The organism is Nostoc sp. DSM 114159 (assembly GCF_053470285.1).
This window is the reverse complement of the sequence record NZ_JBPFEH010000001.1, coordinates 3,635,798-3,751,140: the sequence shown is the minus strand read 5'-3', so window position 1 is coordinate 3,751,140 and position 115,343 is coordinate 3,635,798. Positions and strand designations below refer to the sequence as shown.

Here is a 115,343-nt window from a genome sequence, read left to right as displayed (position 1 = left end):
CAAATCTAAAATCCCAAATCTGTTACTTCCTTGGCTGGATGCTCTAGCAATTACGGCTTGGGGTATTTTGATGCTGAGATATTGGTTAACTAATAAGCTGAACCTGTTGATTCATCCAAATTACATTTGGTTTGTGGTTGTAACTGGTATCAGCTTGATCGTTATTGGTTTGTTCAAGATGCAGGAACTTTGGCAACGGCGCCGCCGCGATGTTACGCCAAACACCCAGCATATTAGTTTATTTCCCCCTGGTTGGGGCAGTGCTTTATTGTTGACTACAGCGATTCTAGGTTTTATGATTACACCGCAAGTTTTTGCTAGTGACAAAGCACTCCAAAGGGGCGTGACGGCTGATTTACTGGGAAGCACACGTGTCAAACCCCAAGCTTTTCGGGTTACTGTTCGTCCAGAGGAGCGATCGCTTGTAGACTGGGTACGCACTGTCAATGTCTATCCTGAACCAGATACATATACAGGGCAAAAAGTCAAGGTGCAGGGATTTGTGATTCACCCGCCCGATATCGGAAAAGAATATTTGTTTTTAGCACGATTTGTCTTAAGTTGTTGTGCAGCAGATGCTTACCCTGTGGGATTGCCCGTCAAACTACAAAATAATCAAGAGCTTTATCCTGCTGATACATGGCTGGAAGTAGAAGGACAAATGGTGACAGAAAATTTGGCAGGTAAACGTCAACTTACTATTGCCGCTACCTCTCTCAAAAAGATTCCTCAACCCCAAAATCCTTATAGTTATTAGTTATTTGTTGATGACAAATGACAAATACTTCTCTACGAGAGGCTGCGCCAACGGCTTCGCGGTAGTTGAGCGCAGTCGAAACTCAGTACAAGTGACAAATGACAAATGACAAATGACTAAATCTAAAGCATTTATCCAACCACTGGATCGTATAGCGATCGCACTAATGTTACTGTTGAGTGTGCTGATTGGGTTAATCATCTTGCAAGGTGATGTGGTAACTGCTCGTGTCCGGGAATTTACCTGGCAAAATCAACAAATTGGGGCAGAAGATAATTCCTTCACCCTCACCTTCAGCCGCCCAATGGAAACAAAAAGCGTCGAGGATAACTTGAAAATCGAACCGCCCCTAGCAGGTAAATTCAGTTGGGCAGGGCGGCGGATGGTTTATACACTGGTGACACCAGCACCTTATGGCACAAACTATAAAGTGCAGTTACAAGGAGCCAAAGATAAATTTGCAGAGCAAGAAGGTACAAATCGGCTGATACAGCCCTTTACAGGTAGCTTTCGGACACGCGATCGCGTTATCCTTTACATCGGAACCGACAAAGAAGAACAGGGACGGTTAGTTCTTTACAACTTAACCCAAGAGCAAAAAAGGGTACTTACTCCCAAAGACCTGATAGTAATCGACTTTGAGTCATTTCCTGATGGGGAGAAAATTTTATTTTCTGCTCGCGCCGCAAACAATCAAGACTTACTTTCAGCTCAACTCTATACAGTGACAACAGGTGTTTCTGCTAAATCTGGACAAAAAGCAGAACCAGAAGGCAAAGTTGACCTGACTTTAGATAGTAAAGATTATCAAAACCTGAAATTTGACTTATCACCTGATGGGCAAACTATTGTCATCCAGCGAGGAAATAAAACTAATCCTGGTGACTTTGGACTATGGTTTATGCCAGCAACCAGTGATGGTTCAGCAGAAAAACCCACCCCGAAACGCCTAAAAAGCCAGCCGGGAGGTGACTTTATGGTGACACCAGATAGTAAAGCCGTAGCAGTTGCTCAAGGGCAAGGAGCAGCAATTTTACCACTGCAAGATGATGCAAGTAAACCTTTGGATTTTCTGCCGCAGTTTGGTTTGGTACAAGCTTTCTCCAAAGATGGTTCTCAAGCAGCAATGGTAAAGTTTAATACAGATTACACGCGGGATTTATTTTTGGTGACAAACCAAGGTGTGCAGAAACAGCTATTAAAAACAACAGGTTCAATTCTCAGTTGCCAATTTGACATCGCTTCACCCACCCTCTACTGCTTGCTAACACAGCTAGTATCCAAAGAACAATACATAGAACAGCCCTATGTGGTGGCAATTGATTTGAAAACTGGGCAACAGAAACCACTGTTAGTACTGCCTCCCGCTCAACGAAATGTGCAAATGAGTTTATCTGCTGACGGTTTAGGCTTGTTATTTGACCAAGTAGTACCGCAGACAAATCCCCCAGCATCATTACCCACAAACACTTTGAAAACCGATGATGGAGATACAATCGCTACCAGTAGCCTGTGGTTAATGCCTCTATTGCCCATCGCTGATACTACGACTGTTGAAATTAAACCAGAACAACTCCCCTTAGCCGGATTTCATCCCCGCTGGCTACCTTGAGAGAATAATTCCTAATTCGACTTTGGAAGGTTAGTTAAGGTGTCGCCACCAAAAATCAAGTTGAATCTAATGGAGTTCAGTTCCATCTTTACGGAGCAGATAGCGATCGCTAATCAACTTCAAGACTACTCTACCTATTTCTGGATGCGTTTTCTCAATGATCGGTTGCACAACAACACCTTCCATGATGCAATTGGGACTGACTACACTATTGGCATTATTGAACTGAGACACTGCTTCCCAAGTATAAGCACCGATATAAAGTACAGGTACTCTCGGCAAAGCAAATTCTTCGCAAAAAGCCACAAAATCGCTGTAATTGAGAAAATAGCTGCCCCGACGCACAGCAAATATAGCAATTCCAATATTGCCATTATGCAAGCCATATTTGATATCTTGCACGCCATAGATTTCACCAAAAATCTGAGTTCCTGGTGGAAGTTTCTGGAAAGCTTCGTTTTCGTTGTAAGCACGAATATAAACTAATTTTTTGTTTACTTCGCTGTTTTTCCAGAAGTAATTATGGCTGCCAATTTTAGTTGTGCCATCAGCATCAACTAAGACAGTGAAGTTAGTTCCGTGTAACTTTTCTGTGACAACAACTTCTTCACCTTCCATTAGGATGTTTTTATAACGTTTCAGATTTTCTGGACTGGGAAATTTGTAATGTCCAATAAAACTCTCTACATCCCCACTCATTCCTTGAGGAATTGGATATTCGTACTTTGTTACACCAAAAAACTCCGTGTAGTCGTCTCCGACATTTCCCGTAAAGTTTTTACCAACGGGAATAAGCAAACCCTCAGAAAAAATTCCACGAAGTTTTGCAGCACGCAGTTTTTTTGAGTAGTAGTTACGAATACCGAACTCATCTAAAAAGTTTTCTGGAATAACACTATCAATAGGAAAGTAAAAAGCTAAATCTCCAGGGTTCAAGTTACCTTTGACTATAATTACCTGATACCCCATATCTTCAATAGAGGCAATATCTAGCCGATCGGCATTGGGATGAGGATTAATACTATTGATTTTGACAACTTCAACTTTAAAAATACTCATAGCTTATCTCTTTTCAAAAAAATCTATTTTAGAAAAACTCTAAATTTATTACAAAGTATGTACGCGTAGCTAGCGGTGCATACTTGTCAAATTAAAGCTGAAACTAGACTTGGACTCTTTTGTAGTAGTGTGGCAAGGTTAAAATAGTTTTTGAAGCTAAAGGCTCATAGTTGTCTTTAGCTTCAAAAATAAAGTATAAATCTAATGTCTTGCCACGCTACTAGGGTGCATTAACCTGGGTCTTGAGTTAATTAAGTAATCAAACAAACCTGATATTACAAATTATGAATTAATAATGATTTGTTGATAATTTATCCAAGCTTCCCAAAAAATATAAATTGATAGTATTCCTAAGAAGATGCGAAGCACTAAGCTTACAGTATAATCAGGTAGTTTTGGCAATGTGCGAGTACTCATTTGAACACCTAAAAGACCGCCGCATCCCAAAACTATACCTTGAGCAAACAGAATATTGCCTTCTAATGTATGTCCTGTGCAGGCAGCTAAAGCAGTGATAACAATCACGCCCAAGCTAGTTTGAATTGCTACTTTAATTTCTTCTCCCAGTAGCAGCATTTGCAGCGGAACCATAATCGTACCGCCACCTAAGCCAAATAAACCTGCTAAAATTCCTGCTGCTCCCCCAGTACCAATTTTAGAAACGAAGGGGTTAAATACTGGGGCTGTATCTTCTTTTTTCTGGAAGGACAGTTGCTTGCGAAGCTCAATCAGATAGATGTTAGCAAGTAGTATGATGCCAAATGTAAAAAGTATTATATAAGATGGAATTTTATTGGCAAAATATACACCTATTCCAGTTGTTAGAAAAGCTGGAATTCCTAAATAAATTACTCGTTTAAAGTCAAAGTAGCCCATCCACCAATTTTGCAAACTTCCAGAAATTGAAGTAATCACAATAGCAAGGCTACTAGTAGCGATCGCTTGAACGGGAGTATAACCTAATGTGACTAAAAGAGGAATTGTGATAATACCGCCACCTATTCCTAAAAGTCCAGCTATGACTCCAGATATTAAACCTCCACTCACTAAAATCAACCAACTAAAATGAATCATAAATAATTCTTTTTCTAAAGACTGATTTGGTGTGATTAACCTTGTACTGTCACCGGATGGCTAACAACACCTCCGTAAAGCAATCCAGAGTCATTCCACGGAATTGTACTCGGTTGTGTATTACCTAAATTGTCAGTAGCACGAGCCTGGAGAAAATATTCTCCAGGAAGTGGGTTCCATTCAATATCCCAGCGTACCCACGCAAATGGAAAATTTGGTTCTCTCAGTCGTGCAAATTGCCAAGTTTTACCGCCATCTAGGCTGACTTCCACACGAATAATTTTTCCTTTCCCAGACCAAGAACGTCCGCGTAGTAAGTGGGTTGTAGCAGAAAGCGTAGCTGGCCAAGCCAACTCGAAAGCGCTCTTAACATTTTGATAGGTAATCAGCTTACCTTTATACGGTGCGATCGCTGGGTAATCTGCACCAACTAGAACCATCTGCTCCGTTACCCACTGCGTATATATCGGTGTTTCAGAAACCTCAATCCGCTCAATCCATTTAACGTTGGCGTTTCCTCCCCAACCAGGGAATAAGACACGGCACGGCTGACCATGATCTGGAGGTAATGCTTCTCCATTCATTGCGTAGACGACGAGCGAGTTATCTGCTAATGCTTTGCTAATTGGAACTACACTACTGAACTTGGATTTATTTGTTTCCTTTGAATCCAGCGAATCCACATCTGCACCCTCAACGAGTACATCTTTTGCTGTGGATTTCAGTCTAGCTCGTTCTAATAACATACCAAGTGGTACACCAGTCCACTCAGCCACACCAATAGCCCCAAGTCTCCACCGTGTTCCAGGGAGTGGTGTGTTGTAAGCTTCTTCAAAGAAACGCCGACCATTAGCAGCACACTCAATAGCGCAAGTGACTGAGATGGATGGCATGGCGATGATTTCATCGTAAGTAAACTCGCAAGGTGCAGAAACACCAGTTCCATGAATTTGCAAACGCCATGTAGATGGGTCAAAGGTCGGTGGTGCGCTGCGGTTGTGAACATAGAACCAATCATTTGGTACTAAATAACCACGCCCATACATCGCTTCCCAGTTCATCTCTAATGTGCCTTTGCTATGAGAGATATATCCTGGTGGCAATGGCTTAAGTATTTTGCTGCCTTTAGTTTTAATAGCTGCCTGACTGTGAGCAGGCGCAGGTTTAGCTAATCCCCCGATGGCTGTGGCGCCAACCATAGTAGCTAGTATTTTCAGAAAGCGCTGGCGCGAAATACCTGCATCTGTACTTTTTTGCCAGATGCACTGTTCAACCTGTGCCTGTAAATAGTCCTCTTGGTCAAAGAGGTTTTCATCGCTCAAGCTATACCTCCTTATAATTTGTAATTAAGGCACAGAAAATGAAGGGGCAAAGGCAGATGAAAGAGATGAGGGAGACAAGGAGAAAAACCAATGCCCAATGCCCCATGCCCAATGCCCCATGCCCTAAAAAACTAGCTGTTTATCGCTGTCCAAACACCGGTTATCGGATCTTGTGTGTAGTTGGGCAAATAGTGAGACAATCCGTTTTTAGCTATTTGAGCGATCGCATTTATAAAGCGATCGCAATCTTCTAATGTATTATATACAGCAAAGCTGGCTCGGATAATACTAGGAATGTTCCGTGTAATTCCTCTATCTACTTCTTGAGCAATCTCACAGTCTTGCTCGTCTGAAATATTCTTGAGTTTGCGAATGTATTCATAAGTGCAGAAAGCCCCAGCCCGAACGCCAATACCGTATTCTTGTGCCAGAATTTCTGCTACTAAGCGTCCGTCAAATCCATCAATATCAAAGGGAATAACATGGGCTAAATTATCTCCGGGAATATGTATTTTGACATCAGGAATCAGCCCAAGCCGTGTATATGTAAATTCAACTAGAGAGTGTTCATACTGAGCAATGCGCGAGCATCCTACTGCTTCGATAATTTCAATCGCCTTGGCAATAGCGATCGCACCCATTGCGTTTGGTGTTCCAGGATCGTGGGCCCGTTCTGTATAAAAACGCTTAATCTCTAGGTTTCTGGTGATATAAGGCAGGTTTCCACCCCCAATTTGATAAGGGTAGGAGCTATCAAAAAATTCCTTTGGCCCCAGCAAAACCCCGGTTCCATAAGGGGCGTACATCTTGTGTCCAGAGAAAGCTACAAAATCTAAATGACATGGATCGTCATCAGCACGCATATCGACTCGTTCATGCTGAATTAACTGACACACATCGGCAAAAATCTTCGCACCATACCGATGTGCTAAAGCTGCGATTTCGTAAATTGGTGGTCTATAACCTGTAATTGTCGAAGCACCTGTAATAGTTACTAACTTAATTTGCTCGGCTTCGGGGAGATTTTGATGTGCCTTGAAAAGATCTTCAATTTCTGCAATACTTACACTTCCATCTGGTTGCGTTCTGTACTGCACAACTTCGTCTCTAGTAACCCAAGGCAGTAGGTTAGATGAATGCTCAATATCAGAAACTAAGATTTTGCCAGGTTTTTTTGCCCAAAGTGTGGCGGCTCCATTAATTGCTTCTGTTGTATTCTTCGCAAAGATTACATAGTTGTCTGAAGATGACCCGACAAAATCCCGAATGATGTTTCGACTGGCGTCATATTCTCGTGTAGTGATGATGGATTTTTGCCCAGAACCTCGATGTACGCTGCCATAGGTGTCAAGCATTTCGTCCACATACTGCTTGAGGGTTGCAAAGGGTGTGGTTGTAGCTCCATTATCCAAGTTCACGTACTTGACATAGTTTCCGTTAAGAGTTTTCACCTTGAAAGATAGAGACTCATCTGTAAATAACGGTCTGATTTCTTTGTCCCAAAAGCTGTCACAATTTTCTACAAACAGCGGTAATTTAGCAGTCTCTTGCTTGATATTTGCGCTCATTGCAAGTATATCAGTCATCTTTAGCACCCCGATTTTAAATTTTGATTTTTTTGAAAAAGCCTAACTGCTGCAACACTTTATTTCGCGCTACAACCAGATTAATTTTCAGTAATTATGGTCTTTATAATTACTTGACTTCTAGTAGAAACCGCGGTTATTACAATTATTCTTTAATAAAATAATTAAAAATAGTATCCGTATTAATGCTTAATTTAAATATTTTTATCGTAAATTAATATACAGTGTATATAATATTATTAAGTAGTAAAGTATACTTTAAACGATTTTATTCCAGTCATTAAGCAAACTTGACGTATTGAAGATAAGTCGATCGAAAAGCTTATAACTAATAAAACCTGCAATTCCTTACTGGCAAGGTATTTATCCAGAAAAAAGCCCTGACTAAGTTGAGATTACTCTTTAAAAAAGTTTTATATTTTACTTAAACGAATTGTTACGTCTTTATTAAGACTTTATAAGTATTTACTCGTATTGAACAGGATCTCTTAAGATTGCAGTTATAGCGAAAGCTCTTAGTTGTTTGCTGACATTAAATAGCGATCGCTTCGGATGAGAGAATTATCATTGAAGAGTAGATACTTGTACGGACATCATCTAAGTACTCAATCAGGAATTACAAAATGTATTTCAGGAGAAACTCATAATTTATATCTTAAGAAAGATGCGATATTAAAAAATAAAGTATATTTAAGGCAATTTTTCATGTAAAAAACTTCATCAGCCAGCCAATACAGTTTAATTTTTAATGTATCGGGTTTCTGCTCTGTTTTGCCTATCTTCAAAGGCGGCCAGAGTTCCCCTTCCACCTCTTCTTGACGGGGCAGAGCATCATAATGTTATAACGGCATCAGTCTAGATACAAAATGGGGAACACCAATTGATGATTAATTGCTGGTGCTTGGAGAGAGTTAAACTTAGCTTCTAGAGCAAACCCTGATTAGACACAGTTGATAAGCAATGCTAATGCCAGCACTGCTGAATATTTTTAAGCAGGTGAGTCAAGAGTGATGAATGAAGCTGACACCTCAAACAAGGGGGCTGTGATGGAATCCCTAAATTCTGCTAATTCGCCACAATCAGAGCAGGCGAATTGTCCCTTTTACTCAGTTGTGCCTAATGACAATATGACAGTTAAAAAACTGCCACTCCTCATGCCAGCTGAAGATACACAATTTTTACAAGATACCACCCAGCAGGACTGGGTTGCAGAGCCTGAAAGCGGCAAACAAGCACTTATTGACTCGGAATTTCAGAAATTGCTGGCATTGAACGAAGAATTACGTACAGCTAACAATAAATTGTATGAACAAGTGGAGCAGCTAAAAGACAACCTAGCTGAGTCAGAAAAGGTTTTGCAGTGGCAGAAAACGCGCTCCAGCGTTAGTGAGTCGATGCTCAACCAACACACTCAGGAACTAGCTGCGGCTCAAGAACAGATAAAATCTTTATTTCAACAATTAGAAACTGCTGTACAGACTGTTCAACGTCAGGAAATTTTTACCGATACTTATAAAGCACAGCTACAAATTAGCCAACAACGCCTAGCCCAGTTAGAGCGAGAATGTACGTTGCTACACACTAATAACAACGAACAATCTCAGCAGTTATTGCAATCAGAAAATGTTTGTCGGGAGTTACGTACTAGACTGATGCGACAACAACGCCAGACGCTGCAATTCAAAGCAGCTTTGGAAAAATGTCTAGATACATCCGTTCCTAACTATGACTCCTTAGAAGATGCTGCAAAACATCCTAAAGACATAACTACTAGCCAAGGAAGATTTTCTAGAAAAGCTCGGTCTTTATTTCCTAACGCCCAGCCAATTCAACCTTGGTCAGCAGAAGAAGAATCATTAAGTAACGATTTTGATAATTCTTGGGGTGAACCCTCAGCACCAATCCCATTCCAAAGAAATGAAGCTCCTGCGACACCGCCATCATCTCCTTGGAATTGGACAGTTAAGAAAGACACGCCAACACCAACACAATCCGCGCCATCTCCAAAAATTGATGATTCTCCAGATACAAGTGAAGCGGTTTCACCTTCAGGTTCATCAAATTTAGATCGGCAATTAGATAGTTTAATCCAAATGTTTTTCACCTCCGAGCCTGCATCTACATCACCACCACCTGCTGCGAAAACGGATGTTAGTGATGTGCCTATTTGGGAGACTTTAGCAACAATCTTAGAAGACGATGAGGAACTAGAAAATCCACAGGAAGAAGATTTGAAGGCAGAAATTAATCCTTCTGCAACTACCTCTACTTCTTGGACGACGGATTCTGTGCTTTCACCAGCCAATAACTTACTGCTTTCCTCTAATCCATCTCACACCGAAACGCCTGTTGGAGAAACTGAAGACTACTGGTCAGAAGTTTCCCAATTGTCAGCAAGTGATTTGTCCTCAGAGTCATTAGGTGATAACACCAATGATGACAATTCACCTTCACCAGTAGTTTATCCCCAGCGTCCACCCAAGGGGCGTAAATCATTGGCATCTGTAGAACTGCCGAATTTTCGTCCCAAGAGTTAGGAGAGACGCGATTAATCGCGTCTGTACAAGTGATTAATGCCCAATGCCCTATGCCCCATTACTAATTCAGAATCCTTGCTTCTGACTTGGGAATTATGTCCTCTGGGTTGGATTTTGCCACCTGACTTGGCGATCGCGGTTTGCCTGTGGCGATCGCATAATTAATCGCCAATAGCCACAGCCACAAGCCTGGATTCCGGGGTTCTAGCCAAAAACCTACCCGGTTTAAGAAGTGCGAAAACCACGGACTTAGTAAAGCACTAATCAGAGCATGACGACCGAAATTGAAATAACTACCAAGCCATCGCCCTAAATCTCTAGGCCCAGCAAGTTCCCAAATCCATAAAAGCAAGGCAGGATTTTTCTTAGCGGCTTTCAGTGCTAAACGGTTAAAGGTTAACCAATCACATCGATCTTTGATGAAGTTATCTGCCACCTCTGGCGGTTCGTCTGCTAACAACCCAAAAAAGGTGTTGAGCATGGAGTTAATCCGCTGGGGTGGTAAAAATTTCCCTGTAGGAACCATCATCCCTTTGGAAAATAGCCAAGTCACGGAAACGTTGCTTTGATAGGCACGAATTTGGTTCAAGTGGCAAAAACTCAACAAGTCATGTTTGAGAGCAGTATCCAACAGCGTTGTTAAGCGCTCTAAGTTGCGAACTAGGGAACCAAAACCGGTGAAAACAAGGGGAGATTGAAGTGATGCAGCATCGCCGATCGCCATCAATCGATCGAAGGCAACTGTGCGATCGCGACTTCCCACACTAAAATGCCCTGGTATATATCCAAATGTCGGCTTTTTCCACACCAATTTGTCCATATCGCACCTGCGATACTCTGGCAAAATTGTGAAAAAGTCTTCGTACATCTCCAGCAAAGAACCGGGATTTTCAGCATTGACTTCGTGGTAATGAAATAAATAAATCGTTAGTTCCTCATCTGCTGCGGGAAACAATTCCCAAATCAACTGCCTTCCTCGCGAAATATCCCCATGACTGTAAAGAACGTCTCCATATTGGGAATCCCATACTCCCGGCTCGAATCCGCTCTCAATTGCCGCTCCCACTGTCGGACAGACACTATCAAAGGCACGACCACCATTTAATTGCCAAGCGATGGGGGACGCAGTTCCCATTGCATCTATTAGCAGTCGTCCACTTACTTGCTTCTCAATCTGACTGGGCAAGTGCTTGACTTGCAAAACTACCTGTGATATATCAATATCTGCACGGATAAATTCTGTTTCATCCCAAATTTCACCGCCTGCCGCTTGCAGTTTTTGCCCACACATTTGGAGCCATTTTTCGGAATCCAAGCCTAAATTTAGGACTGTGGGTGTGTGAAGGACAGGCGATCGCAGTTTGGCTGGATTATTAGCATCAAAAAACTTATTGAATCCGTCTTTGTACTCCCTGGCAATGATGGTTTCTAACTCAGCGGGGGTGACTAAACCCAAGTTAACCAAGCTTTGAATCTCGTCGCGCGAAATATTCCATTCTCGGTTCATCCGCCCAAAGGGCATTCGTTCCACCAGCAAGACTTTATATCCGAGTTTTGCCATCAATGCTGCATGGATTGCACCGAGTGCGCCACCGATATAAATAATATCGTACTGAGCATTAGTAATTAGGGATTGAGTATCGGAATTACCTTTTCCCCTGTCCCCTGTTCCCTGTCCCGTGTCCCCTTGATTGGAAAACACCACTTGACGCGGCTGCTGCGGATTTCGCACCCCTTCGCGCCATCGTTTTTCCCACCAATAGGCACGAGTTAGGTCATATTCACCGTTGGGCATTTTCTGAAAATACTTGACGGTAAGGGGGTAAGTAGAACCTAGTGCGGCAAATATTGATTGCTGGGATAAATCAATTGCTGGCGGTTCTGGGTAATGATGCGGAAAACGGCTTCTGATTTCCTTGGTCAAGCGTTGCAGAATTTTTCCTTCACTAGGAAAAGGTTGTTCTGCCCAGCGAAACACTTTCAGATAGGTAGTTCGTTGTACCGACCAGACAAATACCGAAAGTTCTGTAGGCAAGTTTTCGGAAGGAGCCACTCCAGCATCTGTAGTAGCACTAGCTATTCTCAGGCGAAAGCCTTCCGAAGTAAGCACTTTTTCTCCATTTCCAGGTTCAAAATCTGTTTGTAACCAACTACGCACAGTTTCTGTTTCTGGAGTTGGAACTTCTAAATAAAGGATTTCTTTCATGTTTTCCTGACATCTCCCATCAATCTACTCACTTAGACAGATTTTCTTAAGGCATAAAGTAAAGTAAACTCCGCCCTATTAGTTTCATAAAGATTCAGTGAAGAAATTTTAAGAGTTTGTCAAATTTATTGTTCATTTTGTATTTCTGTAAACCCACGCCATGAATTATCCCATTCCAGACAGTCCCCAAGAAATTATTGACCTACGACAACAGCCAATTGACGAAGAACTAGTTGCCAGTGCGATCGCTGGAGTAATTAAAATTGTCCGCGCTCAGGGTCAATCTTTGGAAGAATTAACCGCTCAGTTGTTAGCAGACGATCCGCTGCTGGATCGGGAACAACGTCGCTGGTTAAGCCAATTAGTTGCCCAATGCTGGGAAAAGTTCTCCTAAAACCTTGCATAAGATGAAGTTTTGGTCGCAGCATTAGATTTCTGGGTCTGTACTAAATGTTGGCGATGCCTGCGGCGGGCTGCGCCTATGCATTTTCAGTATTGTAGTAATAATAATGGTCAGTATGGGATTGGCAATTGGGTTGCTATTTTTGCGTTCATGGCACAGAAGCTACTAAATGAACCATATCAGCGTTTTACGTTGCTTATGAATTTTACAATGTTCTGAAACAGAAAGACCTTTGGCGCAAAATAGAGGTCTTTTTTTTGCGATCGATCTTCATACTGTTTGAACAACGCCTCGGCAGATAATTTTGTTGAGCGATCGCTAACTAAGTAAAAATAAATACATTTGCAAGCGTTGACAAAGAATAATCGTAGTCAGCGGCTCTAGCCATTTAAAATCTTATGCAGAGCGATAAATCGCTCACTACGAACAAAAGTTTTATTTTAGATTTAATTATGTCTACCGACTTATCCACTGACGATCGCTTTCAACCGATCAATCTTTTTGAGTACGAAAAGCTAGCAAAAGAATATCTATCTCAAACGACACTTGATTACTATAGCAGTGGTGCCTGGGACGAAATCACATTACGAGATAATCGTGCTGCCTTTGAGCGAGTCAAGCTGCGACCTCGGATATTAGTCGATGTGAGCGATCGTAATTTAAGTACCTCCATTTTAGGACAACCCCTGCAATTACCTTTGTTAATTGCACCGATGGCTTTTCAATGTCTAGCCCATCCAGATGGAGAAATTGCCACCGCCCTAGCTGCTGCATCAGCTGGTGTGGGTATGGTGTTAAGTACAATGGCAACAAAAAGCATTGAAGAAGTGGCGACTGCATGTAATCAGTTTCCAGATTCTCTGCGGTGGTTCCAGCTTTACATCCATAAAGACCGGGGATTAACTCGTGCTTTGGTAGAAAAAGCCTATAAAGCAGGCTACAAAGCACTTTGTCTTACTGTGGATGCACCCGTTCTCGGACAGCGCGAGAGAGATAGACGTAATGAATTTGCCTTACCTCATGACTTACATCTGGCTAATCTTGCTAGTATCTCAGGACTAGACATTTCCCATGAAAAAGGTGAGTCTGGATTATTTACCTACTTTGCTCAACAACTAAACCCAGCAGTCACTTGGGACGATTTGGAATGGTTGCAGTCTTTATCTGGACTACCTTTAGTTATCAAAGGAGTTTTACGCCCAGATGATGCTGTGCGGGCTGTAGAATATGGAGCTAAAGCAATTGTTGTTTCCAATCATGGTGGTAGACAACTCGATGGTGCGATCGCTTCTTTAGATGCCCTCGCTGAAATAGTAGCCGCAGTGGATGGTAAGGTAGAAGTAGTGTTGGATGGCGGCATTCGTAGAGGCACAGACATTCTCAAAGCTCTGGCATTAGGAGCAAAAGCAGTACTAATCGGACGACCTATTTTGTGGGGACTAGCGATAGCAGGGCAAATCGGCGTTTCTCATGTCATCTCACTCCTACAAGATGAGTTAAATGTGGCAATGGCACTTAGCGGCTGCGCCAAAATGCAGGATATTGACCCTAGTTTATTGACCCTGCCACGTTTTTAGTCGGAGAACTGTTAGAAATGTGATTCCAGCAAAACTTTGAGAAATAATTTTCAGACTTGTTACAAAATCTCTTAATTAGAGTATACTAGTTAAGGTTAGATACAAGGGCGGGTGGCGGAATTGGTAGACGCACCACACTCAAAATGTGGCGGCCTTACGGTCATAGGAGTTCGATTCTCCTCCTGCCCACTACCAAGCAAGTGATAAAGAGGTTAAAAACTTATGCGCCTAAAAAGATGGGAATCTCCCCGTAAAGAAGGCAGAAATGATAAAGGTAGAGGCGGTTCTGCTAGGAAGCGTCAACTAAAAAAACAAAGGCAAATGTTACGCCAAAGACTTAAAGAAAGTAACAAGCAAGACTTTAACAAAAACGATAGACCAGGGAAAGATAAATTTATCTTTCCCTTATTTTTTGGGCTTTTATTTCAGAAAAAAAGAAAATTTAGAGATTTTTCAATACAGACACTACATTAAAAAATCTGTAATCAGTTTGGAAATTATAATAAAAAATTATATTCATTAAAATATACTAAATTAATTCAACTTCTTAAGCGCATATTGACGTATAAAACCCGCTGATTAAGTGGTTAGCATTTTACATCTATACTTAAGTTGTCAAGTAGTATATACTACTTTAAAATTCAGCTTTTCTTTAGGAATTTATCGCAATTATAATGCTTAGATGAACTAACCAAAAATTAATTATGAAGGAAGTATGAATTTTGTCAAGCAGTGTCTAAAATCCTTAACATAAAACAGTAAGCTAGGACACAACAGTAAATAATTGTAGTATTACCGATTAAGCCAAAAGTATACTAAAAAGGCAATTGCACCTCCACGTGTTAACTTCCAACAATCACACAAGCCGACAAAAAGTTAGGAGTTATCCAATCCAAATATTAAATCGTTGGGATTGGTCTAGGTAATCTATGAATTGTTTTCTTGGATACAGGAGTTATTGATGGTGGCAAGAGTGCTTCTACCTACTAAAAAAGTGCTTGATTTTCCTATTACTGCTTTACGGTTTGACGAGCAGATACAAACAGTAGTGAAGTGGGCGAGTAGGCGTGAGAGTAAAACTGTATATGTAGCCAATGTACACATGCTCATTGAAGCCCATTGGAATCCAGAGTTTGCCACCGTATTGCGAAATGCAGATATAGTTACTCCTGATGGTATGCCTCTGGTATGGATGATGCGAAAAATGGGAGCGCTTTACCAAGACCGTGTAGCAGGGATGGATATTTTTCTTGCATTGTGCGAGCTAACTCAAACACACAATCTGAGCATTTTCTTTGTAGGTTCCCAAACAGAAATTCTGTCTAGGATGCAAAACAGGTTAGAGAAGGAATTTCCACAGATAAAGATTGCGGCAATGGAACCTCTACCCTTTCGTCCCCTAACTGAAATTGAAGACGAAGCCTTGGTTCAAAAGATTAACTCTAGTGGTGCTAGCGCTGTCTTAGTGTCTTTGGGATGTCCCAAACAAGAAAATTGGATAGCTCAACATAAGGGCAAAATACAAGCTGTAATGATTGGACTGGGTGGAGTTTTCCCTGTTTATGCCGGAATTCATAAGCGCGCACCCCGCATGGTTCGAGACTTAGGACTTGAATGGCTATATCGATGGATTCAAGAACCGCGCCGACTTTGCGGCCGCTATGCTAAGACTATTCCACTCTTTATATGGTTGGCTACTAAGCAACTACTATCATCAAGTCGGATTGCAGGGGTCTTCCTTCACGAGACTGGAGACTAAAGAAAAAGAAATAGGTTAAGACCAGACTCAAAGCGGCTCATCATCAAAAGAACCAGACTTTAGATGCTCAAGAAAAAATCTTCTGCTTGAAGCACGAAGATTCAACGGTTCACCTGAAAGTGATGAAAGAATTCAAGTACAAGGATTCCCACCAATCATTATCCTGCTGTAAAAACCCATTATCTGAAATCAACTATTAAAGTACTTGACATTAACCCAGGACGAAGTGTTATATTAACCGTAGTGAAATTGTTGGGGCGTCGCCAAGTGGTAAGGCAGCGGGTTTTGGTCTCGCCATCCCTGGGTTCGAATCCTAGCGCCCCAGTTAACCAAAAGACAGGCATAATAGCCTGTCTTTTAGAGTATTTAATTGAATTTTTAAGATGTATCTCAATGCATCTAATTCTGTAAATGTTACTTATCAGGGGATTTGAGAGCTTGATCTAGGGTCTGCCTAGCTAGTTCTGCTTTAGCTCGCGCTTCTTGGTAACGCACATTAGCTTGAGCAAAGTTTTTGAGAACTTTAAAACCTTCCTTGAGTCGAGTCATTTCCTCTTCTGTCACCGAGTCATCGGTAAATAGAATATCAACAGCTTTACGAATTTCCAACGCTTCAGATCGTGACTCCTGAACTTTCAGTTTGAGCGTAGCCAGGTTACTCAGAATCTGAACAGCTTGTGTAATCGTATCCTCACCATTAGCAGTATCAATAGTTGACTCTTTTACCTCAATTAATTGTTGAGGGCCAAATCCTTCTTCCAGTTCCGTGGGTAGCTTACCTGCATCCATCAGTTCCATTAGCTGATCCATTGCTTTATCACGGGCTTTGGCTGAATCTTTTCCAGAAACAGTAAGGATAATTTCTGGGCTTTGAGCGAGAGTGTATTGAACCATATTTGAGCAGAAAATTTGCTGATTTAACCAAGCTGAGGCAAGTAATTATATCATTTTGCGTGTCCGATCGTTTGTTGATTGTCTAGTCAATTAAAGAGTTGAAGACCGAACGTCAACACTTTGAATTTTGAATTGTTACCTCTACCCAAGCTAAGTCGCTCAAAATAAAACTTTATACTTAAGAAAAGGAATAATTTTCAATAGGAGGGGAGAGCAATGGCTCCCAGTCCCACCATCATGCAGGCTGTGGAACAACTGGGCTACCGTGTCACCGTTGGTGATGTCGCAACTCAGGCAGGATTGAACGTCGCTGAAGCTAATCAAAGCTTGTTAGCTCTGGCATCTGATGCTGGCGGGCATTTACAGGTAGCGGATTCAGGTGATATAGTTTTCCTTTTTCCACAAAATTTTCGAGCAATTTTGCGTAATAAATACTTCCGGCTACGATTGCAGGAATGGTGGAAAAAAGTCTGGAGTGTTCTGTTTTACCTGATTCGCATTTCTTTTGGAATTTTCTTAACTGTTTCCATCGCCCTGATAACTGTTACCATCTTCATTATCATTACCTCTATCAATTCAGACCGTGACGGCGACAATCGAGGCAGTAATTCCGGCGGTGGGGGCTTCTTCTATTTTCCAAATTTATTTTGGTATCTTAGCCCAAATTATGACACCCACTACCAAGAACGACGACGTGAAAGCCGGGAAGAAAGCAATCTGAATTTCTTTGAAGCTGTGTTTTCGTTTTTATTTGGCGATGGTAATCCTAACGCAAATTTAGAAGAACGTCGCTGGCAAGAGATTGCTACGGTGATTCGGAGTAACCGTGGTGCAGTGGTAGCAGAACAAATTACCCCATATTTGGATGACCTTGGCGAAGGATACACAAGAGAGTACGAAGATTATATGCTGCCCGTTCTAACGCGGTTTAATGGGCAACCGGGAGTAAGCCCAGAAGGGCAAATGGTTTATTATTTCCCAGAGTTGCAGGTGAGTGCAGTTAAAAAGCGCCGTCATGCAATATCAGATCGTTTAGAGGAATTTCCTTGGCGTTTTAGCGCCGCAAGTTCCGGGCAAATTATGCTAAGTGCTGGGTTAGGGATACTAAATTTTGTTGGTGCTTTAGTACTGGGAAGTTTATTGAGAGATGGAACTGTTGCCGTCCAATTAGGTGGACTGGTAGCTTTTGTACAAGGAATTTATTGGCTGCTATTGGCTTACGGAGTAGGTTTTTTAGGTATACCGTTATTGCGTTATTTCTGGATTGGGTGGCGTAATCGCAAAATAGGCGATCGCAACCGCGATCGCCTTTCCAGAGCAAGGGTATTGGCAAGTCCTGATGCACTTTTGCAACAAAAAATCAACTATGCTCAACAATTTGCAACAGAAAAAGTCATTGGCAACGAAGATTTAGTGTATTCTAGCGAAACTGACTTACTCGACCAAGAAGTTGAGCGTTCTGCACAAATTGACGCTGAGTGGCAACGGCGCTTAGAACGTGGGAGTGGGGAATAAGAAGCAGAGGGGCAGGGCTTTCAAGGGCAGGCTTTTAGGCTTTCGATAAATAGTTGAGAATGTTCTCAATTATTGAACGTAGTTTTAAGTTCTCAGACAATGGTTTTGGTTTTAAAATCCCAAAAATTTGTCTAATCAAAAAAACCTGCCCCAGAAAGGAGGGGCAGGGGGGCAGAGGAGCAGGGGGAGAAGAATTAATAATCAGTCCCCAATGCCCAATGCCCAATACTTCGACTTCGCTCAGTACAAGTGCCCAATGCCCAATGCCCAATCCCTAATTACTTCGCCTGAATTGGTGTTAGAGCTACACCTTGATAATAATGTCCCAAAATTTGCAGATGGTTCACTCCTTGCCGAGCCAGATTGTACGCCCCCCACTGACTCATACCTAAAGCATGACCGTAGCCAAGCCCTTGCAGTACAAAACTACCATCAGCCCCCTTGGTGACGCTAAATTTGGTACTTTTTAACTTGAGGGCTGTTCGCACTTCTTCACCCTGTAGCACCTTTGTGCCCTTGTTACCGACAATTTTTAAAACTTTAACACTGCCAAAAGGTGAGTATGTCTCTGGAGTCATCGCCGTTACACTGCCCACATCAGGAAATTTAGCGCTAATTTCACTGGGCGAGAAGGTTTTCACCCAATTACACTCGCGGATATTTTGATCGTAGTCTTGAACAGCACGTAGATAAGGTTCGCTGCTTCCCCAAACATCTTCTACGTTTTCAGTGTGTCCCCCAGAACAAGCGTGGAAGACTGAGAGAATAATCCGGTTTTTGTAAGTTAGTACCTGCCCTAGAGTAGAATCCACTGCGGCGTAAGTAGCAGGAGATTCACTGATGACACCTTTGTAAATTTGCCAGCGATCGGGGGTATTGCCTAAATCATAAACGGGATTATTGCGTTGTCTTTCTCGTTCGTAGAGGGCGTAAGTGCGGGCTGCGATCGCTTGGGCTTTTAAAGCTTCTTGGGGCCAGCTAGCATCCATCTCCCCACCAAGAACGCTGTAAAGATATTCTTGATCGTCAACCCAGTTAACAGCAGTTAAGCCTTTTTCTGTGGGGACAACCAGAGTTCTGCCTCGATACCAGCGATCGCCAATATAAACAAATCCTTTACCAGTTGGCTCAATCCAAAATAAACCAGACTGCCACTTATCTAAAGCAACTCCGCCAGGAACGGCTTGGGCATAATATGCGCTCATTGCTGGCAACTGTCCAAGAGTCCGACCAGTACTATCCTTAACGATCCCAGTGGTGGAACTGCCCACTTTTACCTGATTAACGCCTCTCTCGATTGCCACGCGTAGGATTACAGACGCTTGGGCTGGGGCAACCAAAGCTATCCACAAAAAGATACTTACCCACCAATAACGTACTTTAATCTGAGAAAATAAAGAGCCTAAGTAAAGTTGGAATTTCATACCGATCATCTAATCACACTAGTATCTAATTGACGCTCTGGATTATGGCGTCTACTACTTTAAGATGAGACAGTTCTCCAACGCAGGAGGTTGCCACCTCCTACTAATTATGCATTTTGCTTTAAATATAAGTAGGATTTACGCAAAATTATGAAAAAACGTAGACACGAAGTGGCTTCTTGAAGGGTACCGCAAAGACGCAAAGTACACGTTCGCGCAGCGTCTCGCAGAGAAGTAATAAGAGTTTGAGAGAGTTTTTGCGTAAGTCCTAATTAGCTAGAAATCAGAAATTGGGGAAAGTGAATCGTCTAAACCTGACTGCTGTGGAAGAGAAACTTTTATTCTCCGATTTACGATGTCAATACCTTTTGAGAATTGCTTGCTTCATTAGCGATAATTCCAATTAAATTTAACTTACTCAAAATTTCTGTTGCTTGAGTCAGTTCAGTTCGAGTCACTTTCCCCATACGCTCTACCATTACAATAGCACTGCAAAAAGATGCCACAATCCTGGCATCAACCGTGCCTAAAATAGATGGGGCATCTATTAGTACTAGGTCATAACTTTGCTCAAATAGCTCTATTAGTTCTTTCATCCGTTGACAACTGAGCAACTTCACTGTGTCTTCTGGTTCTGGTCCAGCAGTCAAAATATCAATAGAGGGGTGAATCGGCTGGATGTAATCTTGAAAATGAGTCGTTGTCTCATCAACTAATAATAGAGACAGTCCCCAATCATTGGATAGTTCCAAGATTTTGTGTAGGCTAGGATTATGTAGGTTAGCATCAATTACTAATACCCGTCTATGCATCCGGGCAGCGCTAGCTACAAGTCCTAATATTAAGGTTGTCTTTCCTTCTCTTGGTAGTGCTGAAGTGAACATCAGCGACTTGAATGGTAAGGGATATTTTAATATTTGAATATTTTGATAGATCATGTCCAAAGTTTCATGGACGGGCAATTTATTACTGGCTTCTATTATAGAAGAATTTGAGTTGACTCGGAAATTCCAAGGCAGGCCAAGCCGCCGTTTTTTGACACCACGTGACGGTAGTTTTGGTACCGATCCTAATACACGTAGATTTGTCACTTTCTTTAAATCTTCGGCACAATAAATAGCGTCATTAAATTTTTCCAAAATCAGAGCTGCTAAGATACCTAAAATCGGCCCAATTATTGCTCCTCCAACCAAAATGAATAATCTATTGTTACCCATATAAATACCAGGAGAAGGTTCTGCCAAAACTTGCCAGTTATATCCTTCCTGAGCAATTTTCAATCCTAATGACTGTTGCGCCTGGATTAATTGTTCAAGGTTTTTACGACTAGTTTCTACCTTTACCAGTAGACGATTATACTCTGCTATTAAGCTTGGGTATTGGTTTAGCTCAGAGCGTAGTTGCTGTTCTGATTCGACCAAATTCTTTTCATTGGCAGTTAGTCCTAAAACACTTGTCTGTACCAAAACAAACTCATCTACTAGTGTTGGATCGACCCCTAACATTTGTCCTTTGAATAAGGGTTTTTCTTTACTAGTATTAGTAATATTTTTTACCTCTTCTCGTAAAAGGTAAAGTTGACTTTGGCGTTGCTGTTTTAATTTTTGTACCGATGGGTAATCATCTGTATACCGGAGCCGCTCCTTAGCCAACGCTAGTTCAGTCTTTTGAATTTCACTTAATAATGCTTGATAGCGGCTTGACTGATTTAAACGAGAAGAAAGTAGTGTATTCTGCTGGGATGAAGATGCTATTAATTGCTCTAGATTATCGTAGCGAGCGTTTACATCTTGAAGGTTGGCACGAGTGGTTTGTAATTGTTGTTGAATATCGGCTAGAGATTCTAGCAGAATTTTACTTTGGACTTCGGGATCGAGTAATTTATGTTTTTTGCGAAACTGTTCTAAATTTTTCTCAGCTTTACTTACCTCTTTTTTGACCTCAGGTAGGCGAGTGTTTACAAAAGCTAATCCCTGATTCAGACGTTCTTTTTGCTGCTGTTTATTGTAGTTTTGATAGACTTTCTGTAGCGCTTGAAGTACTCTTTGTGCTTTTACTGGATCGTCATCCTGAAAAGAAACTTTAAATGACTGATTAAAAACTTTATTTGCTCCTATACCTCCCGCTTCTGGAGTTACTTCTAAAGGTGCTTTTTTGTTATGTTGTTTTTGACCATTGATATCTTGTAAAGTAAGCTCAGGATAATCAGAATGGAGTAAATCTACAGCTTTCTGAAGCAACTTAGAACTCAGCATCAGTTTCATCTGAGTAGCGGAATCAACAAGTTGAGAATTTGACTGTGACCCTTCAGATAAATTGGAATTCACCAATATCTGCATATTGCTCTGGTAAGTAGGTTTGGCATTGATAGCCAAGAGGCTAGCAACTGACATAACTACACAGGAAACCCCAAAGATCGGAAAGCGTCGGCGAAGCAAAATAGTAGATAGTTGTCTGATGTCAACTGCGCCTTGTGTTGAAGTAGTAATCTGTTGCTCTTGATTCAGACTAGTCTTAGCCACTATTAAACTCCTCTAATATCGAAACACTATATTTATTTGGAAGATTTATGAGAAATATGAAATGATTTTTTTTACACCTAATAGCTGCGATCGCATACTTAATTCTTCTTCCAACAATGACAAGCTAATTTGGCACAACATTATGCCAACTGGCGCTTTCATGTTCATCAATTCATGCATATAAATTCTGAATCAGTGTGAGAAGGATAAAATTTTCATAAATATTTTATTTAATCAATAAAAATCTTGACGAAAAATTAATGATTTTTCCTAAGTATTTGAGTATAAAACTATCCAACTCACAAGAATACTAGATATATTAAAGTTATTTTGATAACTTGTAATAAAAAAAACACATTGATAAAAATATTTAAATCATACTATTTGTATATTCTTGATACATCTAGTTAACAGTAAATTGTTGGTTAAATAATTGACTTACTTCCAAAACGAAGCTACTGATTATTTGCTTGATTTTATGATTGAGACTATTAAAATCTAAGATAGAACCTGCTTAATTTTAGATTTTAGATTAGAAGCGTTCAATAAAAAATCTAAAATCTAAAATTGTTAGACTGAGCGTAGCCGTACCCTTCTGGGGAAGCAAGCTAGGCGTAGCGTTTTGCAGGAAAGTCCAAAATTTAAACGCCTACCTTGGTTAACTCTACTTCCCGTCGTCTGGGTACTTCATGAATCATAAAATCGTAAGCCATATCAGTACGGGGAAAAATAGCACGAGCTTCTTTGAGGAGATCCTTCAACTCTAAAGTATTTCCCGGAGCATAGCGGGGACTAAAATGACTCATAATCAGTCGATGCGCCCCAGCAGCTAAAGCTGTTTGTGCTGCCATTGTGGTAGTCGAATGTAACCGCTGGAAAGCCATATCTGCATCTTGATGGGCAAAGGTTGCTTCGTGAATTAATACATCGACATCATGAGCTAATTCCACTGCACCATCACAATAAATTGTGTCTGTACAATAGGCAATCTTTCGACCAATTTCTGTAGGGCCGCATAATTGAGTGCCATCAATCACCCGTCCGTCCACAAGCGTAACTGTTTCACCCCGCTTGAGTTGACCGTAAACCCGACCAGGAGGAATTTGCAACGCCTTGGCTTTTTCCACATCAAAGCGTCCGGCTCGGTCTTTTTCGGCTACGCGGTAGCCAAAAGCTGTAATCCGATGATGCAAATTACCGCAGCTAACGGTGAAGTCATCGTCTTCATAAATTATCCCTGGACGGATGGCGTGAACTTTGATCGGGTAAGAAAAATGCGTGTAGGAATAACGTGAGGCGGATTGAATGTAATCATTTAATCCAGGTGGGCCATAGATATCAATTCGTTCCACATTGCCAGCCAAGCCGCAAGTAGCAAGAAGTCCCATCAAGCCAAAGATGTGGTCGCCGTGCATGTGGGTGATAAAAATTCGGGAGAGTTGACTGATTTTCAGTTCACTCCGCATAATTTGATGCTGAGTACCTTCGCCACAGTCGAATAACCACAGTTCTGCCCTTTGGGGTAATCTCAGAGCGACACTGGAAACATTGCGCGATATCGCGTGGGTACACCGGAACTCGTCCCTAAGAATGTTATCTGCACAGTGTTCTTTAGTCTTCCTATTGCTCAATTTGCAGCTCTATTTTCTATAGTGGCACGGTTATTGAGCAAAATATTTAGGAATTTGAGCATTGGGCATGGGTCAAAACAGTTCAAAGTTCTGTTAGCGGGACATTTAGCCCGTTCTCAGTCCTGAGTAAAAAAGTAAGATTCCCCACTCAGCACTCTTGAGTGGCATAGGTCATTGGTTACTAGTTATTCTCGCAATTTAGTATCCGCAAGTGACTAGATAATAAGTTGATAAATACCAAATTACTGCTGTATTATTGGTTGTGTTATGACTTCTTCTTGGGAATCGAAGTACTCTTAATACAAACATCAGCTTGCACTCAATACTTGATTTTGGACTGAAACAGATAGATTGTTTTTCTGAGTCAAATGGCTTTAGAAAAACTTCAATTTCTTTGCTTCTCATATTTTCGGAATGGCGCTCCAACTGAGTTAAGTCTCTATTTGCAATTAAGGAGAATGTTCATGAGTTCTTTCCGAAAAGTCTTGCATACACTGTGCTTTATCGTTTTTTTTGTATTCTGGCTTCCTTCAGGAATCGCTCATGGTGTACAAGTTACATCTTTGGTAGGAAGCCCTACGCAATTAACGATTAGCACCTTTAATGTCGAAAACCTCGATCCTAAAAAGGAAAACATCTCTAAGGTTGATAATAAGTCGCCCAGAAACGTCGATGATGATGTGAAAAACGGTAAGTTTACAGCTTTGGCAAACCAGATTGTTACTAATCTTGAAGCACCAGACATTATTGCTTTGCAAGAAGTACAAGACAATGATGGAGCTGAGTTAAGTTCTGTAGTTGATGCTACTCTAACTGCTGACACTCTCATCAGTTCTATCCAATCTGTAGGAGGCCCAGCCTATGAATATCGGGAAATTCCTCCTCAGAACGGACTTGATGGAGGCCAACCAGGTGGCAATATTCGGGTAGGCTTTTTGTTCAATCCTCAACGAGTTAAGCTACAAAAGCTTGAACGCTTTGCGGACGATCCAGCTTTTTTAGAAAGTCGTAAACCTTTAGTGGGTGAATTTACTTTCAACGATATTCCTATCGCCTTGATAAACAATCACTTTGCGTCCAAAAGCGGAGGAGCAGCTTCCAACCCGAAACGGATACAGCAGGCAACAATTGTTAACAAATTTGTCGAAAATCGCTTAACTACTGACCCAAATGCAAATATTGTCGTTCTTGGCGATCTAAACGATACTCCAGACTCCCAAGCGATCGAAACCCTTGAAGGAAATCAACTGAAAAATTTGGTAAACAAAATTCCTCAAGATGACCGCTTCTCTTATGTCTTTCAAGGGAATAAGGAACAAATCGATCAAATCCTGATTACCCCAAATTTGTTTAACAATGGAAATCCTGAGATCGATGCTGTTCACGTTAACGCAGGGATTTCTAACTCAGCCAGCGATCGCGACCCTGTGATTGCTCGATTTACTCTATCAGCTATTGGTGAGACTACTCCCATTCCATCAGTCCCAGTTAGCAGTCCTGAACCACCAGTTACACCAGGCACAATTCTTTCTGGTGTTACAGGAGACGATTTACTAAAAAAACTAGATAGCCTTTACTCCCCTCGTGCTAGCCTCGGATATGGTAGCGCCCGTGATTTGCTCTACACCAAAATAGATAACCAAGGCGGTATAGTAACAGACATCTACGCTGGTTACAGTGTTCCGATCGACCCAAATTCAGATAAACCCAGAGAGGAAGCAGCACAACGCAGAATCAATGCTGAACACGTTTGGCCGCAGAGCGTGGGAGCTGAAGGCCCAGCAAAAAGCGATTTGCATAACCTCTTTGCTTCACGTGTAGAAATTAACAGCGATCGCGCCAATTTTCCATTTGGAGATATTCCTGATAATCAAACTACGTCTTGGTATCTCGATGATGATGAACTAAGTTTCCAACCAAGTCCGCAGGATATTGACAAATACAGTGAATTCAAACGGGGATTCTTTGAACCACGGGAGGCGAAGAAAGGAGATATTGCTCGGGTAATTTTCTATTTCCGCACAGTCTACCCAGAACTGGCGAATGCAAGCTTCTTTGATGCACAAAAGGATACTCTCTGTCAATGGCAAGCAGACGATCCAATTGATGCTGGTGAGGTAGCACGCAGTCATGCGATCGCTAAAACACCCCAGGGTAATGATAATCCCTTTGTGTTAGATTCTACCCTGCCACAACGAACCTACTGCAACTAAAAAAAATACATAGGTCTTAACTCTATCCTGGTGGGAAGAGTTTTAGACCTCCGTTTTTAAGAAATTGAGCAGATGGGTTTTTCTGAGCGTAGTCGTTGGCGTGGTCGTTGAGCGTAGTCGAAGTGCAGCCTCTCCAAGAGTTGGGAGTCGAAACACTGCCTCCTGCCTTCTTAAATTGGAAGTCCCATAGCAATTTTTTTATGTAATATTCTTTACGAGCCGATTGCAAATTCTTTGGAGTTGGTCTTGAGTTTTAATTGGCTCTCGCGGTGCTGGCAATTCAGTATTTGGCCAGTTAGGTAAATCATTGCAGGGACATAACAACGCTGGCATCCCGACGTTTCGCGCGGCTACTGGCATATTGCATCGGCTGCAAGGTAGCATATTCCATGCTGGTGTCAACAATTCAGCAATAGTTTCATGTGTACCCTCAAGGTAACAATCACCCGATTTCGGTGAAATAATTTTTTGCCAGCATTCTTCAAATTCTTGACTATAGCGATCGCCATTTAGCACCGATTGGGGCAAAAAGCTTGCCTCACCGTTGCCCGTAATCACCCTCTTACCCAACTGAAACCAGTAGGCAAGATATCCTTTAACTTCTTGTTTGGTTGCCATATTACAATTCTAGATTTTAGATTTTAGATTTTGGATTAATTTGAATCAACAGTTAAGAATCTTGACTCCTGAATGTTCCAGCATCAGCTCTATTTGGCAATGGCGAACCAAGGATGCTGAGATTGAGAACATGGCCGCCAGTCACTAAATAAACAGTTTCGCTAAGTGTTGCTAGCTGGCGTACTAAAGAACCGAGGCGATCGCGGAACGCCCTTCCAAGGGGATAAGCTGGGATCACACCCCAACCGACCTCTTCTGCTACAAACAGCATATCAGCAGCAACCAATTCCACCGTCTCTAAAAACTCTGCAAGGGTATTTTCCCAGCTAGATTCATCCTGTTCTAGGAGATTAGCAACCCAAGTCCCTAAAGAATCAACTAAGAGGCAAGTATAGGGTTTGGCATCAGCGAGGGTAGCAGACAGTTCTATAGGTACAGATAGAGTTACCCAGTCTTGGGGACGACGTTCTTGGTGTTCTAAAATGCGTTGGTGCCACTCTTGGTCATCTGGGTTATCGGTGGCTGTTGCTATATAAATAACTGCTTTTTCTGACTGCATAGCTAAAGTTTCTGCCCATTCACTTTTACCAGATCGTGCTGGCCCTGTTACTAAGATGATTTTACCCAAAGTTTTTTACTGAGTATTTTAACAAGAGAGGCAGGAGGCAGTGTTTCGACTCCCAACTCTTGGAGAGGCTGCACTTCGACTACGCTCAGTGACCACGCCAACGACTACGCGGTAGTTGAATCTCGACTTCGCTCGATTACCGCGCAGTCGAAACTCAGGGCAAGTCGCTCAACAACCGGGTAGAAGGCTCAGTTGGAATATTGCCGTAGCCTCCTGTAGTTATTATTGCAAGTGAGCTTGCGATTTAAGTCCTCCACCAAAATCTACAAAATCGTAGATTGGAATTAGATGGGGTTGAGAGCAACAAATAAATTCCCATCTCCTGCCTCCTCTACATACCCACGGTTACAATTGATCGCCACATTTTTTACTTAATGGGTGAGATTTTTGGTTTCAAATAACTTTTAAGGGATAAAATTAGCACCAACATCATTAGATGTTACAACTGGCAAAAGCCAAAAATCCCAACTACCCCATTCTTAATTATTCAATACTACTGGGGACAGCAAACTTTAGGATGTCTTTATGAACGCAGGCTTAAAACGCATTGAAGCAACTCTACACGATTTAGGGAATCGCGGCACTGCCTCTACTGCCGAAACAACTGATTCGACAACAAAACGGCCTTTCTCCTTTAGAATCAGCGTCGGCGCTAACGAACCTACAGAAAGTACACAAGTTCCATCCTCTCAGAATGGGGAAGTTAAGTCACAAGGACAAACAGTTGATTTAAATGTAAATACTGAGGTTGATTATCCTTCTGACCAAAATTTCTTTCCTCACCATGAATCTGTGCAGACCTTTCAAGCAGAAGAGAATGGTAACAAAACACCCAGCCTACCCAAGTTGAAAACTCCGACCTTTAGTAACCATCGTCACGGTGCCAATCCTGCATTGGCGATGAATCTATTGCAAGAAATTCAGGAAACTGTTGCTGGTTGGCAAACAGAATTGCAAAATATTTTAAAACAAATTCAGGATATTTACTTAGAAGGGCCAATTGTCAATGGCTGGTTAGAATCCAATCCCACCGAACCAGAACCAGGAGGAACTGCGACACTGCGCCATGCAGAAGTTGATCGCCTGATGAACTACGTAGAAGAAATTTGTGCTACTGGTGGAAAAGTATCTTATCAATCATCTATTACTGGCTATCGCCTCTGTGGTGTAGACGATACTGGTAAAGTTTGGTCGCGTCCATGTCCACCAGATCAGGTTCCCAATGTTAGTATGGCGATCGCTCGTTACCAAAAGTTACGTCAACTGCTAGGGCGCAAGCAATCTTTGGAAACTCGCCTTAGTCAACTGGCGCAAACTCTTGTAGTTTTACACAGTCATATTCAACAAACGTAAAGTTTTAAAGATTATTTCCGAAGAAACTCGGTTGGTAGGTCGGTAACTTTTGGTTTAGATTAACTCTCAGCAGTTATGCGTTGGATTTAGATTTTAATCTAAAATCGTTCGACTGAGCGTAGCCTAAGTCCCAAATCTCAAATCCAAAATTCAATCTATGCCAGACATCCAAATCTCTGCCATTATCTGTACTCACAATCGAGATACCTATTTAGGGGCTGCAATTGATAGTCTTTTAGCACAGGATTTTGCTGCTGACTTTGAAATTGTGATAGTTGATAATGGATCTAGCGATCGCACTCGTGAGGTTGTAGAACAAAGAACCGACGATCCGCGCCTGAAGTATGTTTTTGAACCCACCATTGGTTTATCTGTCGCCCGTAACACAGGTGCAAAGGTAGCCAGTGGTGATATTCTTGCTTATTTGGATGACGATGCCGTTGCCAGTAAGGGCTGGCTACAAGTTTTATATTCTGCCTATTACAATAATTCTAAGCTAGCGATCGCAGGTGGCAAAGTCACTCTCCTGTGGCCTCCAGGAATTCAACAACCACGGTGGCTATCTCCAGGGCTAGCTGCAAATTTGGGTGCATACGACTTAGGTGACAGTAACGTTTACATTGAGCAACCTGGCTTAACACCCAGAGGCTTAAATTACTCTATCCGCCGCAGTTTCTTAGAAGAAATTGGCGGTTTCGATCCTCATCTCGGTCGAGTGGGGAAAAATTTATTATCTAACGAAGAACTGCAAATGACCGAATTCGCCCTACAGCGTGGTTGGCAAGTCGCTTATCTTCCCGAAGCACTCGCCGCTCACAATGTAGCCCCAGAACGCCTCCAACGCTCCTGGTTTTTAAACCGGGGTTGGTGGCAGGGTATCAGTGAATGCTATCGAGAACAACTCGCTGGTAAAGCTGGGATCGCTCAATTACAGCGAGGTAGCGAACGGTTTGTGCGAGGCTTATATAAAGCTTTACAGTATTTCTCCGATCCCGCAGAACGGTTTGACAAACTGGTGTATGCTTACGGTCAGATTGGTTACTTAAATGCTGCTATTCAGGGTCTTTTATTTACATCAAATAAGAAATAACTAGTAACATAATTTTTACTCAATATGTCATCTAAAATACCAGTTTCAGTACTAATTCCGGCAAAAAACGAACAAGCTAACTTGCCTGCTTGCCTTACTAGCCTCAGCAGAGCAGATGAAATATTTGTAGTAGATTCTCAAAGTACCGACAACAGCATTGAGATTGCTAAAAGTTACGGTGTAAATGTCGTACAATTCAACTTCAATGGACGCTGGCCTAAAAAGAAAAATTGGTCTTTAGATAATTTGCCTTTTCGTAATGAATGGGTGCTAATTGTAGATTGTGATGAGCGCATCACCCCCGAACTTTGGGAAGAGATTGAGCAAGCAATTCAAAATGATGAATATACAGGTTACTATCTCAACCGCCGCGTATTTTTCTTAGGAAAATGGATTCGTTATGGCGGTAAATATCCTGATTGGAATCTACGTTTATTTCAACATAAAAAAGGTCGCTACGAAAATCTAAATACAGAAGATATTCCTAATACTGGTGATAACGAAGTTCACGAACACGTGATTTTGCAAGGGAAAGTTGGATATCTCAAAAATGATATGCTCCACGAAGACTTTCGCGACCTTTACCACTGGTTAGAACGGCACAACAGATATTCCAACTGGGAAGCTAGGGTTTATTTTAATATTCTTACAGGTAAAGATGATAGCGGTACTATCGGCGCTAATCTATTTGGTGATGCCGTACAACGCAAAAGATTTTTGAAAAAAGTCTGGGTACACCTACCATTTAAACCGATTTTGCGGTTTGTTTTATTTTATATAATTCAACGCGGTTTTTTAGATGGCAAAGCTGGATATATCTATGCACGTTTACTGAGTCAATATGAATATCAAATTGGCGTTAAACTTTACGAATTACGCAATTGTGGTGGTCACTTAAATACTGCAACTACGCCGAAGGAGGGAGCAGGGGAGCAGGGGAGCAGAGAAGCAGAAGCAAAGCTATTGACCATTGATTCCTGATAAAGAACTAATGACAAATGACCAATGACCAATACTTCGACTTACCTTGGCTCCGCTACCTCGACTTCGCTCGGCACAAGTCGGTACGAGTCGCTCAGTACAAGTGACCAATGACAAATGACCAATGACCAATAACAAATGACCAATGACCAACCTTTTGTAGATTTACGCAAATATGACCAATCTTGGTTTGACCGGGGGCGTCCAAGTTGGTATGTTTTATTATGGTGGTTTGTACAAGCGATCGCCTTTCCTCTAACTCCTCAACCGTTAAATATTCTACGTTGTGCTTTGTTACGATTATTTGGCGCTCGTATCGGCAAAGGTGTATTAATTCGACCCACAGCCCGATTTACCTACCCCTGGAAAGTTACCATTGGTAACTACAGTTGGATTGGAGATAACGTAGTTTTATATAGCCTCGATCAAATCCATATCGGCGAACATTGCGTAGTTTCCCAAAAAAGTTACCTGTGTACTGGTACTCACGATCTCCAAGATCCGGCCTTTGGGTTGAAAACAGCGAGTATCACCATTGAAAATGGTGTATGGGTAGCCGCAGATTGTTTTGTTGGGCCAGGGGTGCAAATCGGGGCTAATGCTGTGATTGGCGCTCGGAGTAGTGTTTTTACTAATATGCCTTCTGGACAGGTTTGTTGGGGAAGCCCTTGTCACCCCAAAACGGCTCGGCTAAAACTCGATCCCTCCACAACTCCATAGATTTTTTATAGATAAATATAGTAAGGGCGCGCAGCTAGCTGTGCGCCCTTAACTTTTCCATATATATATTTGTTTTTGGAAAGAGAATAAAAGTGCGATCGCTATATAGCTTTTTCTAATAAAAATGAGGTATAAGACTAGTATTTGATTTGTGAGAATTGCAACCCGTAGATCCCCGACTTCCTAAAAGTTACCGAGGATCTTGTTTTTTACGAATGCTTCAAGATTGTTATATATACTTCATCACTTGGAAACCGCTATTTTGTGGAAATAGTTTACTTTTATTTAATCAAATCTTTTTAATTTAAGTCTAAAATTTGTGTGTATCTAAAAAAATTGGCAGAAAGTATGGTATCCCAAATCAGCCAAGAGATATTTTAAATAGCAAAATTATTTTTGCCATTCCAACAAGTAGGCGATCGAGTGCCATCTGCCACACATCTTCATTAACTTGCTAAAGCAGGACTTACGCAAATAATAACTGAAACCCTGATTTTTAGATAGGAGTAATTTATGAATTGCCCCTACCACTTGTAATTTTACGAAAATCTTATAAAAATTTTATTTTCAAGGAAAACAAATTATAGAAGTTTTAAAAAAATTTAATAAGAGGGAAGTATGAATTTTAATACAAATGGAAAACCTGTTATTTTAATAGTCGATGATACTCCTGTTAATTTACAAGTATTATTTAACTTTTTAGAGTATTACAGCTTTCAAGTTTTAGTATCTGAAGATGGTCAAAGTGCCGTTCAGATAGCAGAATATGCTTCACCTGACCTGATTTTACTGGATGTATTAATGCCGGGAATCGACGGTTTTGAGACTTGTAGACTTTTGAAAAAAAATCCAGCCACTCAAGATATTCCCGTAATATTTATAACTGCCATGAGTGACAAGGTAGATAAAGTTAAAGGTTTGAATCTTGGGGCTGTAGATTACATTACCAAACCTTTAGAATCTCAAGAGGTTTTAGCTAGGATAAATACCCATTTACGTTTACGGAATCTCACAAAAAAACTTACAGAGCAAAATAACCGTTTAGAGATCGAAATCTTGGAGCGCCAGCGGGTAGAGGAAAAACTACGATGTCATTCAGATGCATTAGATGAGTGGAACAATCGCTATCAAGCACTAATTCAAGCAAGTGGTCAGATTCTCTACGACTGGCACTTGCATACCAACGAGATTAAATATGATGGCAATGTAGAGCGAATATTAGGTTACTCTATGCCTGAGATGTTGGGAGGTTTGAACCGCTGGTTAGAATTGATTCATCCTGACGATCGCAGCTTCTTTAACAAAGAGATTAACCGCGTTTTATCCACAAAAGAGCGATTCCATCTTGAATTTCGTGTATGTCGTAAAGATGGCACTTATATCACAGTTGAGAACAACGGGTATATCTTTTTAGATTCTACAGGTAAAGTTGCTCGAATGGCAGGCTTTGTAATTGATATTACCGAACAGCAAGCTGCGCTACGCGAACGCAAAGATGCAGAACAGAAAATCCGCGAGCAAGCTGCTTTGCTTAACATCACCACAGATGCGATTATCGTTCAAAATTTGATTAACCAAATTCAATTTTGGAATCAAGGGGCTGAACATCTCTACGGTTGGATGGCAGAAGAAGTAGTGGGCAGGAATGTCAATCAGCTTTTTTATCAAAAGCAAAGTTTTTGGCAATTGAAAAACATCCAGGAAACTTTAGCTGAGAGTGGTTCGTGGCAAGGTGAACTATATCAAGTCACAAAACAAGGCAAAGAAATCATCGTTGCTAGCCGCTGGACACTAGTAAATGACGATTGGGGGCAAGCCAAATCCATCCTGATTGTCAACTCCGACATCACAGAGAAAAAGCAACTTGAAGCCCAGTTTCTCCGGGCCCAACGGATGGAGAGTCTTGGCACTCTAGCAAGTGGCATCGCCCATGACCTTAACAATGCACTGACACCGATGATGATGACAGTACAACTTTTAGAGGCAAAGCTGCCGGATGAAAAAAGTCAGAAATGGCTGACAATTATGGAAACAAATATTAAACGTGCAGCAGATTTAGTTAAACAAGTGCTATGGTTTTCCCGCGGATCTGTAGGTAACTTTAAAACTTTACAGATACGGAATTCAATTTTAGAAATCGAAAATATTGTTAAGCAAACATTTTCCAGAGCTATTGAAATCCACATTGATGTTCCTGGGCAAAACCTTTGGGATGTCTTTGGTGATGCAACTCAGATACACCAAGTGCTGATGAACCTCTGCATTAATGCTCGTGATGCTATGCCTCATGGCGGTATCCTCAAGATTTCTGCGAAGAATTTCTGGGTTGATAGCCATTATGCCCGGATGAATATTGATGCTAAGGCCGGTTCTTATGTGATGATTACCGTGCGCGATACAGGTATAGGAATTAAAAAAGAAATAATAGATAGAATTTTTGAGCCATTTTTCACAACAAAAGAAGTGGGTAAAGGCACAGGGCTTGGTCTTTCAACAGTCCTTGGTATTATCAAAAGCCACAGCGGTTTTGTGAATGTAGTTAGTGAAGTGGGCAAAGGTACAGAGTTTCAAGTTTGCTTACCCGTAACGCAGACAATTGATGCAGATAGTAAATTAGCTAAATATCAGGAATTACCAGCAGGGCATGGAGAATTAATTCTCATTGTTGATGATGAAGATTCAATTCGAGAGGTTACTCAAACCTGGTTAGAACAAAATGCCTATAAAGTTTTAGTGGCTAGTGATGGTATTGATGCGATCGCACTATATACAAAACATCAACAAGAAATTAGTGTGGTGTTGATTGATATGATGATGCCATATATGGATGGACCAACAACTATCAATGTATTGAAAAAAATTAATCCAGATATCAAAATTATTGGTCTTAGTGGATTAGCCTCCAATCATACAATGATTAAAAACCTTGGTAATAGTGTCAAAACCCTTTTATCCAAGCCCTACACCTCAAGCGACTTGTTAATGAACTTACAGATGGTGATTAGCACAAAGTAGAGTTTGTCATTAGTCATTAGTCATTAGTCATTAGTCATTAGTGAATAACCAATTTCCAATGCCCAAGCAAAATGGTCAGTAGCAGTGGTAATATGTTTTTATGACTGCTCTAATCCTTGCTATTAATGAACAAACTATTGGATGAAACGCTGTCAATCAAAATTGCTGAACAGATAAACAGCAGAGCTAGCACTCCGTTTGATAATGCTTATAAAGCAGCATTATCTACAAAAGGAGCAAGGTATATTCAGGGATTTCTAGCTTTTGCTGGGAAGCCATATAGACCGATTGAACACAGTTGGATTGAGCTAGACGATACCTCTGATGTTCGGATTATCGATCCCACCTTACCTCACCTGAACAAAAATCCTCAAGAAATCTGGTATTTTGCAGCACATAGTCTGACGGTTAAAAAACTGAAAGCTATCATTGAAGAATCAAAAGAAGATTATCCAGAAGACGATCCATTACCAATTTATGGCGATCCACCTTATGAATATTACGGTGATGTAATGTTGGGTGGTCAAGACTATCTGGCAGCATATCAAGCCGCAGAGGCTAAGTGCAAAGAAATCAACGAACTCAACCCTGAGAGTAACTAATAAAAATGAATTATTTAATTCATAATTACGAATTACTTTACTATCACTTTGCCACAATTTTGACTATTCAGAAGATATTTTATAAGTAGAGAGGTGTAAATAATTCAAGGTTTGTAGGTAAGGATTCAGACCTCATAAGAGGACTTTAGTCCTCACTACGAAATAATCCCAATATTTTTTACGTTACTTAATCTAGTTTGATTTATTCTCACCGACTTACTTAGCTTCAGAGAGTCATAAGTAATTATTTTTACTTTTTATCTTTTCTGTGCTATCGTCTGTAGCCATTCAATTAGGGGTCTTAAGGTTCCTGGCAATGCTGACTCACTGACAGTCACTGTATGCTGCTTGCCGTTATCTTCTACTGTTAATTTATATTGAAAGCGATCGCTCTGGGGATTTGGCGAAGTAATTAGTTCCGGTAGCCTAAATAAATCAGCAACTTCCACTAGTTGGCGAAGTGTGGCAGCTTCATGTGGTGGGAGAGTATCTGTATCAACGGTTGTCTTCTTGGTAATTCCAGCAAAACCGCCCGTGCGTTCAAATGATACCCGCATTTTTTCGCTCTCCGTTGTGTTATTTAGTTGAAATACATACTAAGACTGGGAGATGATAGTTCTCAACTCCCAGTTTAGCAACAACAAACAACACATCTAAAAGTTAGGAGTTAAGAGTAGAGACGCGATTAATCGCGTCTGTACAAGAGTTAGGAGTTAGAAGTTAAGAAAAAACTCCTAACTCCTAATTCCTCATTCCTCACTTTAAATAACTCCTACCTTTTGCCAAGCATTTCGCACAGCTTTTTGCTCATTACTGTCATTACCGTAGAGTTCGCCAGCAACTTGAATGGTGACGTTGGCAGCTTTTTTAAAATCTGCATTAGGACGTAGGCGATCGCGTAAAGCTATATACCATATTTTGCCAGCTTTTTCCCAGGCATAGCCACCAATCTCAACAGCCGCTAGATAAAAGGCATAGTTAGGGATTCCTGAGTTGATATGTACTCCAGCATTATCTTCAGTACCAGTATATTTATCTTTTACATGGGCAGGTTGCGGATCTTTACCCATTACAGAGTCATCGTATGCTGTTCCAGGTGTTTTCATGGAGCGGAGGGCAACACCTTTGACAGTCGGTACTAAAAGACCTTCACCAATCAGCCAATCTGCTTCTTGTGCAGTCTGATTTTTAGTCTTTTGTTTCACCAAGGAACCAAAGACATCAGAAAATGACTCATTCAGTGCCCCAGGTTCGCCATAATACTGTAAACCTGCTTCGTACTGGGTTATACCGTGAGTTAACTCATGTCCAATCACATCAATTGATTTCGTAAAGCGTTGAAATAGTTCTCCGTCGCCATCACCATAAACCATTTGGTCGCCGTTCCAAAAGGCATTGTCATATTTGACACCATAATGCACGGTGGAGTCTAAACGTAGTCCTTTATCATCAATGGAATTGCGATCGAACATCTCATGAAACAAGTCATAAGTTGCACCAGCAGCATCATAGGCTTCATTCACTGTTGGATCGCTGCTAGGAGGATCGCCCTCAGCACGCACCAGCGTACCAGGAAGTTGCTGCCCATTTTTGGCATCGTAGATGGTGCGGCGTTTCTCACCAGGAGAAGGCGCAAACGAGATATTACCTACAACATTTCTTCGTCCTAAAAATTGTGCCGAAATATTTAATGTATGAAATGCCCAAGTACGCTGCTGAGGATTGCCATTCACCACGACATTTTTTAGTATATGGGGTGGGATAATACAACAAATAGGGCATCTAGAGTATGGTGATTGCTCATGCTTGAAACTGACTGATTTCTTTTTATTTCGAGCCATCCAAGATATTCTCCTTTTGAAACTAAGTGATGGCAAACAGTGGCTTTAACTCCACTGGAGAAAAAAGCAGAAAAACGAGTCCAAATCGCGTGTTCCTGGTTTCTTTTCTGAAGAAAATTTTCTACTCTGCATTTTTGAATAGGTCTGTAGAGGATTGATAGGATGCTCGCTGGTACTTATGATGTGGAAATATTGTATAAAAACACCAAGCCAGCTTAATTAACGCAAGTTTCAGTCAAGACCCTTGTGTGAGTTAGCAAGACTTCCTCTACAGGCCTATTGAGTTTATATATTAGTTCTTATCAACAGAAATAATATTATTTATTGCTGTTTTGTTACTATCAAGCTGTTAATTTTATAAATGCCTATTGGAGACAGGGAAATCTCAAATCTAGGCATCCAAAACCGATAATTTTCACAAACAGCCACCAAATACCGCTATACCATAATATTTCCAAGGTACTGCAACTGTCTTAAATCCTGCTTCGAGCAACATTTGGAAATGAGCATCTAAGCTAGCTAGCTGGTCTTGACTAGAGTAACCTTGAGTAGTGCTAGTGGCACGTTTAGTGCGGATCTCTGTCAAATTAATTCCCTGTTCAACTGCCCATTCCTCTCGTGCTGCTTTGTAAACTTCTGCTAAGGCTGGTGATTCTGGTAAGGTAGGATCTGCATTCCAAAAACAGCCGTCTTGAGTGAGGCTACCAGCAATTCGCTCAAATAATTTCAACTTCATCTCATCTTGGAGATGGTGAATTGCCAAAGATGAGACACAGGCATCAAATTCGCTACCAATATCCAAGTTCTCTGGATTATCTGCCCAGTCGCCAAAATCTGCTTGTATACCAGTCCAGCGTTGTTGATATCCAGCTGCTGTGATTTTATCTTGAGCAAATTGCAACATTCTAGGTGAGTAATCTAGGGCAATTACTTGGGAATCTGGAAAGCGGTTGAGTATCTTGAGACTAAGTTCGCCTGTACCACAGCCTAATTCTAAAATACGCCGACTTGTAGAAGTTAAACAACGGGTAATTACCTCCAACATCTCATTGTATCGCGGTAACAGTTGGCGAATACCAGTGTCAAAATCCGCAGTGTTGGCGAATACCTCTCCGGGAAATACCTGCTGCATAAGATTTGGAAAAAATAGACAAATTAATCAATATTAATCATCCATCATTACTGGGGTATATGCTACACCGATAAGAAGAACTATTAGTATTAAAATATATACACTAAAATCTATTTTTTCAAAAACAACGTACAATTTTGCTGAGAGATTGCTAAAGTCGTTCAGAGTGAGGATGAGCAAAGTTAATTCTGAGCAGCCTGATATAACAGATAACGATATGTTTCCAGATGAAACAAATTGTTAATTAGCATCGAAATTCTATGTAATCGCCGATTAAATCGTGATTTTTCTAACATATAGGATGAAGTTTTGGTCTTTCATATAGCTACAAGCCTTACTATGATTGCCATCAAAAAACATTGCCGCGATTATTGCCGTTGTAATAATTTCCGCATCGCTCATTTCTCTGCGACAGTCTTCTTAGCGATGGCTCTTGCGTTTATGGTGAAATAAGCTGAAGTAATTCTTGTCTTTTCACTAACCTCTATCTTCTGTCAGGTGCGAACTGACATCAAACGTACTAATCTACCTCTAGTGGAACAGGCTTCGCTGTGTTTGGTTGAGCAAAAGATGGATTTTAGTCAGACTCTAATTGCAAAAAGTGATGCCATTCTCGATCAATGGGTAGAAGCAGTTTACCAGGATCAACAAATTGAAGCTACTAATGAACTTACTTTCAACGCTGTACGGGATAGCTTACCCCGCATCTTGAAAGCATTAGCAACAGTACTTTCTGAATCTGCAACTAGCGATTTACAGACAGTAGTAGATGCAAGTTTGGAACACGGTACACTTCGTGCCCAACAGGGATTTGAACCAGAGGAAATTGCGCGAGAGTATCGTTTACTTCGGTTTGTAATTTTTTCGTTTTTAGAAGAAGATTTATTACAAGGATCTGCACAAGAAGTGCTAAGGGCTGTTCGCTTGATTGATACAGTAATTGATGAAGCGATGGCGCGATGCTTTAATAGTTATACTCAAGGACGATTACAAGAGCTTAAACAACTCCAAAGTCAGTTGCGGTTGACTAACCAAGAGCTAACTCGTTTGGTTCGTGCTAGTAAAGAAAGTCTCTCTCATTTGGCTCATGAGCTGAAGACGCCTCTTACTTCAATCATCGGTTATGCAGACTTATTTCTGCGCCAGCAGCGTCAACAATCAGAACTCAAAGACACCTATACAAATCTTGAAAGTATCGAGCGAGTTCTTAAGAGTGGTAGACTTATTGTCCGGTTAATTAACGATACTCTGGAAATTTCGCGTTACGATGCCGGACAGATGAAATTGCAGCCGACTTTAACCGATGTCCGTAGTTTAATCAACTCTATTTTAGAGATGATTGAGCCATTAGCGCGTGTGAAAGAATTATCCTTGGTTGTTGAATGCGAACGCGCCCCCAGTCAAGTTAACACAGATCCGCTTCGGCTTCAGCAAATTCTGACAAATCTGCTGAGTAACGCAATTCGCTACACAGAATCTGGTTCAATTCATTTGGAGTGCTGGACGATATCTCAACAGCACTGGGCTATCTCTGTTACTGATAGTGGTATTGGTATTTCTTTGGATGCTCAAGCACAAATCTTCAATCCTTATTTTCGGGAAGTAACTGCTCCCCAAGTGCAAAGTTCTGATGGTACAGGATTAGGTTTAGCAATAGTCTCTCGATTGGTTCAGTTAATGGATGGTGAAATTAAAGTAGATTCACAGCTAGGAAAAGGATCTACATTTACTGTCATTTTGCCATTAGAAGCAATCGTTCAGGTATGACTGTTGCTATTCCTAAAATTCAAAACTTGAGACTAAAATTGCATAAACTGGTACATTACACTGCGTTAACGCACCTAAAATTGGCACATCTACCCGTCAATTTGACCAACGCGGCGGATATTCAAAATGTCGCTCATTTTCTTAATTTGGACGAATACTAGCAATTACTTGGGCATCTGGAAAACGGTTGAGTATCTTGAGACTAAGTTCGCCTGTACCACAGCCCAATTCTAAAATACGCCGACTTGTGGAAGGTAGACAACGGGCAATTACCTCCAACATCTCATCGTATCGCGGTAACAGTTGGCAAATACCTCTCCGGGAAATAATTGTTGCATAGGGATTGGAACTAATATATACACTAATCAATATTCCCAAGCAATTTTGGGGACACCTTCTAAAGATGTGACATCATCAAAAATTAAGAATCTATTACACCTCAATTGAAAACTACTATAGTCAAGTCGCTTCGCTCCAATTAAAAATTAAAAATTATTAATTAAAAATTCTATCATTGGGAAATTGTACCCAAAATTAATTACAAATTATTATTATTCTTAATTTTTAACTTTTAATTGAAAAAAGGTCACGAAAGAACTGTTTTTTCTCTGACCCAAGCAATTAAGTTTTTAACTTTTCCTTTTAAGCTATATTGAGAAGTATCAATTGTATTAGCTTCTAGGATATCAGAAATCAACTTTGCAACTACACCAAAAGTAGAAGTTTTATTGTATATTAGATAATTACATTTGCTTAATAAATAGATATCTATTAAAGCTTGAACACCATTTTCAAATCTATCTGGACATTCAGGATTCTGATGTAAAGAAGATCCTGAGGCAGGGTACCACTTATCTGTCACTAAAATATTAGTATATTTATCTCTAAACAAATCTTCTACTGCTGGATTATCAGTAGCTAAAAATATCAAACTTTTAGGATGTTTTTCAAGAATCTTATCAACAAATTTTAAATAGAGGTTTTTGGAAGTTTTTCTGTCAGTATATCTAACATGAACGCCGATTACTATATCTTCAAAAGAACTATCTACAGTTTTTTTAACAATTGCTTCAATATTAGGGTGTAAACTCAGATTTTCTCTAATTATCTTTTTTAAAATAGTTTCATTACTCAGACTTTGTAGATAAGCGAAATCACCTAAAAAATGTCGTCTTAGCTTATAAGTCTCTGTTACATACGACCATCTAATCAAAATATCTTCACTATAATCTATGCGGGACATATTAGTAGTATATTTTGACCAGATTTTCGGGTTGTTATATCGCAAATCATCTGGAGATTCGTATGAGAGCAATACTTCATTCACAGATTTATCTAAGCTATTCTTCCAGATACTTGGATAGACAGATTGAGTAGAAGGTATTTCTGAAGCTTGAGTAACATTATGAAGATTAAAAAAGTCAGGAAAAACATTGTTGCGATTATTTGAGTAAACCTCATCGCTCCAATCAACAACTATCTTTCTATTAGTAAGTTGAGCATATAAAATACTGTCCAAGAGAGCGAGAAAACGGTTTCCCATACCTGCTTTGCCTTTTACTACTAAAAACTTCTCTGAAACCATTTTTGATTGCTCCTAACAATTTTAAACTCAAAAAATCGTTGACGAACCTGCCAGGGAAGGTTTTATTCATATTTTCTAGCTCGCCAAAATAATATCACTCATGATAGGTCAAATCAATAGTTGACGAACCTGCCAGGGAAGGTTTTATCTCTTTAGAGGCAGTTTATAGCCGTCATATTGAGTTCCCAGACAGGCTGCTAGGTAAGCAAGAGAAGGTTTTTTGTGATGGGGATATTGATACCCCGATTACTCATCAATTTGACCGACGCGGCGAATATTCAAAATGTCGCTCATTTTCTTAATTTGGACGAACACTTGCTCTAGTTGAGAGCGATCGCGTATATCTATTCCTAAATCGATCAATGCAGGTTGGCCAGCAGAGGTTTTCACCTGAGCATGACGGACATTAATTCCTTGGTCACTCAACCGTGACAAAATATCCTTTAGTACCCCTACACGGTCAAGAGCTTCAATTTGAACATCCACTGGGTAAGTATGCGGACGACCACTATTTTCGGCGGCTGGATTCCACCTAACTGGTACTAAGCGTTCATACTCCACAGTCTCCAGATTATGGCAGCCTTGGCGATGAATTGAAATCCCCCTACCTCGCGTTACCACACCAATAATTGGTTCGCCAGGAATCGGGGTACAACACCCAGCTAAATAATATACCAACCCCTCTACCCCAATAATTGGCGAATCACTGGAGCGTGAAGTAGTTGGAGATGCATCTCGCAAAGCTTTTGAACTTGGTTCTTTAGGGATAAATGGTGACACAGTGGCAACTGGTTGTTGTCCCTTCGCTACTTCTCGCCAACGATTTAGCACTAGGTTTAACGTAATTTCTCCGTAACCTAACCCAGCAAGTAAATCTTCCACGCTATGGTAGTTACACTTTTCCGCGACAATCTGCATCGCCTCTGACTTCAGCAGACTATCAAAACCAGTTTTGCCAAGTTCCTTTTCTAACAACTCTCGTCCACGTGCGACATTTTCTTCCCGGCGCGATCGCTTGTACCATTGTTTTATCCGATATTTCGCTGCCGAAGTTCTGACAAAGTTCAACCAATCTAAACTCGGATGGCAGTTCTTTTGGGTGAGAACTTCTACAATATCGCCATTGTGCAGCCGCGTTGACAGTGGCACCATTCGCCCATTCACCCGCGCCCCTGAACAGTGGTTTCCGACTTCTGTATGAATGCGATAAGCAAAATCTACAGTGGTAGCACCAGGGCTTAAAGGCACAACATCCCCCTTAGGGGTGAAGACATAGACATCATCTTCAAATAAATTATCTTTGACGCTATCAAGATATTCTTGGGCATCCTTGAGATCGGTTTGCCATTCCAGCAGTTGCCGCAGCCATGTAAACTTGTCATCTGTCGCTGTCGAATGGCTAATGCTAGAACCACCTGTTTCTTTGTACTTCCAGTGGGCGGCAATCCCATACTCGGCGATATGATGCATTTCGATTGTGCGAATTTGCACTTCTAAAGGACGGCCAGTTAATCCAATCACCCCAGTATGCAATGACTGGTAACGGTTAGGTTTTGGCAGTCCAATGTAGTCTTTAAATCTCCCAGGAATTGGGCGAAAAGCATCATGAACCACTGCCAACGCCCGATAGCATTCTTCATTGGTTTGAACAATTATTCGCAGCGCTGCCAAATCGTAAATTTCATGAAATTCCTTTTGCTGGCGGTGCATTTTTTGATAAATGCTGTAAAGGTGCTTGGGACGACCGCTAATCTCCTGAAAGTGGATTCCGGCTTGCTGCAAACGTTCTCGCAAAATATCTGTAGCTTTGGCCAATTTCTCTTCTCGCGCCGTCCGTTTTTCAGAAACATGCTCTTGCATTTGGCGGTAAGCTTCCGGTTCCAAATACTTGAAAGCCAAATCTTCCAGTTCCCATTTAATTCGCCAAATCCCCAAGCGATTGGCTAAGGGTGCGAATATATCTCGCGTTTCCTGGGCACTGCGGCGGCGGCTGGCCTCTGACATATATTGTAAAGTTCGCATATTATGCAAACGATCTGCCAATTTCACGACAATTACCCGAATATCTTGCGCCATTGCCAAAAACATCCGCCGGAAGTTTTCGGCTTGGCTTTCGGTTTTGCTGGTGAAATTGATTTTAGAAAGCTTGGTGACACCTTCGACCAATTGTCGCACTTCTGGGCCAAAGCGTTCTTCTATTTCTTGACTTGTAACTTCTGTATCTTCAACGACATCATGGAGAAATCCAGCTGCTATCATAGCAGCACTGCCTCCCAAGTCACGCAACAATTCAGCCACAGCGATGGGATGAGCAATGTATGGTTCTCCCGATTTGCGATATTGACCTTCATGCAGTTGGTAAGCAAATTCAAATGCTCGACCAATTAAGACGGCATCATTATGTTTTCGGTCATCTTCTGCTGCGCCGCTAGTTGTCGATGACTCCTTCAAACATTTTTTTAACCATTCGGGAATGGCAAGGTCAACTGATGAATTTATCGCTATACTGCTCATACAATTTGGGTTTGAATGGATCGGTAGATAAGTGAATGATAAATAAAACTAGCAGCATCGCCCTGATAAAGATGCTGTTGCCCAAAGAAGGGTGGAAAAAGCAGTGTAAGGACGATTCTCCAATTGCCAGTGGTAGTCATCCAGTTTGAATTTCAAGGATCGTTAAAGAAAATCCATTGATGGCAAATAAAGCCCCAAATCACGATTTGAGGCTTTTAGTACTGATAAGTGTTTAAGAAAGTTTATTGTAGAAGAAAAATTACTTGACATTAATACTATCTTAATTAGCACTGGATGTCTTTAAACCCTGAGAAATATCTGGCATTCGTAACTTTATTAGAGCAATTACGCTCCGATGCCACAACTACCCAAATCGCTGCGCCCGAACTGCGGCAGCGTGTAGCCACGTTGCAGCAATTTTTTGGGCAACAGATTGTGCCTTTGGCTGATGAAAACTGGCGAGTGCAGTCTTATCAAACGGAGATGAGCAAGCAATTGCGCCTGTTGGAAATAGATGTGATGTTTTTCCAAGGAGCGCGGCAAGCATCTACTGTACAAACGAGACTTCAAACGATTAGCGATCGCTTGACAACCCTCATTCAATACTGTGATGCCATTCTGCAACCAGAAGCGGAAGGAGAAAAATAACAATTGTTCACCTTTTTCTCTAATTTCTCCATCATCTCATTTATGACCTATGATGGAAAGTTATTTTGCTAACAAGTTGTCATTTGTCACTTGTACTGAGTTTCGACTGCGCTCAACTACCGCGAAGCCGTTGGCGTGGTCACTGAGCGTAGTCGAAGTGCAGCCTCTCCAAGAGTTGTATTTGTCATTTGTCATTGGTTATTCCGTTTCTCTCATCTCCCCATGCCCTATACCCCATTCCCAATACCTTTGAGGAGAAGATTCATGGTGCGGCGCATGTATGCTTCTACTGGCTCGGTTGTGGGTTTGAAGATCAGTGCATAATATAGTGAACCGCTTACAAGGTCGATAATTAAGTCTACGTCTGCGTCCTTGTGAATTTCGCCTCTGGACTTGGCACGCTCAAGTATTTTAGAAAAGGCTTCACGTCTGAGTTTTGTATATTTTGTCCAATAGACCTCGGCAAACTGAGGATTGCTAGAGGCTGTACTAATAATCAGCGCAAGTGTCTGACGACCAAGGGGACTATCTATTTTTTTGGCGGCATTCTTAATCAGGATATCCATGTCTCCCCAAAAGCTGCCGGTATCGGGGATCGCTAAATCATCTCTGAGACTTTCGATCGCGTCTGCAACTAGTTCTTCTTTGGAAGTATAACGCCGATAGATGGTTGTTTTACCAACTCCAGCACGAGAAGCGATCGCTTCTATACTCATGCTTTCATATCCTACCTCTGCAAGCAGATCCAAAGTTGCTTGCAGAATCGCTTGGTCGGCGTGGATGCTGCGTGGGCGTCCAGAGGTGCTGTTGATTTGCTTACTCATAAAAATATCATCCCCAAGCAATATCTTTTTGGTCATTTACTCCACTGTTGGGCATAGAACATCGCTTCTGGGAAACAAATAAGCTTTATACCCAATACCCTTGATTTAAGGGCTACTGGCAACAATTTTGGGGTTTCAAGACGCGATAAATCGCCGTCTCTACAAGTGTTTTTTTTGTTGCTCGTTCTAAACTGTATTGCCTGATAACCCAATTCTCATGCACTAAAACAGCAGCAATAACCATCCATCTTTAGCATAGGTATTTCTGCCACTTTTCAGAAAAAACTCTCTTGACCGTTTTTATATGATACGCTACCGTAGCGTATATATACAATACTTAATTTTAGCTAAGGCATTGCTTGACATCTCTCAAATATTATTTGTGCTAAATAATGGCTACCAACATTAAAGGTTCTAGTTTTGACCAATTTGGTTATGTCCACGGTCCATTGAAGTGGGCGATCGCTTTTACGGCTTCTCTGGGTGCGATATTAGAAGTAATTGATACTAGTATTGTTAACGTCGCTCTTACTGATATCCAAGCTACCTTGGGTGCAACTGTCAGTGAGGTGGGTTGGGTAGTTAGCGGATATGCGATCGCTAACGTCGTCTTAATTCCTTTATCTGCATGGTTGGGAGATTACTTTGGGCGTAAAACCTACTTTATCTTCTCGCTAGTTGGTTTTACGATTTCCTCTGTTTTATGTGGGCTGTCCTTCAATCTACCGATGTTGATTGCGGCTCGAATTCTCCAAGGTTTATGCGGTGGCGGATTGCTAGCGAAAGCCCAAGCGATTTTGTTCGAGACTTTTCCGCCAGCTGAACAAGGTTTGGCCCAAGCAGTTTTTGGCGTGGGTGTAATTGCTGGGCCAGCAATTGGCCCAACCTTAGGAGGATTTTTAGTAGATGGTTTAGGCTGGCGCTGGATTTTCTTTGTCAACATTCCCTTTGGGATCGTTGCAGTCGCGATGTCTTTGGCGTTTTTGCCAAAAAATAAGGATAAAAGCGATACAAAAAACCAAGCTGTTGATTGGTGGGGAATTGGCTTTTTAATCGTGGCTGTGGGTAGCATACAAACTGTATTAGAAGAAGGGGAAACAGACGACTGGTTTTCCTCTAATTTCATCGTCTCTCTGACTATCCTCGGTATTATCGGCTTGGGGTTGTTTATTTGGCGAGAACTGAAAACAGATCACCCGGCTGTGGATTTGAGAGTTTTGCGTCACCGTTCTTTAGCTGCGGGAAGCGTTCTTTCAGCAGTGGTGGGTATGGGGCTTTATGGCGCACTGTTTGCTGTGCCGATATTTGCTCAGAGCGTGTTGCAATTTACGGCTACACAAACAGGACTATTATTAGCACCTGGGGCTTTAGCGTCTGCGATCGGGATGATTTTATTAGGCAAACTGACTAGTATAGTTGATGCCCGATTTTTAATTGCGATCGGCGCTGTCGGCTCATCTGGAGTCATGTTTCAATTAGCAGCAATTACCCCACAAAGCGGCACAGACGATTTATTTTGGCCATTGGTATGGCGCGGAGCTTTTACTGTATTTATGTTTCTCCCTTTGAGTTTGGCAGTTTTAGGCCCGCTACCCAAAAAAGATATTTCTGCTGGTTCTGGTTTCTATAACCTGACTCGACAACTAGGTGGTAGTATCGGCATTGCCCTACTTACTACTCTGCTTGACCAAAGACAGACTTTTCATCGAGCTATTCTGTTAGCAAAACTTAGCCCTTATGACCCAGAAACCAATCAACGTCTCGACTTGCTTAATGGGGCACTTCAAAGCCAAGGCATGGATGCGGCAACAGCGCAACAACAAGCACTAGCTTTATTAAGTCAAACAGTAGATATTCAAGCTGCTGTTTTGTCTTACGCAGATTGCTTTCGAGTCGTAGGCATAGGATTTCTTTGCTCATTACCCTTATTATTATTCTTGGGTAAAGGCGGTGCAGGAGTGAAAGCGCCAGTCGGGCACTAGGCTAAAGAAAATAAGGAAATAGCGATCGCATCCCTATTCTAAATTTTTTGATTGCAAAACTACGTAATAACACGGCTTCTAGATGATTCTCTGCCGAAAGTGATAGCAGAAAATTAATACACACGGATTGTTCGGGATGAAAAAAGCAAAAGTCCCACTCAGTTTTGAGCGGGACTATGTAAAGTCTTATTGCTAAAATGAGAAATTTTAATCTTAGAAAAAGTTCATTATTGTAATGATCCCAACGCTGGTTAACATCATTAAAGCACCCATAATTATAGATTGGCCTAATGGGTTGCTAAATTTTGCATTGTTCATTTAAGTAAAATCCCTTTTATTAATAGTTCCTTAACCATATCAAAATCAGTATAAATATCTATAAAAGTATTGTAAAACTTAAATTACTGTAAAGTTTCTTAATAAAAACTATCACAAACACTTTTGTATAATTTATAGTAAGTATATAGCGTAGTTATTTTCTTCTCCCATTCCCCATTTTCAAAATGTAGTAATTTCCACCCAAAATAATTACCTTATCTCCGAGCGGAATAGGCGTCTTCATGGAGTAAGATCGATATTAATCAAGGTAGAAATATTTGAATAGAAGATTATCATGACAGTCTCCACGGCATCTAGAAACCAAGCGATCGCTTTTGACTTAGAAAAATTAAATGAGCAATTTGAAACTGCCAGTCCCAAAGAAATACTGGCATGGTCTATAGAGAATATCCCAACGGGACTGGTGCAAACAAGTGCCTTTAACGTGGATGACATGATAATTACCCATATTCTTTACAGCGAACTGAAGCATCCCGTTCCTGTAATCTTTCTCGACACCTTGCACCATTTCCCTGAAAGCTTAGAATTAGTTGCCAAAGCCAAACAAATCTACAACCTGGATTTGCAAACTTTCAAAACTCCAGACCTAGACACCCGCGAAGCCTTTGAAGCCAAATACGGCGACAAACTCTGGGATACGGATATTGCTAAATTCCACCAGATTACAAAAATTGAACCACTGCTACGGGGTTTAGACGAACTCAACAGCGTTGCTTGGATTACCGGACGCCGCCGCGACCAAGCAGTAACCCGTGCAAATATGCCCATATTTGAATTAGACGGTAAAGGTCGGCTGAAAGTAAATCCCATCGCTACTTGGACTCGTCAAGATAGTTGGGTTTATGTGGCTGAACATGGAGTCATCTACAACCCCCTCCACGATAAAGGTTATCCCAGCATCGGCGACCAACCCATCACCACCAAAGTAGCTGAAGGCGAAGACGAACGCGCCGGACGTTGGCGGGGAAGTGATAAAACAGAATGTGGAATTCATATTTAGTCATTGGTCATTGGTCATTTGTCATTTGTTATTTGTCACTTGTACTGAGTTTCGACTGCGCGGTAATCGAGCGACTTGTACTGAGCGTAGTCGAAGTAAGTCGAGATTCAACTACCGCGAACGCGAACAGCGTCTCGTAGAGAAGCCGTTGGCGTGGTAACAGAGGGTAGTCGTACCCCTGCGGGGAAGCAAGCTATGCAAAGCGTCTCCAAGAGTTGTGCAGCCTCTCCAAGAGTTGTATTTGTAATTAGTATTAGACAAAGGACAAATGACTAAGAACAAAGGACAAATATGATAAAAATCCTCCATCTCTCCGATATCCACATGGGAAGCGGCTTCTCCCACGGACGAATTAATCCTGAGACTGGATTAAATACACGGTTGGAGGATTTTGTCAATACATTGTCTGTATGTATTGACCGAGCGCTAACAGATGCTGTTGATATGGTGATATTTGGTGGCGATGCTTTCCCGGATGCTACACCACCGCCTTATGTACAACAAGCGTTTGCCAGCCAATTTCGCCGTCTGATGGATGCCAATATTCCGACAGTGTTGTTGGTAGGTAACCACGACCAACATTCCCAAGGACAGGGAGGGGCAAGTTTAAATATTTACCGCACTTTGGGAGTGCCAGGGTTTGTTGTTGGTGATACATTAACTACGCACTGTATCGAAACGCGTAATGGCAAAGTGCAGGTAATTACCCTGCCTTGGCTGACTCGTTCCACCCTGATGACTCGCCAAGAGACTGAAGGTTTATCTTTGGCGGAAGTCAACCAACTATTAACGGAACGTCTGCGAGTTGTTTTAGAAGGGGAAGTTCGCCGTCTTGACCCAGATGTACCTACTATCCTTTTGGCTCACTTGATGGCTGACAATGCTAGCTTGGGCGCAGAAAGATTTTTGGCGGTGGGTAAAGGTTTTACTCTGCCCTTATCTTTGCTGACGCGACCTTGTTTTGATTATGTAGCGTTGGGACACGTCCACCGCCACCAAAATCTGAATAAATCTAACAACCCGCCGGTGATTTATCCAGGGAGTATTGAGCGGGTAGATTTTAGTGAAGAAAAAGAAGACAAAGGCTATGTGATGATAGAACTGGAGCGGGGAAGCGCTGAGTGGGAATTTTGCCCTTTAACAGTTCGGACTTTCCGCACCATTGAAGTGGATGTCTCAAAAGCAGACGATCCGCAGGCGATGTTAATGAAAGCGATCGCCAAGTATGATATTCAAGATGCTGTAGTGCGGCTAATTTACAAACTCCGCTCTGAACAGATGGATTTAATTGACAGTTCCTCTCTACATACTGCTTTAAGTCCCGCTCACACCTACACCATGCAAGCAGAATTAGTGAGTCAATTAGCCAGGCCCCGCATTCCTGAATTGAGTGCAAGTAGCAGCATCGACCCAATGGAAGCGTTGAAAACTTACTTGAACAATCGCGAAGACCTCAAAGATATTGCAACATCAATGATGGATGCAGCACAGAAGTTGCTAGCAGATGATGTGGAAGTTTGGCTGGAAGCAGCAACTAATGAGTAGGTTAAAATAACTACAATGAGAAAATATCTAAGATTTGAGTAGTAGGGATTACAGGAGTAATCATACAATGAAGATTAGAGGAATTAAACGCGGTCAAACTATTGAATTATTAGAGCAAATTCACAGTATTCCCGATGGAGCAGAAATAATCGTTAATCTAGAACTTCCTGATACTGAATCTGTAGTAGCAAAACTAAACTTAACAGATGAAGAGAGATTAGCAAAATTGAATCAATTATTTGGAGTTTGGCAAGACCAAACAGAGTTGATAGATGTCTTTGCTGAAATTAACCAGCAGCGTCATACTTACCAAGGAAGGGTAATAAACTCAATAGATAAATAGAATAAAGACTAATGTATCTCTTAGATACTAACATTTGTATTGCATTGCTTAACGGTAATTCCAAAGTAGTACCTGTATTTAATCGCTATTTCAGCCAATGCTATCTATCTACAATAGTAGTTTCAGAACTTTACAAAGGTGTTTACTGTTCTAAACAAGTTGAAAAAAATTTAGAAACACTAGCACAACTAACTGAACTATTACCTATTGAGCCATTTGATATAGATGCTGCCAGACAATTTGGTAAAATCCAAAGTGAATTGAGGCAAATTGGTAGACCAACAGGAGAAGTAGATGTACTAATTGCTGCTGTTGTCCGTTCTCGTAATGATATTTTGGTTACAAACAATATTAAAGATTTTGAAAATATACCTAATTTGCAATTAGAGAACTGGTTAGAATAGCAAAAAAGCTATATATAAGTATTTCTACAAGTGAGCGATCGCCCGCTCGTATATTCTCACAACAGGGGCGAGCGCTCTTTCAATAATGAGAGAATAATTAATATGTCCACACGATTAAACCGATTCGTAAATAGTCGGTTGATTGGCGATCGCTCTTTCAATAATGAGAGAATAATTAATATAGTATAAATTCAGATAATTGATAGTCTTAATGAGGGCGATCGCTCAATATGATACTCAAGATGCTATAGTGCGGCTACTTTATTTTAAAAACAGCTTTACTGGCTAAAAAAAGTCGAATTTACACTACTGTTTTGTATTAAAAATCACATCTTTTTAGCAAATATTATGTATGCAATCAGATTGTTTTTCTATCCAGCAAAAAAACTGTCTTCTGAAATGCCTTGGTAAATCAGATTTATTTGCTACTTTCGATCGTTAATTGCTCATTGAGTAAAAAAAAATTAATTCAGATGATAAATATTATTCTATATACCCTATAATTCTCCTAATCACGGTATGCGTGTAGAAATACCGTAGATTTAGGGGTGATTCTAATGAGCAAGTCGCAACAACCGACACAGTTAAGTAAATTTCTAAGTGAAGGAATACAGCCTTATGTCATGAAAGCTTTGCAGAGTATACAACTCCGGTATCAACACGCAATTAAAAATTGGTTGAATGGACGCAGTGTACAAAGCTTTGTGAGTCTATTTTTAACAAGTATTTTTTTGAGTATAGCAGTTGCCTCCTGTTCTGGAAGCAGTTCAGCTAGCAAAAATGATGTTAAGCTAAAACTTGTATCTTTCTCTGTCACCAAAGCCGCTCATGACCAGATAATTCCCAAATTTATCCAGAAGTGGAAGCAAGAACATAACCAAAACGTCACATTTGAGCAAAGTTATGGAGGTTCTGGCGCTCAAGCGGCTGCTGTCATTAACGGTTCGCAAGAAGCAGATATAGTACACTTGGCACTTCCCCTGGATGTCAGCAAAATTCAACAAGCAGGTTTGATTAAATCGGGTTGGGAAACCGAAGCTCCCAGAAATGGTATTGTTAGTAAATCGGTTGCTGCGATCGTTACTCGCGAAGGCAATCCAAAAGGTATCAATACTTGGGCAGACTTGGCAAAAGATGGGGTGAAAGTGATTGCAGCTAACCCAAAAACTTCTGGTATTGCTATTTGGGAATTCTTAGCTTTTTGGGGTTCGGTGAGTCTAACGGGAGGCGACGAAGCCACAGCGTTAAATTATGTCACTAAAGTTTATAAAAACACCCCTGTTCTGACAAAAGATGCCCGTGAAGCAAGCGATTTATTTTTCCAAAAAGGTCAGGGAGATGTCTTAATTAACTACGAAAATGAGGTAATTTTGGCGGGTAAAAATGGGGCTAAGTTGCCTTATATTGTACCCCAAGTCAATATTTCCATTGATAATCCTGTAGCGGTAGTTGATAAAAACGCTGATAAGCACGGTACAAAAGAAGTTGCACAAGCATTTGTTGATTTTCTTTACTCTACAGAAGCTCAACGGGAATTTGCCAAATTACAATATCGTCCTGTTAACCCCACCGTTAGCCAAGAAGTAGCATCACAACATCTGCCAATTAAAACTTTATTCACATCTCAAGATTTAGGTGGCTGGGATATTATCCAGAAAAAGTTTTTTGGAGATGGAGCAATTTTTGACAAAGTGCAAGCTGCAAACAAAGCATGATATATATTTTCTAATGCAGCATTCTTTACTTGCAGATAGCCAAGCATAAGCAATTCACAGTCATTTTATTTAAATTGATAATTTATGAGCTTTCGTAGCCGATTTAAGGATAGCTTTTTCCTAACATCTTTAATGCTTATTGCCAGCAGTATCAGTGGTTGTAGCGGTGGAGAAGAATTGAAAAGTCAAGTGAGTATTGATGGTGCAGCTGTAGGTTTTCCTATTTCTTTAGCAGTTGCAGAAGAATACGGTAAAGTTAAGCCTGAGGCTCAAGTTAGCGTTGCCTCAAGTGGCACTGGTGGTGGTTTCAGTAAATTTTGTAATGGCGATATTGATATAGCTGGTGCTTCTCGCACCATTAGAGATGAAGAAATCAAAAAATGTCAAAGTAAGAATATTCAATTTGTCGAGTTGCCTGTAGCTTTAGATGGCATCGCCGTGATTGCCAACCGTAAAAATAACTTTGCCAAATGTCTAACTATTAAGGAACTGGGCAAGATTTGGGGCGGCAAATCAGACGGCAAAATATTGGCATGGAATCAAGTTAATCCCAAGTTTCCTAACGAAAAGCTGAAGCTATATGCTCCATCTTCTGATACGGGAACATTCGATTATATGACTCAAGCTGTAACTGGCAAAGCCAAGAATGGCCGTACAGACTACACTGCCACTCAGAATCAAAACCTTCTCGTACAAGGGGTGTCAGGTGATGTAACAGCCTTGGGTTATGTTGGGATATCTTACTACATTCAAAATCAAGAAAAACTGAATCTAGTTGCTGTAGAAAGTCTTACAGGAAAGTGTGAAAAACCAGTTCCGGTAGATAATGTAATTAAAAACATCTATACACCTTTGTCTCGTCCTCTCTTCATCTATGTCAGCAAAAAATCTTTAGATACTAAGCCAGCAGTCAAAGAATTTGTAGATTTTTATCTAGAAAATTCTTGGAAGTGGGTAGATAGTGTAGGTTATGTAGCATTACCTGATGAAGCTTATCTCAAAGTCAAACAAAAATTTGCTACTGGTGAAACTGGGACAAAATTTAAAAAAGCAAAACCAGGTGAACCAATCACAAACTTTATTTAATTTAAGTCTCAGGCATAGTAGTTTAATTTTAGTGAGAAGCTAATTGTTTATGCAAAATACTAATTCTCAAGATGGTCTTTATCTACAATCCAGAGAATCACTGGATAAAAATCCATCTGAAGATATATCTGAAAAGATTGTGGCGGCAATTTTATTTGCTTGTGCTTTAGTTTCGGTTTTGACTACTTTTGGTATTGTCGTAATTATTTTTCAGGAGACATTCAGTTTTTTCCAAGAAGTTTCCTTTGCCAAATTCTTTCTTGATACTAAATGGACACCTCTATTTGCAGAGAAACATTTTGGCATTTGGCCCTTAATTAATGGCACTTTATTGACTACAGCTATTGCAATGGCAGTTGCTATTCCTCTAGGTTTGTCTTCTGCGATTTATTTAAGTGAGTATGCTCAACCCAAAGTAGCAGCTATTTTACGTCCGGCAGTGGAACTTTTGGCGGGAGTACCTACAGTAGTATATGGTTACTTTGCCCTGTTGTTCCTAACACCATTGCTGCGAAATGTTATCCCTCTGGAAATATTCAACGCTTTGAGTGCGGGGTTAATGATGGGGGTAATGATTACTCCTACTGTTGGTTCTATCAGCTTAGATGCCATCCGAGCAGTTCCGCGTTCTTTGCGAGAAGGATCTTATGCTTTAGGTATCACTAAACTGGAAACCATTTTTAAAGTAGTTCTACCAGCCGCACTTTCTGGAATCATCGCCTCGATTATTTTGGGTATTTCTCGAGCTGTGGGTGAAACAATGACTGTTCTCATCGCCGCTGGACAGCAACCAAGACTAACTATCAACTTTGCGGAATCAGTAGAAACAATGACAGCCTACATGGCACAAATTTCTGGTGGAGATAGTCCGCGTGGTAGCCTGAATTTCAAAACATTATATGCTGTAGGTGCTGTTTTATTTCTACTTACCCTTGCTTTGAATATTGTTAGTTTCTGGATTGCTAATCGCTTTAAGGAAAAATACGACTAAATAAATATGGCTACAAGTTATCAACAAAATGATTCTCTAGATTCTGCGGCAGAATTTACCGATAATGTTGAAAGTAGAGAAACATTGGGTAAAGTATTTGAAGTACTTTTTTTGTTAGGATTGCTGATTGGTTTATTTATCCTAGCGTTGCTACTTTTTGATATTTTGAAAGACGGATTAGGCAGATTTTTATCACCCGGCTTTCTCACGGAAACTCCTTCTCGTTTTCCTGACCAAGGTGGTATCCGTCCTGCAATTGTCAGCAGCATTCTTTTAGGGTTGGTTGTGATTTTAGTTACTGTCCCCATTGGTGTCGGAGCAGCTTTATATCTAGAAGAGTATGCACCTAAAGCTTGGTGGACAGCGATTATTGAGATTAATATTAGTAATTTGGCAGGTGTACCTTCTATTGTCTATGGATTGCTGGGTTTAGGGGTTTTCAATTATTTGCTTGGGTTTGGCCCTGCTTTGATTTCCGGTGCATTGACTTTATCTTTGTTGTCTTTACCAGTAATTATTGTGACAGCTAGAGAAGCAATTCGCTCTGTCCCAGATTCCCTGAGAAATGCTTCTTACGGATTAGGTGTCACAAAATGGCGAACTATTAGCAATCATGTCATACCTTATGCTGTTCCCGGTATTCTGACGGGGGTGATTATCTCTGTATCCCGCGCTATAGGTGATGCAGCCTCTCTGATTGTTGTTGGTGCTGTGGGTTTTCTCACCTTTAACCCTGGTTTGTTTCAGAGGTTTATGGCATTACCCATTCAAATTTACAGTTATATAACTCGTCCTGAACCGGGTTTTGCAAGTGCAGCAGCAGCCACAATTATTGCGTTGTTAATCTTGATTTTAGCTTTAAATGGTGTTGCAATTTATATTCGCCAACGCTTCTCAATAAATTAGGTAATTAAATATCTAATTTGGATAGATTCACAGATATTGGAGTTCAATCAAATGACTTATAGCAATAGTAGAAGTAAATCAGATAGTGCCACAATTGACCAAGATAATAGCGTCTTCAATGTTGAAGGTGTAAAGGTTTTGTATGGAGGATTTCTGGCACTTTTAGATGTATATCTTAAGATTCCTGAAAAACAAATTATTGCTTTTATTGGGCCTTCAGGATGTGGTAAAAGTACCTTACTGCGTTGCTTCAATCGGATGAATGATTTAATCCCTGGAGCAAAGGTTGAGGGTAGACTGAATTATCGCGATCGCAATATTTACGATCCTAAGATCAATTCTGTAAAATTACGCCGCCAAGTGGGAATGGTTTTTCAAAGACCGAATCCTTTCCCCAAGTCAATATACGAAAATATTTCCTTTGGGCCGCGGGCTAACGGTTATAAAGGTAACATTGATGAATTGGTGGAAGATTCCCTCAGACGCGCTGCTATCTGGGATGAAGTGAAAGATAAACTCAAAGAGAAGGGTACTGCATTATCTGGCGGACAACAGCAACGGCTTTGCATTGCGCGTGCGATCGCCATGAAGCCAGATGTATTATTAATGGATGAACCCTGTTCTGCTCTCGACCCAATTTCTAGCCGCCAAGTAGAAGAACTCTGCTTAGAACTCAAGGAGCAATACACCATCATTATGGTGACTCACAACATGCAACAAGCTTCTAGAGTCGCAGATTACACGGCTTTCTTCAATACAGAAATTGACGAGCATGGCAAACGTCGCGGAAAATTAGTTGAGTTTAATCCGACAGCGCAAATGTTCAGTTCTCCTCAAACGAAAGAAGCTGAGGATTATATCAGTGGACGGTTTGGCTAAAGAGGCATCACAGTAGAAGGGGAAAGGTAAGAGTCAAGTTCAGTTGTGAACTACTATTATTCTTTTGCCCTTTAACCTTTCCCTCCCGTACAAGCTGAGACTAGATAATATATATACATCTAACTACGAATTAAAGGCATACAGTGGAAATTCAAGAATTAAAAGCATTGATTAAAGAAACTATGCGTGAAGTTCTGCAAGAAGAAAGACTTCGCCTTTGCCAAATTCTTATTCCTTACATAAATGATGATGAGCAACGCGAACTTGAAGCTGAGTTTGGTGTACCTTCAGATGATGCTGAGGATGAAGTAATTGATATGACCGATTGGGTAAGATATGGCAATAAAATTTCGCAAAAAAGCGATTAAATTTTTAGAAAAAGCAAATCCCGAAGATGTCGAAAATATTCGGGAGCAAATAAAGCAAATTTTTATTGCTGTCGAAGACTAAGGTATTATCCCGTTTACAGAACTAGATATCAAAAAGATGAAAGGTGATTGGGAGGGATTTTACAGACTACGTATAGGTAAAAACAGAATTATTTTTACAGTCGATATTAATTCCAAAGACATCGAAATTTACGCTATTGGTACGAGAGGAGATGTTTAGAAAAATAATTCGTAATTAGTAATTTAATAACTGGGAATTACCAAAGTAATTCTGGAAAATATACTGAGGCTTGAAAGTACTAAACTGAAGTAACATTTTAGTTTAGTACTTATACTATGTATTATGTTTAAGCCTCTGTCATTTGCTTTAGTTGCAGCTACCATTCTAGTTGCATCAATCAATAATCCCAGTGCCACTTTCGCTCGAACTTGTGCCTCTAAGTGTGGGTCACACCAAATTCAATTTACACCTGGGCAACATATCCGAGTTGAAATTATAAATAGCACACCTAACCCGATCAAAATTCAAAAACCCTCTGGGACTGATGCAATATCTTTGAGTCCAGGGCAGAAATTGAGTTTAGAAGAAATAGAGGGTACGGAGCCAAATACATCTTTGATATTTTGGAGCGAAAAGGGTTTATCACTGCAAGCAATTGTCTCGAAACTTAATTTTGGCACATTGCGGCTGGAACTCCGTCCGACTTGGCGCTCTCCGGGCGATCGCTCGTTATATATTATGGATGATGGTAGGATAAACGTGTTTTAGATAGCAAATTAATGTTATTAGTTATGAGTTAAGAAATAACTTTCAATTCAACACTCATAACTGAAAACTCCTAACTTGTATTGTGCTAGACCGAGCTGTATCTGAACTATCAAAGCCTCGCAGGCGCTTACCCGATCAACGTTGGCAAATTTATCCACAAAAACCAGAATTTGCCCAAAATCTGGCGATTTTGACAAATATTTCCCCGATTGTCAGCCAGTTATTGATTAATCGGGGTATGGAAACACCAGAACAGGTACAAGCATTTTTAAATCCAGAGTCTTTAGTTTTGCCTTCGCCGTTAGAAGATTTCCCAGATTTGGCGATTAGTTTAGAGTTGTTGCAAAATGCGATCGCTTCTCAAACAAAAATTGCTATTTGTGGTGATTATGATGCTGATGGGATGACCAGCACTGCTCTACTTTTGCGTAGTCTCCGCACTTTGGGCGCACAAGTAGATTATGCTATTCCCAGCCGGATACACGAAGGTTATGGTATTAATAAACGCATAGTTGAAGAATTCCACAGCGAAGGTGTGGGATTAATTCTGACTGTAGATAATGGTATCTCTGCGTTTGAACCAGTCGCCAGAGCTAGAGAACTTGGTCTTGCGGTGATTATCACCGATCATCACGATATACCCCAAAAATTACCGCCAGCTAACGCTATCCTCAACCCTAAATTGATAGCTGAATCCTCACCTTATCGGGGTGTTGCTGGTGTTGGTGTTGCCTACATCTTGGCAGTTTCTCTAGCACAACAGCTAGGGCAGACTAAGGGCTTGATCCAGCCGATGCTAGCACTATTTACATTGGGAACGATCGCAGATTTAGCGCCTTTAACTGGCGTAAATCGTCGCTGGGTAAAACGTGGTTTACAGCATTTACCCAAATCCAACTTAGCTGGTGTACAGGCATTGATTCAGGTAGGCGGCGTGCAGGCGAGGGGAGACGGGGAGCAGGGGAGCAGGGGAGCAGGGGAAGCAGGGGGAGCAGGGGAGAAAAAATTCAATATTCCTAACTCCTCACTCCTCACTCCTAACTCCTCAAATCCAAAATCGCTCAAGCCTGAAGATATCGGGTTTCGTCTGGGGCCGCGCATTAATGCTATTGGTCGGATTGGTAATCCCCAGACTGTGATTGAATTGCTGACTACAGATGATATGGGAGTGGCGCTGGAAAGAGCAATGCAGTGCGAACAAATCAACGCTTCTCGCCAGGAGATGTGTCAGCAAATTGAACAAGAAGCGATCGCTTATGTAGAGACAGAATTTGTTGCGTCTCTACAAAAAGACCGTGTATTAGTTGTTGTTCAACCCAATTGGCATCATGGCGTTATTGGGATTGTCGCCTCTCGTTTGGTGGAACGCTACGGTGTTCCTGTATTTATTGGAACTTATGAAGATGAGGGACATATACGCGGTTCTGCACGCTCAATTCCAGAGTTTCATGTGTTTGAAGCTTTGGAATATTGTCACGATTTACTAGGGAAATTTGGCGGACACAAAGCAGCCGGGGGATTCTCTCTACCAGCAGAAAATTTACAGGTGTTGCGATCGCGTTTGATTGAGTTTGCTAACCAGTGTCTTGAACCCCAGCATCTCAAACCTCTGCTGAAAATTGATGCCGAAGTCAACCTTAATCACATCAATCAACAGCTTTATCAACAGCTTAATGCTCTACATCCCTGCGGTATGGACAACCCCGATCCAGTTTTCTGGACACCTAATGTTCAAGTGGTTGAGCAAAAAATTGTTGGTAAAGGTCACATCAAACTGACCGTTGCCCAAACTATTGATAATCAGGAGTATAAAATCAAAGCGATCGCTTGGCGTTGGGGCGACTACTTCCGCTTACCATCGCGAGTGGATATCGCTTATAAACTGCGAGAAAATTACTTTAACGGTAACACTAGCATTGAGCTAGAGTTGATAGGAGTCAGACTGCCAATTCAGATTCAACAATTTTTTGCTTCGCCACCTATTCAGTCAAGCACCACCTTTGAGTACAACCAGCGACAATATACTTGTGGTTTCTATAAAAATGGTATTAAAGCAGAATTAAGAATTAGAAATTCTGAAGGCAAAGTCTTAGCCATGCAGCCAGGACATATAATTGGTTTGCTGGGCACTAATCGTCAAAACGCTAAAGAAGTTGATATTTCTCAACCACAGTATGACAATATTATCCAAGCTGCCCTTCAGGCGTTATCAGTACTGAGTGCTGAGTTATGAGTTATGAGTTATGAATTCTTAATTAACTTCTCACTCCTAACTCTTAACTGTTAACTCCTTAGTCAGCACTCAGCACTCTTATAGGTTGCCGTTGCGAAATGCCAGCACAAATATTACTGCTGGCCCAGCAATCACGATCAGCGCCACGGACAACAATTGGAAAATAACTTCCCAATTGATACTGGTAAAAGCGTTAAACAAGTCAGACACAGCGTCAAACATTTTTCCTTTTCTCCTGCCAATAGTCTTAAAAAATTCAATAACTTAAATTAGAAAACCCGAAATCGATCATATATGGCTATGGACTGTTAAATTTAATTTACTTAACAAAATTATAAGAAAAGATATAAAAACGTAAAATAGGGGGATTGGGATTAAGGGAGAGGTGACAGGAAATAATCTGTACCCTATTCCCTGTCCCCTATTCCCTTCTTCAATCCCTAATTAAAAATGTCAACTTGGCAATGTGTAAAGCAATGTGGAGCCTGTTGTAATCTCGATCCAGCAGAGCGTCCAGACTTGGAAGAGTACCTCTCTCCATCAGAACTAGAACTCTACCTCAGCATGGTAGGCGAAGGAGGATGGTGCGTTAATTTCGACCATACCACGCGAGAATGTCGCATTTACCCCAATCGTCCCCGCTTCTGCCGTGTGGAATCAGAAGTGTTTCAAGATATGTATGGGATTGAACCAGAAGAAGTCAACGATTTTGCTATTGACTGCTGTCGCCAGCAAATAGAAGGAGTTTATGGCGATCGCAGTTTAGAAATAATACGCTTCGACCAAGCTGTTGGCCTTTGACATCCAACCCTGCTTTTTTTGTGTGAGATTGCAATTTATGACAAAAATCTGAGAAAATGATAGAAATATGAAAACACCCTAGCAACCAAAACTACTGCTTGTGAAACTTGATTCTGCACCTTTGGAGATTTCTGACATATCTCACACTGAGATCGAGCTAGAACTGGAAGACAGCAATGATTTTAACTTAACTCCTGCGATCGCTCCCTTGGTTCGGCCTGTAATTGCTGATAGTCCTCAAAAGCAGCAATCAACGCTAGTAGTTTTTGGTACGACTTTTGTAACCATTTTTCTAGCAGAAATTGGAGATAAAACTCAGCTATCCACTTTGTTAATGAGCGCACAATCTCATTCGCCGTGGGCGGTATTTATCGGCTCGGCGGCAGCGCTAATAACTACCAGCTTATTAGGTGTACTTTTAGGTAGTTGGATAGCCAGCCGACTCAGCCCAAAAACTGTAGAAAAATCAGCTGGCGTGATGTTATTGGTAATTTCTCTAATGCTGTTTTGGGATGTATTCCAAGGTTAGTTACAAGTTAGGAGTTAGGAGTAGAGACGCGATTAATCGCGTCTGTACAAGAATTAGGAATTAGAAGTTAGTAGTTATTCTCCCTCATCTTCCCCATTCCCCATCAATTATATGGATTGGCATCTTTTAGGACTTAGCTTTATTACGGTTTTTTTATCAGAATTGGGTGACAAAAGTCAGCTAGCGGCGATCGCACTTTCAGGACGTTCTAATTCTCCACGTGCAGTGTTTTTTGGTGCAGCAGGCGCATTGCTGTTGACAAGTTTGTTGGGATCGTTAGCAGGGGGTGCAGTAGCCGAATTATTACCTACACGGGTTTTAAAAGCGATCGCGGCTGTAGGATTTGCCATTCTTGCTGCACGTCTGCTGTTATTTAACAATGAACCATCGGCAGATTCTGAACAAACACCTTGAAGAAGAATTCAGAATCCAGGAATCAGAATTAGTCTTTGTGGGCGATTGGAAGGCGCCAAGGTTTTAAACCAATCTCACTTAACCAGACTTGAATTCATACTGAATTCTGACCGGAGCTAACGGAAACGTCTCCGGCTTTGCTCCTGAGTTCTGAATTCTTTTTTACAAACGTTCCCAAGCAGTTCCTTTGTAGCCGTATTGAAAAATTTCTGGATGCAAAATTTCTGCCAAAATTTCTAGCGAATCTACCAGTCGCGGCCCTGGACGATTGAAATAAGAATTGCCATCGGTAATGTAGACTCTACCAGTTTCGGTAGCGTGTAGTTTTTCCCACTCTGGACGTTGAGTTAATAAATTGGCTTCTTTGCGAGTGCGGTTTAAATCAAAGCCACAAGGCATAAAAATAATTATATCGGGATTAGTTGTTACTAGTGTTTCCCAAGGCAAGATCGGAGAAGGCTGACCTGTAGCGCAAAATAAAGACTGTCCTCCTGCTAAGTTAACTAATTCAGGAATCCAATTAGCAGCGATCATCAAAGGATCGGTCCACTCGATACAAGCGACAGTAGGCAGTTCATCTAAAGAAAGTCCTTGGATTTTTTGCTGACAAATTTTGACGCGAGCTTCTAAATTTTCTAAGACTTTTACCGAGTCTACGCCAAAGGTGTTACTGATTCGTTCAATGTCAGCCCAAACATCCTGGAGAATATTGGGTTGTAAAGAAATAATCTGAGGTTTACTGTCAATGAGTGTAGCAACTGCCTTTTCAACATCGTGTAAGCTGACAGCACAAACGTCGCACTGGTCTTGAGTGAGAATGTGGGTAGGCTGCAATTGCTCTAAAACATCTGTTTTGATTTCATAAATACTCAGAGCAGATTGCAATAAATTGTTCACGTCGTCGTGAATTTGGCTGCTGGAGGCATCACTATTTAAACGTGCTTGGGTACAAATGGGACGATTGAGGATTTCTGGAGGATAATCGCATTCGTGCGATCGCCCCACAATAGCATTAACCAACCCTAGTGTCGCTAAAATCTCCGTTCCACCGGGAATTAGGGAAACAATTCTTACATCACTATCTGTCATCGCTCCACCTCCGCAAAAGCTGCCGTTACCTTAAGTTTGGCAGAATTTGAGCCATTAAGTATCTTTCTCTAGGAGAATCAAGGGTATTTTGCTAATCAGTACTCAGCAAGAAATTGTACTAGCGATTGGGTATTGAGAAAAGTCTTTAGCACTCCCCAGTTTCAAATAAAAAATACTATACTACTTATACTACTTGATAGTAAAATTACTTAATAATGAAATTACTAGAAATGCTAATTACCCCCTGGCAAAAATTATTGGTATGAAGTAACAGAAGTAATCAGCAAAATCTAGCTTATAACTAATTAGCCAGAATCATAAAATTTAGTTAGAAAAATTATACTTTCCGGTTATGAAAAACCATAGCAAGTAATTGTAGTTATACAAAGACAGTTCTACTTTTTCCGTAGAACTGCAAGTCCAAATTATTTCTTCTTGAGGGCAACTAATGCAGGTGGTGTCAGCTAGAAATATAACAGAGCACAACCAGGCCCAAGAGGCTTTACGAATCAGAGAAAGTAGTCGGCGAAAACAAAGCCAGATGCTGGTGCAACTGGCAAGAAGCAAGACATTTCAGCAAGGTAATCTCAATGCGGTGTTGAGGGAAATTACAGAAACTGCTGCTCAGACGCTGTTAGTAGAGCGAGTTGGGGTATGGTTATATAATGAAGAACGTTCAAAAATTGAATGCATTGATTTGTATAATGTCAGGACTAAGAAGCATACCTTTGGTAACTTGCTTTTAAAAACAAATTTTCCTGCTTATTTCCAGGCTTTAGAAGAGGAGCGTACTATTGCCGCAGATGATGCCAGAAACGATCCCAGAACCCAAGAATTATCCGAGTCTTATCTTTCAGTTTTAGGCATCACATCTATACTAGACGCACCAATTTGGCTAGAGGGTCATTTGATAGGCGTAGTTTGTCACGAACACATAGGTGAAGGTCGCCAATGGACTTTAGAAGAAGAGAGTTTTGCTGGCTCAATTGCAGATTTTGTGACACTGGCTATAGAAGCGAGCGAGCGAAACGTCGTACAGGAAGCACTGCGACAGAGTGAGGCACAATTTCGGGCGATTTTTGAGCGTTCCTCTATCGGCATTGGCCTAATAGATATGAAAGGGCAGATAGTTGATACCAATCTGGCATTATGCCAGATTTTAGGATACAGCCGAGAAGAGTTATACGGCAAATGCTTTACAGATTACATTTCCATAGAAAAGGAGGATTTAAAACTTTACAAACAACTGATGTCAGGAATTCGCACAGACTTAAAGAGAACTTCAAGGGACGGTTTACAACCCTCCAGACATCAAAAACAGCTTGTTGAAAGACATCGTATTGAGATAGAAAGATGCTGCCAGCATCAAAATGGTAACTTACTTTGGACTCATATCTCTGTTTCTGTTATACCAGGCAGCAATAGTAAACCTGAGTTTTTTCTAGCGATGATTGAGGATATTACTGAACGTAAGCAAACAGAGTTGAAACTACGTGCCTCTCAAGAAGCAGCAGAAGCTGCCAATCGAGCAAAAACTGAATTTTTAGCAACCATGAGCCATGAGTTGCGGACACCTCTCAATGCGATTATGGGTTTGTCACAGTTACTGCAACAAGAAATAGTTGGCTCTCTGAATGAAAAGCAAAACGAATATATAAGTTGTATATATAGTAGTGGCGAACACCTGCTGGCAGTGATTAACGATATTCTTGACTTATCAAAGGTAGAAGCAGGCAAAGAGGAACTGTTACTATCATCTTTATCAGTGGCAGATATATGTAATTATGCCATCTGGACAGTGCGCGATCGCGCCTCAGAAAAGGGATTGCAACTCACACATGAAATTGACCAAGAAGCTGATATTTGCATTGCTGATGAGCGGCGCATCAAGCAAATGCTACTCAACCTGCTCACTAATGCTATTAAATTTACCCCAGCAGGCGAAGTATCGCTGGTAGTCAAAAAAGTGCCACAAGGGATAACGTTTACAGTTTCAGATACTGGCATTGGTATAGACTCAAGTCAGTTTCAATTTTTATTTGAACCGTTTAAACAGCTTGACAGTCGGTTAAATCGGCAGTATGAAGGCACTGGTTTAGGTTTAGCTTTGACGCGGAAATTAGCGCGTTTACATGGTGGAGATGTTACCGTGACATCAACTTTAGGAAAGGGCAGTCAGTTCACTCTGTTTCTACCAAATCCAGAGCATCCGGAAAATGGGGAAGATGAGACAAATCATCTCGATGAGACAGAAGAGGAAGCAAATACCTCGTCCTCCTCTTCTTCAGGCATCTCCACAAATAAAACTATTTTGCTTGTAGAAGAAGAGGAAAACACAGCAACAGTATTGCAAGATTATCTCCACACAATTGGCTACCAAGTCAAGTGGATAGATAATGCTAACGACTTTTTGAAACAGATACAAAGCTTCCAACCAGATTTAGTTTTTTTTGATTTGCAGTTAGTAAAAGATGTTCATATCTGGAATTTGCTGAATATCCTTAGAAAAGAGCCTTATCGGGAACATTTACCGATTGTGATGATGACCTTTAGCGAACCTTTAGAGGAGGAAATCGCCATGCTACCAGGTAGTTTTGATGACTACCTGATCAAGCCAATTCGTATAGTCCAGCTAGAGTCAATTTTAATGAAATATTTTAGTTAATTGCTCATAAAATACATTTTCATTTGAACAATTAGTGAAAAAACACTATATAATTGTAATTAAAATGTGAAAATACTTTTCTCATTTTCACATCGCAAATACAGCTTATTCAAATATTTATCGTTCTAGAAAATCCAGTTTTTTGTATAAATATTTCATATATTATTGAGCATGAATTACGACTTCTGGAATATGTTGTTTAGCTATCACTAGGACATTTTCAATAATTTTCTTACCAATACTTTGCTCTCTAATTGTCGATAAAACAGCTAATCTTTCTATTTTGGCAGTTTTATCATCTAAATATCTGATTCTAGCAGTACCTACAGCTTCCACATTAAAGAAGCAATTAGACGCTCGAATATTTCATCTTTGCCATCAAATTATCAAGCGGGATCTACCCTTATTCTTTTTGAAAAACTAATACCAATTCAATTAATGATTGCAACACATCCTTGGGTAAAGACGCGACGCCAGTCGCTACAACGGGGGGAACCCCCGCAACACGCTGGCTCATGAATCGCGTCTCTACAAATGGTCTATTTGTCGCATTCTTTTTTAAAATTGGTATAATTTTCTAATTATTTAAATTGCCGGAAAATCTTTAGGTAATTCAGCAACTTTTATAACTAAATTACTCATTAAACTCTGTTTGATGTTACTACCTATTGTAGTTTAACGTGAGTTTGATGTACCTCTCCCTACTTTGAACGAAAGTGCAAGCCTGTCCCTCTCGTAGTCGGAGCTACGGTGTACACACAAGTCCTTCTGACCCCCTCTAACTCCCCCTTGGTAAGGGGGACCGGATAATTTTCCCCCAATGCATCGGGGGAATTAAGGTTGGTAAATCCAGGATTGGGGGTTCATTACCAAGATGTGTATACACCGTAGGAGTCGGAGAGGGAGCGTTTTACGCAGTCAAATCAGGAACAGGTGTTTTGATTGTGCTAATTAGACAGACACGATATGAGCCGTAGATTTCACATTAGTTTAATCTGCTCCTTCAATTGGTGCAAAACCTTGACGTTGAATATTTTCTGTCACCGCGCGTGGTTCTAAAAATTGCAGTAAGTAATCAGGGCCGCCTGCTTTAGAACCTACTCCCGAAAGTTTGAATCCACCAAAGGGTTGCCGTCCAACGATCGCTCCGGTAATATTGCGGTTGATGTACAAATTACCGACTTCAAATTCTGTCTGTGCCTGCTGAATGTGCGAAGGTGTTCGAGAATAAAGTCCGCCAGTTAAGGCGTAATTTGTACCGTTGGCGACTGCTAACGCTTCCTGGAAATCTTTCACCCGAATTACCGCCAGCACAGGGCCAAAAATTTCTTGCTGAGAAATTACCGCATTGGGCGATACTTCACTAAAGATGACTGGGCCAATAAAGTAGCCTTGTTCGGGTGCTGGTAATTCCAACGCCACTTCTGCTTCTGCCTTACCTTTTTCAATATACTCGCGGATGCGATCGCGGGCATTAGCATCAATCACCGGCCCAACTTGGGTACTCGGTAACTCTGCTTCCCCAATGTTCAACGATTTTGTCGCTTCTACCAACCGTTGCACAAAGGTATCATAAATCGGTTCCAGCACAATCACCCTGGAAGCAGCAGAACATTTTTGGCCGCTGTAACCAAATGCCGACTGCACCACTCCGACAACAGCTTGGTCTAAATCAGCACTTTCATCGACAATAATGGCATTCTTGCCACCCATTTCCGCAATCACCCGTTTCATGTGTTTCTGTCCGGGTTTCAATATTGCGGCTTCTGCGTAAATTCGACAGCCGACTTCTTGGGAACCCGTAAAAGCAATTACATGAGTATCTGGATGATTTACCAAATAAGCGCCAACTTGCGAACCCTTACCAGGTACGTATTGAAATACACCTTTGGGAAAACCAGCGTCTACCAAGATTTCTGCGAGTTTTGCTGCAATTACAGAAGATGTTTCCGCAGGTTTGAGGAGAGTGCAATTGCCCGAAACTAAAGCTGCAACAGTCATTCCACAAGCGATCGCTAGCGGGAAATTCCAAGGAGAAATCACTACAGCAATTCCTCGTGGCTGATAAATATAACGATTAGTTTCACCAGGTATGTCATAATTCACACCTTCATCTAACCGTTCAATCTCGTCAGCGTAGTAACGACAAAAGTCTATCGCTTCTGAAACTTCTCCATCAGCTTCCTTAACTGGTTTCCCAACTTCCAGAACTATCCAAACTGAAAGTTCAGCGCGGCGGAGTTCCATCAAATCACCCGCTTTCCGCAAAATATCAGCGCGTTGTTTAGCTGGTGTTTTCTTCCATTTAGGAAACGCCGCTTTCGCAGCTTGCATCGCCTGTTCTGCTTGTTCAACGCTAATCAACCCAACTTTACCAATTACCTCGCTGAACTTAGAAGGATTCAGAGAATCAACAAATTCCGGCGGATTAACATATTCGCCATTAATCAGTGGTAAATAAGTTTTACCCAACTGTTGACGAACGCTTTGGAAAGCTTGCGCCGCCTTCTTTCTCACCTCTTCTTCAGCGTAATCGGTATCAGCAGTACCGAGGAAATGAGAGTGAGGAGTTAGGAGTGAGGAGCGATGCCCTGAGCCTGCCGTTCGCGCAGCGTCTCGTAGAGAAGGGTTAGGAGTTAAAGAGTTTTTTTCTTCTTTGACAATCGGCGGTGCTAATAATTCTTCAATCGGCCGATTTTCAAGATTTTGCCGTAAAAAAGAACTATTAGCGGTATTTTCCAGCAATCGGCGAATTAAATACGCCATCCCCGGCAATAATTCACCGTAAGGACAGTAAACTCTGACTCGATAACCTTTATCAACCAAAGCCTTGGCAACTTTATCACCCATACCGTAGAGGACTTGCAACTCAAAGCGACGGCGGGGGACATTTAAACTTTCAGCGATGGCAATAGCGCGAGAGTGCGATCGCACATTATGGCTACCAATGGCAGAATAGACATATTGATGATTTTCTAGCAATAACTGAGTGATGGTTTCAAAGTTAGCATCAGTTGCGGCTTTGTCGTTGTAAACTGGCTGTGGCCAATGCTTTTGGGCTGCTTTGATCGTTTCTTGATCCCAATATGCGCCTTTCACCAAGCGGATTGTTAGGGGATAACCGCGTTCTTTTAACCAGGAAATTATGTCTTTGGCATCTTGTTCGCTATCACGCAGATATGCTTGAATTGTCATGCCAATATCTGTGCGTTGCCGAAATTCTTCTTCTAGTAACAGTTTTTTCAGAATGCTGAGAGTTATGTCCTTATAAGCATACTGTTCCATATCAAAATGTACAGCTGCGCCTAATTCTTTAGCACGACGTAAGAGAATCCGAATGCGATCGCTAACTCGTTCCTCACTACCTTTAGCATCTAATGGGTCAAATTGGGAATAAAATGCCGTTAATTTCACAGAAACCTGAACTTTTGGGATCGGTTCGCCATCAGCCTCATCAATCGCCGGAATAACTGCCCAATTCTTCGATGCTTCCACCAATTGTTGCATTAATTCTAGATAGCGTTCTAGATAAGACTGCGCTTCCGCTTCGGTAATTACAGCTTCACCAAGTAAATCGATGGTGAAAGCCATTTTTTCTTTTCGCAGTCGTTCAACTGTTTTAATGACTTGTTTGATATTTTCCCCAGAAATATATTTATGGGCAAGTGTCTCAACTGCTGTCCCAACAGTTGTAGCAGCAACTTGTCCAGGCATCGAGTCGGGGTTAGCAAAGTTTAGCATTCCCTTCAAAGCTGCCGGCAATTCTACAGATTCATCGCCTAAATATTCTTGTAAATGTGAGGCAATTTCTGATTTACTGTGCAAAGCAGGTAGCGTATCTATAAAGCGAAATAGTTGCACCCGCAAGCCAGGGTTACTCATGGCCCAAGCTAGTAATTTATCATCCCAACGCATTTGATCCCGCAGGGAAGAAAAAAACGAACGATTTTCCTGCGTTGCGGCTAGAAGTTGTTTAGCAATTTCTTGGGTTTTAGCTTCGTAGGTGCTTGTTTGTACTTGTAATACCACTGATAATAACTCCGTTAATCAAGGCAAGGCTTTTTGTACAAAGCCTGTGTCTCTATTTTGACGCTTTCATCTAGCTGTCACCATTATGTAGAATTCGTAATCGACGACAGATGTGGATTAAATAGATAAAAACTGCTATAAACTCGACTATGACAACGCACTTAACAATGCCCGCTTAAATTCAGCTGCACTCTTAAAGTGAATTTCTGGCTTATCAACCAACGCCAAATCAATCACCTGCGCTAGGGGTTGCATAATTGTTGCATCTCGTTGGCGAATTGGTATGGGATTATTCTGTAAAACTGCCAGAAAAGGATCGCCTGTGAAGTTGCGGGGGAAACAACCTGTTAGCATATTGTAGAGACAAGCCGCAACTGCCCAAATATCTACCTCCGGTTGGGCATATTTAAAGTTAAGCACCTGCTGTCGCGGCATGAAAACAGGAGTACCCGCTTGAGTCCCAGTCAAAGTTTGACCACTTAAACCAGCCAAGTCAAAGGCTTTAGATAAGCCGTAATTACCGATTTTTGCGACCAGCTTTCCGTCAATCTTAGTCAAGAAGATATTACTCGGTTTGAGGTCGCGGTGAACTATACCTTTACCTTTGCCAAACTTCCCATCAGCCAGTTTGACATAAGGAAGTTCAACATTGTGGGCATATTCTAAAGCGTCTAAAATTTGGAGAATAATCGGTACTGCAATATCAACAGACAATCGCCCACCCAGTTGTTGCATGAAATCCCATACAGTACCGCCCTCACAATATTCCATTGTAAAAAAGAAGATAATTTCCGAGAAGCCAGAATCCATGAGTTGCACTACATGAGGATGTTGCAATGCCTTAGTGTTTTCAGTCTCCCGGAGAAACATCTGCACAGCGAAGTCATTCGCCGCCACTGCTGGTAACATGACCTTTAAGGCTATGAACTTGCCAGACTGATTGTGCTGTGCTAAATAAACTTCTCCGAATTCACTCGTGCTGAGAAGTTTGACAATATTATAACCGCTAATTGCTTTGAGATTGCGATCGCCACTCTCAGCCAATTTCAGAAAGTATCTGATGATGTCTAAGCAATAAACTTGTTGTACTGGGTTATTTTTGACAGTAACATCGTCAGGGATGAAGGTTGGTAGATTTACTTCATCTGGATGTATTTCTATACTAACTTTAAAGACAGTGTGACCTAAGTTAATTTCGTCGCCTGTTCGTAAATCATACTCTGGAAAGTGGCATTTTACAGCTTCTTCAGCCGTTTGATTTCGTTGGCGTTGTCCAATATTTTTACCGTTAATGTAAGTGCCATTTTTACTACCAAAGTCCCGCACCCGAATATCAGGAGGATTAATATCCAGTAAACAGTGATAGCGGGAGATGCCCCGATGATTCCGATCATCTGGTAACTGAGGATTGCAATCTGAACTTCTACCGATTATGCAGCTACTGCGGCAATCAAAAATATATTGCTGTCCTAATAATTGTCCTTGAATAACGGTAAGGATGATTTTAGCTGGCATCTGAACAATAAAAAATTAATGCCCACAATCATAACTTACCTGTATCAGATATCACAGTAGTGAACCACTGATGTCCCGCAAAGTATCTGAGATTAAATCCGGTTGAATACTGATTACAAATCTTGATGAAAAAGAAAACACCTAAAACCCCACATAAAACTTTTACCTGTCGCTGCTGGAAGTCTTCTTTACTTTGTTGAATATGGTTGAGGGTTTTAATAACAACTAATTTACCTGTATGCTGTTCTATGGCGCTATAGGTGACACCAAAGCCACCGCCACCAAGGACTTTTTGTATAATGAATCTTCCGTTGTCCAGATGTTGATTGGGCGTCCAAAGTTTCATTGATTTATAACTAGATTTATAACTTGTAAATATATTCGCGTGAACTCACTCTTAACCCTTTACTACAAGTAAGGGGAAGAAAATTTTTCCCCTCTTTCTCGTAGCCGAGTTAGAAGATGAGGTTCTACTTGAAGTCTTCTACTGCTGTTTTAACAGTATGTACTTATTTTTTCCAATACTCAGAATGGGTATACTGCCTCTATGCCTACAGAAAACTTTATGGATATTTTATTTTATAACTGGCAACACACACTCCAACCCTTTGGCGTTGACCAGGTAGCGGCTGAGAAAGCCTTTAATCTCTTGGTAGAAGCTTACTCTACCCCTGGTCGCTATTACCATACACTGAAACACATCGATCGCGTTCTCAGCACAATTGAGATTTTGCAAGGCTATGCCAACAACTTAGCTGCTGTTCAACTAGCTGCCTGGTTTCACGATGTAGTGTATGACACTGAAGCCAAAGATAACGAAGAACGAAGTGCAGACTATGCTTTTGAATTGCTGAATAATTTGGGTATTCCAGAAAGTATCATAATTACTGTCACCCGTCTGATTCTGAACACTAAAAACCACCAAGCTGCGGTAAATGACTATGATAGCCAAGTCCTAGTTGATGCAGATTTAGCGATTTTGGCTACTAACCCAGTTGATTATAAAGAATACGCCCATGCTATTCGTCAGGAATATGGCTGGGTAGCAGAGGCAGATTATATCACAGGTCGTCAGAAAATTTTAGAACGATTTTTACAGCGATCGCGTATTTATCTTACACCTTTAATGTCAGAGTTTGCCGAACCATCTGCTCGTGGCAATATCCAGGCAGAAATTCAATCTTTATCGCTTGGTTAGTTTGATAAAAATTTCAAGTCTTGGGAACCAGGACTCCCTATCAAAGCAGCGAATGTAAGACCAATAAAACAAGGAGTTCTGAAGGCTATCCCTGATGAATTGGCAGACCTAACACCATACCGCAAGCGCGGTTGGTGTCTGGTAATTTACCGTCTGCCACCACCACGATGAGGTACTTCAGGCACTTCAGTATTTTCTAGCTTTCTTTTTGGTGCAAACATTTCTTGATGTTGTTGCTGTTGAATTTTTTGCTGTGCAAATTTTACGCGGGTACGAACTCCCACATCGGCATCAGTATCAAGTATTTGCTGAAGTTGATTTGTAATCCGCGATGCTTGCTCTGGTAAAGTGACTGCTATGGCAATTGCTAGTGCCTCTAAACTCGTCACTGCTGCATAGCGCACTATCCACTCTGGATCTTGAGAAATTACTAATAGTGCCTCTAATACCTGAGTCTGAACAGATTCCACTTTCTCAGCAGGTAGTTGCTGCCAACGTAAAGTGCCTAATCCCCTAGCAGCTGCTCGCCGCACACTTAAGGAAAAATCGTTTTTTGCTGCCTCTAATAAGGTATCTAGCGCCCGAACATCGCCAATTCCCGCTAAGGCACGAATCGCCCAGGCTCTCGCACTGTAGTTGTAGTCATCAATTAGTTCCAATAGTGATGGTACTGCGACTTCGCCGATCGCAATTAGTCCATCTACTGCTGCCACTGCTGCCCCTGGATTGTTGTAGCCCAAAGCTGCAATCAGAGTGGGAACAGATTCTTCAATACCAGCTGCCGCTAACTCCTGAACTGCGTCTAATAAGCGATCCGAAGAGTCTGCTTCTTCCACAGCACGAATTAATATTTGGGCAAGGTCACTGTTATTCATAATAAGCCATCAGTCATTAGGGATCTGCCAATTGTAGCTTAAGCCCTCCGTAGTTGACATCAGACATAAACCCCCTAGCCCTTATCTCGCAGTTATGTTAGGGGTTTATTTGTGGTAAATAGTTGATTTAAGCGTATTAATAACAACTAATGCCTGGGAAATTATGACTACAATAGCGAGTCCATCAAATTTATCACTTTCATCGCACCATCTGACAAAGTGCTTGTTGCTGTGTGCTTAACTTGATGTTCTAGTAATCCTTTCAGAGAAATTAGCTTCAGGCTATTTTCAGCAAGAGTTTCGGCGATCGCATCTGCTGCGGGTAAATACCCAATCGCTCCCAAATCTGCTAACACTGCTCGACGCAATTGCAATTTATCTCCTGCCAGAGCTTTAACTAACCGTTCTCCATAAACTGGTTCTTGGGTTAATTGATACATCGCTCGTGCGGCAGCATACTGCACCAATTCGATTGGATGCTCTAAAAATGGTTTTACCAAGGGGATGCACTCAGTCGCCCTTAATGTTCCCAAGGCTTCTAAAATGGCTTCGTAGGGTTGAGATAAATCAGGCTGCGATCTCAGCTGCTCTCCCTGCAAACCTACTTGTAATAACTCAATCAAAGCGGGGATGCAAACCGGATCGCCCAGCATTTCTAAGGATTGTGCCGCTGCTTCCCGGACATAAAAATCTGAGCAGTCTAAACACCCAATTAAAGGCGAGACTGCCTGGCGAGCGCCTAGTTTCCCTAAAGCCCTAGCTGCGTTACGTCGCAGAGGATATCCGCCTTCTGGTGTTCTGTCGGCTTCATCCTCTAGCGCTTTAATCAATCCTCTTACCGCAGGTGCTTCACAGATTTGAAACCTACCCAACCACCAGGCAGCATAAAAGCGCAGACCTAAATCTGCACTCTCAAGATTAGCGATCGCTTGCTCTACTGTTAAAGATTCACCATCGCCAGAGTTACCTGTCGGTGATAAATCTTCAAATTTCTGCGAACTAGAATTCATTATGAAGAAGGAGGATCGCTTTGTTCGCTATTTGTTTTAGCTTCAGCGTTCAATGGCTGAATGCTGACTATTTTGCCACCCAAGCGAGTAATCCGCTGCATTTCTTGATTCATCCGGTTCTCTGGTACTGTGAAAAACACAGTAGCACTAGAACGAATCGGATAGTTGGTTTTTTCAGTTTCTTCGCTTTGGCGCAAACCCACCACTTCATACCGAAAGTAGCGACTACTCGTACTACTAATTGCTCCAACCATAAAATTAATTTCCAATTTTAGATCGTCATTAGTCCTTTGTCCTTAATAATGACTATTGACTAATGACTATTGACTATTGATCCTAAAGGGGTTTCACACTAGCTATTTTACCACCTTGTTTTACCACTCTCTGGAAGTAACTAGATAGTTCTTCATAAGGTATAACCACCGCTTGATTGACGCGGCGTGTGCTGGGATACCCAGCTCCAAAAACACCTGCTACTTCAATGCGGTAAAGTCTGCCTTCTTTACCAAAAGTTCCCGCACCACCAAAAGTGCTGCTGGGGGTAACGCCTTTTTCAGAAGCAACGTATGAAAAGCCTGAAGAAGCACCAGAGGGAGGAACAACGACAGATGCACTATTGCGACCTAGTTCGCTAGCAAGGCGGGAGTCTTTGCCTTTGAGTTGGGAGGTATCGCTACTGGCATAGCCGCGATAAAGTTGAAATATTCGGGTAAATCCGACAGTTTTTTGTCCTGTTTGGGTTTCAAAGCCGCGATAGTAAGGCACTATATTTTCACCAAAGTTAGATTGATACTCTGGAGAATCGATATAAGAATCAATGTCGGCTTCATATCCCTTGGTTTGATACAAGTCCAAGTGATAGACGACATCAGACTCATCATAAGGGGCACGACCCAATAAATGTTTGTAGTTCAGTTCGATGACACGAGTTTGGAAGTTGTCGTAGAAAAATCTGGATTTGTACAGTTCTGATTTAGCTACTTGACGCACAAACTCTTGCACTGTACTTTTTCCATCACGCAGGATAGATTCAGCACTTGTCAGGCGGTCAGATGCCAAAATGTAGTTGTTGCCCAAAACTTGACGATAGACGGCAGCAATTACTCTTTCAATGTCTTCTTTGGTTGCATTCGGACGCAATTCTACAGGAGACTGATCGCTAAAAGGTTCTGTTCCCAGACGAGAAGCTGCTGTTGTAACGGCCATTGGTAATTTTCCTTTTGTAATTAATAGTTGGAAAAATTAGGAGTTAGGAGTTAAGAGTTAGGATTTAAGGGTAGGAATATAGTTAGGAGTTTAAAACTCATAACTTCTAACTCCTCACTCTTGACTCCTCACTCCTCACTCCTAACTCCTCACTTAATTCCCGATTCCCTATTTATACGGCTGTAATGCTAATAACCTTACTGCCCTTGCGATTCAACTGCTGTAATTTACTAGAAAGTTGTTCGTAGGGTACGATCAATTCCGCAGTACCGCGCCGTACTACAGCTGAGTTTGGGGAAGCTGCTTGTAGTACTCTGATCCGGTATGTTTCGCCGCGATCGCCTCTAGAAAGACCTGCTAAGGCTCCAGCAGAGACTGGATAAATGGGTGAAGCTAAATTCTTAGCCACTTCCCAAGTGAGGCGTCCTTGTTTTTGTCCTTGAGCGCGATCGCTATTGGCATAACCCCGGTAAAGTTGGAACAGTCGGCTATAGCCAACATTTTTCTGTCCTACTTGACTTTTAAAGCCTCTGTAGTAGGGCACAATATTTTCGCCAAAACTCTCTTGATATTCTAATGAGTCAATGTAGGAATTAATCTCAGCTTCGTAACCTTGTGAGTTGTAAAGCTCAACATGGTACGAAATCTCTGACTCATCTTCTGGGGCACGCCCCAATAAATGCTTATAATTCAACTCGATAAACCGAGTTTGGGAGTTGGAGTAGAAAAACTTATCCCGATAGAGTTCTGATTGAGCAATGGCTAGCACAAATCCTCTTACGGTGATTTCACCTTGTTGCAACAGTGATTCTGCACTCTCTAGACGCTCTCCTTCTAGTAGATATGCATTACCCAAAACCTGACGGTAAGCCGTCCGGATAACCACTGCCACATCGGCTTCTGTTCTATCAGGGCGTAGTTCTACTGGTGCTGAATTTTCAAACGCTGCAATCCCTAATCTTGCTGCTTGTCCCAAAGCTGCCATCTTTAACCTCCTCAGTTTTAACTGCAAAACTGAAAACTTTTTAGAAAATTTTTTCTAGTCTTTTAACAGTCTTTTTGAAATTGACACTCACCTTACTTGAAATCAGGTGATTTTTAAGACATAGCTGCCTTAATATCCTGTTTCCACAGGTTCCCAGGCTCACCTTATCGGTTTGGCAGTCCCTCATAGGGGAGAAACCTCTAGACGTTCTCTGCCAGACACTGCCCGTAGCTTGCTTCCCTGTAGGGGCGCGGACTCGCTAACGTTGCACTAGCATCTTTCCTTCCTTACGGAACGTTCCGCGAACACGTAGCGTCTCCCAAGAGAAGGTAGAACATTGCGATCGCTACCTCACCACATTTGCCATAAGGGCGTAGTGATATCTCCTTACGTTATTTCGGGCGTATACTTTCCCCCAGTCCGAGGGTAGGTTCTTAAATCTTGTACTGACAAAAATATTGTGCCAATTGACGGTAGCTTAAACGAGGCACTGGGTTGTGAACTTTCCCAAATTTGTAGCAAATACCGTGCTACGTCGGCAGCTTTCATCCCTGTTCTAAAGCAAAAAATACAGAACTACGTTCCTCTTTCTCCAAGGTTTTCAGCTAGCTTTTCTTAAAAAACTGCCCGGAGAGGTAAACAACTCATAGAACTCACTTGTCATAAGAGCTGATTTCCTCTCCGGGCTAAAGAAACACTCTAGCTTAGAGTATTGATTACATAGTCGATGTAGGAATTTGCTTCAACAGCTGGATCGCCGCTGAGACCGTGGTTAGCTTTGATGTACTTGAGAGCTTCAATGTACCAGCTAGGAGACAGGTCAAAAGTCCGGTTGATTTCAGCCAAGCCAGAAATTAAGAAATCATCCAAGGGACCTGTGCCACCAACAACTAAAGCGTATGTGATAATCCGCAAGTAGTAGCCGATATCACGTACACACTTGCCTTTACCGCGTGCATCAGCCGCGAAGTTAGGGCCTTGTTGTTGAGTGGTGTAAGGGTACTTGTTATACACTGCTTGAGCAGCACCTTCGGTCAAGCGTTGAGCATTGGCGCTCAAAGCTTTTGCTGCTTGTAAGCTAGCAGGAGCTTGGCGGAAGCGACCAAAAGCAACTTGAATTTCGGTGCTGCTGAGGTAGCGTCCTTGAGAATCAGCCGATGCAATTGCTTCAGTTAGAGGTGTTTTTGTCATTTTGGTATTTCCCTTTTACAAACGTTATGGTTGAAATTTTGTTTTGTCCTAATAGACAGGACAATTATTTAGTCAACATCAGCAATGCTTGCTTTGCTTAAGCTACAGCAGCAGCAGCACGATCGAAATAGCTAGCTATTTCAGATGACAAAGCACTGCAATCGCCTCTGGTGATATTGTTTGTATCGTTGACAATTGCCAAAGAAGCTTGTTTCAGCTTTTGAATACCAACAGCAACTGAAGCTCCTGGAGTTCCCAATGCCAAGTAGGTTTCCCGCAATCCATTGAGGGCACGATCGTCTAGTACGCTAGAATCGCCAGCAAAGATAGCGTAGGTGATATAGCGAAGAATGATGTCCAAGTCTCTGATACAAGCAGCTGCACGACGGCTGGTGTATGCATTACCACCGGGAGTGATCAATTGGGGTTGTTCTGCCCACAAATCACGAGCCGCAGCAGCAACAAGAGCTGACGCATTGCTGGTAATACGGTTAACAGCATCTGCACGCTTGTTACCATCTTTGACTAGTTCGCTCAATGCATCTAATTGTGCATCAGAGAGATATTCGCCGCGTGTATCAGCTTGGGAAACTACTTTTGCAAATGCATCTAAAACCATTGCGTTAAATCTCCTAATTTGCTTGGTTAAGAATAATTGGACTCAAAACTGAATGGTTCAGTTGATTTTTGATGTCAGCACTGCCTGACGAGTTACGAAAGGTTTAAAACAGACATCCAAGAAATAAGTTTACGATCTCCAGGCTTTCAGATTAAAACTTTTGTTAAAAAACTTCAAACTTCTATGAACGACTGGAAAACCTGATTAAGATGTTGTTTTTTACTTCCAAGTTCTCTTTATACAATGCTGCTGCATCATATTTTATTACAAATTATTGTTATGTTTGTGAAAATTATTTACATAACTTCACATTTTGGACTATGTTTAGTTTACGAGCCGATCGCTGCTGTTGTGGGAGGGCAATAGATATTGTAGTTAATGTCACTTTGTAGTGATTTCTTATATGTCTTATGTAAAATTACTCAAATTTATTTTGGAGAAAGGCAATAACGCGCTTGAATGCTTGGGAGTCTTGGTAAAGAAAACCATGACCGCCCTTAAAGAACTCTAAATACGAACCTGGTATCTGTTTGTGCATTGCCTCAAGATTGACAGGTGGAGATATGCCATCGTGATGGCCGCCGCAGATATAGACAGGAATATGCAGTTGAGAAAGTCGATTATATGTATCGTGAGCAGCACGAGCCTCAAGCTGACGACGACGCCCAACTTCACGACTTGGTTCGTTTGTACCCGCTTGAAAAACTGCTAGTGTCAGCTTTACTAATTCCTGAAATTGTGTAGTTCGGCTAGAGAGCCAAGCTTCCTCTTGCCAACGAGTATCAGCAATTGTGATTTGCCGATGAGCTAGTTCTTCAGCAGCAAGGTTTGCGAGTTCATGTAGTGGATATGACGAGCCACCAGCACCACCACTACTAGTACAGGCCAAAACAAGACGTTTAACGCGGTGTGGATAGCGCAGTGCCAACTCTTGGGCTACCATACCGCCAAAGGAAATTCCGATGACATGAGCGCTTTCCCACCCAACTGCATTTAACAAAGAGTCTGCATCAGCGGCGTAATCTGCTATGGTGTAAGGAATATCAGGTTTTGAAGTTTGACCCAGACCGCGCTGATCGTAGGCTAAGATTTCAAAGTGTGGGGCTAGTGGTGAGTCAAAAATAGTCGGCGATCGCTGCAAATCTCCTCCAGTACCACTGATACTGAGTAGGCGTTGACCAGTGCCACGAATCTCATAATACATTTGCAGGTCGCGAACAGATACAAATGGCATAAGTATTTTTTCTGATGAAATTCGGCGAATTTGGCTCAAGAAGCGATCGCAATATCTCTAAATAAGCATCCTCTTTTTATCCTCACTGGATGTTGTTGCATTGAAGAGCTGCTAGATCCCCGACTTCTTTAAGAAGTCGGGGATCTGAACACCACTAATCTCTCAAAACTTTTGGGACAGACTACTAGTTTCTACCAAACACACTGCCAAGGGCACGCGCCATATTTTGCGGCTGCATTGCATCCATTGCGGCGGTGGGTTCGTAACCACAATGAACCATACAATCGGCACACTTAGGATTACCACTCTTCTGGCCGTATTGACTCCAGTCAGTTTGTGCCAGTAATTCCTTAAAAGTAGAGTAATAACCTTCGTTCAGCAGATAGCAAGGTTTTTGCCAACCGAGAACGCTATAACTAGGGCTACCCCAAGGCGTGCATTCGTAGTCCTTATCACCCGTGAGAAAATCTAGGAACAACGGATTGTGATTGAAGTTCCAATTTTTTTCACCACTTTTGTAGGGAGCCAGAATTTGCCGGAAGAGGGCGCGGGTTTGTTCGCGGTGGAGAAAATGATCTTGATCTGGTGCCCACTCATAACTGTAACCGGGAGAAATCATCATCCCGTCAGTATTTAGTGTTTCCAGAAAGTTGAAGAACTCTTGCATATCTTTAGGTTCAGTACCTTCAAAGATAGTGGTGTTAGTTGTAACACGAAAGCCTTTAGCTTTAGCGGCACGAATGGCTTTGACAGCAATATCAAAAACACCTTTACGATCGACGCAGCGATCGTGTAATTCCCGCATTCCATCTAAATGCACGCTGAAAGTGAGGTAAGGAGAAGGTTGAAACTTATCCAGGCTCTTTTCTAATAACAAACCATTAGTACACAAGTAAATATATTTCTTGCGCTCAATTAATCCCTGGACAATCTCATCAATTTGGGGATGTAGCAGAGGTTCTCCACCAGGAATGGAGACAACTGGTGCGCCACACTCTTCCACAGCGGCAAAACACTGTTCTGGGGTGAGATTTTGCTTTAATATTTCCTTCGGATGTTGGATTTTACCACAACCAGTACAAGCGAGATTACACCGAAAAAGAGGTTCTAACATCAACACTAAGGGGAAGCGTTTGCGTCCTTTCAAACGCTGTGTAACAAGATACTTCCCAATATCCATAGCTTGTTGTAGATTAACTGCCATTGTTGCGATCGCTCCTCTTTTAAAGATAAATACACCACTGGAAAACATAAAACCTTTGTAGGGGCGCAAGACCTTGCACACCCCTACTGTCTATTGCATCCACACGTAAATCGCTATATTTTTCATTTGACATATCCCTGAGCAACAAACCAATCCACAGCGTCATTGAGTGCGGCGTTGAGCGAAGATTGGGGTAGATCCAATTCTCGTACAGCCTTTGAAGCATTGTAATACATAGGTTGTTTCGCCATCCGAACGCCATCTAATGGTACTGAGGGCGATTTACCCAATGGTGCGAGAATTTTTTCATCAACCCAGGCAACACTTAGGGGCAACCAAGCGGGTACTGTTTGTTGAGGTGCGCTCAGACCTGTGATATCAGCGAGTTGTTCGAGTAGTTGCTTGAGACTGAGGTTTTGATGACCTAAGATATAGCGATCGCCAGATTTACCCCGTTGCAAAGCCAGTAAATGCCCCCATGCCACATCCCGCACGTCGATAAAATTTAGACCAGTATCCATGTAAAAGGGCATTTGCCGTCGTAAAAACCGCAAGATTATATCACCCGTCGGGGTAGGTTTGATATCCAACGAGCCAATCGGACTGCTGGGATTGACAATAACTACCTCCTGGCCTGTAGCAACGGCTTGCATAGCTTCTTGTTCAGCCAAAAACTTAGACTTTTTATAGTCACCCACCAACTTTTCTAAGGAACTCTGATGTGTTTCATCCACAACTTCCCCTGACGATCCTACCCCAATCGCTGCCACTGAACTTGTGTAGACAGTGCGTTCAATGTTAGCCTTGCGAGCTGCTGCCAACACATTGCGCGTACCCAGAACATTGTAACGGTGGAGTAATTCTCGGTCTGTCTGCCAGAGGGAATAATGAGCTGCTACATGAAATAAATATTGACAACCTCCCATCTGTTGCCAGAGATTTGGATCGTTCAAATCGCCTTTGACAATTTCCACCTCTAAACCGCGTAAATTCTCCAAATTGCTGCTATGGCGTACCAGTGCTTTGACGGCATATCCCTGTTGCAGCAACAACCGTACCAAATGAGCACCAATAAAACCCGTCCCCCCGGTGACAAAAACCTGCATCAACTTGCCCCCTGCTCCCCTGCTCCCCTGCTCCCCTTCTTAAATCGGGGAAACCAATCATCCAAAATTGTGTAGACTACTGGCACAACAATCAAACTGAGAATAGTTGAAGTTACTAATCCACCTGCGATCGCTACAGCCATCGGCGATCGCAATTCGGAACCAGCACCCAAACCCAAAGCGATCGGCAGCATCCCTAAAATAGTCGAGGCCGTGGTCATCATAATTGGTCTGAGGCGCACTAGTCCGGTGTTGAGAATCGCCTCTGTACGGTCTAAGCCAGCATTGCGTAACTGGTTGATATAATCTACAAGCAAAATCGCATTTTTATTTGCCAGCCCCAGCAAAAAGACGAAACCGATCAATGAGATCATACCAAAGTCGCTCTTGGTAATTAGTAGCGCCAACATCGCCCCCACTAGTGCTAAAGGCAAAGAGACACCAATAACTAAAGGGTCTACCCAGCTTTTGAATAGTAAAATTAGTACCACAACAATGCACAAGGCAGATAGAGCTAAAGTACTGCCGAAACTGCTAAAAACCTTATTTTGGTTAGCAGAGTCTCCTCCTAAATTTAAAGAAACATTAGAGGGTAACACCGCGTTTGCTTCAGCTACCACTTTGTCAGTGGCATCACCCAAAGACAGATCCTTGCCAAGATTAGCACTGATGTAGGCTACGCGCTGATTATTCAGACGCTCGATCTGAAAAACCGTGCCCTGTGGATTCGTTTCACCTGTAACTGTGACATCAGCGAATCCCGGTAGCCTTTGAATCCTTTCTTTAATGGCTTTGACTGCTTTGCTCAAAGCTTGGAGATTATCACCTTGTAATGCTATTTGCAGGGGTTTTTGACCGCCAGAATCGACAAATTGAATATCTTCAACACTAGTAGTTACCCCAGAAATAGTAGGTAAGGAGGAGCGCAACTGGTCTTGTAATTCCGCAGTTGCGATCGTGCGATTTTCCTTTAACTTTACGTATAGTGTCCCTTTATTTGGTTCACCCTCACGAGAACCAACAGTGGTAAATACCGTTTCAACTGCCGATGATTTTCTCACAACCTCTTCTAGTTTCTTCGCAACCACAAGAGAATCATTTAAAGGATTGGGAATTGGGGATTGGGGATTGGGGATTAGAGATTGGGGACTAGGAATATCACTCCCTTGTCCTCCTTGTCCTCCTTGTCCCCCTTGTCCTCCTTGTCCTCCTTGTCCTCCTTGTCCCCCTTGTCCCCCTTGTCCCCCTCTGCCCAAATCAGGGATACTCGGCAAAGGAGCCGTATAAGCAATATTAAATTCGCCGCGATCGAGTTTGGGAATAAATCCTTTGGGAATTAGTGGAATCAGTGCTATACCTGCGATGAAACTGAGTGCAGCTAACCCGATAACTATCTTGCGGTGATTTAAAGACCAACTGAGCAAATTTCTGTAAGATTGGGTAAACGCCACCCAGATTTTTGCTTCTCGACGCGGGGAGAGCGAGGATTTCGGTTTGAGCCAGTAGATAGCCAGAACTGGAGATAAAGTCCGAGCAACTAGCATAGAAGCAAGCATCGCCGCAGATACAGTGATGCCAAAAGGCTTGAAGAACTGACCAATTACCCCACCCATTAAACCTATGGGTAGAAAAACTGCTACTGCTGTTAAAGTGGCGGCGGTAACTGTCAACCCAATCTCATTTGTCGCTAAAAGTGCTGCTTGGCGAGGAGTTTCTCCATCTTCAACGTGTCGCATGATGTTTTCCACATCCACGATCGCATCATCAACAATGCTACCAATCACCAAAGCTAAAGCCAGCAGGGTGATTGTTTCTAGGTTGAAGCCGAAAATCGCCATGACGATAAATGTCGCCAACAAAGACGTGGGAATCGCCAAGGCAGAAATCAGAGTTGCCCGCCAATTCCATAAAAAAGGAAAAATTACCACTATTGACAACAAGACGGCTTCCAGCAAAGCATCGATGGTTGACTGGGTGGCTTGGCGGATATATTCTGCTTGGGTGGCAGCTAAGGTAAGTTTGACATCTTTAAGGGTAGAGCGTAGCCTTTGAACTTCTTTCTCAACCCGACTCACTACTTCCAAAGTATTAGCATTACCGCGTTTGATTACCTGAAATGCGAGTGCATCTTCACCGTTAAACCGGACTAATGTCGCCCCACCTTGGGGGATTGTTGCACTCGCATTCGCTGGATTTATCGGAGGAGTTGCAGTCGCAGCGCCTAGTAGTGAGACTTTTAATACTCCTGGTAATTTAGCGATCGCACTAACAATCTCATCTTGCGCTAACTTCGTCAAATCTTTGAGATTCCGTGTAGGACTCTCTATGGCATAACTAATGGCGGCTGACTCGTTTAGATTCAGGGGAATAATTTTAGAAGTCGCTCCTTGAGGTAGAGCCAACTGCTTCAGGGCAGTTTCAACCTTTTTGGTTGATGTTTCTAAATTCGTCCCAACGACAAAAGAGAGGCTAACGGCTGTTTGACTAGGATAGGTGGATGAGCGGATAACCTCCAGTCCTTCAAGGGAGCGGAGGCGTTCTTCTAGGGGTTTGGTGAGCTTCGCTTCTGTATCCAGGGCAGTTGTCAGGGGAGCTGTAGCATTTACAACCACTACTGGAAAAGTAATATCTGGAAACAAGGCATATTTAAGGGAACTGAAAGCCAGAACACCAGCTACCGTTACGGCAATCCAAAAACTCACCGTCAGCCACGAAAATTGAATCGCCAATTTGGAAATATTGAAGAGTTCTCGTGCGGATTTGGAGTTATGAAGCTTTACCATCTTGGAAAATTATCGTGTGGATGACACAATTATTTAGTCATGCTACAGCAATCATCTTCGGTTTGCTAATTTTTGGTTACTACTAAACGGCAATATTACTTATTATCACTCAGAGATAGCAATCCTATTTGATTTGTGAAAATGGGCGGTGTTCAGATCCCGACTTCTCAAAGAAGTCGGGGATCTAATTTGGAAGTCCCTTAAAACTTGAAACTATCGAGAGAGCTAGTGTCTAATTTTTTGCCCATCAACACAATTCTGGTGCCTCAAGGAGCAGAATATAAAGCTGTGTGTCGCGGATTAAGCGGCGTTACTGGCTTCATGCCAACAGTATTAGCCATACCTGTTGGCATGAAACCTTTACTCAAATACCTGCAACAAGGACAATTTCTGACTCCAAAATCCAGAGTCCTAATTATGGGTATATGTGGCAGCTTGAGCGATCGCTATACAGTTGGCGATCTTGTGCTGTATCAAAATTGTATTTATCAGGAGAAACAGCAAGAATGCGATCGCACTTTCACAGCACAATTGCACTCTTTCATACCAGAACAAGGCTCATTAGTCAAGTCACTAACAAGCGATCGCGTAATTTGGTCTGCTGCCGAAAAACGTCATTTAGGTAAGACTTTGGCGGCTGATGTTGTAGATATGGAAGGATTTACCGCTTTAGAATTTTTCAATGCGGCTGGGATGTCTGTGGCAATGCTACGAGTAGTTAGCGACGATTGTCAGCATAATATCCCCGATCTTACACCAGCAATTAACTCTGACGGCTCTCTAAACCCTTTGCCGTTAGCGATCGCCATGCTTCGACAACCTTTTGCCGCTACTCGGTTGATTCGAGGTTCATTGACAGCATTAAAGGTGTTAGAGCAAGTTACAAATCGGCTCTTTTCTGGCAATCAGCTGGAATAATTTGTTGCAGAATTAATGGCACACAGTTATTTGAGTTGAGCATTCAGCAAACTAGAAACAGCCTATCTTTTACATTGCTGACTGTTTTGAGAACACTTCAAATCTGCGCCATGCCCCCATCGACGAAGAGTTCGATGCCGTTGACAAAGCTGCTGTCATCGGATGCAAGGAAGACAACAGCTTTGGCAATCTCGTCTGGCGTACCCACCCGCCCAAGGGGGATATTGACAGCCTGACTTGCTACAAATTCCTGCACTTGCTCCTCGGTCAGTCCCAGAAGATTGTAGCCAGGAGTAGGCACAACACCAGGGCTGATAGCATTGACACGAATTTTGCGCTCTTTGAGGTCGAGTGTCCAGTTGCGTGCAAACGAGCGCACGGCGGCTTTGGTGGCGCTGTAAACGCTGAATGCTGGGTTGCCTTTAATAGAAGTAATCGAAGCATTGAGAATAATTGAAGCTCCCTCTGACAACAAAGGCAATGCCTTCTGCACAGTGAAAAGCAGACCTTTGACGTTGGTGTTAAAGGTTTTGTCAAAGTGTTCCTCAGTTATCGATCCAAGCGGGGCAAGTTCCCCACCTCCAGCATTGGCGAAAATGATCTCAAGGCGACCTTTCTCTTGCTCAATTGTGGTGTAAAGGCGATCGAGGTCTGCAAGAAGAGAGACATCGCTTTGAACGCCAGTGACGTTTTTACCGATCTCTTTGACGGCGGCATCAAGTTCATGCTGACGACGACCTGTGATGAAAACATACGCACCTTCGGCGACGAATCGCTTGGCAGTCGCAAGACCGATACCGCTGGTGCCACCTGTAATGAGCGCGACTTTTTCTGAGAGCTTTTGTGACATAACGATGTTCTTTTGAATAAGGTTTAGTGATTGTGAGTCCGATCGCATATCGTTCAAGCTGTAAACCCACCATCGATCAAATGGCTGGCATCAGGTGCTTTGGTGGGCATAATAGTTACCAACTAAATGCTTATTTACCAATCGATACAAAAAGTATCCCTTGATTAAGTCTTGGTGTCAAGGAAGTTTTATACTTATAGGTATGAAAGCGGAAAAATCTAATTAAGTCGCAAGGATTTCCTTGCGCTTTCGATATTGACGAAGCCTGAGAGCAAGCTTTGCACATGTTTTGGCGCAAGGACTATCTGGGAGCATCCCTTATAAAGCTAACTGAGGCCATCGGCATTAACCGTCTGAGCCGAATGGCACGCTTGTAAAGCCCAAAGGTTTGTGTTGTCTTGTTCCCAGCCTCCAGGCTGGGAATATATTTAAAAGAAGCTCTGCCTCTTGTCAAGCTACTGGAGGCGGAGCCTCCAAGAATGAGTTAAGAGCTTAAAAACTGGGAACCAGTCAAATCAAGGGCTGTATCTTTTCTTAGTACCATTCCTGTCTGAGCTTCTATGTTAAGCTAATGCGCCTACATATTGCACAAACTCCGTTAAGACCGTCATTAGTCATTAGTCATTTGTGTTTACCAAGGACAAATGACAAATGACAATTGACTTAGGACAACCTTCACCAGTTAATGCGCTTTTCTTTTTGCGTAACAGCTTACCTTTGCTAATAAGAAAACTTTATTCCGCGTCTTTAATTTACTAAAACCTTAGTTCAGGGTCTCTATAAGCTTGCATTTTTTGACTTTATTTATAACATTAATTGCATTTGATTAATCGAATGCAATATCTATCAAAAAGACCAAAGAAACTAAGAGTTTATTATTTATATACGTCTAGATTGATGGAAAAAATATTTATAACTAGCTGATTGATTAATTGATATAACAATTAAATTTTGCTTTTAAAAAATCGTATTATCAAGCTTTTTTTACAATTTAATATTAAATTTGAATAACTACTGACAGTATAAAGTTCAATAGAATTACGATCATTAAATAGTTTATAAAATAAGTTTTACAAAAACTTTATCATAATGCATATTAAGTAAGAGTCTAGATTGGGAAACATAATATATAACCTTGTCAGGGTTGGGTTCCATGAGAGCTAATTTTACTGGAATGTGAATTAAAAATACTTTTTTCTCAGAATAGCTCGGAACTAATTTACCAACTATCAAACAAAATCTATGAAGCTCAATCACAAGCTCAATCTATACTCGTTCTTAGCTAGTTTTCCATTACTCAAAAAAAGCTACACTGCTAAAATCATGTTGGTGGCATTTTTGGGTACTCACATACCACTTCTAAGCTTACTCTTGAGTTTCGTGATCTCAAACTCCTATTCCTTGGAGATGGCGATTCGAGTTATGCTTATTGCTCTGTTGGCTACCTTAGCGGGTACAGCCGCCACCCTCTACGCACTACACCACCTGCTCAAACCAGTTATTTTGACATCTGCGGCATTGCACAATTATCTAAACACCAAAACCTTACCTAAATTGCCCACAGATTTTGCTGATGAAGCCGGTACATTGATGGCGGATACTTCACAAACTCTTTACAAATTAGATGAATTAATTCATTACATCAGTAATTATGACGATCTAACTGGATTGCCCAATCGCGATCTATTTCGCGATCGCCTCCATCAGACTCTATCTCAACCTGAAAATAATCAGCGCTTTGTAGCAGTCTTTTTGTTGGGTATTGATGATTTCACTGCTATGAGTCATGGTTTGGAGCATGAAACAACAAATTTGTTGTTAAGAGCAGTAGCTCAGAGGTTATCAGTCTGTATGACACAAACAGATATTTTTGCCCATTTGAGTGGAGATGAATTTGCCATTGCCCATATAGACATTATTTCTTTTGAAAGTGTGATTAAGCTATCTCAGATGGTATTAAGTACCCTGAGCAAACCTTTTTCTATACAGGGTAACTTGATTCATATTACCGCCAGCATCGGCATCACAATTAATGGAATAAATGAGCGTAATAGCGTAGATCAACTTTTGCAACAGGCTCATATCGCACTGTACCAGGCGAAGCAGCAAGGGCGTAGCAAATACCAATTCTATTCACCAGAAATTAATGCTCAGTTGCAGGAGCGAATAACTTTAGAAAATGAATTACGTGGAGCGCTTGAGCGCAATGAAATGCTGGTTTATTATCAACCTCTGATTGATTTACACAGCGGACAAATTACAGCTATGGAAGCGTTGGTTCGCTGGCAGCATCCTACATTAGGTTTGGTTTCGCCAACAAAATTTATTCCCATTGCTGAAGCCAATGGTTTGATCCTACCAATTGGTGAGTGGGTCTTGCGAACTGCTTGTGCCCAAAACCGTGCTTGGCAGCTTGCTGGATTTAACCCAATTCGGATGTCTGTAAATCTGTCAGCCCGACAGTTTGAACTACCGAATCTGGTTGAGGTTGTCAGTCAAATTCTTGAGGAAACTGGACTCCAAGTATCTTACCTGGAATTGGAAGTGACAGAAAGCTTCTTGATGGCTGATATGGAGCGATCGGTTAAAACCTTAAAACAATTACGAGAACTGGGTATATGCTTGGCTCTAGATGACTTCGGTACTGGTTATTCCTCCCTCAACTACTTGAAGCGCTTTCCTGTGAATATGCTCAAGATCGATCGCTCATTTGTACAGGATGTCACATCTAATCCTGATAGTGCCGCCGTCACGAATGCAATTATTGCCCTGGCAAAAAGTCTGCGGTTGAACATCACGGCAGAGGGTGTGGAAACCCAAGAACAGCTTGACTACCTGAAAATGCTGGGATGTGATGAAGGTCAGGGTTACTACTTCAGTTGTCCTGTACCAGCCGATCTAATTACCCCGATGTTGCAGAAAACTTTTCAGCAGATGGAGAAAATTCCAGCACAAGTGGATGCCTAAGCCAGAAAATACACCCCTGATAACGTTTCACTTAAATATTTGCTAGAAATGATTATCAGGGGGCAGGTTAAGGAGGCAGCTATACTGAAGGAATCCCCATAAATAAATTTACACTGACGCTGTGAGCCTCAGCCGAACGGAGATTTAACAAGGACACTGTATTTCTTGCGCCCAGTTAATAAAATACATATTTTTTTATTTTTCATAAATAAATTTAGTTGCTCTCAGACCATTTTGCCTCCAGAGAAAATTCTTTTCTAAAACCTCCTTCCCCCTGCCCCCTGCTTCCTGCCTCCTGTTTTTCTCCGGTGACATAAGCAGAGAAATCCAGGATTAATCAGACCAATAAAAGGTTATTTATTTTGAAACTGTAGAAAGCTTTGCAACCATGTGAGCACGAGATGAAACCTCAAGCTTGCGAAACATCCTTTTTAAAGCTTGCTTGACAGAGTTTTCAGTAATCCAAAGTTCAGCACTAATTTCTGCATTGGTTTGTCCTTGAGCCACCAAGGAAGCAATTTGCATTTCACGAGCCGTTAAACGCTTTGTCTGTAATAGTGGTTGTTGCAATCGCGTCATTGCCACCCAAGTAGAAATATGCAGACAAAGTGCACTCAAATCTGTAAGATTTTGTGAATCAAATGCAGGCATTCCCTGCTTACGAGTAAAACCTACCACGCCTACTAACTGCCCATTACTGACAATTGGCCCTGCCATGACGTGCCAGTGATCGGCGCGAGGACAAATCAACCTCCACGTCTTAGGTTCTACTACTAAAGCTTCATGAACAGGGGCATGATGTTCTAGCAAATAGCGTGCAACTGGGTTGTGTTGGGGTGATAATGCGATTTCCACTGCTTTTTGAAGCTTGCTGTTAGCTAGAGAAATTTGAGCAAAGAAAAACAGCCCACCTCGTGTAGCTGAAAAATATTCACTCATTTCTGTGGATATGTGCGATCGCAATGTCTCTTCATCTTTAGCTTGAGCAATTGCATGAAATAGAGCTTGTAAGGCAATCATGATTGGCAAATTGTACCCTTTCGAGGTCTAGGCGCAGTATAGCAACCAGACCTATCTTAGCTTTAGTCACACCAAGTCTTTTCCTTTGTTTGCTTTTTTTGGATTACTTAACTATGACTCTAAATCCTGGCATTGATGATACACAGATATCTGGGCGCTGGATTCAAATTAGTTTTTTTATCGCAGTAGTGTTTTTTAATCTCTGTTTAGCAACCCAAGTATTCAGCGTTGGACTGGCTTACTTTTACAACTCTAATTGGTGGAACCTACATATCTGGCTCGTGCGAGGATATAGCGGACTCTCGCTAATTTTGTTGATATGGGTGTTTCTAATGCCGTTTCCTTCAAGAGTCCAGAATCTTACTGCAAGTATTCCAGTGTTGTTGGGACTGCAATTTCTCACAATTCACTTGAAGACTTCTTTTCCTTTAGCAGTCTTCCATCCACTCATCGGCTTTTCCTTATTCTCTATTTCTACAACCCTAGTTCATCGGACATCTCGCATTGTATTTCCCAACCACAACCAAGACTAAATCCTTAACTTTCAATTCTTTTAGGTATAAGGATAGATTTCATAGCAACTGTCATCAGGAGATTGATTCATGACTTACTCACAAAAACATATTATTGGCTTGGTACTTTATCCTGGGATGGCGGCACTTGATATTGTAGGGCCCCAGACAGTTTTTAGTTTGCTTCCTGGTGTCCAGATCCACCGCATCTGGAAAGCGTTAGACCCGATCAAAACCGATGACGGAATGATGATTTTGCCTGATACCACCTTTGAAAATTGCCCACCCTTAGACGCGATCTGCGTCGGCGGCGGTTTAGGACAGAGTGCAGTAGTAAACGATCCAGAAGTACTTGAGTTTTTCCAGAAACAGGGGAGGACAGCAAAGTTCATCACCTCTGTGTGCAGCGGGTCTGAGTTTTTAGCGAAGGCAGGACTGCTACAAGGCTATCGAGCGGCGACTCACTGGATGGGGCGTGAACAACTCGCAACGTTGGGCGTTGAGGTCGGAACGGAGCGAGTTGTGATTGACCGAAATCGTATGACTGGTGGGGGGGTTACGGCAGGCATTGATTTTGGTCTAACGATCGCTGAAGTGCTTTGTGGTGACGAAGCCGCCAAGATCGCTCAACTATTAATGGAGTACGATCCAGCCCCTCCATTCGATGTCGGTTCACCCGAAAAAGCGGGGGCTGAGTTAGTCAATAAAGCAATGTTATATGCTACGGGGACATTGGGTTTAAACGTAAAATAGGCAGTCTGACATGACCACAAATTCGGAAATTGAACGTGTTCTCTACACGTTGGATACAAATCCGTTTTTATACGACTTAAATCGTCTTTAACCTCTGCTTGATTGCTCAGTTATTAACGATTGGGGTTGCTTAGTTCAACGATCCTGCTTGGTGGACTATTCATGTTTGGCTCGTTTGAGGGTACAGTGGACTGTCCTTTCTATTGCTGGGAGGGTCGTTGATCGCCCCATTTTCGGACAGAAGTTGTGGGTATAGAGCAGCATTAGCATAAAAAATGTATCGAGATGCGCTATCGACGCGATCTAACGTTTCTCCTGCTTCTTGAATTTGGATGCTCTCAATAATCCCAATAACCGCACCTTTACAGACGGACACCACTACCGCAATCGAGATTAAAATCTCTTAACCTTTCGTTACACTAGAGACATCGAGAAGGACGAAAGCAAACCTCTCGAAGCTGAAATCAAAGGTGAACGACATGAATGGCACAATTCGCGTTGGTAATCTCTTCGGAATTCCCTTCTATATCCATCCGTCATGGTTTTTAGTTCTAGGTTTGGTAACTTGGAGCTATAGCAGTGGACTGGCGGCGCAATTTCCCCAATTGTCTGCGGGATTGGCTTTGCTACTAGGATTGATGACAGCGCTGATGTTATTTGCCTCTGTCGTCGCCCATGAATTAGGCCACAGTTTCGTTGCAATTCGTCAGGGTATTGATGTCAAATCCATCACTCTGTTTATCTTTGGCGGTTTGGCTAGCTTAGAAAAAGAGTCGAAAACCCCAGGTGAGGCTTTCTGGGTTGCGATCGCCGGGCCTTTAGTTAGCTTACTACTCTGCGGTATCGTTACAGCGATTGGTGTTACTACATCTGCATCAGGGCCGTTAGCTGCAATTCTTGGTGTTCTAGCTTCTGTTAACTTGGCATTAGCCCTATTTAACCTGATTCCTGGTTTGCCATTAGATGGCGGAAATATACTGAAAGCTATCGTTTGGAAAATTACAGGTAATCCTTATAAAGGTGTAACCTTTGCGAGTCGAGTTGGGCAAATCTTTGGTTGGGTAGCAATTCTTTCAGGCGTACTTCCCCTACTATTATTTGGCAGCGCCGGTAACTTCTGGAATTTGTTAGTTGGCTTCTTCTTGTTGCAAAATGCTGGTAATTCGGCTCAATTTGCCAGAGTCCAAGAAAAACTTACAGGTTTGACTGCTGAAGATGCTGTAACTCATGACAGTCCGATAGTATCTGGTAATCTTAGCCTGAGAGAGTTTGCCGATGAGCGAGTCATCAGCGGGCAAAACTGGCATCGGTTCTTAGTGACTGATGATGATGGACAATTAGTAGGTGCGATCGCAATTGATAATTTAAGAACCATCCCCACAGCATTGTGGTCAGACACTCAAGTTAAAGAAGTCATGCGACCAATTACTGAATCTACCACAGTCCAATCAGATCGACCTCTGCTGGAAGTCATGCAGTTACTCGAACAACAAAAATTATCTGTGCTTCCCGTGATTCGCAAGAATGGTGTCCTAGTTGGAATCTTAGAAAAAGCTGCAATTATACAGCTACTTCAAAGCCGAACCCAACCTAACCCTGCATAAAGACGCAATTCATCGCGTCTATCAAAAAACCCTAAACCTTGTAGAGACGCAACAAATCGCGTCTCTATATTTTTTTATCACCCAAATTTTTGATTGCATGAAAAAACTCCATACAATTGAAAGAGCCTTCTTGACCGTTGCCTCTTATCTGTCCCCGTAAATTAAGTTCAAAAATCAAATCGGATTGTTATGTAGCACTCCTATTTAATTTTTGAATAAAACTCAGTATATATCTATTCCCTATTCCCTATTCCCTATTCCCTGTATTTATTTTCCAAGGATTTTTACGAGATAGCAGGTATATCCCTAGCAATGATAGACCCAACACTGACGCAGGTTCGGGTATAGTTTTGATTTTGGCATAAATAGCTGTTGTAGTTGTAGCTTCTTCAAGAGCCTTAATACTTATCTGGCGACCGTCTAGATTAAAACCGATTAACTCAAGGGTATATTTATTACTTCCAAAGGTGAAACTGCGATTACTCAACTTTGTGTCTAAAAATACCAAGTCTGCACTCTTCTCAGGGTCTTTTGGGTCGTTAAGTGTATTTACTAAACGTAAATTGAAGTCAAAAACTTGGCTGGTTCCCACAGGTTGGCTGAAAGATACATTGAGATTTAAAGGTACAAATTCAACGCTTGAACCAGTGTTTACTGTTCCATTAAAGTAAGTCAAATCAGCTATTTTGAATACAGAGTTAATGTCCGCAGCAAATGAAGTTCCATTAGAGGTTAGTTTATTTGGAAGTCCTGACAATGACGACGAATTAACTTTACCCCAAGTAAATGCGTTACTTCCCACACCTGTATATATGGGATTAGTATCAGTGCTTCCTGGAGTAGGATTTCCCCATGTCGCACTAGAGATGCCAGAAAAAGTTAGAGCTTGTGCTTGACCAGAGAAACTAAATCCTGTGGCCGAACTCACAAAAAAACTAGATATAGCAGTAGCAAAAACAAAGCTTAGTTTCATAATTCTAGGTTTAAACGTTCATTCTGGAGCTTCTTTCAAGTAGGTATTCAGTCTACCTTAGTAAATTTACGGAAAATACGCCAATGTCTTCTTGTATTTTTTATAAAATATTTATGTGTATTTCAAAATAATTTAATGAATAATTTATATTTATGAAGTTAAAATTATGACTTGTTAAAATATATTTCACTAGTTTGTAATTAGTAAAACAGTAAACCGATTGTAAAATTTCCCTAACACGCTACCTCTCAGCAAGAGTGGAGACTTTAAGGGAAGTCAAAGGCGGATTAGGGTTCTTTTTTGATTTATGCAAGAAGTCTAGTAATTACGCAGGCAATTACGTAGGCGTAGCCCGTCGTAAACATCGCTACCTTACTTGACTTACCAATAAATTGTCAAGCTGATATGAAGTTACAGTTTTTTGACATTCTCCGCACTATGGGGAGGAATGGGATTCACAATTTTGACAAAATCTCTGGTAACAACTGGCTAGGAACTTTAGATAAAGCCAGATTTTGTCCCTGTATGCCTAACTCATTATGAAAAGCACGAATAGTTTTCACCACATAAGCAAAGGTTGTTTGATAAGCCTCTGGTTGTTTACTTAATCCGTTTAAGGCTTGCAAATGGTTATCTAATGCTACTTCTAAGTGTTGAGAGCGTGTCGCTTTGTCAATATTAAAAGACTTATCTATTACTAGCTGATAATGTGCTAGTCCCAGGTTATTGTGAGAGGCAAGCAAATCAAAACTTAAAGAAGTACCGCTAAGTGAGTGAGCCAAAGCTATAGCTTCCTCGTAAGCGTTGATACATAGTTGCAGATATTTTTGCCGTGCCTCTTTGGTAGTTTCAGATAGGTTTGCTAGATGCCAGTAGGCAGTACCCAGATTATTTTGTGTAGCGGCGCAGGCACTGGGAACATTAGCTGGAGTGCGATACTTGAGAGCTTCGCTATAAACATCTATGGCTAGCTGGAGATTTTGGGCAGGTTGTTCGTATTGTGCCAGATTCCAAAACGCAGTACCGATATTGTTTTGAATCATGCCATACTTGAGCGGTTCGGCTTCCGGGTTGTAGTGTGCAAGTGCTTCATTGTAAGCTGCGATCGCTTTCTTTAAATGCACAATCGGTTGGTTGTATTGCCCTAAATGCCAGTAAGCAGTACCCAAATTATTTTGGCAAGCCGCATACTTTAATGAATCCATTTCAGCTGTACGGTAGCTGAGTGCTTCACTGTAAGCCAAAATTGCTTGCTGCCAATTTTCCGATGGGTGAGAGAAACGAGCTAAATCACCATAGGCTGTCCCCAAATTATTTTGTACGCGAGCGTAAGTTTCCGAATGTGTCTGAGGCGAAATTATCTTTAACGCCAACTGATAAAATTCTATTGCCTGCTCTATATAAGTTTGTCCCTCTTCAGAATTGGGTGGTGTGCGGTATAGCATCCAGTAGAGTGTACCCAAATCATTTAAGATATCTGGGAGTTGCGGTGAGCTTTCGTCATAGCTAATTGCTTCCTGATAGGCAATAATTGCCACCATTAGGTTTTCTAGAGTTGCCTCTCCTTGCTCAATGCGAAGACGGTATAAAGTACCCAAGCGATGATAAGCCTCTGCCAGTATCTCCTCTGAAACAAGATTTTCGTGTAATTCTTCAATCTCCAATAAAATCTGCTGTGGTTGTAAGGAATCCTCTGTATTTTTGGTAGTACTTGTATTTATTGTTGCTGTTACTAGCTCCCTTAACTCACTGCTAATATGAGATAAAGACGATAGCGATTGATTATTACTCCCACTACCAGACCGATTTGTAGATTCCTGTTGTTGTGGCGTAGCCTTCAAGAAATCTGCTGTTGATGGTGAAACTTCCTCAGTTTGGTGTACGCGATTCCCTTGTATCTCTACTGGAAAATCAGAATTATTCTCAAACTTGAACTCAGTAGCTGCGGTTCTGAGTTCTGCTTGGTTAGCTGATTCATCTAGAATCGACTGCTCAATATTCCCTAAATCCAAGCTTCCTGAACGTGAAAAACGTTCTGGATAGGCCAAATTCTGAGTTGCTGGTGTGGGTTCTCCAGCAAACACAAATACGCCAGTACGACAACGCCAAAACTGTGGTGCTGATTGCTTAATAGCCGACAACCAAGGACGTGGTATCCACAAAAGCAAATTAGATTCTAGGAATCGGCTGGATTCTTGTGTAGAGAAATATTGTTCGCTTAAGCGGAGATAGTGCAAAAATAAACGCTGTGTTGCAACTGGTTGCTTCGTAAGATGTTCCACGCCGACAATCTGAAATGCTGGTACTGGAAAAGGTCTTCCAGGAGTATCTTTTGATGCCTCAACAATTGGCGGTGGGTAATTAGTCAACCATTGATTAATCTGGATTATGGGGTTCGGATCGTTTAAATTCAAACGCAACGTGACTAATCGCGGATAAGCTGGAGTGCTATTTTCCTGAGCATTTGATGATTGATATAGTACCTGGCCAACAGGATAAGCCAATGTAGAATGCAAACGGGCTGCTACCTGATTTCTTAAATATAAATCATCACAGACTGCCAAAAGAATTTGTCGTCGTAAGCCAAGACTTAAGGCAAGTTTCAGGCGGTGGTATACTTGCCGATTCCAAGTAGAATTATTGTTGGGTGCAGTATCATTCACGCTCATAGCGGCTAAAAAGCCAAAACATAGTACATATCACCTTTCTGGGTGCATTCAAGTGGGCTAAAGTCATAATAAAAATGATTTTTAATAAGTAGATGTTGTGCTGCTGTGGATATATTGAGCCTTCAATTATAGTTGGAAAAATAAAGTATAATTATATACTTTCATTCCTAGTTCAATTTTAACAAAAAATAAAAAAGCAGGCCCCTCTTAAAATCGGAACCTGAAAAACTATACAAAAGATGAAGTTTTCTTAAAATGTTTTACGATCAGCTGCTCTTAGAAACAAAGAAGGCGACTAGAATCAAGCCGGCAACCAAAGCTGTAGCGGCAATTCCTAGTAAGAGATAAGTTCGCTTTTGCCCTTCTGTGGGAGGTTCTGCTTGATAAACCTTTGGTTCCCGGGCAAAATTATTCAGAAGACCGCCTTCTTCATTGGTATAGGGCATGAATGAATTCCTTTATCTTTATCGTTAATTTAATGTTACATAAATGCTAAATCTGGTCTTAAACTGCTAGATAAATCGTTACATTTTGGATTGGGGACAAGAGGCAGAGGAGCAGAGGGGCAGAGGGGAAAGACTTACTGCTACTTCTCCTCTGCTCCCCTGCTCCCCTGCCTCTCCAGTCCCCATTCCCTAACTAGTAATCGTCCCAGTTAGAGGTGAACTAGGACTGGCGTAATCTTTAATGGGCATTCTGCCAGCAAGATATGCTAGACGACCGGCGACTGTCGCTAAATTCATCGCATGAGCCATTGCTGCTGGTTTTGGAGAAAGAGCGATCGCACTATTAATCAACAAGGCATCTGCTCCCAATTCCATTGCCTGGGCGGCTTCTGAGGGTGAACCAATACCAGCATCTACCACCACTGGCACACCTGCATTTTCGATGATTATTTGGATATTGGCAGTTGTTTTCAGTCCTTGTCCAGAACCAATTGGTGATGCCAAAGGCATGACTGTAGCACAACCTACTTCTTCTAAACGCTTGGCTAACATCGGGTCAGCATTGATATAGGGCAATACTGCAAAGCCTTCTTTAACTAGTTGTTCTGCTGCTTGCAATGTCCCAATCGGGTCTGGGAGTAAATACTTAAGGTCGGGTATTACTTCTAACTTTATAAAGTTATTATCTTCTTGCCCCAATAATTTCGCCATTTCTCGCCCTAAACGCGCCACCCGAATTGCCTCTTCAGCAGTTTGACAACCTGCGGTATTGGGTAACATCCAGATTTTCGTCCAATCTAAGGCTTCCGCTAAACCTTCATGCCCCGGAGCCTTGGTTTGTACCCGTCGTACTGCTACGGTGACAATTTGGCAATCGCTAGCGGCGACGCTTTGCTGCATTTCCTCAATGCTGCGATACTTACCAGTTCCCGTCATCAAGCGGGATTGAAAGGTTTTGCCAGCGATAATTAGTGGGGAATCGGTAGAGACGGGATTAATCGCGTCTGTGGGGAGTGGGGATATAGCAGAGTGATGTCCGTTAGAGAAATTGGCAGAGTGAGTCAGCATTGCGGTGGAGGTAGATGACTTGGACTGGAAACGCGAATAGTGAAAATCAGCAAGTAAGGGGTCAGATTTTTGTTCTAAGATTAAATCGGCAATCAAAGCGGCAGTTACGGGCGCAAGTAGAATTCCGTTGCGGTAATGACCCGTAGCAAAGGTTAAATTTTGACAGTGGCTAGTGCCCAGGATGGGTAATTCATCAGGGGTAGTTGGGCGAAATCCCCACCAAAATTCCTGGATGGGATAATGCTTTAATTGGGGATACAGGCGAATGGCAGCTTGTAGTAATTTTTGAATACCTTCTGGGGTGTTGTTGGGGATAAAGCCAACATCTTCACTGGTTGCGCCAATAACCAGGCGATCGCGTCTTGGTACGATGTAAATATCCTGCCCGAACAAAACCCGCTTCAAAGGCAATTCCGGCGAAACTTCTGGTATCCGCACACTCAGCATTTGTCCTTTTCTGGGTAGCACGGGTAGCGGTAACAATTCATTTGACCAAGCACCTGAAGCTAAAACATAGTGCGCGGCGCGAATTATTCCAGCATTGGTTTGCACGCCAACCACTTGTCCCTGCTGCTGTAAAAATGCTTCTACTCTAATACCGTCTTTGAGTTCAACACCAACAGACTCAGCAGCCGTCCGCAATACATGAGCTAGAGCTTTATTATCAACTTGAGCGTCTTCAGGATACCACCAGCCACCAACTACCTCGGCTCCCAATCCTGGTTGATATTGATGAATTGCCTCTTTGTTTAACCAGTAAGCCGGGGACTCTTCGCTAGCAGAGGGGCAGAGGGGCAGAGGGGCAGAGGAGAGGAGTTTTCCCTCCTCCCCTGCTCCCCTGCTCCCCTGCCCCCCTGCTTCTTCAAAAACAGGTGCAAGGATACCACAGGCGCGGTAGCCAGTATTTAAGCCGGTCAGTTCTTCTAATTTGCGCGTCCAGTCGGGATATAAAGCACGCGATCGCCAACACAAGGAACGCATTGCTTCATTAGCAATGTTTTCCGCATCTGGTGCCAACATCCCGGCGGCGGCGTGGGTAGCGGCAGCCTGAAAGTCACGACAAAGCACGGTGACATTTGTCCCGCGCAATTTTAGTTCAATGGCGATCGCTAAACCAATAACGCCACCACCAATAATCACAGTCTCACTAATCATTAGTCATTAGTCATTAGTCATCTGTCATTAGCCATTTATCATTAGTACATAACTAATAACTCATAACTCATAACTCATAACTTATAACTTATAACTTGTAACTAAAGACGGGTCTGAAGACGGATCTGATCGTTACCACAAGGCGCGAATTGGTTCGTTGTTTTGATTTGTATTGCTAGATGGTGTGCTTGTTTCTGAAGAATTTGTATTGCCGTCTGTTGTACTGTCAGTTGAGTCATCGCTAGAATTCTGGGCAACGTTACTCCTGTTGTCAGGTCTTGGGGCTACAATAGAGCGCCTATTTTCGTTTGTTTGAGTTGTTTCGTTTCCTTCTGTTGCAGTTTCTTCATTCTTGCTGCCAGCACTGCTATTAACATTGATATTAGCTGGCAGGACTTCTGATTTCTTGTCACTAGGAGCGTTAGCAGTTTGTACGCCCATCGGAAAGTTGATGCCTAGTAATGTACCAAGCAGAATGGCTAAACCTCCAGCCATTAAAATTAAGGGTGTCCATCTACCCATCTTGTCTTAACTCCTTTTTAACCTTTTGGTGTCCACACTATTCGAGAACCTTGTCCCCAAAATCCATCAAACTTTGTCACTTTCACATCGCCTAAAACCTGAGTTTGACAGGCTAAACGTAAGTCTGTTGTAGGAGAATGGGGAGGAAGCGAACGCCGCGCAGGGTCGCGCCAATTCGCTGCTGAGACTTTGCCCTCTACCTTAACCGCGCAGGTACCGCAACTGCCAATGCCCCGACAGTTTATTACCTTAGCACCGTCATTGTAGAGGTCAATACCATTTTGCAGCAAAATCTTGCGGAGATTGCTTCCATGCTCGCAATCAATTGTTTTACCTTCAGCTATTACTTTAGGCATTTTTAAGTTGCCAAACCGGCTTTTTGTTGTATATTGACACATTGCCTCGAAAGTTGTCTCGTCGGTCCCAGTTTTATGACCACAAATTCTTTACCTCAACTTTGGCTCTATGACACTACATTACGGGATGGCACTCAGCGCGAGGGGCTATCTGTATCGATAGAAGATAAGTTACGCATTGCCCGTAGACTCGATCAACTGGGAATTCCCTTTATTGAAGGTGGTTGGCCTGGTGCCAATCCCAAGGATGTACAATTTTTCTGGCAACTCCAAGAAGATCCGCTCAAACAGGCTGAAATTGTCGCTTTTTGCTCGACTCGCCGCCCCAATTCCACTGCCGCCACCGAACCGATGCTACAAGATATTTTGGCGGCGGGAACTCGCTGGGTAACGATTTTTGGCAAGTCTTGGGATTTACATGTAACAACCGGACTCAAAACGACATTAGAAGAAAATTTGGCGATGATTCGCGACACCATTGAGTACCTCCGTTCTCAGAGTCGCCGGATTATCTACGATGCCGAACATTGGTTTGATGGCTATAAGCACAATCGAGATTATGCTTTACAGACATTAGAGGCTGCGATCGCCTCTGGTGCGGAATGGCTAGTCCTCTGTGATACCAATGGCGGCACTTTACCCCACGAAATTAGCCAAATTGTTCAAGATGTCATTAGTCATTTGTCATTTGTCATTCGTCAAGAACCAATGACAAAGGATAAAGGACAAAGGACAATGCCCCAAATTGGAATTCATACTCACAACGATTCGGAAATGGCGGTTGCTAACGCAATAGCCGCCGTGATGGCAGGGGCAAAGATGGTACAGGGCACAATTAATGGTTACGGTGAACGTTGCGGTAATGCTAACCTCTGTTCGTTAATTCCCAATTTACAACTGAAGGCGGGTTACAGTTGTATCACAGAAGACCAGCTCACAGAACTTACAGAAGCTAGTCGTTTTGTAAGTGAGGTCGTCAACCTTGCGCCAGATGAACACGCTCCCTTTGTGGGACGTTCGGCTTTTGCCCATAAGGGCGGTATTCATGTATCAGCTGTAGAACGTAATCCCCTAACTTACGAACACATTCAGCCGGAACAAGTCGGGAATCGTCGGCGCATTGTGATTTCGGAACAATCTGGACTGAGCAATGTTTTAGCCAAAGCCCGCAGTTTTGGGATTGAATTGGATCAACAAAAAGCAGAGGCTAGGGAAATTCTCCAGCGCCTCAAAGATTTGGAAAGTGAAGGATTTCAATTTGAAGCAGCAGAGGCCAGTTTTGTGCTATTGATGCACGAAGCTTTGGGAGGCCGCCAGAAGTTTTTTGAAGTCAAAGGTTTTCAAGTCCACTGCGACTTGATTGAGGGGAAAGAAACTAGCAATGCCCTAGCTACAGTCAAAGTCGCTGTTGACGGCAAAAATATTTTAGAAGCGGCAGAAGGTAACGGGCCTGTGGCAGCTTTGGATGCAGCTTTACGCAAGGCTTTGGTGAACTTTTATCCTCAGATTGCAACCTTTGATTTGACAGATTACAAAGTGCGAATTCTCAACGGACATACGGGCACTGCGGCGAAAACTCGTGTGTTGGTAGAATCAGGCAATGGTCGTCAACGCTGGACGACGGTAGGAGTTTCTACCAATATTTTGGCGGCTTCCTATCAAGCGGTGGTAGAGGGCTTGGAATACGGTTTGTTGTTACATTCCCAAGCAGAAGCAGCGGTGAAAGCTTCTAGTTGACAAAAGGGATATGTAGTGTAATCACGGTTCGGTTAAAGGGGAAAGGGGAAAGGGAAAAGGGAAAGGGGAAAAAAACCTTTAACCCAAACCCACTAAACCTTTTCCCTAAAGGTAATTCTGAGTTCAAAATATTTATCCGAACTGTATTGTATGTAGTCTAGGGAAAGTTTGCATTTTTGGATAAAAGGGGAAGCGATCGCACTTTAGCGATCGCTTCTCACGATCTATTCAAAATTTTGTGCTTAATATAGCAAAAAAGCTGTTGTAAATAGAAGCTCTACCAATTGCGCCATCCACCTTTGGGTGCAACTTCATTATTAGTAGACTTCAGTCCGTGACTGTGCAACAGAGTTTGATATTCGGTGCTGCTTGCCCAACGGTCAATTTCTCGCGCCCGCAGTACTGGCACTGGATGGGTTAATTGGGCTGTACGGGCAGCTTTGACCATTTCACCCAGTTCTGTCTTGCTAATATCATCGTAAGCGCGGGCTTGGGCAACAAAGGCATCGAGATTCAGTTGGGGCGCTAAGGTGGGAGAACCACCAGCCAACTTCATCAACACGGACATGACCACTTTCGGGTCTTGGGTTGCTAGTAATGCGGCGCGATCGCAGGTAAACTCAGCACAACGTACCCATTCCAAAAGTTGCGCCTGTATAGCTTGAGCCACAAAGGTTCCGACATTGGGCACAATCGCCGCAGCTAATATTAGTAAATTTACAGGAGTCAAGTAAACGCTATGGTCACACTTGAGATGTCCCAACTCGTGGGCGATTACTGCTTGTATTTCCTCTGGTGTGAGGATATCAATCAGGGAAGTGTGTACCACCACAAAAGGCTGCTTACCCCGCACGGCAAAAGTATAAGCATTGGGAGCCGGATGTTGCCGGACGTACAACTGGGGAGGATCTATATCCAGGATTTTACAGGCATCTAACAATAGCTTGTATAAATCGGGTAGTTGCTTTTCACCCACCAAAATGCTAGAGGCAATATTTTCCACATAAAAAACTTGCTCTGCCATTGGCCCAAGCCAATTTCGCACCAACATATCTATGCCTGGTATCTGCTTGAGCGCTCTGGTAGCTTCCAGGTCTAATGGATGACGAAATGAGTCAGCTTTTAAACCAATCAGCGGGGTTTTGAAGAAGGACATAGTGCAACAAGCTATAAAAAAATACAACTATGGAATCTGGCTGGATAGATAAACAGCCTCCCACAGTTAGTATAACGATTTCAGTTGGGGGTTTCCTTTCTTGCATACTCGTAACTTTCGGTATTACTGCTCATTTCACCCCTTTGCTGCATACACCTACCGAGCAAATCCTCTCCTTTAGTGTCCGTTGCAGTTAATCTTGATTGGACACACTAATTCACACTCGGAGAATTGAATGCGCTTTGGTTTTTTGACTTTATGTGTTCTCGCACTAGCGACAACTTCTGGACACGCCGCTCAGTCTGCCAAGATTCCAGCACTGGTGATGACCAGCCCAAATTCAGCTGAGGCCAACTACGAAGATAAATGCAGCAACGGTGGCAACCTTGACCAGTTTAATCGCGATAAGTTTCTTAAACTTATGCTTGCTGATAAAAAATCAAAGCTATCTCAACTGAAAGTAGCTCTCCTCAATGAAATTAAACAAAGTGGTGATGAGCCACGAGGCGAGGGTGTCAATATTGGTGAATGGAATCAAACCTTCCATGACCGAAGTGGTTGTGGCACAAACACTAACAGTTACTCAGCATTTGTTGTCACCGTGACTGGTGGAAATGCAAACCATACGGTCGTGAAATACCTGGTAACAATTGATGACGACGATAACGCAGGCAAAAGAACCCTCAAGATCCGCGACATCCGTCCAATCAAACTACGAAATGATAATTGACCGAGCACTTCTTTTCGCTTCCTAGTTCCAAGTCTCTGAAATTTAGAAGCTTCAAAGTCTTGTTGTGCCCTGAGAAAACTCAGTACAGAATTTCATTAATTTATAGCGAATTCATGAAAGGCAATACCGTGCAATGCCAATGCGTTGGCTTGCATTGTTAATGCAATGGCCGCCTTGTTAATACGTCAGCTTGTATTGTTAATGCAATGGCCGCCTTGTTAATACGTCAGCTTGTATTGTTAATGCCATGGCCGCCTTGTTAATACATCGGCTTGTATTGTTAATGCCATGGCCGCCTTGTTAATGCGTCAGCTTGTATTGTTAATACGTTCCCCTGAATTAAAAACGCTATGCTTTTACGCAAAACTGTACTAAGCATGAAGCTACAACTAGTGACACGATCAAAAGAGATTGTTTTTTTCTGTTGTCACTATGAAGATATTAGTACTGAATGCCGGATCGAGCAGCCAAAAGAGTTGTTTGTACGAAATTGCAGATGAAATGCCTACCCAACCACCCCAACCTCTTTGGGAAGGGAAAATTAACTGGACTCAAGATCGGGGTGTGGCAGAAATTGAGGTGAAAACTGTTACGGGTGGAACGCTGCAAAAATCAATCTCTGGTGATTCTCCACAGGCGCACCTCACCTATATGCTGAATACACTCGATCGTGATGATACCAAGGTAATCGATCGCTTGTCAGAAATCGATGTGGTGGGGCATCGGATAGTACATGGTGGAGAGGCTTATCGAGATAGTGTGGTAATTACGGAGGATGTCAAAAAGGCGATCGCCGATATGTCTAATCTTGCTCCCGAACATAATCCCGCGGCTGTACAAGGCATAGAAGCAATTGAAAACATCCTAAAAGATGTCACTCAAGTAGCAGTCTTTGATACTGGATTTCATGCCACCTTACCCGATGCAGCAGCAATCTATCCCGGTCCATATCAGTGGGTAGAGCAAGGTATTCGTCGCTATGGATTTCATGGTATCAGTCACCAATACTGTTCTCAACGTGCTGTCCAAATACTCGGTCGAGATGTTGCATCTGAGCGGTTAATTATCTGCCATTTGGGGAATGGATGCTCTTTAGCAGCGATAAAAAACGGTCGCAGTATTGATACTACTATGGGATTCACGCCCTTAGACGGATTAATGATGGGTAGCCGTTCTGGTTCAGTCGATCCGGGGATTTTGATTTATTTGTTGCGGCACTGCAATTACTCTATCGAAAAGTTGGATGAGTTATTAAATAAAGCTTCTGGGTTAAAGGGAATTTCGGGTGTATCTAGCGATCTGCGTGAAGTGAAAGAAGCGATCGCTCAAGATAATTCCCGCGCTCAATTGGCATGGGATATCTACGTACATCGCTTGCGTTCTGGTATCGGCGCAATGCTTGCTAGTTTGGGGGGATTAGATGCTTTAGTATTCACAGCAGGTGTGGGTGAACACTCCGCAGAAATTCGCCAAGCCGCCTGTGAAGCCTTTGGATTTATCGGACTGAAAATAGACCTTGAGAAAAATCAACAGCAGCCAGTGGATGAAGATATTGCCACACCTGACTCAACAGTGAGAATATTAGTCATACATACTCAAGAAGATTGGGCGATCGCCGGGCATTGTTGGCAAATATTGACAAAGTAAAAATCATCAAAAAGCCAACCCCTTTTAGAAGTTGGCTAAATTGCAGCAGATTTCAAGTTAGTGAAGTAGAGTATTTAGGTCTTAAAGCTAGACACAGAGATTATTTTAATTCTTGTAGCGCACCGGGGCGTAGCCAATTCTGAATTCTACTGTAACTTTCTTTGAAAGGAAACTCTTAAGAATCTGTAATCGCAAGCCGCGCTACAAAAGTATCTAATTCTTGGTCAATAGCATCTAATTTTCTGTTAAGTAATTGTAACTCTCTAATTGTTGCGTCAACGTCAGATTGTCCTTGTTGTTTTTCTTTTAGAATTGAATCAATCTGTTCTCGAAACTTTTGAATCTCTTGACCAAGACTCTCATCTATCGATTTTTGAATTTCAATTAGCTTTATTACTACCGCATCTGCTATTTTATCGCCTCGTTGGTCTGCTGAATCACGAATTGAAACTGCAAATCGTTTAGCAGCGTCTTCTTTAATCTTGTTATTTGTAGATTTTGCAGTTAACAATCCCTGAATGAGTCCACCACTAGCCATAGCTCCAAATATCAACAAAGGATTTGCAGCAGTTAGAGTAATTGCTGCCACACTAATTATTAGTTGAGGAATAATAGCTTTTGCCATCTCTTGATAGCCAAAAACAGCACCAACCCCGGCTAATCCAATATTTGCTCCTAACAAAAAGCCTCCACTCGCAGCCAGTACTCTTTCGATGACACTAACTTTTTTAATGTTAAGGTCATCTATGGAAACTATGCCACCTGCAACTTGAATCTTCAGGCTATCTAATTGATGTACAAATTCGTTGGCACGTTCATCTATCTCTTGGGTAAGACGTTCTAGACGGCTACTAACCAAAGGTTGTAATATTTCATTTTGCCAGACTAATAATTCATTTTCCATCTTGCTGGAAAGTTGGTTAGTCACATCCTTAATTAACTTTTCAATTTGCGACTTAGTTAACACCATTGATGTTTGGGTTTCCAACGTTTTCACCCATTCGCTCACAACTTTGTCAGCCAGACGGCGATAGAAACTAGAACCTTCAGCACTAATAGTCTGTTTGATATCTTCCAAAAAATTAGAGATACGTCGCACTATCTGTTCTCGCTGCATTTCCAAACGCCGTAGTGGCTCCTGAGCAGCTTCATATCGAGCTTCCAAGGTTTTTAAATCAGTTCTTAGCATCGCTTCCCGCTGAGGAATAACTCCTCGTGCTTCATAAATTGCTCTCTGGAGTTCTGCCGCAGTTCTGAGAATTTTGATGTTACCTTTTTCGTTGGCTAAGAATTTTTCTAGTTCTCTTTCAACCAAAGTTAAACCTGAAGCTTCAACTTGCCCCTTATCGCCTTTGAGTTTTCCTCCTAAAGCACCACGAGCATCGATAAAAAATATCCGTTTTTTATCACGTTTTGTTTTCGGAGCTAGTTTGTTAATTCCAAGTTGCTTAATGCTGTCTTTTTCTTCATCTTCAATCATATTGAAGCGATTGCAGATAAAGAAAATATCTTTATGTCCAGCAGGTATTAAAGTATTGTCAATCACATCCATTTCTGACTTAGAAGCCAGTGCTTCGCAGGAAAGTACAAAGAGTATTGCATCAACATTAGACAAATAGTCCATTGTTACTTTCTGGCGAGTATCATGTTCATTCAGTCCAGGAGAGTCAATAATTTCTACTCCATTGCGGCAAAGTTCTAGAGGCCAAAACAATTCAACTTTTTCGTAGGGATTGCTATTAATTTCACTTACATCATCTTTAATTACAACATACTCTTCAATTTCATTAATAGGAACTTCTTGAGGCAAAGACATAGGAGTATCTACCGACTTTGCAGGATGTAATAAAGCCCGACGGCTATCTCCCCATTTCACTTCATTAATGATTGCAGTACAAGGTCTAGCATACGCAGGTAAAACTTTCTCACCCAGCAAAGCATTGATAAAAGTACTCTTACCACGCTTAAATTCACCTAAAACTAATACCTTAAAGCTATTGGACTGCACTAGATATTCTAATTGTTTAAGTGACTTTTCTGATTCAGTCATGTTTAGCGAACTAATTAGCTTCAAGTGGCGTTGAATTAAACTCGCTAGCACATTTTGTTTCTCTTGAAACGCTTCATAGTTTTGGTATTTAACAGTTTGAACTACCATAAAAATTTCCTTGCAGATTTATTGGGTTTATGTACTTGAAAGAAATGTAATTTAGGGCAATAACAATCGTGAAATTTCTTTTTTCAAAGTAGAAGCTTGAGAGATTATTTCTGTCCAATGGTTTTCCGGTTGTTCTTGCTTATTATTGAAAGCAAGTTTATAGGCAGATTGCCAAGCAATTTTTTCCTCTTCCATTTCTTCACTCAATTGGTTATATAGTTGTTGAAAACGATTTGCTAAACGTTTAAAATACTCATCCATACAACGGTCAAGGCTATGTTCTAGCTCTTGATTAAGTAACTTTCGCTGCTCTTGCAATTTTTCCCTAATAACTCGCTCACCAACAACCCATACTGTTGTACTTACAGCTACTCCAATTGCTCCACCAAAAACACAGCCACAGATTGTAGCAGCACTACCTCCAAGGCGGGTGAGAAGTCGATATTTTTCGATTTCAGTCAGGGAAATAGCTTGTAAATCTAAATCGATTTTAACTATCTCTGAAGTATCAATATCTTCTGTATTTATCCGAGTTGAAAACTGTTTCGATACTTCATTTTGTAGCCACTCAAAATCTAGAGCCAAAGCTTTTAAAATATCGCTTTCTAATTGTCGGCTCAACCTGAAAAGCTCACGTCTTAATCTAAATGGTAAATCTTGCTCCCACCAAGTTTTAGGATCTTGGGTTCTTTTGAGTTCCAATGAAAGATTTTCTAATAACTCTGTTTTAGCTTCGAGAACTTTTTGGTGTAACGCCTTAGTACGGTATAAGCGTTTTTGATCCAAATTCAGGCGAATTCTTTCCCAGTCAGTTTGAGAGTTTTGGATTTCCTGATTGACCTTCATTAAAGCGCTCTCTTTCGCTGTTGCATCCATTGCAGTAGTAGAGATTGCTAATTCTCCAACTTTGATTAGATGTGAAAGATAATCTGTTATTTGACCTGCAATTTTACGGCTACGCCAGATCCGGCGATCGCCTTTTGCTACCATTGACTCAATCTCAGCTTTTATTGCTGCAAATACTTCAATTTCTGAATTCCGATTGCTGACAGGATATAGCGGTAAAACAGGAATTGTTGAGGAAATTTTTGCTATTCGCTTACGAATACTATTAAATACCTCTAACCTTTCCTCTTCAGCAATAGTATCAAGCTTGGAAACAGCAACCAAAATTCTGGGAATATGGCGACCCATTACTTCCTGTTCTAAAAAGGTTGCTTCTGTCATACTGAAAGGTAATGTAGCACTGACAACTAAGACAGATGCATCACACTGGCTCAACAGATCGAGTGCAAGAGCCGCACGACGACCACTTAAGTCTCCTACTCCAGGTGTGTCAATTAATTCAACGTCAAGTGCTTGTAACCAGGGATTGGCTAATGTTAAACGGACTTGGCCAACCACCTCTTGTTCGCTACCATTGCGATCGATAGCTGTTAAATCTCTCCAAGATAGTGCTTCCATTGGACGAGTCTCCCATCCATCTTTGGAAGATTGAACTTCCATACGGTCTTCTGACCCTGCGACAATTGAGGTTAAGGTCGCTGTAGTTGGAAGATCGCCAACAGGTAAGATGTTTGCATCTAATAAGCGATTGACTAAAGAACTTTTGCCACGACTGAACTCACCCACAAACGCTAGACGGAAACCTGGCAATTCCCACCGTGAGTTTAGTACTTTTAACTCAGCAGTAATATCTTCACAATCAGATAAATTGGATAATAGCAAACACTCATCAAGCCAGAGGCGAATCCATTCACTCAAGTTATGAAAATCTTCTGAAGGTGCAGGTGATGGTCTTTGAGTTTCGATAATATTAGCATTTACTACAGATTTATAAACACTATCATCTGTCTTTTCTGCTTGAAAAAAATGATCGTTGACAGCTTCTACTACACCTGAAACAACAATCTGAATTGTCTCAACAACAGCGGTATTTATCGCTTCTGGAACACCATCAATAACAACTTCTTCCAATGAAGAACCTAAATAATTTGAATCTTCCTCACATTCTGATGCTTCACTATAATACTGAAATGAATATGAGGCAGGTTCTAAATTATCGCTGCTTCCTTCTAGGAAATTATCCTTTATATTAGTTTCCGCTTCAAAATGAAACCAATCATCAAAAGCATTGGAAAAAGACTTATCAATCATACAAATTTTCCTTTAAGATATTTACTTACTGCTCAAGTTATTGGATTTTCCTGTAACGTTATCTGCGACTTAATATTTTGACTTCATTTCCATTCCTCTATACTAAAAAGAGAGAGGCTTTGATTTTTGCTCCCCTTCTCTATAAGGTAAGTAGGGGTTAGGTTTGAGAGAAAGTCGCAGATATCGTACTGTAATAACTTTTAATCTGGCAAATTTAACTCAGCTGTAGATATACTGGATATATGCAGTACAGCCGCGTCTGATTGAGCAATACTTAATGATTCAAGTGCATGAAAGATAATTTCGGATGCGATCACAAAAACTTCGACTAATTTTTTGCTTTTCTCAAAAGATTTATTCATGGATTGTTTGCAGTCTAAGAGTTTGACTTTAGGTAAAATCCATGATATGAGTCTTGCTGTGATAACTATGAAAGTGGGCTAGATTGTAATCAAGAATACAAATTATATTTTCATCAATAAATTAGACATACTAAATTTAATCACAGGAAGCATTGTCATCTTTGACAAGGCAAGATTACAAGCCAAATGTTCAGCTTCATACTTTTTAATCACTTTCGGGAGAGAATATTCAAAGCTCAATTCTGAGTAAGGATTTTAGATTTTACTCTAGTGATAGTGAAAAAAAGAAAGTTAAAAGAATTTTATTTAATTTAAATTTCTTAATAAGGGACGCATAATCAATTTAACAACTCGCCCCCATGTAAAGCTTAAAATGTACTCTACAAGTTTTGGGACGATTAGTGAAAAAAGCGGTAAGAATAAGGCAGTAAGGTTACGAAAGCTAGTACTAGCAACAAAAACACTAGGGATGAAACAAATCAGCGTCCATATCAACCTATTTATAAATTTAGAATTTATGGAAGTACGACTTTGAAATTGATTAACAACTATATAGCGAGTAGTAGCAAATAATATAGTTAACCCTAACCAAGCAAATATTACTAGCATCCAATTTGCTGGATGGAGATTGTAAACTAGAAAACCAGCAGGAAAGAGAGAAGCTATCTCCCAAACTAGCAGATTTAATTTACTCCGCAGACAGCTTAGTATTTGCTCAATAAGCCAATAATGCACATAAACAATATTTAAACACTGAGAATTTTGGATAAAATCACTCCTAATTTTGTGAATTATGTCGCCATAAAACAAGATATTGCTTTGTACAATAATATCTTGTTCTTTCCAAAAATATAAAGCTGATGTATCTTCTCTATAATAAGAATTAAAAGTAAGTCCATACTGTAATCTCGATTTATTTTGTAATGATTTGCTCCAAAATAATTTGATAAAATTTCCGATAAAAGTATTGTCAAATATTTTCAATTTATTTTTAGCAACTACTAATTTAGTGTATGGTGTAACGTTCTTATTCAAGCAAATCTTATCGCTAAAACAATTGTAGTACCAAAGATAAGCTAGTAACTTTGGAGGAATGTATAAAGAGCAGCCTATTTCTCGCGCTTCCGCAATTTGTTTTAAAATGGTCTTATTTAGATAAAAAGTATACTGTCCTGGTTCAACCTTAATTTTAAGTTCAATAGGAGTGCCTTGAGGTATTTGTACAAAGAAAGAGAATTGAACATCAACTTGATTATCTGTGTGTGTTTGTTCGGCGTTCATTGTCGGGATAATTTTGCGATATTTTGTATAATACCAATCAGAAAATCTAGTGTTCCACGCCACTGTTTCTCTCCAGCAACTACCCCTTCATTATGTATTTTTAGAATTAAATCTCTATCTCCTTCAGATAATTGAAATAGCTTTTTATGATAACGACTAATAATATCCCCATCTAACTGCATAACAGTTTGAGCATAAATAATATCAATATCTACGCTAGTAATGTTGCCACTATTAAGTGCCGCTTTTAGTTCAGACATTTTTCGCAAAGTACGAATAAATTTATCATTATTTAAAAGTTCTTCAATCTCTTTCCACCTTTGCTGCAAACTTTTTAGATTATTTTCTTCTCGATCTGCAACAGGAGTGGGAGCAGGCAATATTGGTCGAGCTAACTTTATGTATACCTCGTCAGTTGGAAGAATATTCGCTTTATGTTCCACTTGATATTTAAGACGCTCTTGATATTGGATTATTCTGGAGTCTGGCTCACTACTCTCATTGCTTTTTTCCAGGAGAATGTAAAAATATTCTCTTTCAAGTTGCGAAAATAGACTTGTATAACGCTTGCGTAATTCTTGAGCTTGAGTTTTTTCTGGTTCTGGTAAATCGTCTGGATTTGGAATTCCTTTGACATCAAAGTAGTCTTTGTCATTTATTGAATAAATCTCTTCATACGCTTGCCAAGCATTAAACTTTGCGCCAGTAATTTGCTCCACAACCATTGTATTTATTTCTAAAGCTGTAATATCGTCAACTAATTCATGTACAGATGAGACTACTTTCTCTAGCAAATCTTTGGCTTGTTCTTGAATTTTGTTAGGCATAGTCATAATTTTCTGGATTTATCTAAAGCAAATTAACCTACAGGTTAAGATAAGCTTATATCCTGTAGGTATTTTTGGGTTAATATTAATTAATCTAATAAATATTAACTACTGGGGACGAGATAGCGATTGTTGTGAAGTTTTACGAGATTTCATAATTTCGATAAAAAATCCATACAACTTATGCAAACTTTCTATATTTTTTTGCATAATCTCCCGACTTTCTTTGATTTGAGTTAGATGAAATTCGCGAAGTTCTGTATATGGCCCACTGCCAACAAATTGACTACCAACTTCATTAGTTATATCACCATCAATTAGATTGATTATAGTGTGCATTCGATTACCTGTTTGAGGAATTTGCTGCCCTTGTAGTTCTTCTAAGTGAGTAGATGATTCTGGAACCCAAGTGGTAATTTCTAGCTCGATAACTTCAACTATTGCTGTTTGAATAGTATCAATAATTTCATCAATATTGAATCCTTCTCCCTTACTATTCAGTTTCTTAACTTTGATTTTAAATTCACTACTTGGTTTGCTATATTGACTATTATTATCCCAATTTTCTATGGTTTGACCATTAGTTTCTGTGTTTTCATTAAGAGTATTATTCACCATGATGTTTTAGAGGTTAAAGACAGATGTAAATATAAACAAGATACAACTATAGGTGATGTCAAAAGTTTTCAGGCTTTTACTAAAAAAAAGTAATTAAAGTCAAAACAACTTAATATTCAAGAAATTTTTACTAAAAAAATTATGATTTCTTAAAGCAAAATTTATCTTAAAAAAAGAATAATACCATTTTAGATTTTGGAAGAACTGCGTTGCAGCGAATCCAGCACTACCGTAGGATTTCCCTATTATCCTAAGTAGCGTGATTCTGAAATAATTATTTAATTAATTAGCTTTTGGGCGTTTCGTTCCAATCAGTATAAATTAAATATTGCTTTTATACAAAGAATGCCTAAGTATTTTTCAAGGCAAAGATAAATTTAAGGTATTAATAAGCACAAAATAATAAGATTAATTTATTTAAGTCAACTTTTTTATCTTACCTAGCAAAGCTTAGACGCACAAGTAGACCTGACTTTTCTTATAGCACTATGTATACAATGATATGACTGCGATCGCAAAGCAAAGGAAAATATGTTGTTATCTCGTCAAGCTTTTGCTACACCTTTTGTAATTTCTATGTGTATTTTAGGAGTTGGCTTGATTCAATTCCCCCAATTGCAAAAACTAATAAATAGAAAACAATCTGCCTCTATAGAAAGTTTAAAACAAGAAATAAAATCTGAAAATATTCGTCTAAAATTTCTCAAAAAAACACCTAGTTTTAGTTATGATAACTTCATCGCAGATTTGGTGTATCTCAATTTTCTCCAATATTTTGGAGATGATGAAATTCGGGATAAAACAGGTTACAGTTTAAGTCCAGAATATTTTGAAGTTATTTTAGAACGTGACCCGCGATTTTTAGCAGCCTATCACAGTCTTTCGATCAGTACTTCATTATATGCTGGTATGCCAGAACGTGCGATCGCAATATCAGAGAAAGGCTTAAAATCAATATCTCCCTCAGTTCCCAAAAAGTCTTATTATATATGGCGTTATAAAGGAGTTGATGAGTTATTATTTTTAGGCAACGCGAAAGCTGCTCAACAGTCTTTTGCAACGGCGGCAAATTGGGCAAGTAAATTTTCAGATCCAGAGAGTCAACTTATAGCTAATACTTCCCAAAGAACTGCGGAATTCCTGAGCCGAAATCCTAACAGTAAATATGCTCAAATTTCTACATGGTCAATGGTTTTAAATAATCATGCTGATGAAAGAACTCAGAAACGCGCCATTAGAGAAATCGAAGCTTTGGGAGGAAAAATAGTTACGACTCCTGAAGGCACGAATAAAATTATATTTCCACCTAAAGATTAAATTATTGCAAATGTAATTGAAGATTATATTGACTCAATTAGTTTCAAGTTTATCATACATGATTGAGTAAGGTGATACTGATGTTAATACAATTGGCAGAATCTAACTCTCAAATATTAAAGTGTTTTCCTGTTATTTCTCAGTTGCGCCCTCACCTGGAGCAGGATAATTTTGTAGAACAAGTTCGATATCAAATGAAAGAAGGATATCAACTTGCATTCTTGGAAGTAGAAAAGCAAGCTGTAGCAGTGGCTGGATTTCGTATTTCTAATTGTTTAGCATTGGGAAAATTTTTATATATTGATGATTTAGTTGTTGATGAGTTGAAGCGGTCACACAGCTATGGTCAACAATTATTTCAGTGGCTAATTGAATATGCCAGAAATCATGAGTGTAAGCACCTGAGTCTAGATTCTGGTGTTCAGCGATTTGCAGCCCATAGATTTTATCTCATGCAGCGTATGAGTATTACAAGTCATCACTTTTCAATGGAGTTGTAGCTACAAGCAATTTGGTTGTGACAAATAGTATTTTTTGGTATAACGGCAAATTAATTCATTCTCAAACCCTAGAATTAAACATTGACGATCCGGGTTTACTTTATGGGGCAACTATTTTTACGACATTGCGAGTTTATGAGAACTCGCTAGATAGTAATTTAACTAATTGGCAAGCACATTGCGATCGCTTACTTTTCTCACTACAAACTTTTGGCTGGCAGCAACCAGATTGGAACCGCGTGCGTCAAGGTGCCCAAATTCTCCTCGCATACTTCCCAGTTCTCCGAATTACCCTTTTTCCCGATGGACGGGAATGGATAACTGGTAGATTATTACCACAAAATTTGATAGAAAAACAAAAAACTGGTGTTGTGTGTGCCGTTGCTAGTTCAGAATTTTCTCGCTCTCTCCCTTCTCATAAAACTGGAAATTATTTGAGTGCTTGGTTGGCAAAAACTAGCTCAGATGCTCAAGAAGCAATATTAGTCGATGCTCAAGGAAATTGGCTAGAAACCAGTACAGGCAACCTTTGGGGATGGTGCGATCGCAGTTGGTACACGCCACCAATAAAGGCCGGAATTTTGCCGGGAATTATGC

96 protein-coding genes, 2 tRNA genes and 3 pseudogenes (2 of these 101 running past the window's edge) are annotated in these 115,343 nt (G+C 41.3%); 48 read left to right on the top strand and 53 right to left on the bottom strand.

What is annotated here, in order from left to right; translation table 11 throughout:
- Both ACR5KR_RS15465 and ACR5KR_RS15460 read left to right on the top strand, forming a co-directional pair.
- Positions 1–757: the 3' portion of a TIGR03943 family putative permease subunit gene (locus ACR5KR_RS15465; protein WP_445631604.1), read on the top strand. Its footprint begins 17 nt before the window's first position; 757 of the gene's 774 nt are visible here — the last part of the coding sequence; the start codon falls outside the window, past its left edge; it ends in the stop codon at positions 755–757.
- 112 nt (positions 758–869) lie between these two features.
- Positions 870–2,369: a hypothetical protein gene (locus ACR5KR_RS15460; RefSeq protein ID WP_445631605.1), complete on the top strand. Its 1,500-nt coding sequence runs from the start codon at positions 870–872 to the stop codon at positions 2,367–2,369.
- A gap of 66 nt (positions 2,370–2,435) precedes the next feature.
- Here ACR5KR_RS15460 and ACR5KR_RS15455 read toward each other — a convergent pair whose 3' ends face one another.
- From ACR5KR_RS15455 to ACR5KR_RS15440, 4 genes are all read right to left on the bottom strand, one after another.
- A complete protein-coding gene (locus ACR5KR_RS15455) occupies positions 2,436–3,428 on the bottom strand; it encodes an RNA ligase (ATP) (RefSeq protein WP_448267123.1) in 993 nt (330 codons plus the stop codon).
- A gap of 282 nt (positions 3,429–3,710) precedes the next feature.
- Positions 3,711–4,502 (bottom strand): sulfite exporter TauE/SafE family protein, encoded by a 792-nt coding sequence (locus ACR5KR_RS15450; protein ID WP_448267122.1) that lies wholly within the window; start codon positions 4,500–4,502, stop codon positions 3,711–3,713.
- A 35-nt stretch (positions 4,503–4,537) separates the two neighbouring features.
- The gene (locus ACR5KR_RS15445; RefSeq protein ID WP_448267121.1) at positions 4,538–5,824 is read right to left on the bottom strand and encodes a sulfite oxidase; all 1,287 of its coding nucleotides are present in this window, start codon (positions 5,822–5,824) and stop codon (positions 4,538–4,540) included.
- A 131-nt stretch (positions 5,825–5,955) separates the two neighbouring features.
- Complete coding sequence (locus ACR5KR_RS15440; RefSeq protein ID WP_448267120.1) at positions 5,956–7,410, bottom strand: aminotransferase class V-fold PLP-dependent enzyme; 1,455 nt, start codon at positions 7,408–7,410, stop codon at positions 5,956–5,958.
- 1,010 nt (positions 7,411–8,420) lie between these two features.
- Here ACR5KR_RS15440 and ACR5KR_RS15435 point away from each other — a divergent pair.
- Entirely contained in the window at positions 8,421–9,947 is a 1,527-nt protein-coding gene (locus tag ACR5KR_RS15435) for a hypothetical protein (RefSeq protein ID WP_448267119.1), read from the top strand.
- A 61-nt stretch (positions 9,948–10,008) separates the two neighbouring features.
- Here the strand turns inward: ACR5KR_RS15435 and ACR5KR_RS15430 are convergent, their stop codons facing one another.
- The gene (locus ACR5KR_RS15430) at positions 10,009–12,153 is read right to left on the bottom strand and encodes an NAD(P)/FAD-dependent oxidoreductase (protein ID WP_448267118.1); all 2,145 of its coding nucleotides are present in this window, start codon (positions 12,151–12,153) and stop codon (positions 10,009–10,011) included.
- A gap of 160 nt (positions 12,154–12,313) precedes the next feature.
- On the opposite strand from ACR5KR_RS15430, the gene ACR5KR_RS15425 reads away from it, so the two are divergent.
- The 6 genes from ACR5KR_RS15425 to ACR5KR_RS15400 all read left to right on the top strand — a co-directional run bounded on the left by ACR5KR_RS15425 (position 12,314) and on the right by ACR5KR_RS15400 (position 16,217).
- Positions 12,314–12,547 (top strand): hypothetical protein, encoded by a 234-nt coding sequence (locus ACR5KR_RS15425; protein WP_445631612.1) that lies wholly within the window; start codon positions 12,314–12,316, stop codon positions 12,545–12,547.
- A 461-nt stretch (positions 12,548–13,008) separates the two neighbouring features.
- Positions 13,009–14,133: an alpha-hydroxy acid oxidase gene (locus ACR5KR_RS15420; protein ID WP_445631613.1), complete on the top strand. Its 1,125-nt coding sequence runs from the start codon at positions 13,009–13,011 to the stop codon at positions 14,131–14,133.
- 105 nt (positions 14,134–14,238) lie between these two features.
- Positions 14,239–14,322, top strand: a tRNA-Leu gene (locus ACR5KR_RS15415).
- Between the two features lie 33 nt (positions 14,323–14,355).
- On the top strand, positions 14,356–14,607 hold the full coding sequence (locus ACR5KR_RS15410; RefSeq protein WP_445631614.1) for a hypothetical protein: 252 nt from the start codon (positions 14,356–14,358) through the stop codon (positions 14,605–14,607).
- Positions 14,608–15,094: 487 nt separating this feature from the next.
- Positions 15,095–15,892, top strand: a complete 798-nt coding sequence (locus tag ACR5KR_RS15405) for a WecB/TagA/CpsF family glycosyltransferase (RefSeq protein WP_445631615.1) — start codon at positions 15,095–15,097, stop codon at positions 15,890–15,892.
- A gap of 253 nt (positions 15,893–16,145) precedes the next feature.
- Positions 16,146–16,217 (top strand) — tRNA-Gln (locus ACR5KR_RS15400).
- 89 nt (positions 16,218–16,306) lie between these two features.
- On the opposite strand, the gene ACR5KR_RS15395 is transcribed toward ACR5KR_RS15400, so the two are convergent.
- Complete coding sequence (locus ACR5KR_RS15395) at positions 16,307–16,786, bottom strand: hypothetical protein (protein ID WP_322711566.1); 480 nt, start codon at positions 16,784–16,786, stop codon at positions 16,307–16,309.
- A gap of 216 nt (positions 16,787–17,002) precedes the next feature.
- Here ACR5KR_RS15395 and ACR5KR_RS15390 point away from each other — a divergent pair, with 216 nt between their 5' ends.
- Entirely contained in the window at positions 17,003–18,301 is a 1,299-nt protein-coding gene (locus tag ACR5KR_RS15390) for a hypothetical protein (protein WP_448267117.1), read from the top strand.
- Between the two features lie 278 nt (positions 18,302–18,579).
- Here the strand turns inward: ACR5KR_RS15390 and ACR5KR_RS15385 are convergent, their stop codons facing one another.
- From ACR5KR_RS15385 to ACR5KR_RS15375, 3 genes and pseudogenes are all read right to left on the bottom strand, one after another.
- Positions 18,580–19,725 carry a SpoIID/LytB domain-containing protein gene (locus ACR5KR_RS15385; protein WP_445631617.1) on the bottom strand — a complete coding sequence of 382 codons (1,146 nt, stop codon included), beginning with the start codon at positions 19,723–19,725 and terminating at the stop codon, positions 18,580–18,582.
- Between the two features lie 350 nt (positions 19,726–20,075).
- Entirely contained in the window at positions 20,076–22,247 is a 2,172-nt protein-coding gene (locus ACR5KR_RS15380; protein WP_448267116.1) for a GumC family protein, read from the bottom strand.
- A gap of 641 nt (positions 22,248–22,888) precedes the next feature.
- Positions 22,889–23,850, bottom strand: a pseudogene (locus ACR5KR_RS15375) (ribonuclease Z).
- 492 nt (positions 23,851–24,342) lie between these two features.
- Here ACR5KR_RS15375 and ACR5KR_RS15370 point away from each other — a divergent pair.
- Entirely contained in the window at positions 24,343–26,091 is a 1,749-nt protein-coding gene (locus ACR5KR_RS15370) for an endonuclease (protein ID WP_448267115.1), read from the top strand.
- Positions 26,092–26,289: 198 nt separating this feature from the next.
- Here ACR5KR_RS15370 and ACR5KR_RS15365 read toward each other — a convergent pair whose 3' ends face one another.
- Both ACR5KR_RS15365 and cobU read right to left on the bottom strand, forming a co-directional pair.
- The gene (locus ACR5KR_RS15365) at positions 26,290–26,709 is read right to left on the bottom strand and encodes a hypothetical protein (protein WP_445631621.1); all 420 of its coding nucleotides are present in this window, start codon (positions 26,707–26,709) and stop codon (positions 26,290–26,292) included.
- 52 nt (positions 26,710–26,761) lie between these two features.
- Positions 26,762–27,337, bottom strand: a complete 576-nt coding sequence (gene cobU / locus ACR5KR_RS15360) for a bifunctional adenosylcobinamide kinase/adenosylcobinamide-phosphate guanylyltransferase (RefSeq protein WP_448267114.1) — start codon at positions 27,335–27,337, stop codon at positions 26,762–26,764.
- Between the two features lie 525 nt (positions 27,338–27,862).
- On the opposite strand from cobU, the gene ACR5KR_RS15355 reads away from it, so the two are divergent.
- The 6 genes from ACR5KR_RS15355 (at position 27,863) to ACR5KR_RS15330 (ending at position 35,098) form a co-directional block, all read left to right on the top strand.
- On the top strand, positions 27,863–28,690 hold the full coding sequence (locus ACR5KR_RS15355; RefSeq protein WP_445631623.1) for a hypothetical protein: 828 nt from the start codon (positions 27,863–27,865) through the stop codon (positions 28,688–28,690).
- 157 nt (positions 28,691–28,847) lie between these two features.
- Positions 28,848–29,780 (top strand): glycosyltransferase, encoded by a 933-nt coding sequence (locus ACR5KR_RS15350; protein WP_448267113.1) that lies wholly within the window; start codon positions 28,848–28,850, stop codon positions 29,778–29,780.
- 24 nt (positions 29,781–29,804) lie between these two features.
- Positions 29,805–30,761, top strand: coding sequence for a glycosyltransferase family 2 protein (locus tag ACR5KR_RS15345; RefSeq protein ID WP_445631625.1), 957 nt, complete (start codon positions 29,805–29,807; stop codon positions 30,759–30,761).
- 138 nt (positions 30,762–30,899) lie between these two features.
- The gene (gene hpsU, locus ACR5KR_RS15340; RefSeq protein ID WP_445631626.1) at positions 30,900–31,481 is read left to right on the top strand and encodes a hormogonium polysaccharide biosynthesis acetyltransferase HpsU; all 582 of its coding nucleotides are present in this window, start codon (positions 30,900–30,902) and stop codon (positions 31,479–31,481) included.
- Between the two features lie 618 nt (positions 31,482–32,099).
- The gene (locus tag ACR5KR_RS15335; protein WP_448267112.1) at positions 32,100–34,496 is read left to right on the top strand and encodes a hybrid sensor histidine kinase/response regulator; all 2,397 of its coding nucleotides are present in this window, start codon (positions 32,100–32,102) and stop codon (positions 34,494–34,496) included.
- Between the two features lie 125 nt (positions 34,497–34,621).
- The gene (locus ACR5KR_RS15330) at positions 34,622–35,098 is read left to right on the top strand and encodes a hypothetical protein (RefSeq protein WP_445631628.1); all 477 of its coding nucleotides are present in this window, start codon (positions 34,622–34,624) and stop codon (positions 35,096–35,098) included.
- A gap of 257 nt (positions 35,099–35,355) precedes the next feature.
- Here ACR5KR_RS15330 and ACR5KR_RS15325 read toward each other — a convergent pair whose 3' ends face one another.
- From ACR5KR_RS15325 to ACR5KR_RS15310, 4 genes and pseudogenes are all read right to left on the bottom strand, one after another.
- A complete protein-coding gene (locus ACR5KR_RS15325; RefSeq protein ID WP_445631629.1) occupies positions 35,356–35,655 on the bottom strand; it encodes a protealysin inhibitor emfourin in 300 nt (99 codons plus the stop codon).
- Between the two features lie 204 nt (positions 35,656–35,859).
- Complete coding sequence (locus tag ACR5KR_RS15320) at positions 35,860–36,939, bottom strand: M4 family metallopeptidase (RefSeq protein ID WP_445631630.1); 1,080 nt, start codon at positions 36,937–36,939, stop codon at positions 35,860–35,862.
- 415 nt (positions 36,940–37,354) lie between these two features.
- Positions 37,355–38,071, bottom strand: coding sequence for a class I SAM-dependent methyltransferase (locus ACR5KR_RS15315; RefSeq protein WP_448267111.1), 717 nt, complete (start codon positions 38,069–38,071; stop codon positions 37,355–37,357).
- 227 nt (positions 38,072–38,298) lie between these two features.
- Positions 38,299–38,491: pseudogene (locus ACR5KR_RS15310) on the bottom strand (IS982 family transposase); the annotation flags it as partial.
- 150 nt (positions 38,492–38,641) lie between these two features.
- On the opposite strand from ACR5KR_RS15310, the gene ACR5KR_RS15305 reads away from it, so the two are divergent.
- Positions 38,642–39,838 carry an ATP-binding protein gene (locus ACR5KR_RS15305; RefSeq protein ID WP_448270205.1) on the top strand — a complete coding sequence of 399 codons (1,197 nt, stop codon included), beginning with the start codon at positions 38,642–38,644 and terminating at the stop codon, positions 39,836–39,838.
- Between the two features lie 141 nt (positions 39,839–39,979).
- On the opposite strand, the gene ACR5KR_RS15300 is transcribed toward ACR5KR_RS15305, so the two are convergent.
- From ACR5KR_RS15300 to ACR5KR_RS15290, 3 genes are all read right to left on the bottom strand, one after another.
- Positions 39,980–40,207, bottom strand: a complete 228-nt coding sequence (locus ACR5KR_RS15300; protein ID WP_448267109.1) for a class I SAM-dependent methyltransferase — start codon at positions 40,205–40,207, stop codon at positions 39,980–39,982.
- A gap of 217 nt (positions 40,208–40,424) precedes the next feature.
- The gene (locus ACR5KR_RS15295) at positions 40,425–41,423 is read right to left on the bottom strand and encodes a nodulation protein NodZ (protein ID WP_445631634.1); all 999 of its coding nucleotides are present in this window, start codon (positions 41,421–41,423) and stop codon (positions 40,425–40,427) included.
- 246 nt (positions 41,424–41,669) lie between these two features.
- Positions 41,670–43,937, bottom strand: a complete 2,268-nt coding sequence (locus ACR5KR_RS15290) for a RelA/SpoT family protein (protein WP_448267108.1) — start codon at positions 43,935–43,937, stop codon at positions 41,670–41,672.
- A 294-nt stretch (positions 43,938–44,231) separates the two neighbouring features.
- On the opposite strand from ACR5KR_RS15290, the gene patD reads away from it, so the two are divergent.
- Positions 44,232–44,585 carry a heterocyst frequency control protein PatD gene (gene patD, locus ACR5KR_RS15285; protein WP_445631636.1) on the top strand — a complete coding sequence of 118 codons (354 nt, stop codon included), beginning with the start codon at positions 44,232–44,234 and terminating at the stop codon, positions 44,583–44,585.
- A gap of 60 nt (positions 44,586–44,645) precedes the next feature.
- Here the strand turns inward: patD and ACR5KR_RS15280 are convergent, their stop codons facing one another.
- Both ACR5KR_RS15280 and ACR5KR_RS15275 read right to left on the bottom strand, forming a co-directional pair.
- Positions 44,646–44,780: a hypothetical protein gene (locus ACR5KR_RS15280; protein WP_448267107.1), complete on the bottom strand. Its 135-nt coding sequence runs from the start codon at positions 44,778–44,780 to the stop codon at positions 44,646–44,648.
- 32 nt (positions 44,781–44,812) lie between these two features.
- A complete protein-coding gene (locus tag ACR5KR_RS15275; RefSeq protein ID WP_448267106.1) occupies positions 44,813–45,409 on the bottom strand; it encodes a TetR/AcrR family transcriptional regulator in 597 nt (198 codons plus the stop codon).
- Positions 45,410–45,801: 392 nt separating this feature from the next.
- Between ACR5KR_RS15275 and ACR5KR_RS15270 the strand changes: the two genes are divergently transcribed.
- The 13 genes from ACR5KR_RS15270 (at position 45,802) to ACR5KR_RS15210 (ending at position 59,990) form a co-directional block, all read left to right on the top strand.
- A complete protein-coding gene (locus tag ACR5KR_RS15270) occupies positions 45,802–47,391 on the top strand; it encodes a DHA2 family efflux MFS transporter permease subunit (RefSeq protein ID WP_448267105.1) in 1,590 nt (529 codons plus the stop codon).
- A gap of 613 nt (positions 47,392–48,004) precedes the next feature.
- Positions 48,005–48,730, top strand: a complete 726-nt coding sequence (gene cysH, locus ACR5KR_RS15265) for a phosphoadenosine phosphosulfate reductase (RefSeq protein WP_445631639.1) — start codon at positions 48,005–48,007, stop codon at positions 48,728–48,730.
- Positions 48,731–49,021: 291 nt separating this feature from the next.
- A complete protein-coding gene (gene sbcD, locus ACR5KR_RS15260) occupies positions 49,022–50,275 on the top strand; it encodes an exonuclease subunit SbcD (protein WP_448267104.1) in 1,254 nt (417 codons plus the stop codon).
- 67 nt (positions 50,276–50,342) lie between these two features.
- The gene (locus ACR5KR_RS15255) at positions 50,343–50,618 is read left to right on the top strand and encodes a hypothetical protein (protein WP_445631641.1); all 276 of its coding nucleotides are present in this window, start codon (positions 50,343–50,345) and stop codon (positions 50,616–50,618) included.
- A gap of 11 nt (positions 50,619–50,629) precedes the next feature.
- Complete coding sequence (locus ACR5KR_RS15250; protein ID WP_445631642.1) at positions 50,630–51,022, top strand: type II toxin-antitoxin system VapC family toxin; 393 nt, start codon at positions 50,630–50,632, stop codon at positions 51,020–51,022.
- Positions 51,023–51,579: 557 nt separating this feature from the next.
- Positions 51,580–52,737, top strand: coding sequence for a sulfate ABC transporter substrate-binding protein (locus ACR5KR_RS15245; protein WP_448267103.1), 1,158 nt, complete (start codon positions 51,580–51,582; stop codon positions 52,735–52,737).
- A gap of 84 nt (positions 52,738–52,821) precedes the next feature.
- Complete coding sequence (locus ACR5KR_RS15240; protein ID WP_448267102.1) at positions 52,822–53,823, top strand: PstS family phosphate ABC transporter substrate-binding protein; 1,002 nt, start codon at positions 52,822–52,824, stop codon at positions 53,821–53,823.
- Positions 53,824–53,872: 49 nt separating this feature from the next.
- Complete coding sequence (pstC, locus tag ACR5KR_RS15235; RefSeq protein ID WP_448267101.1) at positions 53,873–54,814, top strand: phosphate ABC transporter permease subunit PstC; 942 nt, start codon at positions 53,873–53,875, stop codon at positions 54,812–54,814.
- 6 nt (positions 54,815–54,820) lie between these two features.
- On the top strand, positions 54,821–55,720 hold the full coding sequence (gene pstA, locus ACR5KR_RS15230; RefSeq protein ID WP_445631646.1) for a phosphate ABC transporter permease PstA: 900 nt from the start codon (positions 54,821–54,823) through the stop codon (positions 55,718–55,720).
- 51 nt (positions 55,721–55,771) lie between these two features.
- Positions 55,772–56,599: a phosphate ABC transporter ATP-binding protein PstB gene (gene pstB / locus ACR5KR_RS15225; protein ID WP_448267100.1), complete on the top strand. Its 828-nt coding sequence runs from the start codon at positions 55,772–55,774 to the stop codon at positions 56,597–56,599.
- Positions 56,600–56,742: 143 nt separating this feature from the next.
- A complete protein-coding gene (locus tag ACR5KR_RS15220) occupies positions 56,743–56,967 on the top strand; it encodes a hypothetical protein (RefSeq protein ID WP_334817945.1) in 225 nt (74 codons plus the stop codon).
- A 364-nt stretch (positions 56,968–57,331) separates the two neighbouring features.
- Positions 57,332–57,757, top strand: coding sequence for a hypothetical protein (locus ACR5KR_RS15215; protein ID WP_448267099.1), 426 nt, complete (start codon positions 57,332–57,334; stop codon positions 57,755–57,757).
- Positions 57,758–57,839: 82 nt separating this feature from the next.
- Positions 57,840–59,990: a single-stranded-DNA-specific exonuclease RecJ gene (locus tag ACR5KR_RS15210; protein ID WP_448267098.1), complete on the top strand. Its 2,151-nt coding sequence runs from the start codon at positions 57,840–57,842 to the stop codon at positions 59,988–59,990.
- A 78-nt stretch (positions 59,991–60,068) separates the two neighbouring features.
- On the opposite strand, the gene psb30 is transcribed toward ACR5KR_RS15210, so the two are convergent.
- Entirely contained in the window at positions 60,069–60,212 is a 144-nt protein-coding gene (gene psb30, locus ACR5KR_RS15205) for a photosystem II reaction center protein Ycf12/Psb30 (RefSeq protein WP_069068686.1), read from the bottom strand.
- Positions 60,213–60,440: 228 nt separating this feature from the next.
- On the opposite strand from psb30, the gene ACR5KR_RS15200 reads away from it, so the two are divergent.
- The 3 genes from ACR5KR_RS15200 to ACR5KR_RS15190 all read left to right on the top strand — a co-directional run bounded on the left by ACR5KR_RS15200 (position 60,441) and on the right by ACR5KR_RS15190 (position 61,734).
- Positions 60,441–60,791, top strand: a complete 351-nt coding sequence (locus ACR5KR_RS15200; RefSeq protein ID WP_445631650.1) for a YkgJ family cysteine cluster protein — start codon at positions 60,441–60,443, stop codon at positions 60,789–60,791.
- A gap of 100 nt (positions 60,792–60,891) precedes the next feature.
- Entirely contained in the window at positions 60,892–61,320 is a 429-nt protein-coding gene (locus ACR5KR_RS15195) for a TMEM165/GDT1 family protein (RefSeq protein ID WP_445631651.1), read from the top strand.
- Positions 61,321–61,431: 111 nt separating this feature from the next.
- Positions 61,432–61,734, top strand: a complete 303-nt coding sequence (locus ACR5KR_RS15190) for a TMEM165/GDT1 family protein (protein ID WP_099100177.1) — start codon at positions 61,432–61,434, stop codon at positions 61,732–61,734.
- A 162-nt stretch (positions 61,735–61,896) separates the two neighbouring features.
- Here ACR5KR_RS15190 and ACR5KR_RS15185 read toward each other — a convergent pair whose 3' ends face one another.
- Positions 61,897–62,823, bottom strand: a complete 927-nt coding sequence (locus tag ACR5KR_RS15185) for a cobalamin-binding protein (protein WP_445631652.1) — start codon at positions 62,821–62,823, stop codon at positions 61,897–61,899.
- A gap of 448 nt (positions 62,824–63,271) precedes the next feature.
- On the opposite strand from ACR5KR_RS15185, the gene ACR5KR_RS15180 reads away from it, so the two are divergent.
- Positions 63,272–65,488 (top strand): hybrid sensor histidine kinase/response regulator, encoded by a 2,217-nt coding sequence (locus ACR5KR_RS15180; RefSeq protein WP_448267097.1) that lies wholly within the window; start codon positions 63,272–63,274, stop codon positions 65,486–65,488.
- 165 nt (positions 65,489–65,653) lie between these two features.
- On the opposite strand, the pseudogene ACR5KR_RS15175 reads toward ACR5KR_RS15180, so the two are convergent.
- The 4 genes and pseudogenes from ACR5KR_RS15175 to ACR5KR_RS15160 all read right to left on the bottom strand — a co-directional run.
- A pseudogene (locus ACR5KR_RS15175) lies at positions 65,654–65,871 on the bottom strand (GNAT family N-acetyltransferase); the annotation flags it as partial.
- A gap of 607 nt (positions 65,872–66,478) precedes the next feature.
- The gene (gene pruA / locus ACR5KR_RS15170) at positions 66,479–69,517 is read right to left on the bottom strand and encodes an L-glutamate gamma-semialdehyde dehydrogenase (protein ID WP_448267096.1); all 3,039 of its coding nucleotides are present in this window, start codon (positions 69,515–69,517) and stop codon (positions 66,479–66,481) included.
- A 147-nt stretch (positions 69,518–69,664) separates the two neighbouring features.
- Positions 69,665–71,032, bottom strand: coding sequence for a protein kinase domain-containing protein (locus ACR5KR_RS15165; protein ID WP_448267095.1), 1,368 nt, complete (start codon positions 71,030–71,032; stop codon positions 69,665–69,667).
- Between the two features lie 28 nt (positions 71,033–71,060).
- Entirely contained in the window at positions 71,061–71,378 is a 318-nt protein-coding gene (locus ACR5KR_RS15160) for a hypothetical protein (protein ID WP_448267094.1), read from the bottom strand.
- Positions 71,379–71,579: 201 nt separating this feature from the next.
- Between ACR5KR_RS15160 and ACR5KR_RS15155 the strand changes: the two genes are divergently transcribed.
- Positions 71,580–72,230, top strand: a complete 651-nt coding sequence (locus ACR5KR_RS15155) for an HD domain-containing protein (protein WP_445631658.1) — start codon at positions 71,580–71,582, stop codon at positions 72,228–72,230.
- A 146-nt stretch (positions 72,231–72,376) separates the two neighbouring features.
- On the opposite strand, the gene ACR5KR_RS15150 is transcribed toward ACR5KR_RS15155, so the two are convergent.
- The 11 genes from ACR5KR_RS15150 to ACR5KR_RS15100 form a co-directional block, all read right to left on the bottom strand.
- Positions 72,377–73,105: a HEAT repeat domain-containing protein gene (locus tag ACR5KR_RS15150; RefSeq protein WP_445631659.1), complete on the bottom strand. Its 729-nt coding sequence runs from the start codon at positions 73,103–73,105 to the stop codon at positions 72,377–72,379.
- 167 nt (positions 73,106–73,272) lie between these two features.
- Complete coding sequence (locus ACR5KR_RS15145; protein ID WP_448267093.1) at positions 73,273–74,115, bottom strand: HEAT repeat domain-containing protein; 843 nt, start codon at positions 74,113–74,115, stop codon at positions 73,273–73,275.
- Positions 74,115–74,384 carry a phycobilisome linker polypeptide gene (locus ACR5KR_RS15140; protein WP_448267092.1) on the bottom strand — a complete coding sequence of 90 codons (270 nt, stop codon included), beginning with the start codon at positions 74,382–74,384 and terminating at the stop codon, positions 74,115–74,117. Before ACR5KR_RS15140 ends, ACR5KR_RS15145 begins: the two co-directional genes overlap by 1 nt.
- A 67-nt stretch (positions 74,385–74,451) precedes the next feature.
- Positions 74,452–75,321, bottom strand: coding sequence for a phycobilisome rod-core linker polypeptide (locus tag ACR5KR_RS15135; protein ID WP_448267091.1), 870 nt, complete (start codon positions 75,319–75,321; stop codon positions 74,452–74,454).
- 172 nt (positions 75,322–75,493) lie between these two features.
- Positions 75,494–76,306 carry a phycobilisome rod-core linker polypeptide gene (locus ACR5KR_RS15130; RefSeq protein WP_445631662.1) on the bottom strand — a complete coding sequence of 271 codons (813 nt, stop codon included), beginning with the start codon at positions 76,304–76,306 and terminating at the stop codon, positions 75,494–75,496.
- Positions 76,307–77,005: 699 nt separating this feature from the next.
- On the bottom strand, positions 77,006–77,497 hold the full coding sequence (gene cpcA, locus ACR5KR_RS15125; RefSeq protein ID WP_445631663.1) for a phycocyanin subunit alpha: 492 nt from the start codon (positions 77,495–77,497) through the stop codon (positions 77,006–77,008).
- Positions 77,498–77,594: 97 nt separating this feature from the next.
- The gene (locus tag ACR5KR_RS15120) at positions 77,595–78,116 is read right to left on the bottom strand and encodes a phycocyanin subunit beta (RefSeq protein WP_099099077.1); all 522 of its coding nucleotides are present in this window, start codon (positions 78,114–78,116) and stop codon (positions 77,595–77,597) included.
- A gap of 418 nt (positions 78,117–78,534) precedes the next feature.
- Positions 78,535–79,350 (bottom strand): alpha/beta fold hydrolase, encoded by an 816-nt coding sequence (locus ACR5KR_RS15115; protein WP_448267090.1) that lies wholly within the window; start codon positions 79,348–79,350, stop codon positions 78,535–78,537.
- A gap of 184 nt (positions 79,351–79,534) precedes the next feature.
- Positions 79,535–80,554 (bottom strand): adenosyl-hopene transferase HpnH, encoded by a 1,020-nt coding sequence (hpnH, locus tag ACR5KR_RS15110; RefSeq protein WP_445631665.1) that lies wholly within the window; start codon positions 80,552–80,554, stop codon positions 79,535–79,537.
- 122 nt (positions 80,555–80,676) lie between these two features.
- Positions 80,677–81,660 carry a hopanoid-associated sugar epimerase gene (gene hpnA, locus ACR5KR_RS15105; protein WP_448267089.1) on the bottom strand — a complete coding sequence of 328 codons (984 nt, stop codon included), beginning with the start codon at positions 81,658–81,660 and terminating at the stop codon, positions 80,677–80,679.
- On the bottom strand, positions 81,660–84,443 hold the full coding sequence (locus tag ACR5KR_RS15100; RefSeq protein ID WP_448267088.1) for an efflux RND transporter permease subunit: 2,784 nt from the start codon (positions 84,441–84,443) through the stop codon (positions 81,660–81,662). Before ACR5KR_RS15100 ends, hpnA begins: the two co-directional genes overlap by 1 nt.
- 228 nt (positions 84,444–84,671) lie before the next feature.
- Between ACR5KR_RS15100 and ACR5KR_RS15095 the strand changes: the two genes are divergently transcribed.
- Entirely contained in the window at positions 84,672–85,361 is a 690-nt protein-coding gene (locus ACR5KR_RS15095; protein ID WP_448267087.1) for a 5'-methylthioadenosine/S-adenosylhomocysteine nucleosidase family protein, read from the top strand.
- Between the two features lie 97 nt (positions 85,362–85,458).
- Here the strand turns inward: ACR5KR_RS15095 and ACR5KR_RS15090 are convergent, their stop codons facing one another.
- Positions 85,459–86,211 (bottom strand): SDR family oxidoreductase, encoded by a 753-nt coding sequence (locus ACR5KR_RS15090; protein WP_445631669.1) that lies wholly within the window; start codon positions 86,209–86,211, stop codon positions 85,459–85,461.
- Between the two features lie 1,242 nt (positions 86,212–87,453).
- Between ACR5KR_RS15090 and ACR5KR_RS15085 the strand changes: the two genes are divergently transcribed.
- Positions 87,454–89,178: a putative bifunctional diguanylate cyclase/phosphodiesterase gene (locus ACR5KR_RS15085; protein WP_448267086.1), complete on the top strand. Its 1,725-nt coding sequence runs from the start codon at positions 87,454–87,456 to the stop codon at positions 89,176–89,178.
- A 357-nt stretch (positions 89,179–89,535) separates the two neighbouring features.
- Here ACR5KR_RS15085 and ACR5KR_RS15080 read toward each other — a convergent pair whose 3' ends face one another.
- Positions 89,536–90,198, bottom strand: coding sequence for a LuxR C-terminal-related transcriptional regulator (locus ACR5KR_RS15080; RefSeq protein WP_445631671.1), 663 nt, complete (start codon positions 90,196–90,198; stop codon positions 89,536–89,538).
- 113 nt (positions 90,199–90,311) lie between these two features.
- On the opposite strand from ACR5KR_RS15080, the gene ACR5KR_RS15075 reads away from it, so the two are divergent.
- Complete coding sequence (locus ACR5KR_RS15075) at positions 90,312–90,731, top strand: DUF6220 domain-containing protein (RefSeq protein ID WP_448267085.1); 420 nt, start codon at positions 90,312–90,314, stop codon at positions 90,729–90,731.
- A gap of 69 nt (positions 90,732–90,800) precedes the next feature.
- Complete coding sequence (locus ACR5KR_RS15070; RefSeq protein ID WP_448267084.1) at positions 90,801–91,463, top strand: DJ-1/PfpI family protein; 663 nt, start codon at positions 90,801–90,803, stop codon at positions 91,461–91,463.
- A gap of 160 nt (positions 91,464–91,623) precedes the next feature.
- Here ACR5KR_RS15070 and ACR5KR_RS15065 read toward each other — a convergent pair whose 3' ends face one another.
- The gene (locus tag ACR5KR_RS15065; RefSeq protein ID WP_448267083.1) at positions 91,624–91,839 is read right to left on the bottom strand and encodes a hypothetical protein; all 216 of its coding nucleotides are present in this window, start codon (positions 91,837–91,839) and stop codon (positions 91,624–91,626) included.
- 103 nt (positions 91,840–91,942) lie between these two features.
- Between ACR5KR_RS15065 and ACR5KR_RS15060 the strand changes: the two genes are divergently transcribed.
- Positions 91,943–93,067, top strand: coding sequence for a site-2 protease family protein (locus ACR5KR_RS15060; protein ID WP_448267082.1), 1,125 nt, complete (start codon positions 91,943–91,945; stop codon positions 93,065–93,067).
- A 247-nt stretch (positions 93,068–93,314) separates the two neighbouring features.
- Here the strand turns inward: ACR5KR_RS15060 and ACR5KR_RS15055 are convergent, their stop codons facing one another.
- The 6 genes from ACR5KR_RS15055 to ACR5KR_RS15030 form a co-directional block, all read right to left on the bottom strand.
- Positions 93,315–94,040 (bottom strand): choice-of-anchor K domain-containing protein, encoded by a 726-nt coding sequence (locus ACR5KR_RS15055; RefSeq protein ID WP_448267081.1) that lies wholly within the window; start codon positions 94,038–94,040, stop codon positions 93,315–93,317.
- A gap of 455 nt (positions 94,041–94,495) precedes the next feature.
- Complete coding sequence (locus tag ACR5KR_RS15050) at positions 94,496–96,709, bottom strand: tetratricopeptide repeat protein (RefSeq protein WP_448267080.1); 2,214 nt, start codon at positions 96,707–96,709, stop codon at positions 94,496–94,498.
- A 266-nt stretch (positions 96,710–96,975) separates the two neighbouring features.
- Positions 96,976–97,155 carry a photosystem II assembly protein Psb34 gene (gene psb34, locus ACR5KR_RS15045; RefSeq protein WP_322659602.1) on the bottom strand — a complete coding sequence of 60 codons (180 nt, stop codon included), beginning with the start codon at positions 97,153–97,155 and terminating at the stop codon, positions 96,976–96,978.
- A gap of 189 nt (positions 97,156–97,344) precedes the next feature.
- A complete protein-coding gene (gene thiO / locus ACR5KR_RS15040) occupies positions 97,345–99,378 on the bottom strand; it encodes a glycine oxidase ThiO (protein WP_448267079.1) in 2,034 nt (677 codons plus the stop codon).
- 132 nt (positions 99,379–99,510) lie between these two features.
- A complete protein-coding gene (locus ACR5KR_RS15035; protein ID WP_445631678.1) occupies positions 99,511–99,900 on the bottom strand; it encodes a hypothetical protein in 390 nt (129 codons plus the stop codon).
- 17 nt (positions 99,901–99,917) lie between these two features.
- Positions 99,918–100,256: a 2Fe-2S iron-sulfur cluster-binding protein gene (locus ACR5KR_RS15030; RefSeq protein WP_445631679.1), complete on the bottom strand. Its 339-nt coding sequence runs from the start codon at positions 100,254–100,256 to the stop codon at positions 99,918–99,920.
- Between the two features lie 75 nt (positions 100,257–100,331).
- Here ACR5KR_RS15030 and cimA point away from each other — a divergent pair, with 75 nt between their 5' ends.
- Entirely contained in the window at positions 100,332–101,993 is a 1,662-nt protein-coding gene (gene cimA / locus ACR5KR_RS15025) for a citramalate synthase (protein WP_448267078.1), read from the top strand.
- A 277-nt stretch (positions 101,994–102,270) separates the two neighbouring features.
- Here the strand turns inward: cimA and ACR5KR_RS15020 are convergent, their stop codons facing one another.
- Positions 102,271–103,149, bottom strand: coding sequence for a M48 family metallopeptidase (locus tag ACR5KR_RS15020; protein WP_322684322.1), 879 nt, complete (start codon positions 103,147–103,149; stop codon positions 102,271–102,273).
- 235 nt (positions 103,150–103,384) lie between these two features.
- On the opposite strand from ACR5KR_RS15020, the gene ACR5KR_RS15015 reads away from it, so the two are divergent.
- Positions 103,385–103,879 carry a hypothetical protein gene (locus tag ACR5KR_RS15015; protein ID WP_448267077.1) on the top strand — a complete coding sequence of 165 codons (495 nt, stop codon included), beginning with the start codon at positions 103,385–103,387 and terminating at the stop codon, positions 103,877–103,879.
- Between the two features lie 432 nt (positions 103,880–104,311).
- On the top strand, positions 104,312–105,526 hold the full coding sequence (locus ACR5KR_RS15010) for an acetate kinase (RefSeq protein ID WP_448267076.1): 1,215 nt from the start codon (positions 104,312–104,314) through the stop codon (positions 105,524–105,526).
- Between the two features lie 175 nt (positions 105,527–105,701).
- Here ACR5KR_RS15010 and ACR5KR_RS15005 read toward each other — a convergent pair whose 3' ends face one another.
- From ACR5KR_RS15005 to ACR5KR_RS14980, 6 genes are all read right to left on the bottom strand, one after another.
- Positions 105,702–107,684 (bottom strand): dynamin family protein, encoded by a 1,983-nt coding sequence (locus ACR5KR_RS15005; RefSeq protein ID WP_445631683.1) that lies wholly within the window; start codon positions 107,682–107,684, stop codon positions 105,702–105,704.
- A 51-nt stretch (positions 107,685–107,735) separates the two neighbouring features.
- The gene (locus ACR5KR_RS15000; RefSeq protein WP_448267075.1) at positions 107,736–109,841 is read right to left on the bottom strand and encodes a dynamin family protein; all 2,106 of its coding nucleotides are present in this window, start codon (positions 109,839–109,841) and stop codon (positions 107,736–107,738) included.
- A 200-nt stretch (positions 109,842–110,041) separates the two neighbouring features.
- Positions 110,042–110,203, bottom strand: coding sequence for a hypothetical protein (locus ACR5KR_RS14995; RefSeq protein WP_448267074.1), 162 nt, complete (start codon positions 110,201–110,203; stop codon positions 110,042–110,044).
- 306 nt (positions 110,204–110,509) lie between these two features.
- Positions 110,510–111,484: a hypothetical protein gene (locus tag ACR5KR_RS14990; RefSeq protein WP_448267073.1), complete on the bottom strand. Its 975-nt coding sequence runs from the start codon at positions 111,482–111,484 to the stop codon at positions 110,510–110,512.
- Positions 111,481–112,311: a hypothetical protein gene (locus tag ACR5KR_RS14985; RefSeq protein WP_448267072.1), complete on the bottom strand. Its 831-nt coding sequence runs from the start codon at positions 112,309–112,311 to the stop codon at positions 111,481–111,483. Before ACR5KR_RS14985 ends, ACR5KR_RS14990 begins: the two co-directional genes overlap by 4 nt.
- A 108-nt stretch (positions 112,312–112,419) precedes the next feature.
- Positions 112,420–112,929 carry a hypothetical protein gene (locus tag ACR5KR_RS14980; protein WP_448267071.1) on the bottom strand — a complete coding sequence of 170 codons (510 nt, stop codon included), beginning with the start codon at positions 112,927–112,929 and terminating at the stop codon, positions 112,420–112,422.
- A 531-nt stretch (positions 112,930–113,460) separates the two neighbouring features.
- Here ACR5KR_RS14980 and ACR5KR_RS14975 point away from each other — a divergent pair.
- The 3 genes from ACR5KR_RS14975 to ACR5KR_RS14965 form a co-directional block, all read left to right on the top strand.
- A complete protein-coding gene (locus ACR5KR_RS14975) occupies positions 113,461–114,246 on the top strand; it encodes a hypothetical protein (RefSeq protein WP_445631688.1) in 786 nt (261 codons plus the stop codon).
- Positions 114,247–114,326: 80 nt separating this feature from the next.
- Positions 114,327–114,746, top strand: coding sequence for a GNAT family N-acetyltransferase (locus tag ACR5KR_RS14970; protein WP_448267070.1), 420 nt, complete (start codon positions 114,327–114,329; stop codon positions 114,744–114,746).
- 17 nt (positions 114,747–114,763) lie between these two features.
- Positions 114,764–115,343, top strand: partial view of an aminotransferase class IV gene (locus ACR5KR_RS14965; RefSeq protein WP_448267069.1) — the 5' portion only. It continues 215 nt past the right edge of the window; only the first 580 of its 795 coding nucleotides appear in the window; it begins with the start codon at positions 114,764–114,766; the stop codon falls past the right edge of the window.

Coding starts and splice junctions, on each gene's coding strand:
- ACR5KR_RS15460 (WP_445631605.1), top strand. CDS start 870: ATGACTAAATCTAAAGCATTTATCCAACCACTGGATCGTATAGCGATC.
- ACR5KR_RS15455 (WP_448267123.1), bottom strand. CDS start 3,428: ATGAGTATTTTTAAAGTTGAAGTTGTCAAAATCAATAGTATTAATCCT.
- ACR5KR_RS15450 (WP_448267122.1), bottom strand. CDS start 4,502: ATGATTCATTTTAGTTGGTTGATTTTAGTGAGTGGAGGTTTAATATCT.
- ACR5KR_RS15440 (WP_448267120.1), bottom strand. CDS start 7,410: ATGACTGATATACTTGCAATGAGCGCAAATATCAAGCAAGAGACTGCT.
- ACR5KR_RS15435 (WP_448267119.1), top strand. CDS start 8,421: ATGAATGAAGCTGACACCTCAAACAAGGGGGCTGTGATGGAATCCCTA.
- ACR5KR_RS15430 (WP_448267118.1), bottom strand. CDS start 12,153: ATGAAAGAAATCCTTTATTTAGAAGTTCCAACTCCAGAAACAGAAACT.
- ACR5KR_RS15425 (WP_445631612.1), top strand. CDS start 12,314: ATGAATTATCCCATTCCAGACAGTCCCCAAGAAATTATTGACCTACGA.
- ACR5KR_RS15420 (WP_445631613.1), top strand. CDS start 13,009: ATGTCTACCGACTTATCCACTGACGATCGCTTTCAACCGATCAATCTT.
- ACR5KR_RS15410 (WP_445631614.1), top strand. CDS start 14,356: ATGCGCCTAAAAAGATGGGAATCTCCCCGTAAAGAAGGCAGAAATGAT.
- ACR5KR_RS15405 (WP_445631615.1), top strand. CDS start 15,095: ATGGTGGCAAGAGTGCTTCTACCTACTAAAAAAGTGCTTGATTTTCCT.
- ACR5KR_RS15395 (WP_322711566.1), bottom strand. CDS start 16,786: ATGGTTCAATACACTCTCGCTCAAAGCCCAGAAATTATCCTTACTGTT.
- ACR5KR_RS15390 (WP_448267117.1), top strand. CDS start 17,003: ATGGCTCCCAGTCCCACCATCATGCAGGCTGTGGAACAACTGGGCTAC.
- ACR5KR_RS15385 (WP_445631617.1), bottom strand. CDS start 19,725: ATGAAATTCCAACTTTACTTAGGCTCTTTATTTTCTCAGATTAAAGTA.
- ACR5KR_RS15370 (WP_448267115.1), top strand. CDS start 24,343: ATGAGTTCTTTCCGAAAAGTCTTGCATACACTGTGCTTTATCGTTTTT.
- ACR5KR_RS15365 (WP_445631621.1), bottom strand. CDS start 26,709: ATGGCAACCAAACAAGAAGTTAAAGGATATCTTGCCTACTGGTTTCAG.
- ACR5KR_RS15355 (WP_445631623.1), top strand. CDS start 27,863: ATGAACGCAGGCTTAAAACGCATTGAAGCAACTCTACACGATTTAGGG.
- ACR5KR_RS15350 (WP_448267113.1), top strand. CDS start 28,848: ATGCCAGACATCCAAATCTCTGCCATTATCTGTACTCACAATCGAGAT.
- ACR5KR_RS15345 (WP_445631625.1), top strand. CDS start 29,805: ATGTCATCTAAAATACCAGTTTCAGTACTAATTCCGGCAAAAAACGAA.
- hpsU (WP_445631626.1), top strand. CDS start 30,900: ATGACCAATGACCAACCTTTTGTAGATTTACGCAAATATGACCAATCT.
- ACR5KR_RS15335 (WP_448267112.1), top strand. CDS start 32,100: ATGAATTTTAATACAAATGGAAAACCTGTTATTTTAATAGTCGATGAT.
- ACR5KR_RS15330 (WP_445631628.1), top strand. CDS start 34,622: ATGAACAAACTATTGGATGAAACGCTGTCAATCAAAATTGCTGAACAG.
- ACR5KR_RS15325 (WP_445631629.1), bottom strand. CDS start 35,655: ATGCGGGTATCATTTGAACGCACGGGCGGTTTTGCTGGAATTACCAAG.
- ACR5KR_RS15320 (WP_445631630.1), bottom strand. CDS start 36,939: ATGGCTCGAAATAAAAAGAAATCAGTCAGTTTCAAGCATGAGCAATCA.
- ACR5KR_RS15315 (WP_448267111.1), bottom strand. CDS start 38,071: ATGCAGCAGGTATTTCCCGGAGAGGTATTCGCCAACACTGCGGATTTT.
- ACR5KR_RS15305 (WP_448270205.1), top strand. CDS start 38,642: ATGGATTTTAGTCAGACTCTAATTGCAAAAAGTGATGCCATTCTCGAT.
- ACR5KR_RS15295 (WP_445631634.1), bottom strand. CDS start 41,423: ATGGTTTCAGAGAAGTTTTTAGTAGTAAAAGGCAAAGCAGGTATGGGA.
- ACR5KR_RS15290 (WP_448267108.1), bottom strand. CDS start 43,937: ATGAGCAGTATAGCGATAAATTCATCAGTTGACCTTGCCATTCCCGAA.
- patD (WP_445631636.1), top strand. CDS start 44,232: ATGTCTTTAAACCCTGAGAAATATCTGGCATTCGTAACTTTATTAGAG.
- ACR5KR_RS15280 (WP_448267107.1), bottom strand. CDS start 44,780: ATGACAAATGACAAATACAACTCTTGGAGAGGCTGCACTTCGACTACG.
- ACR5KR_RS15275 (WP_448267106.1), bottom strand. CDS start 45,409: ATGAGTAAGCAAATCAACAGCACCTCTGGACGCCCACGCAGCATCCAC.
- ACR5KR_RS15270 (WP_448267105.1), top strand. CDS start 45,802: ATGGCTACCAACATTAAAGGTTCTAGTTTTGACCAATTTGGTTATGTC.
- cysH (WP_445631639.1), top strand. CDS start 48,005: ATGACAGTCTCCACGGCATCTAGAAACCAAGCGATCGCTTTTGACTTA.
- sbcD (WP_448267104.1), top strand. CDS start 49,022: ATGATAAAAATCCTCCATCTCTCCGATATCCACATGGGAAGCGGCTTC.
- ACR5KR_RS15255 (WP_445631641.1), top strand. CDS start 50,343: ATGAAGATTAGAGGAATTAAACGCGGTCAAACTATTGAATTATTAGAG.
- ACR5KR_RS15250 (WP_445631642.1), top strand. CDS start 50,630: ATGTATCTCTTAGATACTAACATTTGTATTGCATTGCTTAACGGTAAT.
- ACR5KR_RS15245 (WP_448267103.1), top strand. CDS start 51,580: ATGAGCAAGTCGCAACAACCGACACAGTTAAGTAAATTTCTAAGTGAA.
- ACR5KR_RS15240 (WP_448267102.1), top strand. CDS start 52,822: ATGAGCTTTCGTAGCCGATTTAAGGATAGCTTTTTCCTAACATCTTTA.
- pstC (WP_448267101.1), top strand. CDS start 53,873: ATGCAAAATACTAATTCTCAAGATGGTCTTTATCTACAATCCAGAGAA.
- pstA (WP_445631646.1), top strand. CDS start 54,821: ATGGCTACAAGTTATCAACAAAATGATTCTCTAGATTCTGCGGCAGAA.
- pstB (WP_448267100.1), top strand. CDS start 55,772: ATGACTTATAGCAATAGTAGAAGTAAATCAGATAGTGCCACAATTGAC.
- ACR5KR_RS15215 (WP_448267099.1), top strand. CDS start 57,332: ATGTTTAAGCCTCTGTCATTTGCTTTAGTTGCAGCTACCATTCTAGTT.
- psb30 (WP_069068686.1), bottom strand. CDS start 60,212: ATGTTTGACGCTGTGTCTGACTTGTTTAACGCTTTTACCAGTATCAAT.
- ACR5KR_RS15200 (WP_445631650.1), top strand. CDS start 60,441: ATGTCAACTTGGCAATGTGTAAAGCAATGTGGAGCCTGTTGTAATCTC.
- ACR5KR_RS15190 (WP_099100177.1), top strand. CDS start 61,432: ATGGATTGGCATCTTTTAGGACTTAGCTTTATTACGGTTTTTTTATCA.
- ACR5KR_RS15185 (WP_445631652.1), bottom strand. CDS start 62,823: ATGACAGATAGTGATGTAAGAATTGTTTCCCTAATTCCCGGTGGAACG.
- ACR5KR_RS15180 (WP_448267097.1), top strand. CDS start 63,272: ATGCAGGTGGTGTCAGCTAGAAATATAACAGAGCACAACCAGGCCCAA.
- ACR5KR_RS15165 (WP_448267095.1), bottom strand. CDS start 71,032: ATGCCAGCTAAAATCATCCTTACCGTTATTCAAGGACAATTATTAGGA.
- ACR5KR_RS15160 (WP_448267094.1), bottom strand. CDS start 71,378: ATGAAACTTTGGACGCCCAATCAACATCTGGACAACGGAAGATTCATT.
- ACR5KR_RS15155 (WP_445631658.1), top strand. CDS start 71,580: ATGCCTACAGAAAACTTTATGGATATTTTATTTTATAACTGGCAACAC.
- ACR5KR_RS15150 (WP_445631659.1), bottom strand. CDS start 73,105: ATGAATAACAGTGACCTTGCCCAAATATTAATTCGTGCTGTGGAAGAA.
- ACR5KR_RS15145 (WP_448267093.1), bottom strand. CDS start 74,115: ATGAATTCTAGTTCGCAGAAATTTGAAGATTTATCACCGACAGGTAAC.
- ACR5KR_RS15135 (WP_448267091.1), bottom strand. CDS start 75,321: ATGGCCGTTACAACAGCAGCTTCTCGTCTGGGAACAGAACCTTTTAGC.
- ACR5KR_RS15130 (WP_445631662.1), bottom strand. CDS start 76,306: ATGGCAGCTTTGGGACAAGCAGCAAGATTAGGGATTGCAGCGTTTGAA.
- cpcA (WP_445631663.1), bottom strand. CDS start 77,497: ATGACAAAAACACCTCTAACTGAAGCAATTGCATCGGCTGATTCTCAA.
- ACR5KR_RS15120 (WP_099099077.1), bottom strand. CDS start 78,116: ATGGTTTTAGATGCATTTGCAAAAGTAGTTTCCCAAGCTGATACACGC.
- ACR5KR_RS15115 (WP_448267090.1), bottom strand. CDS start 79,350: ATGCCATTTGTATCTGTTCGCGACCTGCAAATGTATTATGAGATTCGT.
- hpnH (WP_445631665.1), bottom strand. CDS start 80,554: ATGGCAGTTAATCTACAACAAGCTATGGATATTGGGAAGTATCTTGTT.
- hpnA (WP_448267089.1), bottom strand. CDS start 81,660: ATGCAGGTTTTTGTCACCGGGGGGACGGGTTTTATTGGTGCTCATTTG.
- ACR5KR_RS15100 (WP_448267088.1), bottom strand. CDS start 84,443: ATGGTAAAGCTTCATAACTCCAAATCCGCACGAGAACTCTTCAATATT.
- ACR5KR_RS15090 (WP_445631669.1), bottom strand. CDS start 86,211: ATGTCACAAAAGCTCTCAGAAAAAGTCGCGCTCATTACAGGTGGCACC.
- ACR5KR_RS15085 (WP_448267086.1), top strand. CDS start 87,454: ATGAAGCTCAATCACAAGCTCAATCTATACTCGTTCTTAGCTAGTTTT.
- ACR5KR_RS15080 (WP_445631671.1), bottom strand. CDS start 90,198: ATGATTGCCTTACAAGCTCTATTTCATGCAATTGCTCAAGCTAAAGAT.
- ACR5KR_RS15075 (WP_448267085.1), top strand. CDS start 90,312: ATGACTCTAAATCCTGGCATTGATGATACACAGATATCTGGGCGCTGG.
- ACR5KR_RS15070 (WP_448267084.1), top strand. CDS start 90,801: ATGACTTACTCACAAAAACATATTATTGGCTTGGTACTTTATCCTGGG.
- ACR5KR_RS15060 (WP_448267082.1), top strand. CDS start 91,943: ATGAATGGCACAATTCGCGTTGGTAATCTCTTCGGAATTCCCTTCTAT.
- ACR5KR_RS15055 (WP_448267081.1), bottom strand. CDS start 94,040: ATGAAACTAAGCTTTGTTTTTGCTACTGCTATATCTAGTTTTTTTGTG.
- ACR5KR_RS15050 (WP_448267080.1), bottom strand. CDS start 96,709: ATGAGCGTGAATGATACTGCACCCAACAATAATTCTACTTGGAATCGG.
- psb34 (WP_322659602.1), bottom strand. CDS start 97,155: ATGCCCTATACCAATGAAGAAGGCGGTCTTCTGAATAATTTTGCCCGG.
- thiO (WP_448267079.1), bottom strand. CDS start 99,378: ATGATTAGTGAGACTGTGATTATTGGTGGTGGCGTTATTGGTTTAGCG.
- ACR5KR_RS15035 (WP_445631678.1), bottom strand. CDS start 99,900: ATGGGTAGATGGACACCCTTAATTTTAATGGCTGGAGGTTTAGCCATT.
- ACR5KR_RS15030 (WP_445631679.1), bottom strand. CDS start 100,256: ATGCCTAAAGTAATAGCTGAAGGTAAAACAATTGATTGCGAGCATGGA.
- cimA (WP_448267078.1), top strand. CDS start 100,332: ATGACCACAAATTCTTTACCTCAACTTTGGCTCTATGACACTACATTA.
- ACR5KR_RS15020 (WP_322684322.1), bottom strand. CDS start 103,149: ATGTCCTTCTTCAAAACCCCGCTGATTGGTTTAAAAGCTGACTCATTT.
- ACR5KR_RS15015 (WP_448267077.1), top strand. CDS start 103,385: ATGCGCTTTGGTTTTTTGACTTTATGTGTTCTCGCACTAGCGACAACT.
- ACR5KR_RS15010 (WP_448267076.1), top strand. CDS start 104,312: ATGAAGATATTAGTACTGAATGCCGGATCGAGCAGCCAAAAGAGTTGT.
- ACR5KR_RS15005 (WP_445631683.1), bottom strand. CDS start 107,684: ATGGTAGTTCAAACTGTTAAATACCAAAACTATGAAGCGTTTCAAGAG.
- ACR5KR_RS15000 (WP_448267075.1), bottom strand. CDS start 109,841: ATGATTGATAAGTCTTTTTCCAATGCTTTTGATGATTGGTTTCATTTT.
- ACR5KR_RS14995 (WP_448267074.1), bottom strand. CDS start 110,203: ATGAATAAATCTTTTGAGAAAAGCAAAAAATTAGTCGAAGTTTTTGTG.
- ACR5KR_RS14990 (WP_448267073.1), bottom strand. CDS start 111,484: ATGAACGCCGAACAAACACACACAGATAATCAAGTTGATGTTCAATTC.
- ACR5KR_RS14985 (WP_448267072.1), bottom strand. CDS start 112,311: ATGCCTAACAAAATTCAAGAACAAGCCAAAGATTTGCTAGAGAAAGTA.
- ACR5KR_RS14980 (WP_448267071.1), bottom strand. CDS start 112,929: ATGGTGAATAATACTCTTAATGAAAACACAGAAACTAATGGTCAAACC.
- ACR5KR_RS14975 (WP_445631688.1), top strand. CDS start 113,461: ATGTTGTTATCTCGTCAAGCTTTTGCTACACCTTTTGTAATTTCTATG.
- ACR5KR_RS14970 (WP_448267070.1), top strand. CDS start 114,327: ATGTTAATACAATTGGCAGAATCTAACTCTCAAATATTAAAGTGTTTT.